Source organism: Streptomyces sp. NPDC006458, from assembly GCF_040612135.1.
Lineage (GTDB): Bacteria > Actinomycetota > Actinomycetes > Streptomycetales > Streptomycetaceae > Streptomyces.
This window is the reverse complement of the sequence record NZ_JBEXPR010000010.1, coordinates 166,861-267,506: the sequence shown is the minus strand read 5'-3', so window position 1 is coordinate 267,506 and position 100,646 is coordinate 166,861. Positions and strand designations below refer to the sequence as shown.

Here is a 100,646-nt window from a genome sequence, read left to right as displayed (position 1 = left end):
TCCTGCCCAGGGACGCGCCGAGCGCGGCCTCCGCCCGCTCGATCGACTGCCACCCCGGCCACTGCACCGGAGTCAGCCCCGCCGCGCGCAGTGCCGTCAGCGGGTCCTGCGCCACGTCCTTGCGCAGCAGCTGCGGCGCGTCCTCCAGCAGGGATGTCACCGTCTCCTTCGCGCAGGGGCGGTTGGTCCCGATGACACCCGTCGGACCCCGCTTGATCCACCCCGCCACGTACTCGCCCGGGGCGACCCGGCCGGCCGTGTGCGGCACCGTGCCCGTGGCCGCGTCGAACGGCAGGCCCGCGAGCGGCACGCCCTGGTATCCGACCGAACGCAGGACCAACTGGGCCTCGATCTCCTCGAACCGGCCCGTGCCCGTCACCCGGCCGTGGCCGTCCGGCCGGGTGTGCTCGAAGCGGACCGCGCCGACCCGGTCGCCGTCGGCCAGGAGTTCGACAGGGCGCAGGAAGAACCGCGCGTGGATGCGGCGCGGCGCGTCGCCGGGCGGCAGGGCGGACCAGCCGCGCAGCACCTCTACGTTGCGACGCTGTACGGCGGGCAGGGCCGAGGTGTCAGCGAAGGCCGGGTCGAGCGCCAACTCCGCAGGATCCAAACGGACTTCGACGCCCGGCAGGCCGCCCAGTTCGCGCAGTTCCTTGGTGGTGAAGCGGGCCTGGGACGGGCCGCGGCGCCCCACCATGTGCACGTCCGTGACCGCGCTCGCGGCCAGTGCCAGGAGCGCCGCCTGCGGCATGTCCGTGGGGCTCAGCTCGGCCGCGCCGCGGGCCAGGATGCGGGTGACGTCCACCGCGACATTGCCCACCCCGATGACCACGGCCGACCGCGTGCCGCGCACGAACCCGTCGTCCACGGCGTCCGGATGGGCGCTGTACCAGGACACGAACCGGGTCGCCGACCAACTGCCCGGCAGATCCTCGCCGGGAATGCCGAGATGCCGGTCGGTGGCGGCGCCCACGCAGTACACCACCGCGTGGTACAGCTCGCGCAGCCTCCCCGCCGGCACGCCCCCGGCTCCCACCTGTATCCCACCGAGGAAGCGCACGCGCTCGTGCTCCAGGACCGTGCGCAGGTTGTTCTGCAGGGACTTGATCTTCTCGTGGTCCGGTGCCACGCCGTAGCGCACCAGGCCGTACGGGCAGGGCAGCCGGTCCAGTACGTCGACCAGCACGGCGGGGTCCTGCTGGACCAGGGTCTGCGCGGTGTAGACCCCGCTGGGACCGGAACCGACGACGGCGACACGCAGCACGGCGGAACTCCTTGTCCGAAGGTGTGGCAGGAGATCGCTGATGCCTCCAGCATCGCACCGGCGGGCCCGCCGGGGGAGGGGGGCGGAGCTGAGCCGTCGGAGTGCCCGGTGTGCGTGTCCTTTGGGTCTGTTCGTATGGAATGTGATGATGCGGTTACGTTGCGTGTGTGCTAGAAGCATCCTTTCTTAATCTTTCTGATCGCCGTTTCGAGGACGGCGCGGTGTCCGTGTGGCCCGCGTGGGAAGTGCGGGAGAGCGAAGGCGCCACGTCCTGGTTCCAGGTGCGGCTGTGCTTCGCCGACGGCGCTCGGGTGGACGCGCTGGCCGTGGTGAGCGCGGGATGCCTGTCCGTCGAGGACGTCCGGGCCCAGCCGGCCCTCTCCCTCGCCGACCTCACCGTCCTCGCCGACTGGATCGAGGGACCGCTGTCGGAGGCGGGCGGGATCGAGCCGCGCGAGGAGGACGGCGCGCAGGTGTGGCCGTACGGCGACGAGGGTGCGGGCGGGGGTGAGTTCGCCCACGGCCGCGAAGACTTCCGTTGGCGGGACGATGCGCCCGGCCGGAGTGATGCGTACGGCCCCCCGGCCCGGACCGAGGCCGGTACCGAGGCCCGGCTCCGGGCGGGCGAGCCCGCCGGCCACGGCGACCCGGACGAGCTTACTGACCCGGACGGGTGCGGTGACCCGGACGACCTTGCTGACCCGGACGGGTTCGGTGCCCCGGGCGACCTCGGTGATCCGGACGAGTTCAGCGGCCCCCTCGACGATCCCGCCCCCCGTCGCGCCCGCCCCGCCTGGCCGCGAGGTGTCGAGGGGCGCTGGCTCGTCGCCCAGGAGTACCGGGCGGCCCAGGAGGACGGCGTCGATCCGGTCCTCGCGGTGATGTGCGCGACCGGGCACAGTCGTCGCAGGTCGCTGAAGCTGATCGCCCAGGCCAGGGACATCGGGTTTCTGACGCCCCGCCACGCTCGGCGCTGACGCCCCGCCACGCTCGGCGCTGACGCCCCGCCACGCGCGGCGCTGACGCCCCGCCACGCGCGGCGCTGACGCCCCGCCACGCTCGGCGCTGACGCCCCGCCACGCGCGGCGCTGACGGCCGCGCGTGGCGGCACGCGGCCGTCAGGTCATGTCCCGCATCCGTGAGATCTCGCTCGTCTGCTGGGCCACCACGTCGTCGGCCATCTCCTCGACCTGGATGTTGTTGCCCTGTGCCTTCACGTCCGTGGCCATGGTGATCGCCCCTTCGTGATGGGCGATCATCAGCTTCAGGAACAGGGCGTCGAAGTCCTGCCCGCGCGCCGCGCGCAGCTTCTTCAGCTGGGCCTCGGTGGCCATCCCGGGCATCGCCGTGTGGTCGTGCCCCTCGCCCCGCTCCGGCTGCTGATGGGTCGTCAGCCAGCCCTTCATCGCGCCGATCTCCGGCCCCTGTGCGGCCGTGATGCGCTCGGCGAGCCGCTTCACCTGCGTCGACTCGGCCTGCTTCGGGGCGAGTTCGGACATCTCCAGGGCCTGTTCGTGGTGCTCGATCATCCGGTGCACGTACGACACGTCGGCCGAGTTGGGCGTGTCGTCCTCGGCCCGGGCCGCGGCTGCCTCCTCGGCCGACAGGGTCCGGTTCTCCTCGCCCGGCATGCCCGGCTGGAGCACCGAAGGGCCGTTCGACGCGGCGGACTTGGAGTCGTCGTCCGAGCCGGAGTCGCAGCCGCCGAGCGCGAACGCGGCCAGGGCGGCGAGCGACGCCGTCGCGAGGGATGCGCGCAGCGCGCGGCGGAAGTGCACAACGACCTCCTGTGGCTGGGGTTGCCCCTCCGGGGGAGGGATGAGCAGGTACACCTTGTGAGTGTGGGTGACTGTCCTAACACGCTTACGCGCATCACTGATCAAAGAAACCTGGATTACATCTCCGTTTAACCCCTGTTGATCTGTGCATGATGAAGACGATACTTCGGTGGTCCGTGAACCCGTTCCGTCGTGAACGGAACAAGGGAGGAAGCAGTGACCCTGTCCAACGACCCCCGAACGCGGCGCAGACGACTGGGAGTTGCCACCGCGGCGGTCGGCCTTCTGGCCGCGCTGCTCACGGCCCACCCGGCCGTCGCCACCCCCGACCCCGGCGACGCCCCGGCGACCCGGAAGGACGTCTCCCGCAGCGCCGAGGCGGACGTGCGCGAGGCCATCGCCGAGGGCGAGATACCCGGCCAGGACGAGATCGTCCACTCGGCCAACGTCACGCACGTCGCCAACATCCCCAAGGACCTGGTGAAGGGCACCAACTCGGACCTGGCCTTCCAGGGCCAGTACGCCTTCGCCGGGAACTACGACGGGTTCCGCATCTTCGACATCAGCGACCCGACCGCGCCCAAGACGGTCGCACAGGTGCTGTGCCCCGGCTCGCAGAACGACATCTCGGTCTCCGGCAACCTGCTGTTCCTGTCCACCGACTCCTCGCGCAGCGACAGCAGTTGCAACAGCACCACCCAGCCCGCGACCGAGAAGTCGTCCTGGGAGGGCATGAAGGTCTTCGACATCAGCGACAAGGCGAACCCGAAGTACGTCGCCGCCGTCGAGACCGCCTGCGGCTCGCACACCCACACGCTGGTGCCCGAGCGCCGCAGCGTCTACATCTACGTCTCGTCGTACTCGCCCAACGCCACCTACCCGGACTGCCAGCCGCCGCACGACGGCATCTCCGTGATCAAGGTGCCGCGCAGCGCCCCCGAGAACGCGGCGGTGGTCGGCTTCCCGGTGCTGTTCCCCGGTGAAGGCCCCGACGGCGGCGGCAACCCCGGCGGCCCGACCAACCCGGGCGTGAGCAAGACCACCGGCTGCCACGACATCACCGTCCTGCCCTCCAAGGACCTCGCGGCGGGCGCCTGCATGGGCGACGGCATCCTGTTCTCCATCGAGGACCCCGAGCACCCGAAGGTCATCGACCGGGTCCAGGACAACGTCAACTTCGCCTTCTGGCACTCCGCGACCTTCAACCAGAAGGCCGACAAGGTCGTCTTCACCGACGAGCTGGGCGGTGGCGTCGGCGCCACCTGCAACGAGGCGACCGGCGCCAAGCGCGGTGCCGACGGCATCTACGACATCGTCGGCCGCGGCAACCACCGCAAGCTGGTCTTCCGCAGCTACTTCAAGATCCCGCGCATGCAGGCCGCGACCGAGAACTGCGTCGCCCACAACGGCTCGCTCATCCCGGTCAAGGGCAAGGACATCATGGTCCAGGCCTGGTACCAGGGCGGCGTCTCCCTCTGGGACTTCACCGACTCCGCCAACCCCAGGGAGATCGGGTACTTCGAGCGCGGCCCGCTGAGCACCGGGCAGCTCACGGTCGGTGGCACCTGGTCGGCGTACTACTACAACGGCTACATCTACTCGAACGACATGTCCAAGGGCTTCGACGTGCTGCAGGTGAGCGACCGGCTCACGGACCCGGCGCGGCGCGTCCACCTGCCCGAGCTGAACGTCCAGACGCAGCCGGACTACTTCGACTGATCCGGCGCGGGCTCCGGCCGGCTGTCCGGCCGGGGCTCCTCGTCCGCAGGCCGGGTGTCCGTGGAGAAGAACCGCGACAGATCCTCGTCGCACCTCCCGCCGGGCGCCTCGGTGTCCGGCGGGATCCCCATCTCCCGGTCCAGGCCGTAGCGCCGGAACAACTCCGCGCGCAGCGGCCCCATCGGCATGCCCACGTTCGGCAGCACCATCGCGTACACCGCGCCCATCAACTGCGCCCGCAGCATGGGGTATTCGGCGTCCGGATCACCGCCTCCGAGCCGGGCGACGGTGTCCCGCAGCAGCTCGGCCAGCCGCTGCTGCTCCACGCACCGTACGAAGCCCTCCGCCTGGAGCATCCCCGCCATGTGCTGGCGCATCAGCACCGTCCGGTCCCGTGCGAGCCCCAGTACGGCGTCGATCGCCCGTGCCATCCGCTCCCGGCCGTCGTCCGTGCGCGGCTCGCCCTCCAGCGCCTCCTCCAGCGTGCGGTGCATCAGCCGGTGCACGGCGGACTGCACCAGCTGGCGCTTGCCCGGGAAGTAGTACGAGACCAGACCGCGTGCGGAGCCCGCCCGGTCCGCTATGTCACCGAGGGTCGTGGCGTCGTAACCGCGCTCGTTGACGAGCTCGACCGCCGCCTGCAGAAGCCGTTCCCGCGAGCGCCGTCGCAACTCTTCATTGACCTGGGCGCTGCGCGGGGACATGCTGGACTCCTGCGTTGACTGGCTGCCAGCCAACTATACTCAACGCAGCGGGAGACGCCCCTATGGGGGCGTACTCACGGCTGCCGTCTGCCTCGGGCGACACGGGGGATCGTCCGAGGTGGGCGGCTTTTTGCGCCCTATTGGTAGCCTGAGGCTATTTGTTCGGGCGGCCCGCTGGCGATGCCCGCACGACGATCCACCGGCCCGGCGCCCTCCCGGTCCCCGGACCGGCGCACGAGAGCCCTCCCGGTCCCCCGGCTCAGCCGAAGAGGTCCAGCACAGGCCGCAGCCCGTCCGGGCGGGCATCGGCGGGCAGGTGGTCCACGAAGTGCACCCGGCAGCCGAGCGCGGCCGCGCCGCCGTCCGCCCGCCGGTCGTCGCCCACCATCAGCACCTGCCGGGGATCGGCGCCGAGCGCCTCGCACGCCGTACGGAACAGCCGCGGATCGGGCTTGCGGATGCCGTGCTCGTACGACAGGACGTAGACATCGACGAACCTGTCGAGCCCGTGCGCGCGGAACACCGGGCGCAGGTCCCAGCCGATGTTGCTGACCACGCCCACGCCGATCCCGCGCTCCCGCAGCCCCCTCAGCACCTCGGCCGTGTCCGGGTACGGCGTCCACGCGGCCGGCGTCATATGGCGCTCGTAGAGGGCGTCGTGCAGGCCGGACTCCGGCAGCTCGACCCGGCGGGAGAGGCCGGTGTACGCGGCCCGGTGCAGCTCGGCGCTCTCGTCGCGGACCTCCCACACGGCGGCGAGGTCCTCGGGGATGTGCAGCGGGTTCGCCCCGCCCGGCAGCGCCCCGGCCTCCTCCAGGGCCCGTGCCGTCCTGGCCAGCTCCACCTCGGGCAGGGTGATCCCGGACTCGGCGAGCACGCTGCCCAGCCAGGACTCGGCGGACTCGATCCGGAAGAGCGTGCCGGAGAAGTCGAACAGCACAGTGGTCATGATCGGATCATATGAGCCCGAGCCCGGGCCCGAGCCGGTGTGGGGGTCGGAGCCCGAGCCGGAGCCCAAGTCAGAGTCGGGGTCGGAGCCCGAGCCAGAGTCGGAGTCGGAGTCCGTGCCCGAGCCCGTGCCCGAGCCGGGTTCGTGCTCCCGGGTCGCAAGGGGTGTTCTGCGTGGCGGCGCGGGGAGCCATCGCCGGTGCGCCGCCACCGCCAGGGCCACCACGGTCGCGCCCAGGAGCCAGCCGCCCAGCACGTCGGTGGCCCAGTGCACGCCCAGCCAGACACGGGTCAGCCCGACCCCGAGGACCGAGACTGCGGCCACCGCCACCACCGCGCGGAACACGGCGCGGCGCACGCCGTAGCTGTGCGCGAGCCACACGAGCAGGCCGCACACCACCGTCGCCGTCATGGCGTGGCCGGATGGGAACGCCGCGTAGTGGGCGGAGTCGACGGGGTCGGGCCAGCGCGGGCGCTCCCTGTCCAGCGCCGCCTTCAGCGTCTGCTGGACGCCCGTACCCACGGCGACCGTGACCACCAGCCACAGTGCCGTCCACCACGCCACGTGCCGCAGCATCAGCCACAGCACCGCCACCGCGCACAGCACCCGCATGGTCTGCGGGTCCCACACCCAGTCCGTGAGGATGCGGGCGGTCTCGGTCAGGCCCGCCTCGGCCACCGCCCAGCGGTGTGTGGTGCGGGCGACGGCCCGGTCCATGGACATCAGCGGATGCCACGCCGTCCCCACGAGCACCACCAGCAGCACGGAACACACCGCCAGCGACCCCGCCGCACGCGGTGGGCGGTGACGGCGTGGGGACCGGGGCGGGGATTCGGTGTGCCAGGGCGCCATGAAGCGATCCTTGCCCAACCGTGGGGCCCGAGGCCAACCCCGGGACCGTGGCGCGGGGCGACGCGTCTGCGGCGGAGGGGGCTCGGGCGCCCTCGCGAGACCGTTGCGGGCCGCCCCGTCCGAGGGGCGGGCCCCGTCGGGCCGGCGCTACCCGAGCGCCCGCAGGCCCGGCACGAGCGCCACCACCACCGGTACCACCGGCACCAGCGCGCCCACGGCCGTCAGCCGCAGGCGGTGGGCCGCGGTGAGCCGTTCCGGCGGGGTGAGCAGCCGGTTCACCCGCTGCGGCACCTGCGCGTCGCCCGGACAGGGGCCGAAGACGCCGCGGCCCTCGTTCAGTTCCACCAACGCCAGCGCGGTCGTCAGCCGTCCGAAGCGCCGGGAGGCCGTGTCGTCGGCGGCCAGCTCGACCAGCCGGTGCATCTCGTCGCGGAAGGCGGCGAACACCCGGATCCGGGGGAACCCGACGGCCAGCGCGGCCGAGGAGTGCAGCAGCCAGTCGTGCCGCGCCTGAGCGTGTCCCATCTCGTGCGCGAGGACGGCGTCGAGCTGCCGCCCCTTCAGCCGGCGCAGCGCCGCGGTCGTGATGACCAGGCGGGGCGTCGAACCCGGCAGCCACCAGGCGTCGGGCCGCTCGCCCTCCAGCACCACCAGCCGGCCGCGGCCGGACTCCTCACCGGGCAACTTCGGGGCGCGCAGCCGCAGTTCGGCCTGCCGACGGCTGCGCCGCGTCCGCGTCCGGACGACCTCACGCACCAGCATCGCCGCGCTCCACACCCCGCCCAGCGCGAGTACCAGCGCGGTGGCCGCCGCCCAGGGGCCGCCCGCCGCGCCGAGGGCGTACGCCTCCACGACCGGGCGCGGGGCCGGGGCGAACAGACGGCCTCGAACCTCCTGCCAGGCGGCCGCCGCGCTGAGGGCCATCGAGAGCGCGCAGCACAGCAGTACGGCCGCCACAGCGCACTGCCAGACCCACAGGGCCACCACCGGCTCACGGTCCGGCCAGTCGGCCCGCGCGAGCATGCGGGGCGTGACCGCGGCGGTCAGGGCGCCGAGCAGCAGCAGTGCCACGGGGACCATCATGTCCGCCACCCTATGAGCGCGCGGCCGTCCGGGGGTACGTACCAACGGCCCAAGTGACGCAGGCCACGGTTGCGTTCGGCCGTGGCCCGGCACGGCGGCACGCCGGCACGAGCCTGGCGCACCGCAGTTGGCGGCGGCCGGGGGTCACAGCGTCAGCAGCATCGCCACCATGGCGATCCCCATCGACAGCCGGCAGGCACGCACCAGTTCCGGCCGGTCGCCCCAGGCGAGTGCCCCGGCGGGGATCGCGGACACCCCGGACACGGGCACCAGCCGTATGCCGGACAGCAGCACGTAGCCGGTGAAGTAGAGCAGCAGCGCACCCGTCAGCACGGGCACGCCGGTGCCGCCGTGCGCGTGCCCGCTGGGGGAGGCGGCCATCGCGACGGCCATGTAGACCATCGCCGCGTCGCCCACCAGATGATGGAGATGGCGCCGGCCCGCGCGCCCGGCCCGCAGCGTGTGCAGCGCGGCTCCGCCGAAGACCGCGGCATAGCCGGGCCAGGCCCAGCCGGGTGGCGTGAACACCGTCGCGGGCACCGCCATGGCGGCCATGCCGAACGCCATGAGCGCCTCGGCGCCCGCGGTGCGGCGCTGTTCCTCGACCCGGCTGCGCAGCCGCAGCAGGCAGTACGCGCCGGCCGCGGCGCACAGCGCCACGAGCAGCCAGCCGGGCGACGCCGGTCCGTGCACCCGTACCTCCCCGCGTCGACGGTCGCTCCAGCGAAGCGATGCCCGGGACGTACGGGGCGTACGCGAGCGCAAGGGTGTACACGGGGAGCACTCGACGGAGCACGGTCCGCCGCCGCGTCAGCGGGCCGGGGCCGTCACAGACCCGGCCGGTGGCGCAGGGGATGGTCGCGGGGCACCTCCACCAGCACGATCTCCGTGCCGTCCGGGTCCCTGATCCACATCTCGACCAGTCCCCACGGCTCGGTGACCGGGGGCCGCGTGATGTCGACGCCCTTGTCGCGCAGTTCCTCATGCGCCGCGGCCACGTCGTCGACCTGGAGCCACAGTCGCACCGCCTCGGACGGCATCTCCCCGGTGCGGCCGGAGAGTTCGAGGAACCCGCCGCCGAGGAAGTAGACCGTTCCCCGATCCGGGCCGGTGCCGAACTCGCGGTAGACGGCGAGACCCAGATCACCGCCGTAGAAGGCGCGGGAACGCTCGGGGTCGCGGGGCCGCAGCAGGACGCGGCTGCTCAGGACATGCACCATGCCCGCGAGCCTAGGGCCTCGCGTCACCTTCCCGTCCGCCCCTCGACGCCCGGCACGGCGGGCGCACGCCGAGGGCACGCACCGGACGCCGCGCGGCCGCCCTCGGGGCGGGGGCTAGGCTCCTGGTGTTCGAGCCGTGCCACAGATCGGAGTCGCGCCCATGGAATCCGCCGTCACCGCCACCGCACTGACCTTCCGCGACGCCACGGGCGCGGATGCGGACGCGCTGGTCGCGCTGATCGAGTCGGCGTACCGGGGGGACTCAAGCCGGGCCGGCTGGACCACCGAGGCGGACATCCTGGAAGGGCAGCGCACCGACCCCGAGGGCGTCCTGGCGGTGATCGACTCGGCGGACAGCAGGCTGCTCACGGTGGAGCGGGACGGGGCCGTCGTGGCCTGCTGCCAGCTCGAACACCGAGGTGAGCACGCCTACTTCGGCATGTTCGCGGTCAGCCCCGGGCTCCAGGGCGGCGGCCTGGGCAAGCTGATCATCGCGGAGGCGGAGCGGCAGGCGCGCCAGATCTGGGGCGTGAGCGAGATGCACATGACCGTGATCTCCGTGCGCGACGACCTCATCGCCTGGTACGAGCGGCGCGGCTACCGCCGTACGGGACGGATGACCCCGTTCCCGTACGGCGACGAGCGGTTCGGCATCCCGCAGCGCGCCGACCTCCAGTTCGAGCTGCTGGTCAAGCCGCTGGTGTGACGCTCAGGCGGTGAAGCGGCCGGTGCGTTTGATGTCCGGGTGGTCGGTGGTCGCGGCGTCCAGCTCCAGGGCGCGCACGAGCCGCAGGTGGTCCTGCGTGTTGACCACCCACCCGACGATCCTCAGGTCCGCCTCGCGGGCGTGCTCCACGACCTCCAGGGTGAGCCTGCGGATGTTCAGACAGACCGTGGCCGCGCCCACAGCGACCGCGCGGTCCACGACGTCGGTGCCGTAGCGGCTGCCGATCAGCGCGGTGCGCACCCCTGGCACCAGCCGCGCGATCTCGGCGACGGCCTCGTCGTGGAACGAGGACACCTCGACGCGATCCGCGAGGTCCCGCTCGCGCATCACCTCGGCGAGCGCACGGGCCGCCGCGACGTCCTTGATCTCGGCCTGGAGCGGGGCGCGCACCGCGTCCAGGACCTCCTCGAAGACCGGGACGCGTTCGCCGCGCCCGGCGTCCAGGGTGCGCAGCTCGGCGAGGGTCTTGTCGGCCACGGCGCCGGAGCCGTTCGTGGTGCGGTCCACGTCCTCGTCGTGGATCACCACGAGGGCGCCGTCCTTGCTCAGGTGCAGGTCCAGCTCGATGACGTCCAGGCCGCCGCGCTCGGCGGCGACGAAGGACCGAATGGTGTTCTCGGGCTCGATGCCCATGACTCCGCGGTGACCGATGGTGAGGAAGTTCAAGGGGTACCTCGCTTCCGTCGACGGCGGCTCTGTGCCGTGCGAACCGGAGCGGACCGTCCGCACGGCAGGTCCCGCAGCCTAGTGCGCCGCTCGCGGGATGGACCCGTTCGCGACGAACCCCGGCGATGGCTGGTTCCCGCTCCTGTTCTGTACTCCCCGGGAAACCGCCCGTCCATGCGGACGTCAAGGGCCGGTACCCCGGTCCGAACCCGGCATGACAGGAAAAAGTGAGGTGAAACCTAGGGTCGGACAGGAGATTTTCCCGAGACCCCCCTTGCTGGAAGAAACCTCATATGCCTACGGTGTACTAACGAGAGGTTCTCGCGTGGAGGATGGGACATGACGGAAATTCTTGTGCAGGCGGCTTCGGAGGGACAGGTTCCTCCCATGACCAGGGTCGTCGAGCACCCGGCGTGGCCGGTGCTCAAGGATGCCGTGGAGCAGATCCGGCCATGGCAGTCCAAGGACGGGTCGATCGACTTCTCCGCCGAGGGCGCCCCCGAGCGCGCCGACGCCGAGGCCGCCGTGTCCCGGATAGCCGACGCGGTCGAGACGCTGTCCCCGCTGCTCGCGCACGACACCGAGTACCACGCCGCCCTGGTGCGCGACCTGCGCCGCTGGGCCGACGAGGGCTTCCAGGTGCCGGACTTTCTCGACTCGCTGCTGGCCTTCCAGCCCGCCGCGGGCCGCGCGGACGGCCTCCAGCACCTGGTCGTCTTCCCGATGTACACGCAGAACGGCAACCCGGACCGCAACTTTGAGGCGGTCGTGCTGCGCATGGTCTGGCCCGAGTGGCTGGCCGAGCTGGAGCGCACCCGCTACGACAACCCGCTGTTCTGCGGCATCAAGTTCGAGGACTTCACCGCGGGCTACGACACCAACTCCGCGGTGCTCTTCCCCGAGACCATCGCCGTGCGCGAGGCTCCGGAGCGGTTCACCTGGGGCGGTATCTTCTGCGACCGCGAGGCCGCCCGCTTCCGCCGGGTCACCGACGCCGCCGTCGGCATCCTGGGTCTGGAGCTGCCCGAGGACATCGCCGCGCTGGTCCACGACCAGAAGCGCTGCGAGGAGGCCTTCGTCCTGTGGGACATGGTCCACGACCGCACCCACAGCCACGGCGACCTGCCCTTCGACCCCTTCATGATCAAGCAGCGCCAGCCGTTCTGGATGTACGGCCTGGAGGAGCTGCGCTGCGACCTCACCGCCTTCAGGGAGGCCGTGAAGCTGGAGGCCGACGGCGTCCCGCAGGCCCGTGACGTGCAGTACGCCGTGCTGTTCGACCGGATGTTCCGCTTCCCGGTCACCGGCGACCGCAACCGCAACTACGACGGCCTCGGCGGCCAGCTGCTCTTCGCCTACCTGCACAAGCACGACGTGGTGCGCTGGACCGACAACAAGCTGTTCATCGACTGGCAGCGCGCCCCGCAGGTCACCAACGAGCTGTGCGCCGAGATCGAGAAGCTCTACCGCGACGGCATCGACCGCCCGAAGCTCGTCCACTGGTTCGCCGGCTACGAGCTGGTCTCCACCTACCTCTCCCCGCACCCGGGCTCCAAGTGGGCCAAGGGTCCCGACGCCCTCGACCTGGACCAGCCGCCGCGCAAGCTCGTCGATGACGTGCTTCCGGACGAGTTTCCGCTGAGCATGTTCTATGAGGCCCTGTCCAAGAAGCTGAAGAACGTGATCGCCTCCACCAAGGGCATCACGGCGGACAGCGCCGAGCGGGTCGCCGCGTGAGCGACCGGCACACCGAGAACACTGCTCAGGAGGCGAAGAACATGGGGAACGGGGCTCTCAGCGGTGCGGTGATCGCGGTGGCCGGCGCGGGCGGACCCGCCGGCCGGGCGGCACTGCTCAGGCTCGCCGAGGCGGGCGCCACGGTCGTCGCCGCGGACAACGACCCGGAGCGGCTCGCCGAGGCCGTGGACGCGGCGCGCTACGCGTCCGGCGGCGCCTCCGTCACGGGCGAGACGGTCGACCTGCTCGACCTGGACTCCACCCGGGACTGGGCCGCACGCACCGAGAAGGAGTTCGGACACGTCGACGGCCTGGTCCACCTGGTCGGCGGCTGGCGCGGCAGCGAGACCTTCACCAAGACCAGCCTGGACGACTGGGACTTCCTGGAGCTGCTGCTCATCCGCACCGTGCAGCACACCTCCCTCGCCTTCCACGAGGCGCTCCAGCGCAGCGACCGCGGCCGCTACGTGCTGATCAGCGCCGCGGGCGCGACCAGACCGACCGCCGGGAACGCCGCGTACGCCGCGGGCAAGGCGGCCGCGGAGGCGTGGACGCTCGCCATGGCCGACTACTTCCGCAAGGCCGGGGGTGAGCAGGGGCCGACCTCGGCTGCTGCGATCCTGGTGGTGAAGGCGTTGGTGCACGACGCGATGCGCGCCGAGCGGCCCAACGCGAAGTTCGCGGGCTTCACGGACGTCAAGGACCTCGCCGAGGCCGTCGTCGGCGTCTGGGACAAGCCCGCCGCGGAAGTGAACGGAAACCGTCTGTGGCTCACCGAGCAGCCGTGAACCCCCCGAAGACCGACGCACGTCGCCACCACGATCCCGGGGTCCGCGGTTTCGCCAGCGACAACTACGCGGGGGCGCACCCGGAGGTGATGGCCGCCCTGGCCCTGGCCAACGACGGCCATCAGGCCGCGTACGGCGAGGACGACTACACCGAGAACCTCCAGGGGATCGTCCGCAGCCACTTCGGACCCACGGCGGAGGCGTTCCCGGTCTTCAACGGCACCGGTGCCAACGTCATCGCGCTCCAGGCGGTCACCGACCGCTGGGGCGCGGTGATCTGCGCCGAGAGCGCGCACATCAACGTCGACGAGGGCGGCGCGCCGGAGCGGATGGGCGGCCTCAAGCTGCTCACCGTGCCGACGCCGGACGGCAAGCTCACCCCGGAGCTGATCGACAAGCAGGCCTGGGGCTGGGAGGACGAGCACCGCGCGATGCCGCAGGTCGTCTCGATCACCCAGAGCACCGAGCTGGGCACCCTCTACACGCCCGACGAGATCCGCGCGATCTGCGAGCACGCCCACGGGCACGGCATGAAGGTCCACCTGGACGGCTCCCGCATAGCCAACGCGGCCGCCTCGCTGAACGTGCCCATGCGGACGTTCACCAACGCGGTCGGCGTCGACATCCTCTCCCTGGGCGGCACCAAGAACGGCGCCCTGTTCGGCGAGGCGGTCGTGGTGATCAACCAGGACGCCGTCAGCCACATGAAGCATCTGCGCAAGCTGTCCATGCAGCTCGCCTCCAAGATGCGCTTCGTCTCCGTGCAACTGGAGGCACTGCTCGCCAAGGACCTGTGGCTGCGCAACGCCCGCCACGCCAACGAGATGGCCCAGCGCCTGGCCGAGGGCGTGCGCGCGGTGCACGGCGTCGAGATCCTCTACCCGGTGCAGGCCAACGGTGTCTTCGCCAAGCTCCCGAACGACGTGAGCGAGCGCCTGCAGAAGCGCTTCCGCTTCTACTTCTGGGACGAGGCCGAGGGCGTCGTGCGCTGGATGTGCTCCTTCGACACGACCGAGGAGGACGTGGACGCGTTCCTCGCGGCCCTGAAGGAGGAGATGGCTCGCTGAGCCACCCCAAGTGATGCATAGGTATGCGGTCACCTGGAAAGTCATTGACTGCCGGGTGATCGCATTCCTATGCTCTGGCGACATGGAACTGATCCAGAACACCCCGGACCTTTCCGCGTACTTGGCCGCCGACGAGGTCATCGACCACCACCATCCGGTGGTGCGCGAGACCGCCGCCCGCCTCGCCTCGGGCGTCGTCGACTCGTATGGCTATGCGAAGGTCGCCTTCGAGTACGTACGCGACGCCATCCCCCACTCCGCCGACGCCGGCGACCCGCGCGTGACCTGGCGCGCCTCCGACGTCATCGAACTGAGGACAGGCATCTGCTACGCCAAGTCCCACGCGCTGGCCGCGCTGCTGCGGGCAGAGGACATCCCGACCGCGCTGTGCTACCAGCGGCTGCGGGACGACGGCTCGGGCCACTGTGTGCACGGGCTCGTCGCCGTCCGCCTCGACGGCGCCTGGCACCGCCAGGACCCGCGCGGCAACAAGCCGGGCGTGGACGCGCGGTTCTCCCTCGACGGTGAACGGCTGGCCTTCCCGGTCGACCCGGAGTCCAATGAGGTGGACTATCCAGTCCTGTACGCTGAACCTCATCCGGTGGTCGTGCAGGCCCTCAAGGCCGCCCCCGACCGGCCGTACCTCTGGAAGACGCTCCCCACCACACTCTGAGGCCCGGCGATGACCCTCTCCCTGACCGTGTCCGACGAGGTGCGTGCCCTCGCGCCCGGCTTCACCCATGTCGCCGTGGAGGCACACGGACTCACCAACGGGCCCAGCACCGAGGCGAGTTCACGGCTCCTGGACGAGGCCGCGCACCGGCTGGCCGTACGCCTGGACGGCCGGGCGCCGCACGAGGACCCGCACATGGCGGCCTGGCGCGAGACGTACACGGCCTTCGGCTCCAAGCCCTCGCGCACCCGCAACTCCGCGGAGGCACTGGCCAGGCGCGCGCTGTCCGAGGCCGGACTGCCGCGCGTCAACGTCCTCGTGGACCTCTACAACGCCATCAGCGTGGCCCACCTGATCCCGGTCGGCGGCGAGGACATCGACCACGTCCGTGGCGGCATGCGCCTTGTGCGGGCCCGCGGCGACGAGGACTTCGTGACCGTCGCCGGCGGCGAGGAGACCGTCGAGCACCCCGACCCGGGCGAGGTGATCTGGCGCGACGACACCGGCGTCACCTGCCGACGCTGGAACTGGCGCCAGGGCCCGCGGACCCGCCTCACCGAGCGGACGGTCTCCGGCATCTTCCTGTTGGAGAGCCTGGCCCCGATGCCGGTCGCCGAGGCGGAGTCCGCCGCGGCGGAACTGGCCGCTCTGCTGGAGAAGTTCAGCCCCGGCGCCGACATCACCGTCCACCGGCCGGTGGTTACGGGCTGCGACTGACGGGCGGCTGTCCGCGCAGTTCCCCGCGCCCCTTGATGCCGGTGTCACCGTTCCTGGGCCGGCTGTTGCGGGCTGCGGGTGGTGGGTGGTTGTTCGCGCAGTTCCCCGCGCCCCTTTGATGCCGGTGTCATTGTTCCTGGGCTGGCTGTTGCGGGCTGCGGGTGGGGCGTGGTTGTTCGCGCAGTTCCCCGCGCCCCTCGGCCGGGAGGGTGCGTGGTTGATCGCGAAGCTCCTCGCCCCTTGGCCGGGAGGGTGCGTGGTTGATCGCGCAGTGCCTCGCGGCCCTGAGGGAGTTGTGCGCGACGTACCTCAAAGGGGCGCGGGGAACTGCGCGAACGGCACACGGCCTCCGGCGGACCGCGACGATCACAAGCCCCCCGGCACCGGACCGGTCTCCCGCCCCCGCTAGGGTCACCGCATGAGTGACGGGGGAGCGGTACAGGACACGACGGCCGAGGACGAACAGGGCGGGCGGTTCGCCGCCCTGAGGCGGCACTGGCTGCTCACCTCCGCCGTGGCCCTCGCCCTGCTCGCGACGGGCACGGCCGTGCCCCTCGTCCTCGCCGCGGACGACGACGAGCCCCCCTGCCACAACATCCCCGCAGCCACCCGAGCCCTCACCGACAGGCCCGCGGCAGCGACCCGCGCCCTCGACCCCGGCGACGACATGGCCCGCATGGACGCCGTACGCGAACTGCTGCTGATCGACGACCCGTGCGGGGACGGCGGGCAGGTGCTCGGCCAGGTCGTCGAGGCCGCCACCCGCGCGCCCGGCCCCGGCACCGCGCACACCCTCGCCCAGGCCCGCGCCGCCTTCGGCGTCGCCGCCGCCCTGGACCACGCCGAGGTGCCCGAGGGCATGGCCCCGGGCGTCGCCCGGATGCTCGCCGACTACGTCGTCGACGAGGCGCGCTACCTCATGCACACCGACGACGCCGCCCTGCCCGCGGTCACGGCCGGGGCCGCCGCACCCGACCCGCAGGGCTGGACCCGCTACGGCCGCTTCCTCGCCCCGGGCGAGGCCCACACGGACTTCGAGTACGAACAGCCCTACGGAGACGCCGAGGCCGACCCGGAGTGGCTCGTCGCCGAACTCGCCCGGGACCCCGAGGCGTTCGCGATCCTCTACGACGCCGAGCGCGCCTACTTCGCGCACTACCTGGAGCGGCTCACCCGCCGGGGCGGCGACCCGGCCTTCCGGCCCGACCCCGAGGAGCGGGGCAGGTACGCGAGCACCGCGACCACCTGGCCCGACAACGACCTCGAGGACATCGCCGAACGCGTCGGCAACCTCATGAAGCACCGGGCCGCCGACGCCCGCGAGGGCGTGACCGACGACCTCGCCGCCTTCGACGACGCCGTACGACACCACACCCGCGGCACCTACCGGGCCGCGCCCCGCCAGGTCGGCACCCGTCCGCCGATGGCCTCGATCGCCGCGCGCCCGGTCGCCGGGCCGCTGCGGGGCGACCTGATGGACGGCAGGCAGCAGCTGTTCACGGTGTTGGACGCGTGGGCCCGCGAGCGGGGCGTCCCACGCGAACGGGCCGCGGCCATGCGGCAGATCGTCGACGACGCGTACGTACGGGGGCTCTGGCTGCGGTTCTGACCGGCCTCGTCAGCCGGTGACGCGCAGGTCCGTGCAGCCCCGTTGCCGGGTCCGGTCCTCGGCGAACGCCCGCAGCAGAGCGCGCTGTCGCGCCGTGCCGAGTCCGGGGATGTCCTCGTCGGCGGAGAGGGCGAAGCCGGCCGCCTCGCCGTCACAGCGGGCCGTCGCGGTCAGGGGGCGCGGCACGCCTTCGTCGGTGACCAGCCGCCCGCTCCAGTCGCCGTACCAGGCGGCGAACGTCATCCCCCGCTCGCCCTCGCCGCTGTCGTCGTCGCCGGTCCGCAGTTCGCAACGGTCCGTCGGTGCTGCCTCGTTGAGCCCGTCGGCCAGCCGCCACCCGGACGGCCGCGGCAGCGCGTCCCGCAGGGCTCGCGCACACGCCGAGTCGGCCTTGTCGAAGGGCACCGTGCGCGGATCGTCCTCGGGGTCCGGCGGACCGGACTCGCCCCCGGGCGTCCGCAAGGGCCGTGCGCCGCAGCCGAGCCGGTCGGAGGCGGCGGCGACCAGGGCCACGGCGGTCTCGTAGGCGGCGGGCTGCCCGGCCGCGGCCTCCCGGCCGAAGACGGTCCGCACCAGCATCCGGCGCTGCCGCCCCTCGGTGTCCCGGCCCAGGTCCGGACAGGGCACCAGGAACTGAAGGCTGCCGAACCGTTCGACGAAGCCGGGCAGCCCGCCGGGCAGGGCCGCGTACGGGCTGAAGCCCCGTTCCTCGAACAGGGACATGTACTCCCGGTCCTGGTCGTCCCGCCGGGTGTACGCCTCCATCCGCAGGAGCAGTTCGTCGTCGCCGTCGTCGGCCTCGAAGCCCAGCGAACAGCTGTAGGAGCCGAGCCGCTCGTGCGTCGTGGACTCCTCCTCCGTGAAGTGGGAGCCGTGCACGGCGAGTTCGCGGACCGCGTCGCCGGGCAGGGCACCCGCGCACGCGCCGCGCAGCAGCATCCAGTCCTGGACGTAGGGTTCGGCGATCCAGCCGCCGATCGCGAGGACGGCCACGGCCGCCACCGCCACTTTGATCCAGCGCCGCATCGAACCGCCCCCGTAGCGCACTCGGCCGTGGACGGCCCGCCGGGCCGTCCCGTTACCGCCGGGACCCTATCGGCCCTGTCCCGACACGCCCGACGCGGGGTCAGCGCGCCTCGGCGGCCTTCACCTGCTCCGGAGTCGGCGCGGTGCCGCCGAGGTGGGCGGGCAGCCACCAGCTGTCCTCGGGGCCCTTGGGGCGGGCCGGGTAGGCGCGCTGGGCGGCGTCGAGGAGCTCCTGCACGCGCTCGCGCAGCTGACGGGTGATCGCACCGGCGTACTTGTCCCTGGACGCCTCGATCGCCTCGCCCACGCGGATGGTGACCGGGATGTGGCTGCGCTTGAAGTTGCGCGGCTGGCCCTTGGTCCACAGCCGCTGCGTGCCCCACACGGCCATCGGGATCAGCGGTACGCCCGCCTCCTGGGCCATGCGCGCGGCACCGGACTTGAAACTCTTGAGGGTGAACGACTGCGAGATCGTGGCCTCGGGGAACACGCCGACGATCTCTCCGGAGCGCAGCGACCGCAGCGCGTGCTGGTAGGCCGCCTCGCCCTGGGCGCGGTCCACCGGGATGTGCTTCATGCCGCGCATCAGCGGGCCGGAGATCTTGTGGCGGAAGACCGACTCCTTGGCCATGAAGCGCACCAGCCGCTTCTGCGGCAGCGCGGACAGGCCGTTGAAGATGAAGTCCAGGTAGCTGATGTGATTGCTCACCAGCACGGCACCGCCCGACCGGGGGATGTTCTCCGACCCCTGGCAGTCGATCTTCAGGTCCCACGCCTTGAACATCGTCAGGGCCAGACCGACGACGGGACGGTACACAAGCTCTGCCATAGGTGGGACGGACCCTTTCTGCTCTGCCTGGGAAAGGGGCTCCCGGCCGAAAGTTACGGAGCCGTAGGTTTACGGCATGTCGCAGATCGTGCCCGAAGAACGCGTGCGGAGCCAGCCCACGTGCCCGACCGGGGCGAGATTCTCGTCACGTCCACCTCGTGGTTTTAGCTTCGCTTTACTCCGGGCGTACCGTCAGCCTCGACCGAACCGGGGACATCTCGCACCCCAGTTGGTGGCCTGATCACACCAACGGCGGTGTCCCGGATGTCCCGCCGCGCGCCGTCACGCGTCGGCGGGTCCAGCGTCCCGCAAGCGAGACACCATGGAACACAGGGAATCATTGCAGTCGTGTGAACGCTTCAGCTCACGACGACGAGGACCAACGACGAGGACCGACAGCGAGGACCGATGGCGATCGCGACGGCGGGCCACTGTGGAGTGCCGTATCGGCGGAGGAAGGGGAGCGCGGGTGCGCGGGCGCGACGAGGGGACGGTGCTCGGCCCGGCCGAGCTGGGCGGGGAACTCGGGGAGCGGGCCACGCTGGTGCAGTTCTCCAGCGCCTTCTGCGCTCCCTGCCGGGCCACCCGCAGGGTGCTCGGGGAGGTGGCGGCCATGGTTCCCGGCGTGTCGCACATGGAGATCGACGCCGAGGCGCGGCTGGAACTGGTCCGTGCGCTGGACATCCTGAAGACCCCGACCGTGCTCGTCCTCGACGCCGGTGGGCGGGTGGTGCGCCGGGCCTGCGGACAGCCCCGCCGGGCGGATGTGATCGCGGCCCTCGGGGCTGCGGTCGCGGGGCGGTGAGGGGGCTTCCCATGGGTCATGACGAGCTCGTGAACAGGCTCCCACATGGCGGGACGTACTTGACTGTCCGTGCCACCTATCGTCAGCCTGACGTCCATGCCTTCGGAACTCCTTCTGTTCAGCCGGGTGCACATCGACCTGGCCCGCACCGCGAGCGCGCGCTGTCCGGGCTGCTGAGCCCCCGCGACCCGCTCGTTCCCACCATCAGAAGGACAACTCCATGACGGCCACGTCCGACCTCGGCACCCCCCGTCTCGCCTCCCCCGAACTCCTGCGGTCCGTCTTCCGGCGGCACGCGGCGGGTGTCGCGGTGATCACCGCGCGCGGCGCCGCAGGCCCCGTCGGGTTCACCGCCACCTCGCTCACCTCCGTCTCCGCCGAGCCCCCGATGATCTCCTTCGGTATCGGCACCGGCGCCTCCAGCTGGCCCGCGATCTCCGAGGCCGGGCATGTCGGTGTCCACATACTCGGCGAGCACCAGCAGGAGCTCGCCGCCACGTTCGCGCGCAGCGGCGCCGACCGCTTCGGTCCGTCGACCGCCTGGCGCGAGGGCCCCGAGGGTGTGCCCCTGCTCGACGGGGTGCCCGCCTGGCTGCTGGGCCGGGTCGTCTCCCGGGTGCCCGCCGGTGACCATCGGCTCGTGCTGGCCGAGGTGGTCCTCGGCGACCCGGCGGGCGCCGGCCGTCCACTCCTCTACCACCAGGGCCGGTTCACCGCTCTGCGGGATTGATCACGCCTCGGCTCCTCTGCGAAGCGGTCCGATTCCGGTTACGCTGCGTTGCGAAGGTCACAGTTCAAAGCGCTTGCTTAGCGGGGGAGAACTGGGTGTACTGACGAGTAATATTTCGGTCGGGGCGCCGGGTCGCCCCGACCGGGATCGGCCGCTTGAGGCGCCTATGCTGCCTGCAAGAGGCAGCCGAAAAATGACGATGCAGTAGGAGAGCCGGCGTGAGCTTGAGGATCGTTGTCACTGTGAAGTACGTGCCCGACGCCACTGGCGACCGGCACTTCGCCGATGACCTGACCGTCGACCGCGACGACGTGGACGGCCTGCTCTCCGAGCTGGACGAGTACGCCGTCGAGCAGGCGCTTCAGATCTCCGAGAACTCGGACGACGACGTCGAGGTGACCGTCCTGACGGTGGGTCCCGAGGACGCCAAGGACGCGCTGCGCAAGGCGCTGTCGATGGGCGCCGACAAGGCGATTCACGTCGAGGACGAGGACCTGGAGGGCACCGACGCCATCGGCACCTCGCTGGTGCTGGCGAAGGCGATCGAGAAGGCCGGTTTCGACCTGGTCGTCTCCGGCATGGCCTCCACCGACGGCACCATGGGTGTCGTCCCGGCCCTCCTCGCCGAGCGTCTGGGTGTGCCGCAGGTGACCCTGCTGTCCGAGGTCTCCGTCGAGGACGGCACGGTCAGGGGCCGTCGTGACGGTGACGCCGCCTCCGAGCAGCTTCAGGCGTCCCTGCCGGCCGTCGTGTCGGTCACCGACCAGTCCGGCGAGGCGCGTTACCCGTCCTTCAAGGGCATCATGGCCGCGAAGAAGAAGCCGGTTCAGTCCTGGGACCTGTCCGACCTGGACATCGACGCCGACGAGGTCGGCCTGGAGAACGCCTGGACCACGGTCGACTCCGCGGCCGCGCGTCCGGCCCGCACGGCCGGCACGATCGTCAAGGACGAGGGCGAGGGCGGCAAGCAGCTCGCCGAGTTCCTCGCGGGCCAGAAGTTCATCTAAGGCCCCGTCGCCGACCGCCCCTCAACTTCGTTACGCAGGAGAGCAATCCCATGGCTGAAGTCCTCGTCTACGTCGACCACGTGGACGGTGCCGTCCGCAAGCCGACCCTCGAACTGCTGACCCTGGCCCGCCGCATCGGCGAGCCCGTCGCCGTCGCGCTGGGCAACGGCGCCGCCGACACCGCCGCCGTACTGGCCGAGCACGGCGCGGTGAAGGTCCTCACCCACGAGGCGTCCGAGTACGCCGACTACCTGGTCGTGCCCAAGGTCGACGCCCTCCAGGCCGCCGTCGAGGCGGTGTCCGCCGGAGGCTCCCTGGCCGCGGTGCTGGTGCCGTCCTCCGCCGAGGGCAAGGAGATCGGGGCCCGTCTGGCGCTGCGCATCGGCTCCGGCATCATCACCGACGCCGTCGACCTGGAGGCCGGCGACGAGGGCCCGGTGGCCACCCAGTCGGTGTTCGCCGCCTCCTTCACCACCAAGTCCCGTGTCTCCAAGGGCACCCCGGTCATCACGGTCAAGCCCAACAGCGCCGCCGTGGAGGCCGCCCCGGCCGCCGGTGCGGTCGAGGCGCTCGCCGTGTCCTTCTCCGACAAGGTGACCGGCACCAAGGTCACCGCGCGCACCCCGCGTGAGTCGACCGGGCGTCCGGAGCTGACCGAGGCCGCGATCGTCGTCTCCGGCGGCCGTGGCGTCAACGGCGCGGAGAACTTCGCGATCATCGAGGCCCTCGCCGACTCGCTCGGCGCGGCCGTCGGTGCCTCGCGCGCCGCGGTGGACGCGGGCTGGTACCCGCACACCAACCAGGTCGGCCAGACCGGCAAGTCGGTCTCGCCGCAGCTGTACATCGCCAACGGCATCTCCGGCGCGATCCAGCACCGCGCGGGCATGCAGACCTCGAAGACCATCGTGGCCGTCAACAAGGACGCCGAGGCCCCGATCTTCGAACTGGTCGACTACGGCGTCGTCGGCGACCTGTTCGACGTCGTCCCGCAGCTCACCGAGGAGATCAAGACCCGCAAGGGCTGATCACCCGATCGCCGTAAGGCTGTCCGAGGCCCCCGTGACCCGCACCGGTCACGGGGGCCTCGTCCTGTCCGCGGGCGCCGGCCGCGAGGCGCTCACCCCAGGGTCGGCGTCGCCCGCACGGGCAGCTGGTCGCTCGGGAACTGCCCGTCCACGGCCAAGGTGTTGGCCAAGGTGTTGACCGACGCGCGGTGCGTGGTGACGCCCGGGGTGGCGAGGATCCAGTCGATGCGGTCGCCGTCCGGCACCAGCGGCCGGTACCCGTGGAAGGTGCCGTACAGCGGGCTGCGTCCGGCCGCCGTGTCCCAGGTGTCGACGGGGCCCCCGGCGAACAGGCTCGGGCGCTAGCCGACGGGTGGCCTTACAGATCGGCATGATCTCGTCCCGGCTGCCGCCCGCGTGGCCCGTGCCGACCCAGTCGTAGTGCGGCCCCGAGGTCGGCCTAGACGTCCGTCAGCTGCTGGTAGAAGCACTCCTGGGTGCCGATCGCCTGCGGGCGCTCACGGCGCGGCAGGGCGCGCAGCACGGGCCGGCGGACGGGCCGACGGCGCGGCTCGGCGGTGCTCGCGAAGCGGGGGTTGAAGGACATCACGTGCAGCACGTGCGGCGCGGCTCGTCCGCCGAGGCGGCCGAGACGGACAGTGCTGTACTGGAGGCGGGCACGGTGACCGCGGCGGCCAGGCCAGGCCCGGACGGCGGGTGACGCGACTGCGGTGCGGCACGGGGACTCCTCGGGGAGAGGGACGACCGGACGAGACGACCGGACGAGTCGGTGCGCGGGAGCGTGTGACAGCTTCACGCGAGAAGGGGTGTTGACCCGCCAGAGGTCCCCGGATAACTTCATTCTACGGATTGTTGATTCCGTAGTGCGGAAAATTGGAGGGTGTGGGAATGGGTCAAGGCCAGCAGGAGCAGGTGGCGACGAGCCTCGCGGGCACCGTCAGCGAGGAGATCAGCGCCTCCCTCGCGCAGGTCGACGCGGAACTGGAACGCGTCTACCCCGGAGACCCCGGCACCCGCCAGCCCGTCCACACCGTCTACGTACCCGGCGACGTCTTCGCCGCCGACACCATCCGCTCCTGGGGCGACCAGGCACTCGCCGCCCTCGACGAACACGCCCCGGACGCGGCCTCCTTCGCCGCCGTCCTCGGCCTGTCCGACGAACTGGCCGAGCCGGTCTACTCCCGCGTCCGCGCCAAGCTGGAGCGCGAGCCGATCGAAGACCTGCGCGTCGACTTCGAGGACGGCTACCAGGGCGGGCACGAGGACCGGGACGCGGCCCGCGCCGCCCGTCTGATCGCCGAGGCCTACGGCGACACGAGCGCCGCCCCCTACATGGGCATCCGCATGAAGTGCATGGAGGCCCCCGTCCGCGACCGCGGCATCCGCACCCTGGACGTCTTCCTGACCGGCCTGATGGAGGCCGGCGGCCTGCCCGGCGGACTGGTCCTGACCCTGCCCAAGGTGACCTACCCCGAGCAGGTCACCGCCATGGTCCGGCTCCTGGAGGCCTTCGAGAAGGCGCACGCCCTGGAGCCCGGCCGGATCGGCTTCGAGATCCAGATCGAGACCAGCCAGTCCATCCTCGCCGCCGACGGCACCGCCACCGTCGCCCGGATGATCCAGGCCGCCGAGGGCCGCGCCACCGGCCTGCACTACGGCACCTTCGACTACAGCGCCTGCCTCGGCGTCTCCGCCGCCTACCAGGCCAGCGACCACCCGGCCGCCGACCACGCCAAGGCGATCATGCAGGTCGCGGCGGCGGGCACGGGCGTACGCGTCTCGGACGGCTCGACCAACGTCCTCCCGGTCGGACCCACCGAGAAGGTCCACGACGCCTGGCGCCTGCACTACGGCCTCACCCGCCGCGCCCTGGCCCGCGCCTACTACCAGGGCTGGGACATGCACCCCGGCCACATCCCCACCCGCTACGCCGCCGTCTTCGCCTTCTACCGCGAGGGCTTCGAGCAGGCCGCCGCCCGCCTCGCCCGCTACGCCAACCACGCCGGCGGCGACGTCATGGACGAGCCCGCCACCGCCAAGGCCCTCGGCGGCTACCTCCTGCGCGGCCTCGACTGCGGCGCCCTCGACATCGCCGAGGTCGCCCGGCTGACCGGCCTCACCCGGGCCGACCTCGAAGGGTTCGCGGCGCCGCGGCGCGGCGACCTGACGGCGTCCGCGCAGTAGCGCTCACCCGGCCTCAGACGTGGCCGCCCGCGGCGGCGGCCGCCGCCTCGGCGCGACGGATGGGAAACAGAGTCGGGGCGGGATCGTTGCCGAGGAAGTCGAGCACGATCCGGTTGACCACCGCGGGCTTCTCCATCGTCAGCGCGTGCGAGGCCCCCGGCACGACGGCCAGTTCGGCACCCTGGATCGCCCGGTACAGGGCGATCGTGTGCTCCAGGGTGAGCATGTCGTCGTCCCCGACCAGGACCAGGGTGGGCACGCCGATCCGGGCCAGATCGTCCGTCGAGAGGTCCGGCTCCCTGCGGTACATGTCGAGCAGCCTGTCCGCGACGACCGGCCAGTGCTCCGGCCCGTCCGGCGACACCGCCACGTACATCTCGCGGAACGACGCCATGGCCGGACTGTCCGCCGTCATGTGGTCGAGCAGCCCCGGCGCCGCCGAACACTCCGGCGCCGGACGGAAGTTCGCCCCGATGGCCACGACCTTGCGGACCACGTCCGGGCGGGTGAGCGCGACGAGCAGGGCCACGATCGCGCCGTCGCTCCAGCCGACGAGATGCGCCGGGCCGCCGACCATCATCTCGATGAAGTCGGCGGTGTCCCGGGCCATGTCCTGGTAGGAGAACGGACCGGGGACGTCGGGCGTGCGCCCGTGCCCGCGGCGCTCGGGCAGGAACACGTGGTACTCCGCCGCGAGGTCGGCGCGCTGCGGATCCCATGTCTCGTTCGTGCAGAAACCGCCGTGCAACAGCAGCAGCGGCTCACCGGCCGACCCTTCGGTCTCGTACCACGTCCTGACGCCGGGAAGATCCACGTAGTCGCCCATGGCTGCCGGCTCCTTCCGGAGTGCCACCGCTCACGGCCAGTGTCCGCCGCCCGCCGAGCCGCCCGCAACGCGAGCGACCCGGTGCCCCTGGCAGGCAGCGTTTGCCCGTCAGGGAGCGGCGTCCGGTATGTGCTCTGGGGATCCCCCTCCGGGGGAGGGCCGAGTACGGGCCCTCGTACTGGAGTGCTCGGGTCTGTCCCCGGTGCGGCGAGAGGGCGTGCCGGGCGTCGGGACAGGGCGAACGTCGCCTGTGGGGGCACTTTTAGGCCCCGTACCGGCGTACCCGCGAGCGACCGCCCGGCCGCACCGGCGTCTACGAGGAGGGCGGCGACGGCGACGCGCCGGGGACGGAGCTTCCGATCTGCTCGGCGCGGACGTACGCCTCCAGCCCGGACCTGGTCACCAGCCCCTTCTCGGCGAACAGCCGCGTGCCGTGCTCGCACAGCGCCGCGTCGGCCCGCGCCCGCGCGACGAACTCCTCCGGTGTCGCCCCGAACAGCTCCCTCAACCGGGGCAGCCCGCCGAGGAGTTCGGTGAGCAGCGCCCGCTGGCCGGGGTGCGAACGGGGCCCGCCGCCACCGTCCCGCAGGACCCCGCGCCGGTTGATGTACGAGTACACCCCCGGCAGCGTGCGCCCGTCCTCCAGTTCCACCGGCACCTGGGCCGCGGGCAACCAGGCCCGGCGGAAGTTGCCCGCCGGCAGCGGCACGCCCTCGCTGGCGTCCACCACCGCGAGCTGTTCGGCGTCCAGCCACACCACGAACAACTCCCGTACGGCGCCCGGCGCGTGCAGCGGCGACGCCGAGACGTACCCCAGCCGGCTCACATGCGCCGAGACACCCACGGCGAGGCCGGTGACGCGGACCTTCACCATCGGTACGGGCGCCGAGAGACCGGCCAGGGTCATCTTGCGGCGCACCTGGCCGGGCGAGGCGTTGGAGCCGATCGCGAGCACCGGGGTGCGGTCCGGGTGGACCAGCCGGGTCAGCGGCCACAGATGGTCGCCGTCGAGCAGCCCGGACCGCCGCGGCCACACACCCGGATAGCTCAGCGGATCGTCCTGCGGTACTCCGGCGAGCCCCAGGGCCTCCAGCGTGTGCCGCTCCCCGTCCATGAGCCCCTCAGTCCGCCGGCGGCAGCTCGCCCGAGCCACGGGTGATCAGCCGGGTGGGCAGCTCGATCCGCTCGGGCGTGACCAGATTGCCGTCCAGTTGGCGGAACAGCCGCTCGGCGGCCGTACGGCCCAGCGCCGCGGAGTCCTGCGCGACCACGGTCAGACCGGGCTGGAGCAGATCGGCGAGCTCGATGTCGTCGAAGCCCACCAGGGCGACACCGCGGGACTGCTCGGCGAGGACCCGGACGACCGTGACGGTCACCCGGTTGTTGCCCGTGAAGATCGCGGTCACCGGGTCGGGGCCGGACAGCATCTCCTCCGCCGCCCGGCGCACCCGCTCGGGGTGGGTCACGCCCAGGGACATCCAGGAGCCCGCCACCGGTATCCCGGCGTCCTCCATGGCCGCCCGGTAGCCCCGCAGTCGCTCGGCAGCGGTGTGGATGCGGGGCATGTCGCCGATGAACCCGATCCGGCGGTGCCCGTGCGCGATCAGATGGGCGACACCGTCCCGGGCCCCGCCGAAGTTGTCCGACAGCACCACGTCCGCGTCGATCCGGCCGGCCGGCCGGTCCACGAACACCGTGGCCACGCCCGCCCTGATCTCCGGTTCCAGATAGCGGTGGTCGTCACCGGCCGGGATGACCACCAGACCGTCCACCCGGCGAGCGCACAGCGCCAGCGCCAGTTCCTGTTCCCGCTCGGGGTCCTCGGCGCTGGAGCCGTTGATCAGCAGCGCGCCGTGGGCGCGGGCCACCTCCTCCACGGCTCGGCTGAGAGGGCCGTAGAAGGGGTCGGCGAGGTCCTCCAGGACCAGGCCGATACTGGCCGTGCGGCCCTTGCGCAGCACTCGGGCGCTGTCGTTGCGGCGGAAACCGAGCGCCTCGATGGCGTCCTGCACCCGCCGCTCGGTGTCGGGTGTGACACCGGGCTCGCCGTTGACGACACGCGACACCGTCTTCAGGCCGACACCGGCCCGTGCGGCGACGTCCTTCATCGTCGGGCGGGTCCCGTAGCGGGACGCGGAGAGCCCGTCGGCTCTGCGGATGGCATCGGCCACGTTGGGGTGTCCTGTCCTGTGATCCTCGGGGGTGCGTCGATTCGTGGATTGTATGAGGATGTGGCGTCGAGCATAGAGCCTGGACAACGTTGTCAGAAGCGAGAGACACTGTTCATCGCATACTTCGCCCGCGCGCCCCACCGCCGGACAGGCCTGCGCATTTCCTGCCCATTCCCACGGCTGACCGGGAGAACCGACCTTGACGCACACCGCCCTCGTGGCCGCGCTCGACATCGGCGGCACCAAGATCGCCGGTGCCCTGGTGGACGGCGACGGCCAGATCCTGGTGCGTGCCCAGCGCCCGACGCCCGCGCGGAAGGACGGCGGCACTGTCATGGACTCCGTGCGGCAGGTCCTCGGCGAACTCGCCGCCTCGCCCCTGTGGCATCGCGCCGACGCGGTCGGCATCGGCAGCGCGGGACCGGTCGACGCCTCCACGGGCACGGTCAGCCCGGTCAACGTTCCCGGCTGGCGCGACTACCCGCTGGTCGACGGCGTCCGCGAGGCGACCGGAGGACTGCCGGTCGAGCTGATCGGCGACGGCGTGGCCATCACGGCGGCCGAACACTGGCAGGGCGCCGCCCGCGGCCACGACAACGCCCTGTGCATGGTCGTGTCCACCGGCGTCGGCGGCGGCCTCGTCCTCGGCGGTCGGCTCCACCCGGGCCCCACCGGCAACGCCGGTCACATCGGCCACATCAGCGTCGACCTCGACGGCGACCCCTGCCCCTGCGGCTCGCGCGGCTGCGTCGAACGCATCGCCAGCGGCCCCAACATCGCCCGCCGCGCCCTGGAGGCGGGCTGGCGGCCCGGCCCGGACGGCGACACCTCAGCCGCCGCGGTCGCCGCCGCGGCCCGCTCCGGCGACCCCGTCGCCCTCGCCTCGTTCGAACGGGCCGCGCAGGCCCTGGCCGCCGGTATCGCCGCCACCGCGACCCTGGTGGAGATCGACATCGCCGTCGTCGGCGGCGGCGTGGGCAACGCGGGCGACATCCTCTTCACGCCCCTGCGCAAGGCCCTCGCCCACTACGCCACGCTGTCCTTCGTGCGGCGCCTGAAGGTGGTACCCGCCCGGATGGGCACGGACGCCGGGCTGGTCGGCGCGGCCGCGGCGGCGCTGTCGGGGAGGGCGGCCGCGGGCGTCTGAGGAGGGGCCGGCGGGGGAGGAGGCGCGGTCGTGGCGGAATGCTTCCGCCGCCCGGCTGCCCTGCTGCTGAGGTCGCCGTCGGTTTCGTTCTCGGTGGGTTCCTAGGGGTCGTCCTCGGGGCCGTCGTCGGAGTTGCCTGCCGTGAGTGTCGCCGTCGGTGGGGTGACGCTGCCGTTGTCGGCTTCGGTGGGCCGGGCGGGGTCGTCGAACCGCCGGGCGACGCCCTGCGGCGGCCGTGACCTGGTACGTCGGCCATGACCTGGTGCGACGGCAATGAGCCGGTGCGACGGCCGTGACCTGGTACGGCGGCCGTGACCTTCGTGCGGTGGGTGCCGTTGAGTCCGGCATGAAGAAGCGCAGCATGCTCGCCCTCGCCTCCCTCGCCACCGGTTTCGTCGTCGCGGCGGTCACCCCGTCCCACGCCCTCGGCGACGACCTGGGCGATCTCGGCGTGAACGGCACCCTCAGCACCCTCGACCACACGATCGCCAGCGACAGCCTGGACGTCGACGAGTCCGCCCTCGGCGGCCAGGGCGGCGCGCACAACCGCTGACGGCCCCCGTTCGGAGGGCCCCCAGGGCGCCGGATCCCCGCCGAGGGGTCCGGCGCCCTGCTGTTCGCAGGCACTCAACTGCGCCTGGTTTCCGTGGCAGGGTGGAGCGGGCAAGCCACTGGGGGCCAACAGAAGAGGGGGAATCGTGACCGTCGTCTGGATCAACGGCGCGTTCGGTGCGGGAAAGACGACCACCGCACGGGAGCTGATCGACCTGATCCCGAACAGCACGCTCTTTGACCCCGAACTCGTCGGAGGGGCACTCACACACCTGCTGCCCGCCAAACGACTCGCCGAGACGAGCGACTTCCAGGACCTGCCGATCTGGCGCCGGCTCGTCATCGACACGGCGGCCGCACTGCTCGCCGAGCTCGGCGGCACCCTCGTGGTGCCCATGACCCTGCTGCGTCAGGAGTACCGCGACGAGATCTTCGGCGGTCTCGCCGCCCGCCGGATCGCCGTACGGCACATCGTGCTGACCCCGGCCGAAACGATCCTGCGCGAGCGGATCGCCCAACGCGAGGTCCCACCGGACCTCCCCGACGGCGAGATACGCATACGCCAGTGGTCCTACGACCACATAGAGCCCTACCGGGCCGCCCTGGCCGGCTGGCTCTGTGCCGACGCCCACCCCGTCGACAACGGCACCCTCACACCCCACGAGAGTGCCGCGCGCATCGCCGACGCCGTCGCCACCGACACCGCGCCCACCTGCGCCATCGTGCAGACCGCCGAACCCACTGCCGAGACGGTCGCCTCGGGCGTCCTGCTCTTCGACGAGCACGACCGCGTGCTGCTCGTCGACCCGACGTACAAGCCCGGCTGGGAGTTCCCCGGCGGCGTCGTCGAACCCGGCGAGGCACCGGCCCGCGCCGGCGTGCGCGAGGTCGCCGAGGAGACGGGCATCCACCTGGACGATGTACCGCGCCTCCTCGTCGTCGACTGGGAACGCCCCTCGCCCCCCGGCTACGGCGGGCTGCGGCTCCTGTTCGACGGCGGCCGCCTCGACCACTCCACCGCCGAACGCCTGCTGCTGCCCGGCCCCGAACTGCGCGCCTGGCGCTTCGTCACCGAGCAGGAGGCCGCCACCATGCTGCCGCCCGTCCGCTACGAACGCCTGCGCTGGGCCCTGCGGGCGCGCGAGCGCGGGGCGGCGCTGTATCTGGAGGCGGGGGTTCCGGCCGGGAACGGCTGACCAGGGCCGACACGCGGGCGCGCCCCGTACGGCCGTACGGGGCGCGCCGCGGTCAGGGCGTACGGCGATACAGGGCGCGCCGGGGTCAGGGCGTACGGCGGTACGGGGCCCGGCTCGGTCAGGACGTACGGCAGGCCCGCCCGACGCTCGCCGGCGGGCCGTTGCCCGTAGAGGGAAGCGCGGGGCCCCCAACCGGTCGAGCCCCGCGCTTCACGGCGTCAGCGCGCCGCGTAGTTGCGCAGGAACAGCGCCTCCGCCACCGACAGGCGCTCCAGCTCCTGCGGCGACACGCTCTCGTTCACGGCGTGGATCTGCGCCTCCGGCTCGCTCAGGCCGATGAGCAGGATCTCCGCCTCCGGGTAGAGCGAGGACAGGGTGTTGCACAGCGGGATCGAGCCGCCCTGACCTGCGTACTGCATCTCCTCCCCCGGGTAGGCGACCGCCATCGCGTCGGCCATCGCCTGGTACGCCGGGCTGGAGGTGTCCGCGCGGAACGGCTGGCCCTGGCCGATCTGCTCCGTCGACACCCGGGCGCCCCACGGCGTGTGCGCCTCCAGGTGCGCCGTGAGCAGCTTGGTGGCCTCGGCCGCGTCGGCGCCCGGCGGCACCCGCAGACCGATCAGCGCGCGGGCGCTCGCCTGCACCGACGGCGTGGCGCCCACGACCGGCGGGCAGTCGATACCGAGCACGGTGGCCGACGGCCGCGCCCAGATCCGGTCCGCCACGGAGCCCGCGCCGATCAGGCCGACCCCGTCCAGCACCTTGGCGTCCTTGCGGAACTGCTCCTCGTCGTAGGCGAGCCCGTCCCACGACGACCCCTGCCCGAGCCCGTCCACGGTCGTCGTGCCGTCCTCGGCCCGCAGCGAGTCCAGTACGCGGATCAGCGCGGCCAGCGCGTCGGGCGCCGCGCCGCCGAACTGGCCGGAGTGCAGGTTGCCCTGAAGGGTGTCGACCTGGACCCGCAGCGTCGTCATACCGCGCAGTGTGGTGGTGACGGTGGGCAGGCCGACCCGGAAGTTGCCCGCGTCGCCGATCACGATGGTGTCGGCCGTCAGCAGCTCCGGGTGCGCCTCGGCGTACCGCTGCAGGCCGCCGGTGCCCATCTCCTCCGAGCCCTCGGCGATGAACTTCACGTGCACCGGTATGCCGCCGTTCGCCTTCAGTGCGCGCAGGGCGAGCAGGTGCATGATCACACCGCCCTTGCAGTCGGCGGCGCCACGGCCGTACCAGCGCCCGTCGCGCTCGGTCAGCTCGAACGGGGGCGTGCTCCAGCGCGTCTCGTCCAGCGGCGGCTGCACGTCGTAGTGGGCGTAGAGCAGGACCGTCCGCGCGCCCTCGGGGCCGGGCAGGAAGCCGTAGACCGACTGGGTGCCGTCCGGTGTGTCGAGCAGGGCCACGTCTTCGAAGCCCTCGGCAGACAGCGCGTCCGCGACCCAGCGGGCCGCGCCCTCGCTCTCGCTCTTGGGGAACTGGTCGAAGTCCGCCACCGATTTGAAGGCCACCAGCTCGGCGAGTTCCGCCTTCGCCCTGGGCATCAGCGCGGCGACGGTCTCGGCGACCGGATTCGACGACATGGGCACGCTCCTCGTAGGTGCGACGTTGGACATTTGGGTAGCGCGATCCTGCCACAGTGACCTGCGGCAGGGCCCGTCCGCCCGGCCAGGCCGGCCACCGGGAACAGCACCTTTCGGCCGGGGTCGGGGCGGGTGAGCCACGGGTGTCGGATCGCGCGACGCCGGCATCATCCTCAGGACGGGCCCCGGGCCCGCCGTAGGATGCGTAGGACAGAAGCGGCAGGCGGCTGGACCGGGAGCAGTAACCATCGTGAGCAGCGAGAACTCTTCGGCGGACGACGAGCGGCAGGTCTGGGACGTCGTCGTGGTGGGCGCAGGACCCGCGGGGGCCTCGGCCGCCTACGCGGCCGCGGTCGCGGGACGACGCGTGCTGTTGCTGGAGAAAGCCGAACTGCCCCGTTACAAGACATGCGGCGGCGGCATCATCGGCCCCTCTCGCGACGCCCTGCCGCCCGGCTACGAACTGCCCCTGCGCGACCGGGTGCACGCGGTCACCTTCACCCACAACGGCCGCTTCACCCGCACCCGGCGCTCCCGGCACATGCTGTTCGGGCTGATCAACCGCCCCGAGTTCGACCAGCAGCTCGTCGAACACGCCCAGAAGGCTGGCGCCGAACTGCGCACGGGCGTCGCCGTCTCACGCGTCGAACAGCACGGCTCGGCGGTGCCGGACCGGCGCACGGTCGCCGTCGTCCTGCAGGGCGGCGAGACCGTCCTGGCGCGGGCCGTCGTCGGCGCGGACGGCAGTGCCAGCCGCATAGGAGCACATGTCGGCGTCAAGCTCGACCAGGTCGATCTCGGCCTGGAGGCGGAGATCCCGGTCCCGCAGACCGTCGCCGACGACTGGAAGGGCCGCATTCTGCTCGACTGGGGCCCGATTCCCGGCAGTTATGGCTGGGTCTTCCCCAAGGGTGACACCCTGACCGTCGGTGTGATCTCCGCGCGCGGCGAAGGCGCCGCCACCAAGCGCTACTTGGAGGACTTCATCGGGCGGCTCGGCCTGGCCGGCTTCGAACCGACCGTCTCCTCCGGGCACTTGACCCGTTGTCGCGCCGACGACTCGCCGCTCTCGCGCGGGCGGGTGCTGGTCTGCGGCGACGCGGCCGGACTCCTGGAGCCGTGGACCCGCGAGGGCATCTCCTTCGCCCTGCGCTCGGGGCGGCTCGCGGGGGAGTGGGCCGTACGCATCGCCGAGGCCCACGACGCCGTGGACACCCGCCGCCAGGCCCTCAACTACGCCTTCGCCGTCAAGGCGGGGCTGGGAGTCGAGATGGCCGTCGGCAAGCGGCTGCTCGCCGCGTTCGAACGTCGGCCGGGAGTGTTCCACGCCGGTCTGACCGGTGTGCGTCCGGTGTGGCGTGCCTTCATGGACATCACCCGTGGCCGCACGTCCCTCGGGGAGATCGTGCGCAACCGGCCGATCGTGCAGCGGATGCTGGTGGTGCTGGATCGGGGGGCGGCTGGGGGGCCTGCGGTTGGTGCGGGTGCGGGTGCCGCTGCCGCTGGTGGTGCTGGCGAGGAGGGTGACGGAGCGTCGGGTGAGGGGTCCGGGGCGGCTGGGGGGCCCGGGGCCTCCGGGACGTCTGGGGCTTCCGACGCTTCCGGGGGCGTCACTTCCTGACCGTGATCCGGAAGACGGGGTGGTCCGCGGCCGACGCGAGGATCTCCTCGTCGGACGACTTGGCCGTGACGCCCTGGAAGTACTGGTTGACCTCCCAGCCCCACTTCTCCAGGTAGGACCGCAGGATCGGGAGCTTTTCGGCGTCGGGAAGCTCCTGCGCGGTGAACACGCGGACCTTCCGGCCGACCCGCAGTTCACCCCTGCCCGCGACGCGCATGTTCCGCACCCACTGGGAGTGGCCCCGGGCGGAGACGAGGTACTGCCCGCCGTCATGGGTGTGCGGGTTCACCGGGATCCGCTGCATCTGGCCGCTCTTGCGCCCCTTGACGGACAGCTCCGCCGTGCCCGCGAGGCTGATCCCGTGCCGGGCGAGCCAGCCGATGGCGTTGTTGAGGCGTGTGGCCACGGGGCCGGACTTGAGGTAGTAGGGCTGGGCCGGGTGGGTGGACGCGAAGGATGACATGGGGACCCCCTGAGGTGTGCGGTGCACGATGCGCGGTGTGTCGTGTGTGGGTGGCTGCGGCGGGCTCGGGTGGGAATGGCTGGATCGGTGTTCTGTTCTGTGAGCAGTGGCCCAAACTGAGAGCGGTGCTCCAAATCGAGAGCGCCGCTCTCGATCCGCTGAAGAGCAGTCTGCCCTAGGTCGCTGCCCTAAAGCAAGAGCACTGCTCTCAATTGTGTGCACCGCTCTCGGTGGCGTCCACCGCTCTCGGTGGCGTGCATCGCTCACGACGGTGTGGGCCGGTCTCGGTGGGGTGCAGCGCTCTCGGTCGCGTGCGCCGGTCTCGGCAGCGTGCACCGCTCTCCGCGGCGTGCACCGCTCTCCGCGGCGTGCATCGCTCTCCGCGGCGTGCACCGCTCTCGACAGGGCGCACGGCCCCTGAGTGCCCGCACCGTTCTGAACTGCGTGCAGGCCCCCGGCCGGCCCGCACCCCCGGCCGCCCGCACCTCCCTGGCGGCCCGCCCCCGGCCGCCCGCACCTCCCCAGCGGCCCGCACCCCCCGGCCGCCCGTACCCCCCTCGAACGCCCGCACCACACAAGCCCGCCACACGTCACCCCTCAGTGTGAGCACTGCTCGCAATTGTGTGCACCGCTCACGTCCCATGGCACACTGCACCCCATGACCACCGCACAAGGAGCCCGAGCCCGCGCCCGAGTAGAAGTCACCGCGGCCATCAAGGACGAGGCGCGCAGGCAGCTCGCCGCGGAGGGCGCCGCCAAGCTCTCCCTCCGCGCCGTCGCCCGTGAGCTCGGCATGGCCTCGTCCGCGATCTACCGTTACTTCCCCAGCCGCGACGAGCTGCTCACCGCGTTGATCATCGACGCCTACGACTCGCTCGGCGAGGCGGCCGAGGCCGCGCATGACGCGGTCGCCGACGCCGGGCCCGTGACCCGCTGGACCGCCGTCTGCGAGGCGGTGCGGGGCTGGGCGCTCGGGCATCCGCACGAGTACGCCCTGATCTACGGCTCCCCGGTGCCCGGGTACGCCGCCCCGCAGGCGACCGTCCGCCCCGCCGCGCGCGTCGGCCTTCTCCTCATCGGCATCGTCCGCGACGCCCACCGCGGTCTCGGTGTGGCCCGCACCAAGCTTCCCGCCGAGCTGCGCCCCGAGGCCGAGCGGATGGCGGCCGACCTCGCACCGGACCTGCCCGCCGAGGTGGTGACGGCACTGGTCGCGGCCTGGGCGCAGCTGTACGGGCTGGTGGGTTTCGAGGTGTTCGGCCAGTTCACGCGGGTCGTCGAGGATCGTGAGCCGTTCTTCCGCCACGCCGCGACCCAACTCGCGCACGGCGTGGGCCTGGTCTACCCGCAGCGGGGCAGGGCCCAGCAGCAGGCCTGAGACCGTCGGGCAGGGCAGCCCGCGCCGGCAGGCGCCGACCACCACGTCACGACGTACTTCCCGGGGAGTACGTGTGATCACCACGCCTGGCTGACGCCCTCGGTGCCGCCCCCGGTCTAGCGTGGCGGGCATGGATGAGCAGCGCCTTCGCCGGGGGAGACCACCGTGGGGTCCGCCGCCATGGGTCCTGGCCCACGGGCGGCAGGGCCACGGCCGCCGGTGGCCGTGGCCCTCGACGCTGTTGATCACCGCCTTCGTGCTGGTCGGCTCCTCCTTCGCCGCGCACGAGCAGGCGGGCGAGCGGGCGGACCTCGACGTCTTCGCGCGCGTGCTGCTCGTGCTGGCCTGCGGCCAGTTGCTGTGGCGGCTGCGTCACCCGGTGCCGGTGGTGTTCGGCACGGCCGCCACCACGGCGGTCTATCTGGGGGCCGGATACCCGTACGGCCCGGTGTTCCTGACGGTCGCCGTGGCCTGTTTCAGCGCGGTCGTGGCGGGTCACCGCAGGGCCGCCTGGGCGGCGGTCGGTTCGCTGTGGGCCGCGCACGTACTGGTGGCGCACTGGCTGTACCGGTGGCTGCCGCCGTCGGACGACTCGGCGGCGTACTGGGGGCAGGAGGCGGTGATCGCCGCCTGGGTGGCCGCGATCGTCGCGCTGGCGGAGCTGGTGCGGGTACGCCGTGAGCAGTGGGCCCGTGAACAGGCCGAGCGCGCCCAGGCGGCCCGGCGGCGGGCGGACGAGGAACGGCTGCGCATCGCCAGGGAGTTGCATGACGTCCTCGCGCACAGCATCTCGGTGATCAATGTGCAGGCGGGCGTGGGCCTGGCCCTGCTGGACAGCGACCCGGAACAGGCGCGCGCCGCGCTCACCACGATCAAGTCGGCCAGCAAGGAGGCGCTCGGCGAGGTCCGCCAGGTGCTCGACACCCTGCGGGCCGCGGGTGACGCGCCCCGCGCCCCCGCGCCCGGCCTGGACCGGCTGCCGGAGCTGGTGGAACAGGCGGCGAGTGCGGGCCTCAGCGTCACGGTCGAGGGGGAGGTGCCGCGCCTGCCGCCGGGCGCGGATCTCGCCGCGTTCCGGATCGTGCAGGAGGCGCTCACCAATGTCGTACGGCACTCGGGCTCGCGGCACGCGCGCGTGGTGCTCGATCAGGGTGACGGTACGACGCTGCGGCTGCGTATCGACGACGACGGTCCGGCGACCGGCGCCGACGCGGGCGGCAGTGGCAACGGCCTGGCCGGGATGCGGGAGCGGGCGGCCGCGCTGGGTGGCACGATCGAGGCGGGCCCCCGGCCGGACGGTGGGTTCCGGGTGCTCGCGGTACTGCCGTTGCGAGTCGAGGAGGACGACCGGTGATCCGAGTGCTGCTCGCCGACGATCAGTCGCTGGTCCGGGCCGGTTTCCGGGCGTTGCTGGACGCGCAGCCGGACATCGAGGTGGCCGGGGAGGCCTCCGACGGCGACGAGGCGCTGCGCCGGGTGCGTGAACTGCGCCCGGACGTGGTGCTGATGGACATCCGGATGCCCGTGCTGGACGGTCTGGCGGCCACCCGGGGCATCACCGGGGACGAGGAGTTGAAGGACGTCAGGGTGGTGATGCTGACGACGTTCGAGCTGGACGAGTACGTCTTCGAGGCGATCCGCTCCGGCGCCTCGGGTTTCCTGGTCAAGGACACCGAGCCGGACGAACTCCTGCGCGCGGTGCGGGCGGTGGTGGCGGGGGACGCGCTGCTCTCGCCGGGGGTGACCCGTCGGCTGATCGCGGAGTTCGCGGCCCGTTCCAAGGAGCCCGCGGCCGCGGACGCGCTGGCGCAGCTCACCGAGCGGGAGCGGGAGGTGATGGCCCTGGTCGGCATCGGGCTGTCGAACGAGGAGATCGCCCGTCGGCTGGTCGTCAGCCCGCTGACCGCCAAGACCCATGTCAGCCGCACGATGGTGAAGCTCGGTGTGCGCGACCGGGCCCAACTCGTGGTGCTGGCCTACGAGTCGGGGTTGGTGCGGCCGGGCTGGCTGGGCTGAGCGGGGCCGCGGAACCGCACCAGCACGGAGATCACGCGGACGGCGAAGAGGACGGGCGCGACCACCAGCCCGGTGCGCCTCAGCAGGGTCTCCAGTGGGTCGGGCAGGTCGAAGAGGAAGGCCGGCCCGGCGATCGCCCCGAACACGACCGCGGCCGCGAAGGCCGCGCTGAACAGGGCGTATCCGATCTCGACGGTGATCGCGTCCCGTTCGGCCTGCGTCCGGCGCCGTCCCCCGTGCATGGTCATGCCCCGAGTGAAACAGGCGGGTGCCCGGCGGGGCAAACGGCCCCGCCGGGCACCCGTGGGAGGCGGTGTCCCCCGACTCAGTCGCGGACCGCAACGCGTTCCGCGCCCGCCTCCTCGGTGGTGGACCTGGCGACGACGACCGAGTGCGTCTGCCGTCGGACCCGCATTCCGGTCAGGGTGACCAGCAGGCCGGCGGCGGCGATCGCGGCGACCACGATCAGGCCGGGCCGGTAGCTGTCCAGGACGGCCTGCGGGGTGGCGTTCTCCGGGGCGCCCGCGGTGACCACGGCGGTGACCACGGCGAGGAAGATCGCCCCGCCGACCTGGACGGAGGTGTTCAGCAGGCCGGAGACCATGCCCTGCTCGTGGTCCTCGACCCCGTTGGTGGCCTGGATGTTGAGCGAGGGGAAGACGAGCGCGCAGGCGGCGCCGATCAGCAGCATGCTCGGCAGGATGGCGACGGCGTAGACCGGGTCGAGGTCGACGCCGAGGAACAGCGCGTATCCGGCGACCATCAGGGCGAAGCCGATCGCGATCAGCCGCTGGGTGCCGAACCGGTCGACGATCGCGCCGACCTTGGTGGAGGAGACGGCCACCAGCGCGCCGGCGGGCAGGAAGGCGAGCGCGGTGTGCAGCGCGGACCAGCCGAGCAGTGACTGCATGTACAGGGTGACCAGGAACTGGAAGCCGACGTACGAGCCGAAGAAGGCCATGGCGCCGAGCTGGGCGCGGATCTGGTTGCCGGAGCGCAGTACGCCGAGCCGGATCAGCGGTCCGGCCGAGCGCCGCTCGACGAGCACGAACGCGGTCAGCAGGACGGCGGCGGCGAGGAACGACAGCAGGGTGCGGGCCGATGTCCAGCCGGATTCGGGGGCCTGGACGACCGTGAAGACCAGCAGCAGCATCGAGGCGGTGCCGAGGACGGCGCCGGGGATGTCGTAGCCGTTGTGGTTCTGCTCGCGGGTGCTGCGCGGCAGCAGCTTGAGGCCGGCCACGAGGGCGATCAGGGCGATGGGCGCGGGCAGCAGCATCGTCAGACGCCAACTGGCCTCCGTGAGCAGGCCGGAGAGCACCAGGCCCATGGAGAAGCCGGTGGCGGCGCAGGTGGTGTAGATGGACAGGGCCCGGTTGCGCAGGGGGCCCTCGGCGAACGTGGTGGTGATGATCGACAGGCCGGCCGGTGCGGTGAAGGCGGCGCTCAGGCCCTTGATGAAGCGGCTGGCGATGAGCAGGGGACCGGAGTCGACCAGACCGCCGAGCAGTGAAGCGAGTGCGAAGACGCCGAGCGCGACCAGGAACACCTGGCGCCGGCCGAGGAGGTCGGCGGTCCGTCCGCCGAGGAGCAGGAGTCCGCCGTAGCCGAGGATGTAGCCGCTGACGATCCACTGGAGCGTGGAGGTGGACAGTCCCAGGTCGGAGCCGATGGACGGCAGGGCGACACCGACCATCGACACGTCCAGGGCGTCGAGGAACATCGCGGCGCACAGCACCAGCAGGGTGCCCCACAGCCGGGGTGTCCAGCGATCCGTCGCCGACGGGGCCGTAGGGGTGGTGAGCGGAGAGGTCATGGCGACGACACTACATGCACATGCATCGAATGCAAGTGCATTTAATTCCGATGCAACAAAATTCGTTCTCTGCTACGGTGCGCCCATGGCGGCGAAGAATGCCGGGCAGGCGCTCGTGGACCAGTGGCGGGACATCCTGGCGCTGCACGCCCGCACACAGTGCGAACTCGACCGGGAGCTGGGCCGGCACGGCCTGTGCGCCAGTGACTTCGAGGTGCTGGACGTGCTCGCCGGGGGCTGTTCCTATCGCATCCAGGAGATCGCCGAGCGCGTCCACCTCAGCCAGAGCGCGCTCTCCCGCCTCGTCGCCCGGCTGGAGAAGTGCGGCCTCGTCGAACGCGGGCTGTGCCCCGAGGACCGCCGGGGTGTGCGGGTGGCGCTCACCGTGCGGGGGCGCGAGCTGCACGGCGCGGTGCTGCCGGTCCAACGGGCCGTGCTGACGCGGATGTTGGGGGACACGGCGGAAGCGGGCGAGGCGGGCGCGGTCTGACCCGGCGAGGTCAGCCGATCCCCGACAGCTCGCGCCACAGATCGGCGAGCGCGCGATCGCCCGCGATGTGCGGGACGGGCAGCCGGTTCCACAGGGCGAAGTACAACTCACCCGCGGTGCCCGAGAGTTCGGTGGTGGCGGGCCCGTCCGCGTCGAGCGTGGTCACCGGCGGCTTTGGCGACAGCCGTACGCTCCACACCGCGTCCGTGTCCGAGGCGCGCACCCGCAGCACGCACGGCACCTCCGTACGGACCCGGCTCCGGCTCCGGGCGTGGAACCCGCGCAGCAGCTCGTCGATCCCGTCGGCCGTGAACTCCGCGAACTCCGCGTCCACCGGGTCCGGGCCGACGCCGAGCGCGGCCTGCGCGTCGAAGCGGTGCACGGTCGTCTCATGCGCCTGCCGTCTGGTCCAGAAGGCCAGGGGGGAGGGGTTCGGAGCCGGATGGAAGGTCCAGTACGCGACGTCCTCCGGCGCGTCGGCGAGGGTGTCCACCAGTCGCCGGTGACTGTCCCGGTACCAGTCGGTCAGTTCCTTGCCGTCGAGGTCGGGTGCCTCACCGATCGGCCGCGGCTCGGTGAGCCGCTCCCGCACGAACGACGCGGCCCACACGTGCACCGCGCCCGTGTGCCGCAGCAGGTCCCGGACCTGCCATCCCGGGCAGGTGGGTACGTCGGCGTCCGCCCCGGCCCGCTCCGCGGCGTCCGCGAGCAGCCGGCCTGCCAGGTCGAGGGCTTCGAGATGTCGAGCGGTGTCCATGGGCAGGAGTCTGCCCGATGGAGTGCGGTCCGGGGCGAGGCGCGACAGTCGTCGGTGCTCGCCGCTCACCCGATCACGTGCCCGGCGGGCCGTCGACCGCTGTTGAGTGACCGTCAAATGACCAACAGGGCGCGAGAGTTAACGACTGATTCTGAGGAGCGTGGTGTGAACGGAGGATTCCGTGGCGATTCTTGTCATGAACCTGCGACCCGATGGCCGGGTCGCAGTGTCATGGAGGTGTGGGATGCACCGCAGACTCGCCACTGGCCTGACCGGCTCGGCTCTCGCCCTGGTCACGGTCGTCGGCATGGCCACGGCCGCCGAGGCCGTTCCCGCCGACAAGGCGCAGGTCCTCTCCAGTTGGACGCAGACCAGCGCGTCCAGCTACAACCTCTGGGTCGCCGCCCGCGCGAACCAGTCCGCCTGGTCCGCCTACGCGTTCGACTGGTCCACCGACTACTGCTCCTCCTCGCCGGACAACCCGTTCGGCTTCCCCTTCAACATCTCCTGTGCCCGCCACGACTTCGGCTACCGCAACTACAAGGCGGCCGGCACCTTCAGCGCCAACAAGTCCCGCATCGACAGCGCCTTCTACGAGGACCTCAAGCGCGTCTGCAACAACTACAGCGGCGCCACCAAGACCGCGTGCGACAGCACCGCCTGGACCTACTACCAGGCGGTCCGCGCGTTCGGCTGACGTCCCCCGGACGGGCGCGGCGGCGGCCCGCAGACGCCGCCGCGCCCGTGCCCGGCCTGTCGTCAGATTCCCTTGTACCCTTCGGCCGGCGACAAGCCCTGGTACGGCCCGAACGTGAACCGTCCGGCCAGCAGCGTCGCGTGCACCGGCATCTCGCGGAGCGTGCGCTCGTCGGCCCGGAGCGGGTCCGCGTCCAGCACCACCAGATCGGCCGGGTCGCCCGGCCCGACCGTCAGCGGCCCGCGGGTGGAGGCCTCCAACGCCGCCCGCACCGGGACCCGTTGCTCCGGGTGCCAGGCCGGGCGGTCGTCCCCGGTGCGGCCGACCGCCGCCGCGACGGCCAGCCACGGGTCCAGCGGGGCCACGGGCGCGTCCGAACCGAACTCCAGCCGGGCGCCTGCGGCCAGCAGATCGCCGTAGGCGAAGGCGCGGCCGGTGCGGCCGGCCCAGTGCCGGTCGGCCACGTCCCGGTCGTCCACCGCGTGCGCGGGCTGCACCCCGGCCGTCACCCCCAGCTCCGCGAACCGCGGCACGTCCTCGGGTGTCAGCAACTGCGCGTGCTCGATCCGGCCCCGGCAGCCGACCGCCGCGAACGCGTCCAGGGCAAGGGAGTTGGCCCGGTCGCCGATCGCGTGCACGGCCGGCTCGATGCCGTGCGCCCAGGCCCGCCGCATCAGCCGCACCAGCTCCTCGTACGCCGTCTCCTGGATTCCGTACGGATGAGCCGTGCCCTCAAGACCCGGGTACGGGTCGCAGCACAGCGCGGTACGGGTGTTGAGGGAGCCGTCCGTGAACAGCTTCAGCGGGCCGACGCGCAGCAGACCGCCCGTGCCGGGCAGTACGTCACCGGTGCGCAGCCCGCGCTCGATCGCCGCCTCCAGATGGGCGGGGTACACGGCGGCGTCGACCCGCACCGAGAGCGGGCCCGCCGCGAAGCGCCGGGACCAGTCGGTGAGGTTGTCGGCGAAGTGGAAGTCGACGAGGCCCGTCACCCCGCGCGCCGCGGCGGCCCGGCACGCCTCGGCGACCCAGCCGTCGAGCACCGCCTCGGGCACCTCCGGCAGCGCCGCCACCGCCCGGAAGCACTCGCCCTCGCGCAGTAGCCCGGTCGGGTGCCCGGCCCGCCCGACCAGCGCGAGCCCGAGCGCGCTCAGCCACGCGGCGTGCAGATCGGCGCTCACCAGTGCGACCGGCCGCCCCGGACACACCGCGTCCAGCAGCGACTTGTGCGGCACGTCCGGCCACAGCCCGTCCCGGAAGCCGTACCCGATCAGCACCTCGCCCTCGGGCAGCCCGGCCGCGTGCCGTCGTACGGCGTCTGCGGCCGACCGCGCCGAGTCCGCGCCGGACAGGTCCAGCCGGTGCCGCACGCTCGCCCACTGCGCGGCGTGGACGTGGGCGTCCCACAGCCCGGGGAGCAGGGTGCGGCCGTCCAGGTCGAGCACCGGGCCGTCGTCCGCGACGAGCTCGTCGGTGACCGCGGCCACCGTGCCGCCTGCGATCCTCACCGAGCCGATCGGCCCGCCCGGACCGAGCCGCACCCTCGTCAGGGTCAACTCGCCGTTCGTGCGGGTGAGTTGCTGCGGCAGGCCGTCGAGGCTCGTCATCCAGGTGCTCCGGGGTCGGGTCGGGTTCAGCCGAGGGCGCGGTCGAGGTTGAAGGCCGCGCTGATCAGAGCCAGATGCGTGAACGCCTGCGGGAAGTTGCCCTGTTGCTCGCCGGTCTGCCCGATCTCCTCGGCGTACAGGCCGACATGGTTGGCGTACGTCAGCATCTTCTCGAAGGCGAGGCGGGCCTCGTCCACCCGGCCGGCGTGCACCAGGGCCTCGACGTACCAGAAGGAGCAGATGGAGAAGGTGCCCTCGTCGCCGCGCAGTCCGTCTGGGCTGGCCTGCGGGTCGTAGCGGTACACCAGAGAGTCGGACACCAGGTCATGGGTGAGCGCGTCCAGCGTGGACAGCCACTTGGGGTCGGTGGGGGCGATGAACTTGGTCAGCGGCATCATCAGCAGGGCCGCGTCCAGGACATCGCCGCCCTCGTGCTGCACGAACGCGCGGCGGCTCTCCGACCAGCCCTTGCTCATGATCCGCCGGTAGATGGTGTCCCTGGCCTCCCGCCAGCGGTTGAGGTCGGCGGGCAGGCCGCGCCGGTTGGCCATCCGGATGGCCCGCTCGATGGCCACCCAGCACATCAGCCGCGAGTACAGGAAGTTCTTGCGCCCGCCGCGGGTCTCCCAGACGCCCTCGTCGGGCTGGTCCCAGTGCGCGCAGACCCAGTCGACGATGGCGCACACGTCGTCCCAGTGGTCGCTGGAGATGGGGCGCGCCCACTTGTCGTAGAGGTAGATCGAGTCGAGCAGGGCGCCGTAGATGTCCAGCTGGAGCTGGTCGGCGGCCGCGTTGCCGACGCGGACCGGCGCGGAGCCGCGATGGCCCTCCAGATGGGCCAGTTCGCACTCGGGGAGGTCGGTGCGGCCGTCGATGCCGTACATGATCTGCAGCGGTCCGGAGGCGTGACTCTCGCCAGGGGTGACGTGGTCGGTGACGAACTTCATGAACGCCTCGGCCTCGTCCGCGAATCCGAGCCGCAGCAGGGAGTAGACGCAGAAGGCCGCGTCGCGGACCCAGACGTAGCGGTAGTCCCAGTTGCGTTCGCCGCCGAGCTGTTCGGGCAGGCTTGTGGTGGCCGCGGCGACGATCGCGCCGGTGGGAGCGTAGGTGAGCAGCTTCAGGGTGAGGGCGGAGCGGTGCACCATCTCGCGCCAGCGGCCCCGGTAGCGGGACTGGGAGAGCCAGCGCCGCCAGTACGCCACGGTCGAGGTGAACTGGCGTTCCGCCTCGGTGTGGGCGCAGCCGCGCGGGGCGACCCCGGGGCCGACCTGGTCCAGCGCGAACACCGCCGACTCGCCCTCGGACAGCTTGAAGTCGGCGCGGACGTCAAGGCCGTCGGCCTCCAGCGGCAGGGTCGCGGTCAGCGCGAGCGTGAGCTTCTCCGACTCGAAGACCGCCATCTCGCCGTCCAGGCGCAGCGTGTGGGGCTGCGCGCCGTAGTCGAAGCGGGGCGCCACCAGCACCCGGAACGGCACCGAACCGCGCACGCACAGCACGCGCCGGATCAGCCGGTGCCGCTCGGTCTCCGCCGACGCGCCGTCGACCGGCATGAAGTCCTGGACCTCGCCGACGCCGTCCTCGGTGAAGAAGCGGGTGATCAGGACGTTGGTGTCCGGGAAGTAGAACTGCTTGGTGCGGGCCGGCCCGATCGCCGCGACCTCGAAGCGACCGCCGCGCTCGGCGTCCAGGATCGAGGCGAACACGCTCGGCGCGTCGAACGCCGGGCAGCAGTACCAGTCGATCGTGCCGTCGGTGCCCACCAGCGCCACACTGCGCAGGTCACCGATCAGACCGTGCTCGGAGATGGGCAGGTACCGGGGGTCCCCGGCCCCCTCGAAGCTGGGTGTCCCGGCCATCGCAGCCTCCTCGTCGGCCCCCACAGCGCGGCTACCAGCTTAGGCGGGTTCGACGGGGGCCACCCCTGGGACGGGGCCGGACGGTGGACACCCCCGGGCACACCCGGGGGGCACACTCACAGGCGCATCCGGGGAGCGTTCAGGGGCGCGTTCCAGGACGCGCCCGGCGAGACCCCCCAGGGGACCCCGACCCCGGCGCGGCTCTCACACCGCGCGCACCGCGACGCCCGCCTCCTCGAAGCGGCGGACCGTGTCCGAGTCCACCGCAGCGTCCGTGACCAGGGTGTCGACCGCCTCGACGGGGCAGATGCGGGCGAAGGCGCGGTGGCCCAGCTTGCTGGAGTCGGCGGCGACGATCACGCGCGCGGCACGCTCGCAGAGCAGCCGGTTGATGGCGGCCTCGGCCTCGTCGTGCGCGGCGGCCCCGTGCGTGACGTCGAAGCCGACCACGCCGAGGACCGCCACGTCGAGGGTGATCTGCCCGAGCACACCGTCCGCGAGCGGCCCGATGAGCTCGTACGACTGCGCCCGCGCGACCCCGCCCGTCACCACGATCTTGAACTGCGGTCGCACGGCCAGCTCGTTGGCGATGTTCAGCGCGTTGGTGACCACGGTCAGCGCGGGCGAGCCGGAGGCGAGGTCGGCGCGTACGGCCAGGGCGCGGGCCACCTCGGTGGTGGTCGTGCCGCCGGTGAGGCCGACCGCCTCGCCGGGCGCGATCAGGTCGGCGACCGCACGGGCGATGCGCTGCTTCTCGGAGGCGCGGCGGGCCGTCTTGTAGCGCAGCGGCAATTCGTACGACACGCCGTGCACGACCGCGCCGCCCCGGGTGCGCACCAGCATCTGCTGCTCGGCCAGTTGGTCGAGGTCGCGGCGGATCGTCGCGGCCGAGACCTCCAGTTCGGCGGCCGCCTCCTCGACGTCCAGCCGGCCGCGCTCGACGAGCAGTTCCAGCAGCGTCTTCCAGCGGGCGTCGCGCGACATCCGCACCTCCAACCAGCCCATTGCGGGATCATCGGCGTTCCTGGCGACCCTAGCGCACTCGTCGCCAGCGGGAATGTCGAACGGCTGCTTGAAGGTGCTCGAAATATCAAGTTACCTTGCAGGAACAATCACCATTGGGAGGGGTTCGGCATGACGCATGTCGAGGACGAGCTGCACAGCCAGCCCGAGTGCTGGGCTCGGGCCGCCGCACAGGCGCCGGAGCATCGCGCGGCGCTGCCGGCGGCGGGGGAGCGGGTCGCGATCGTCGGCTGCGGCACCTCGTACTTCATGGCGCAGGCGGCCGCCGCCCTGCGCGAGGGCGCGGGCCAGGGCGAGACGGACGCCTTCGCCGCCTCGGAGTTCCCGCGCGGCCGCGCCCACGACCGGGTCGTCGCCCTCACCCGCTCCGGTACGACGACCGAAGTGCTGGATCTGCTCGCCGAGTTGCGCGGCCGCACCCGCACCTGCGCGATCACGGCCGATCCGCACACCCCGGTCATGGACGCCGCCGACGACCTGATCGTCCTCGACCACGCCGACGAACGCTCCGTCGTCCAGACCCGGTTCGCCACGACCGCGCTGACCCTGCTGCGCGCCCACGCCGGGCTGCACAGCGACTCCGCCGTCGCCGACGCCCGCACCGCGCTGGCCGAGCCGCTGCCCGAAGGCCTCGTCGAGCGCACCCAGTTCACCTTCCTCGGGCGCGGCTGGACCGTGGGTCTGGCGAACGAGGCCGCGCTGAAGATGCGGGAGGCCTCCCTGTCCTGGGCCGAGGCGTACCCGGCGATGGAGTACCGCCACGGGCCGATCAGCGTCACCGGTCCCACCACCGCGACCTGGATGTTCGGCGAGGCACCCGAGGGCCTGGCCGACCAGGTGCGCGCCACCGGCGGCCGATGGCTCGCCGGGGGCCTGGACCCGCTCGCCGAACTCGTCCGTGCCCAGCGCCTCGCCGTCGCCGTCGCCGCCGCCCGCGGCCTGGACCCGGACAACCCCCGCCACCTCACGCGCTCGGTCATCCTCACGCCCTGAACCCCGTCACCGTCCTCGCCCAGGGAGCCCCGCGTGCCCCTCGTCACCACCGGTGAGCTCGTCACCCGCGCCGCCGCGGGACGCCGTGCCGTCGCCGCCTTCAACGTCATCACCCTGGAGCACGTCGAGGCCGTCATCGCCGGCGCGGAGAGCGTCGCCGCGCCGGTCGTGCTCCAGGTCAGCGAGAACGCCGTGAAGTACCGCTACGGCCGCCTGCTGCCGCTCGCCCGCGCCGCCGTCGCCGCCGCCGAGCGGGCGGCCGTACCCGTCGCCCTGCACCTGGACCACGTCCAGAGCGACGCCCTGCTGCGGCAGGCCGCCGAGGCGGGGTTCAGCTCGGTGATGTACGACGCCGCACGGCTGCCGTACGCGGAGAACCTCGCCGCCACCCGGGCCGCCGCAGACTGGGCGCACGCCCAGGGCCTGTGGATCGAGGCCGAGCTGGGCGAGGTGCGCGGCAAGGCCGGCCGGCCCGCGCTGGACGCCCACGCCCCCGGTGCCCGCACCGACCCGGCGCAGGCGCGGGCGTTCGTCGCCGACTCCGGCGTGGACGCGCTCGCCGTCGCCATCGGCAGTGTGCACGCCATGACCACCCGCACCGCCGCCCTCGACCACGGCCTGCTCAAGAACCTGTCGTCCACCCTTCAGGTGCCGCTCGTCCTGCACGGCTCCTCGGGCGTGCCCGACGGCGAGCTGTCCGCGGCCGTCACCGGCGGCATCACCAAGGTCAACATCGGCACGGCCCTCAACGCCGCGATGACCGGCGCCATACGGGAGTTCCTCGCCGCCCACCCCGAGGCCGTCGACTCGCGCACCTACCTCAGCGTGGGCCGCGAGGCCATGACCCGCGCGGTCAGCGGCATCGTGGAGGTGCTCCGGTCGGGCCCGGCGACGGCTTGACGAAGGCTCCGGACGGCCCGGGCCCCGCCCGGCCGCGGCTGCGGACCGTCCGGCGACGCCTGACGAATGTTCCGACCGGCCCGGCCGCCGCCCGGCCGCCGCCCGGCCGCGGCTGCGGACCGGCCCGCTCACCGCTCGACGGCGGCTCCGAGCGGGCCCGGCTACCGCTTCACGGCCTTGAGCACCACGAACTTCGGGTCACCGGCCACGAGTTCACTGTTGCCGAACACCCGCCGCAGCTTCACGTGATAGCCCAGATGCCGGTTCCCGATCACCCACAGCTCGCCGCCCGGCCGCAGCACCCGTCGCGCGCCGGTGAACATCCGCCACGCGGTGGCGTCCGATGTCGCCTGATGGGAGTGGAAGGGCGGGTTGTTGAGCACCAGGTCCACACCGCCGGCCGCGACCCCGGCCAGCCCGTCCCCGACCCGGAACTCGGCATGCCCCGGCACCCCGTTCGCCCGGTAGGTGGCCTCCGCGGAGGCCACCGCCTGGAACGACTCGTCGGTGAACAGCACTTCGGCCTCGGGGTTGGCCAGCGCCACCGCTGTTCCCACGACGCCGTTGCCGCAGCCGAGGTCCACCACCCGGCGCGCCCCGCGCGTGACCGGCAGGTGCCCGAGGAAGAAGCGGGTGCCGATGTCCAGGCGGTCGGCGCAGAACACCCCCGCGTGATTGACGACCGTGCGCCCCGAGACGGGTCCGATCCCCTCGGGCAGGTCATAGCGGTACGGCCACGGACTGGCGGCCCGCTCCGGAGCCGCGTCCGGCGTGCAGAAGATCAGCCGCGCCTTCTTCTCGGCCAGTGAGGTCCGGGTCGGCCCGAGGACGCGCTCGAAGAGCTGGAGCGTGGAGGTGTGGATCTCCTTGACCATGCCGGTGCCGACGACGACCGTGCCCTCGTGCACCGCGGGCGCCAGCCGATGCAACTGGTCCTCCAGCAGCGCCAGACTCTTGGGCACCCGCACCAGCAGCACATCGATCCGGTCAGGCGGTGTGTCCTGCGTGGTGCGCAGCTGGACCGTGCCCGGCTCCGCCCCGGCCCGCTCCAGATTCGCCCGGCTCGCCTCCTGCCCCAGCCAGGAGTCGGTGATCTGCACCGGCCGGTGCGCCGCCAGCGCCGTCACCAGCGCGCCCCAGCGGTCGCCCAGCACCACGACCGTGCCGGACAGATCGACGCCGGAGTCGGCCAGGTGTCGCAGCAGATACTCGTCGGAGGCGTCCCAGGCGCGCAGCCGGTCGCGCGGGTCCTCGGGGAAGCGGGCCAGCGTCAGCTCGCCCCACGGCGTCGTCATACGGTCGTTCATCGTGCGTCCAGGCTAGCCGAGCCGCAGCTCAGCACAGGTGGGGGAGGATGGGCGCATGGAAGCCGAGCTGTTCCCGCGAGACCGTACCGAGGTGGCACCGGGCGCGGTGCACCTGCCGGACTGGCTCGACGAGGACCGGCAGCGCGAGCTGCTCGCCGCCTGCCGCGAGTGGGCGCGCCCGCCCGCCGGCCTGCGCACGGTGCGCACCCCCGGCGGCGGCACCATGACCGCCCGCCAGGTCTGCCTCGGCTGGCACTGGTACCCGTACGCCTACGCCCGCACGGTCGTCGACGGCGACGGTACGCCGGTCAAGCCCTTCCCGGCCTGGCTCGGTGAACTGGGCCGCCGCGCGGTGACCGACGCCCTGGGCGCCGAGGCGGCCACGGCGGCGTACGACATCGCGCTGGTCAACTTCTACGACGGCGACGCCCGCATGGGCATGCACCGCGACGCCGACGAGAAGTCCGACGCGCCCGTGGTGTCGCTCAGCCTCGGCGACAGCTGTGTCTTCCGGTTCGGCAACACCGAGACGCGCTCACGGCCCTGGACGGACGTCGAGCTGCGCAGCGGCGACCTGTTCGTGTTCGGCGGGCCGTCCCGCCTCGCCTTCCACGGCGTCCCGCGCGTGCTGCCGGGTACCGCGCCGGCCCGGCTCGGCCTGACCGGACGGCTCAACCTGACCCTGCGGGTCAGCGGATTCCCGGCGTCCGCTCGATGATGCGGATCATGGGAGACTCGCCCTCATGAGCGGCGACGCGGACCCCCGGCCGACGGGGGAAGGGACCACCTCAAGGGCGCGGTTGGACCGGGGGCGCGGTGCGCTCGGGCCCGCACTGGAGCTCGTGCACACCGGCCGGGCACCCACCCGCGCCGTCCTGACCGCGGAACTCGGCGTGACCCGTGCCACCGCGGGCGCGGTCGCCGCCGAGCTGGAGGCACTCGGCCTGATCCGCGTCGACGCCCGGCCCGCCGCCGCCGCGGGCTCCCAGGGCCGTCCCTCGCACCGGCTGGAGGTCGCCGAGGAGGGCCCGGTGGCACTCGCCGCGCAGGTGCACTCGGACGGGTTCCGGGCCGCGCTGGTGGGCCTCGGCGGGCGGATCGTGGCCACCGCGCCGGGCTCCGAGACCATCGACGCCGACCCGGCCAAGGTGCTCGGCTCGGTCGTCGACGCGGGCGCCCGGCTGCTGCGCGAGACGGGGCGGCGCTGCGTCGGCGCCGGGCTCGCCGTGCCCTCCGCCGTCGCCGAACCGGAGGGTCTCGCCCTCAACCCGCTGCACCTCGCCTGGCCCCCGGGCGCGCCGGTCCGTGAGATCTTCGCCGAACGCGTGCGCGCGGCCGGCATCGAGGGTCCCGCCTTCGCCGCCAACGATGTCAACCTCGCCGCCCTCGCCGAACACCGGCACGGAGCCGGGCGCGGCGCCCGTGACCTGCTGTGCGTGGCCACCGGGCACCGCGGGGTCGGCGGCGCGCTGGTCCTCGACGGCCGGCTCCACTCGGGCAGCGCCGGGCTCGCCCTGGAGGTCGGCCACCTCACCGTCAACCCCGAGGGCCGCCCCTGCTACTGCGGCGGCCGCGGCTGCCTCGACGTGGAGGCCGACCCGCTGGCCCTGCTCACCACGGCCGGGCGCACCCCCGGCCCGGAGGTGTCCCTGCTCAAGCAGGCCAACGACCTGCTCCGCCAGGAGTACGCCGACCCGGCCGTGCGCAACGCCGCCGAGGCACTCATCGACCGGCTCGGCCTCGGTCTCGCCGGGCTGGTGAACATCCTCAACCCGGACCGCATCATCCTCGGCGGACTGCACCGCACCCTGCTCGACACCGACCCCGACCGGCTGCGGGCCGTCGTCGCCGACCGCAGTCTGTGGGGCCGCAGCGGCGGTGTCCCCATCCTGGCCTGCTCCCTCGACCACAACAGCCTGGTCGGCGCGGCGGAACTGGCCTGGCAGCCGGTCCTGGACGACCCGCTGGGGGCGCTGACCGCGGCCTGACGGCCCGCGCCTGCGGCGCCCCCTCAGGCCCCGCCGGTCACAGCTCCGCCCCTCCGTCGATCACCAGGTCCGTCCCCACCACCGACCCCGCCGCGTCCGACGCCAGGTACAGCACCGCCGCGGCCACCTCCTCGGTCGCCGAGACCCGGCCCAGCGGCGACTGGTCCTTCATCCGTACGGCGCGCTCCGCCTCGGTCTCCCCGGGGTTGAGGGACAGGGTGGTGTCGGAGGCGCCGGGGCTCACGGCGTTGATGCGCACGCCGTCGCGGATGTCGGGGAGAGCGGGCCACCACCCGCCCCGTACTCCCCCGGAAGTACCCGCACTGCCCCCGGCCGTACGACGACCCGGACCCCTCCCCGGAGCGAGGCTCGGAGCATCACCTGAACACCCCGCCGAGGGAGATGGACCGACATGCAGACACTCGCGCACTGGGACGGCGGCCCCGGGCCGTGGATCCTGCTTTTCCCCGTCATCTGGGCGGCCGTCGTGGTCGCCGTCGTCACCGTGCTGCGCCGTACCGCCTGGCGTGGCCGCCCGGGACCGTGGCGGCTGCCCGACAACCGCCGCCCGACCGGCGACTCACCGCTCGCCGTGCTCGGCCGCCGGTTCGCCTCCGGCGAGATCGACGAGGACGAGTACTGGCGCCGGCTGTCCGTCCTGGACGAGCAGTTCGGCCCCACCAAGGGCGGTGCGGCATGACGGTCACCACCGCCACCCGGACGGCCGCCCGGGTCGTCGACGCCGTGAAGGTCTACGGCCGCGGCGACACCGAGGTCAGGGCCCTGGACGGAGTGAGCGTCGGCTTCGCGGCCGGCCGGTTCACCGCGATCATGGGGCCCTCCGGCTCCGGCAAGTCCACCCTGATGCACTGCGCGGCCGGCCTGGACACGCTCACCTCCGGCGCCGCCTTCATCGGCGACACCGACCTCGGCGGCCTCGACGACCGCAGACTGACCCTGCTGCGCCGCGACCGGGTCGGCTTCGTCTTCCAGGCGTTCAACCTGGTGCCGACCCTGACCGTGGCCGAGAACATCACTCTCCCGCTGGACCTCGCCGGGCGCCGGGGCGACGCGGAGTGGATCGACACACTGGTCGACGTCGTCGGCCTGCGCGACCGGCTCCGCCACCGGCCCGCCGAGCTCTCCGGCGGCCAGCAGCAGCGCGTCGCCGTGGCCCGTGCCTTCGCCGGCCGCCCCGACGTGGTCTTCGCCGACGAACCGACCGGCAACCTCGACTCCCGCTCCGGCGAGGAGGTGCTCGGGCTGCTGGGCCGGGCCGTGCGCCGGACGGACCGTACGGTCGTCATGGTCACCCACGACCCCGTCGCCGCCGCCCACGCCGACGAGGTGGTGTTCCTGGCCGACGGCCGGCTGGTCGACCGGATGGAGAACCCGACCGCCGACAAGGTCCTCGACCGGATGAAAGCCTTCGAGGTGCCCTCATGAACGCCTCCGCGCGGCTGAGCGTGTCGTCCCTGCGCGCCCACAAGCGCCGCTTCGCCGGTACGTTCCTCGCCGTCCTGCTCGGCGTGGCGTTCCTGGCCGGAACCCTGGTCATGGGCGACACACTGCGGGCCGGCTTCGACTCCATGTTCGGCAACGCGACAGCCGGCACCGACGCGGTCGTCCGCAGCGCCGACGCCATCACCACGCCGGGCGAGAGCCAGGGAGTGAGGCAGCCCGTCGACGCCGCGCTCACCGAGCGCGTCGAGGACGTGCCCGGCGTCGCCGCCGCCGCGCCCGACATCCAGGGCGCGGGCCAGCTCGTCGGCTCCGACGGCGAACCGATCGGCGGCCAGGGCCCGCCCACCCTCGCAGGCAACTGGATCGCCGACCCGGAGCTGAACCCGTACCGGCTCGCCGAGGGCCGCGCGCCCGAGCGGTCCGGCGAGGTCGTCGTCAACCGAGGGACGGCGAGGAAGGGCGGTCTGGAGATCGGCGACACCACCACCCTGCGGACGCCCGACCCGGTCCGGGTCACCGTCGTGGGCCTCGCGACCTTCGGCGGCGAGGACGGCATGGCCCAGGTGACGTTCACCGGCCTGACCCGGACGGACGCCGAGAAGTACCTCACGGCCCGGCCCGGTCAGGCGTCGTCGATCCTGGTGCGCGCCGAGCCCGGAGTGAGCCAGCGGGAACTGGTAGAGCGGCTGGCTCCGGTACTGCCCCGGGGCGTCGAGGCCCTCACCGGGCAGGAGTCGGCCGAGGAGAACACCGACATGATCTCCAGCCAGTTCCTGACCCTGTTCACCGCCTTCCTGCTGGTCTTCTCCGGCGTCGCGCTGCTCGTGGCGACCTTCTCGATCCACAACACCTTCGCCATCGTCGTCGCCCAGCGCACCCGTGAGAACGCCCTGCTGCGGGCGCTCGGCGCGTCCCGCCGCCAGGTCACCGCCACGACCCTGGCCGAGGCGAGCGCCGTCGCCGTGACCGCGTCGGCCGCGGGCCTCGCGGGCGGCATCGGCATCGCGGCCGGGCTCCAGGCGCTGTTCCCGGCGATCGGCTTCCCCTTTCCGGAGGGCGACCTGGTGATCAGCACGGTGTCCATGGTGCTGCCCCTCGCGGTCGGCGTCGTGGTCTGCCTGGCCTCCGCGCTGATGCCCGCCGTGCGGGCCGGCCGCACCGCGCCGCTGGCCGCCCTGCGGGCGACCGCCGTAGACACCTCCGGCGCCTCCCGCACGCGTGCCGTCACCGGTGGCGCCCTGCTCGCCCTCGCGCTCGCCGTGACCCTCACCGGTGTGCTGCTCTCGCCGTCGCTGTGGCTCGCGGGCACCGGGGCGGTCCTCGCGCTGGCCGCCTTCGTCGTCCTCGGCCCCGTGGCCGCGGGAGTGGCCGTACGAGTCCTCGGCGGACCCCTGGACCGGCTGCGGGGCGTCACCGGAGCGCTCGCCCGGCGCAACGCCCTGCGCAGCCCGAAGCGCACGGCCGCGACCGCGAGCGCGCTGATGATCGGCGTGGCCGTGGTGTCGCTGTTCACCGTGTTCGGGGCCTCGCTGAAGGCGACCATGGACCAGACCGTGTCGCGTTCCTTCGCCGGGGACGTCGCCGTCAGCACGCCCTCCTTCGGCGCGGGCGGCAGCGGCCTGAGCCCCCGGCTCGCCGGAGCCGTCGCCGCGCTGCCCGAGGTGGACACGGCCGTCGGGCTGGGCCGGGGCGTCGCCGAAGTCGAGGGCAAGGGACGCGCGTTGACCGTCACCGACCCGGTCGCGCTGTCCCGCACCTTCGATCTCGGCCAGGTCCGGGGCTCCCTCGCGGGTCTGGGCACCGACGGCATCGCCGTCACCGAGAAGGAGGCCGACCGGCAGCACCTGGCGGTGGGGGACACCGCACACCTGGCCTTCACCGACGGCCGGCAGCGCGCCTTCACCGTCCGCGCGGTCTACGAACAGTCCGAACTCGCGGGCGACTACGTGGTCACGCGAGCCGCCTGGGCCCCGCACCGCACCCAGGACTCCGACACCCTCCTCGCCGTCTCGTTCGAGGACGGCGTGGCGGCGGACCAGGGCAAGGCGGCCGTGGAGAACGTCGCCGAGCGGTACGGCAACCCGGAGGTGCAGACCCGCGCGGAGTACGCCGAGTCCTCGGCGGGCGGTATAGACATGATGCTCACGCTCGTCTACGCGCTGCTCGCCCTCGCGGTGCTCATCGCGCTGCTCGGCATCGCCAACACCCTGACGCTCGCGATCCACGAGCGGACCCGGGAACTGGGCCTGCTGCGGGCGGTCGGCCAGACGCGGTCCCAGTCGCGGGCCATGGTCCGCTGGGAGTCCGTGCTGGTCGCGGCGTTCGGCACGGCGGGCGGCCTGGCGCTCGGGGCGTTCCTCGGCTGGGTGCTGGTCAAGGCCTCGGACGGGGCGAGCGACAGCGCCTTCGCCTTCGCGGTGCCGCCCGAGCGGCTCGCCGTGGTGGCTCTGGTGGGCCTGGCGGCGGGCGCCCTCGCGGGCCTTCGCCCGGCGCGCCGCGCGGCCCGGCTGGATGTGCTTCGGGCCATCGCCACGGAGTGACGCGGCGCGGAACGCACCGAGGGCGGCGGCCGGCCGACGGGCGCCGCACCCGGCCGACGCCACCGCACCGTCGCGCCGTGGGCCGCGCGGCCCACGTGAGCCGCGTGAGCCGCGTGAGCCGCGTGAGCCGCGTGAGCCGCGTGAGCCGTGCGGGCCGTGCGGGCCGTGTGGGCCCCCTCACCGCCCGGTCAGCCGGCAACGGCGGACCGGGCGGGAGCGTGTTCGGGCCGCAGCGCGTCGGCCGCGAGGGCGACGGGCTCGACCTCCGGGACGGCGACGGGCTCGACCGCCGGCAGGGCGACCGGCTCCACGTCCGGCAGGCCGACGGTCGCGACCTCGGTGAACCGGACCGGGGGCTCCTGTGCGGGCGCCGTACGGACCAGGGATACCTCCACGGCCTCCCTGCGCGGCGGGCGCGCGTCCCGCGCCGTCGCGCCGGCGGGCGTCGGCAGGCTGAACCACACGACCTTGCCCTCGTCCCCGTCCGGGCGCGCGCCCCAGCTCTCGCTGACCGCGGCGACCATCGCGAGCCCGCGCCCACAGGTCGCCAGCGGATCGGCGTCGCCGACCATGGGGAGACGAGGATCGCGGTCGCGCACCGAGACCGTCAGCCGGTCGAGCAGCAGCTCGATCCGCACGGTGCACGTCTTGTCGGGTTGGGCATGGCGGTGGACGTTGCTGAGCAGCTCCGTCACACCGAGCGCCGCCCGGTCTATCAACGGATCGAGATGCCAGTAGCGCAATTGCGCAGAAAGGATTCTGCGGACCTGTCCGATCCGCGAGGGCAGAGCTTGCAGCTCCACCGTGCAATGTCTGCTTGGGTGACTGATCACGGCTGCGACTCCCCGACGTTGAGGTCCGGAAGAACACGGAGTACGGATCCAGCAGGTCGAGTCGAGACGGCCGCCTGCTGTCGTGCCCGGCGGGCTGGTTCGCAGTGTTGTCGCCGGTAAACCCAGAGTGACGTGAGACCAGACTGACGCAAGGGGTGCGGAGCCGCAACTCGCCGTGCCTCAGCGGTTACGCCCCGCAGCCCTGCGCACGGCCTCAACGAACCGGCGCGCCGCCGGCGGACCCGGCTCCCCCGGGGCGGGGTCGTGATCGCCCAGGGTCAGCACATAGCGCTTGCCGTCCAGGTCGGCGACCGCCCGGTCCTCGGACCCGAACCACGGCTTCGACGCCCGCACCGAGGCCACCGGTGCGCTGTCGATCTCGCTGCCGTAGCTGGTGAGCAACTCCAGCCTGCCGCCGCTGATCCTGACCTGCCCGGCCCGGGTCAGTGAACGCAGACCCTTCCCTATGCGCACGCCCGTGGCAGTGAACTCCGGCTCCGCCATGCCGCCTTGCCCCCTTGTCGCGCGTGGCGCGTCCCGCCGTACGCCCGTACGGGCCGACGGCGTGGCGTGCCGTGATCCCCTGTCGACACTCCGGGTGACACCCCTGCGGGTACCCCGCGCGGTGCAGTCTGCCCGCACCCGGCTCGGTGCACCAGTGTGCGCGTCGTGCTCGCGCGGGCGCGCGGGAGCACTCGGCCGAATGCGCCCCATGCGCATCGCGCATCCGTGCCTCAGCCCGTCTTTGGGTCGCCCAAAGATGGGTTTATGCAGGTGGGAAGCGTGCGCGAAGGTGCTTATGCTCGAAGCACGGGCCGCATTCACCGGCCTGCGCGCAGCGTGAGGAGCACGGCCGTGAGCACCACCCAGCAGACCCCGACCGGTGTGACCCTCGATGTGGACCGCACCGACGCGAGCTACCGCGACTGGCTGAAAGAAGCCGTCCGCAAGGTCCAGGCCGACGCCAACCGCTCCGCCGACACCCACCTGCTGCGCTTCCCGCTGCCCGAGAAGTGGGGCATCGACCTCTACCTCAAGGACGAGTCGACCCACCCGACCGGTAGCCTCAAGCACCGGCTCGCCCGCTCGCTCTTCCTCTACGGCCTGTGCAACGGCTGGATCCGCCCCGACCGGCCGGTCATCGAGGCCTCCAGCGGCTCCACGGCCGTCTCCGAGGCCTACTTCGCGAAGCTGATCGGCGTCCCCTTCGTCGCGGTCATGCCGCGCACGACCAGCGCCGAGAAGATCCGCCTGATCGAGTTCCACGGCGGCCGGTGCCACTTCGTGGACGACTCGCGCACGATGTACGAGGCCTCCGCCCGCCTCGCGGAGGAGACCGGCGGCCACTACATGGACCAGTTCACCTACGCCGAACGGGCCACGGACTGGCGCGGCAACAACAACATCGCCGAGTCCATCTTCCGCCAGCTCGAACGGGAACGTTTCCCCGAGCCCGCCTGGATCGTCGCCACGGCCGGCACCGGCGGCACCTCGGCGACCCTCGCCCGCTACGTCCACTACATGCAGTACGACACCCGCATCTGCGTGGCCGACCCGGACAACTCCTGCTTCTTCGAGGGCTGGACCACGGGTGATCCGGACGTCACCTGCGACTGCGGCTCGCGCATCGAGGGCATCGGCCGCCCGCGCATGGAACCGAGTTTCGTGCCCGGGGCCATCGACCGCATGATGAAGGTCCCGGACGCGGCGAGCGTCGCCGCCGTGCGCGCCCTGGAGCGGGCCATCGGCCGCAAGGCGGGCGGTTCCACCGGCACCGGGCTGTGGAGCGCGCTGAAGATCGTCGCCGAGATGGTCGCCGCGGGACGCGCGGGCAGTGTGGTCACGCTGCTGTGCGACCTGGGGGACCGGTACCTCGACAAGTACTACTCCGACGCGTGGCTCACCGCGCAGGGGCTGGACATCGCGCCGTACGCCGAAGCGATCGACACGCTGCTGGAGACCGGGGTGTGGCCGGACTGAGGGGCGTGGGCGATGGCGTCGGGTCTACGTCCCCTTCGTGGAGGTCTGCCCGAACGGCCTCAGCCCGCGAGCCGTCGGTCCAGCGCCGTCACCGCGTCCTTGAAGGCGCGGCCCAACCCGGGGCGCGCCAGCCGCAACCCGAGCCGGAAGGGTGCCGTTCCGTCGGCGGCGAAGGTCCAGCACACGCGCGTGCCGGTGCCGGCCGGCGCGAGCCGCCACTCCTCGACCAGCGCGTGCGCGCCGGGCGCGTTGGTCACGTCCACGCGGTAGGCGTAGAGCTCGGGCTCCTTGGCGACGAGGACGGTCTCCTCGAACCGGGTCCCGCCGCGCAGCCGGACCTCCCGCCCGCCCCCGTCCCGCACCGGCCGGGCGAGCGTCACCGCCCCGAACCACTCGCTCCAGCCAGGCACATCCTCGGCGAGTGCGGAGAAGACCCGCTCCGGTGCCGCCGCCACGTTGCGCGCGAACACCAATCTCACGGGCGCTTCCCGTACGAAGCCGAGCTCCTCCGGACGCAGACGGCGAGCCATACCAACCCAGACGCGGACGACTTGCGACGGCCGAGCGCCTCACGGTACCTGAGTGACCGTCAGCCGTCAGCCGTCAGCCGTCTGCCCCGTTCGCCCCGTTCGCCTCGTTCTCGTCCACACCCGCCACCACCAGGCTCGGCAGATGCTCGGAGATCTCCGCGCGCGCCTCGGCCGGCAGTCCCGCGTCCGTCACGAGAGTGTCGACCTCTTCCAGCGTGGCGAACGAACTCAGGCCCACCGTGCCCCACTTGGTGTGGTCGGCGACCACCACGACCCGCCGCGCCGCCTGCACCAGCCGCCGGTTGGTCTCCGCCTCGGCGAGGTTCGGCGTGGACAGACCGGCCACTACCGATATGCCGTGCACACCGAGGAACAGCACGTCGAAGTGCAGCCGGGAGATGGCCTGATCGGCCACCGGGCCCACCAGCGAGTCCGACGGTGTGCGCACGCCGCCGGTCAGCACCACCGCCGCCGCGCCCTGCACCGGTCCCGAGGACCGCTGCGCCGTGTGGAAGACGTCCGCCACCCGCACCGAGTTGGTGACGACCGTCAGATCGGGCACGTCCACCAGCCGCTGCGCCAGCGCGTACGTCGTCGTACCGCCCGAGAGCGCGATGGCACTGCCCGGCACGACCAGCGCGGCCGCGGCGCGCGCGATGTCCTCCTTGGCCGTCGGCTCCAGACCCGACTTGGCCTCGAAGCCGGGCTCGTGGGTGCTCGCCTCCACCACCGGGACGGCGCCGCCGTGCACCTTCTCCAGCACGCCCTGGCGCGCCAGCGCGTCCAGGTCGCGGCGGACCGTCATGTCCGATACGCCGAGTTTGCGGGTCAGCTCGTTGACCCGGACCCCGCCCCGCCGCCGGACCTCGTCGAGAATCAGGGCGCGCCGCTGCTCCGCGAGGAGGTTCTGATTCTCGCTCACGTACGCTCCGGTCCTTTCGTCCACTGCGGTCCACCGCCCTCGCACCCGCCCCGACAAGGGCGTTTTCCTGTGTCCCCGGGGCGTGGCGCCCATCCTCGCACGCGCCGGCACGGATCGTGCCACCGGTCACACGGTCGTGCACCTGCCACAGGTGTCCCGGGTTCCCGGTACGGATCGGGGAGATTCCGTGACGATAGGTGTACGCAGGACGCCCCATCGAGATCCTGATGTGCGCACGAGCCAGTTGCCGACGCAGCGTCACGGGGGAAGTGCGACACAGTGGAACGCGCGCAGGAACACGCCCTTGCCGTCGGACCCGACGGCCCGCGGGATCATGCCCTTGCCGTCGGACCCGACGGCCCTCAGGACCACATCTCCGCCGTCGGACCCGACGGCCCGCAGGACCATGCCCTTGCCGTCGAGCCCGACGGACCCGCCCCGCGGACCGAGGGCTCCGCGACCGCTCTGGAGCTCCTCGTCCACGGCGTCGGCGGCACCACACCGGAGAAGATGCTCGGTGATCCGCGCACCGTGCGGATCACCGGGGACGACACGGCGGCCGTCTTCCGCCGCACGGCCGACGCCGAGGACCAGGGCCCCGGTGTCCCCGTCGGCCAGGACGCGGCGGCCCGCCACCGCCCCGTCCCGGAGGCGTACGTCTGGTGCAACCTCACCTCCGGCAACGGCACCCGAGCCCTGTGGCTGTTGCTGCTGCCGTTCATGGTCGTCAACCTGGCGCACTGGATGCGCCCGGGCGCCCGGGGCCACGCCCGTACCGTGCGCCTGTACGGGCTGCTGGTCCGGCTCGCCGGACTGAGCCTGACCGTGCTGCTCGTGGCGGGCGCCTGCGAGGTCACGCTGGACCTGACGGCCTGGCAGTGCGCGGGCACGCGCGCGTGCGCCGAGCGGCACACCTGGCTGGGCTTCCTCTCCCCGTCCGCCTCCGGCGGCTGGTGGAGCGGCCCGGGCCGCAGGCTCGCCCTCGCCGCCCTGGTGCCCGCCGCCCTGACCGGCCTGCTGTGGTACCTGTCCCACCGCACCTGGAACGCCTACGAGTCCCAGCGCCCGCTGCCCCGCTCCGAAGGGGCCGACGAGGACACCGGGCGCACCGCCCTGGGCCGGCCCGGCTTCTGGTACGGCCGTCGGCTGGTGGCCCGGCTGCGCGCCGCGCACACCGCGGCCGGGCTGCTCACCGTCGCCGCCGTGCTCACCTCCGCGGCCTCGGGGCACGACCGCGAGCCCGGCGGCCCGTTCGTCCTCGACCTGCTGGGCCGCCTCCAGACGGCGGCCCTCGTCGGCGGCGCGGTCGTCGTGGTGTGGGTGGTGTGCCGCCGCGGCCGCAGCGAGCGGCGCCTGGACCGCGCGCTCGACGTGCGCCTCGTCCCGCTGCTGCCGCTCGGCGCCCTCGCCGCCCTGGTCCTCGCCATGGTGTACGCCGGGTGGGAGCGCCCCGGCTGGCAGTCGACGGGACGGCTGTCCGGGGACGCGGCCTTCGGTGGCATCGCCCTGGTCCAGGGCCTGTTGGCGGTCGCCCTCGCGGTCGTCGCGCAGGTGCTGCACCGCGCCCTGCCCGACCCGCGCGCCGCGCTGCGCGGCCTCGGCGGCCTCGCCGTCACCCTGCTGGCCTGCGCCCTCGGAGGGGTGATGGCGGGCGGACTCGCCCTGCGGGTCGCGGACTGGCTCGACGGCACCCGCGCCACCATCCCCGGCCCACCGGTCCTGCTGACCTGGCAGGCCTCGGCCATCCCGCCGCTGCTCCTCGTCCTCCTCGCCGTCTGCGTCTGCCTCGCCCGGCGCACCCTGCGGCTGACCCGTGCCGAGCAGGGGACGGTCGACCGCGACTACCGGGACGAGCCCCGGCAGCCTGAGCGCACCCGGCGTATCGCCCGCGCCCGGGCCATGGCCACCCTCACCGACCGCGCGCCCCTCGTCGTCGCCGTCACCACCGTCACGACCCTGCTGCTCGGCGCCGGGGCCCTCGTCGGCGCCCGGCTCAGCGACCGCACCCCCGACGGGGCCGCCGAGGACACCCACCCGGTCGTGTGGGGCGCCGTCGAGACCGCGCAGACCCTCGGATCCTGGCTGATCGGCGTCGGCTTCATACTGTTCGTCACCTGGGGCCGGCGTGCCTACAAGGACCCCTCCGCCCGGCGCACGATCGGCATCCTGTGGGACGTCGGTACCTTCTGGCCGCGCGCCGCCCACCCCTTCGCCCCGCCCTGCTACGCCGAGCGCGCGGTGCCCGACCTGACCTGGCGCATGACGACCTGGACCCTGGCCACCGGTGGGCGGCTCGTCATCTCGGGGCACTCCCAGGGCAGCGTCCTCGCCGCCGCGGCGGTCTGGCAGCTGCCCCCGGCCGAGCGGGGCCGGGTCGCGCTGCTGACGTACGGCTCCCCGCTGGAACGGCTCTACGGCCGCTGGTTCCCGGCCCACTTCGGGCCTGTCGCGCTCGGCGCCCTGCACCACGAGGTGGCCTGCTGGCGCAATCTGCACCGGGCGACCGACCCCATCGGGGGGCCCATCGGCCTGCCCGGTGAGTGCGGCCCGGAGGTGGACCGGCCCGCCCTCAAGGACCCCCTCGCGCACGGCCGCACCGACCGCCACCCGCTGCCCGCGCCCGTCCTCGGCCACTCCGACTACCAGGCCGACCCCGCCTTCGCCGAGGAGCGTGCCCGGCTGCTGGCCCGCCTTCAGCCGGACCTGCCCGGCCCGCGTGCCACGACCGAGCCGTGTCCTACGACCGAGCCGCGTCCTACGACCGAGCCGCGCCGCTCGGACCTGTCGGGCCCCGCGGACCTGTCGGGCCCCGCGGACCTGTCGGGCCCCGCGGACCTGTCGGGCCCCGCGGACCTGTCGGGCCCCGCGGACCCGTCAGGCCCCCCGGACCCGCCGGACCCCACATATCAGCCGGACCCCGACCGGGGGCGTCCCGTCACCCCGCAGGAGCAGGAGGCTCAGGACGTCTGAGGCAGATCCGCCCCGAAGAGCAGCGTCAGCTCGTCCGTGCTCGGGTCCGCCACCTGCGCGACCCGGCTCGCATGGCGCTCCACCATCGCCTCGAACGTCTGCCGCGCCGTACGGCCGTTGCCGAACGCGGGACCCTTCGGCAGGTCGGTGAAGTACGCCAGCAGCGCCTGTGCCGTGCCCGGCGCGAGCCGGTACTCGTGCTCCTCGGCCTGCTGCTCCACGATCCGCAGCAGCTCCTCGGGCCCGTAGTCGGAGAAGGTGATGGTCCGTGAGAAGCGGGAGGCGACTCCGGGGTTGACGGACAGGAAGCGCTCCATCTCGGCGGTGTAGCCCGCGACGATCACCACGACCGCGTCGCGGTGATCCTCCATCAGCTTCACCAGGGTGTCGATGGCCTCCTTGCCGAAGTCCCGCCCGGCGTCCTCCGGCGACAGCGCGTACGCCTCGTCGATGAACAGCACCCCGCCCCGCGCCCGTTGGAACGCCTCCTGCGTGCGGATCGCCGTGGAGCCGATGTGCTCTCCGACCAGGTCGACGCGGGACACCTCGACCAGATGGCCCTTCTCCAGCACTCCGAGGGAGGCGAGGATCTCGCCGTAGAGCCGGGCCACCGTCGTCTTGCCGGTGCCGGGGGAGCCGGTGAACACCAGGTGCCGCTTGACGGAGGCCGCCTTGAGTCCGGCGCGCTGCCGGCGGCGGCCGACCTCGATCATGTCCGTGAGGGCTCGCACCTCGCGCTTGACGCTGTCCAGGCCCACCAGCGCGTCCAGTTCACCGAGAACTGCCTGGGACGTGCGGCCCGGTTCCTCGGCCCCGACGCTCACGGCGGGCTCGGCGACGGGGTGTTGGCCGGGGACGGTGGTGAGCTGGCCGGGCGTCGCCGTGAGCAGCCCGCCGGTCTGCGCGGCCGTCTGCACGACCGGCTCCGGCGCCGCGGGCTGCCGCAGGCCCATGCTCTCGTCGCTGGTGCAGTCCTCCACCACCGGCCCGGAACCCGATCCGGCGTCCGGGCCGCCGTCCGCGAACTCGTAACCACCGCGCGCACACCGCTCCGTACGGCACTTGCGCAGTGTCGTACGGCAGCCGTCGATCACATGGAAGCCGTAGCCGTCGCTGCCTGTGACCCGGCAGCCCACGAAGCTGCCGCGGCCGCCGGCCGAGACGTAGAACCCGGCCTCGGCGGGGGAGTCGACCGTGCAGCGCTCGACGGCCGGGTCGGCGCCCTTGGTGACGATCACGCCCGTCTGGGTGCCGGAGATCGTGCAGTTGCTCAGCGTGCCGCCGCTGCCGTGGTCGCGGAACCAGGCGCCCGTCGCCGCGTCCCGGATACGGCAGTCGTCGAGCTGCGCGGTCGCGCCGTCGCTCACCGACACGGCCGTGTTGCGCACCTGCGTCAGATCGGTGTCCACGACGTCGGCGCGCGAGCCCCGGTCGAGGACGAACAACGCGTCCGGCACGTCGTGCACCCGGCAGGAGTCCAGCACCGCCGTCGCGCCGTCGCTCACCCACACCGCCGGGTAGTCCCCGGTGCTGTCGAAGATCTCGCACTGGTTGGCGTCCACGCGCGTGCCCGGGTCCCACACAGACAGTCCGTTGCGCCCGAACTGCCGCACCGTGGTGCGGGTCAGCGTCAGCACCGAGCGGGAGCGCAGATCGACGGCGTTCTCGGGGATGTCGTGGATGCGGCAGTCGGCCAGGGTGAGCACCGCGTCGGTGTCCAGGGTGACCCCGTCGCCGATGGTGCGGTGCACATCGCAGTTGACGAGGTGTCCGGTGGCGTGCGCGGTGATCTGCACCCCGCTGCCCCGCACCTCGTACACCTCGCAACCCACCGCCTCCAGCGTGGAGCTCTCACCGGTCGCCGACAGACCCGAGCCCGAGGCGTGGTGCACCCGGCAGCGGTCCAGCCGCGGATGCCCGCCGCCGCGCACCGCGACGCCCGCCTGTCCGGCCGCCATCACCTCGCACTCCTCGAACACCCCGCCTCCGCCGTCGAGTACGGCGATGCCGATGCCGGCCGGGTTGTCGACGGTGCAGCGCCGCACGGTGGGCCGGGCTCCGCCGCGCACCTCGATCCCGGCCGCGGACCGCGTCACGATCCGCACGTCCGAGATCTCCGGGTTGCCCTCCTCCACCAGCAGCGCGGGCGCGGCCGCGTCCTGGCCCTCCACATGCAGGTCCTGGACCACCGCCGCGGCCCGCACGGTCAGCGGCACACCCTCCGTCGGCGCGATGCGCACCGAGCCGGGGGAGCCCTCCGGGCCCCGCAGGGTCACCGCCCGCTGGACGACGAGGTTCTCCCGGTAGGTACCGGGGGCGATGGTGAGCACGTCACCGTCGGCCGCGGCCTCCAGGGCGGCGGCGAGCGATGCGTACTCACCTGTGCGGCGCCGCCACCGCGAAGTGCCGGTGTGCGTCACCTGGACCGTGCCCTGTGCCATGGCGTTGTCGTGCCCCCACCTCGTCGTACTGTTGGCTCGCTCGCGCGGGTCGCTGCCGAAGGGGTTCGGCCGGTCAACCGTAGCGTGCGGGAAGGCGGTGGGTTGACCGGAGCAGGAAGGCGGCCGAAGACCGTCAGCTGCCGGTGCCGGTCCGTCCCCAGTCCGGTCCCGCCCCGTCCCAGGCCTGCTCCCACCGCGCGTACCGCAGTCTGAGCATGCGCCAGAGGACAAGCCGCCGGGCCGTCTCGACCAGGGCCGCCGCGACGATCGCCGCGCCGATGCCCGCGAGGACGGCATGGGTGGTGGCCGTGGCCGGATCTAGCGGTCTGGCCGCCGGCCGGCCGTGCGCGTCGGTCCATATCCGGAACTCGTCGCCGGGGTCCGGGTCGCGCAACAGCGCCGCCACCGCCGCCCGTTGCTCGGTCCCGTCCGGGGCGGACCAGCCGGCGAGCACCCGGGTACGGGTGTCCCGCGCGGCAGTCTCCGGGTCCGCGCCCAGCGCGTTCCGCTCCAGCCGACGGATCACCTCGGCCGTCACCTGGTATCGCTGGCGGTGCTGTTCGCGCACGGACCGCTGGAGAGTGTCCTGCGCGGCGGAGCCCACCAGAGTGCCTGTCAGCGGGGCGGCGAGAACCATCAGGAGCAGGGTCACCAGGCACACCCACGCCTCGGCGAGATCGGTCCCACGGCGCAACGGATTGTGCCGCCAGCGCCAGAGCCCACTGATCGCCCGCACGTCCGAACCCCCTTCCCCGCTCCGTGATACCTCCTGCCGGAGGCGCCCGCCCGGGACCCGGTCCAAGAGAGAGCGACGTCACCTTGCTGGAGGGCGACTTCACGCCGGGCCGGGACCTCTCATGCACTTCTCACGAAGCCCAACGACCGGCCGCCCCGGCGGGGTTCCCGCGAACCCGCCCGAACCCGCCCCGGCGGCCGACGGGAGGCCGGAGCGGGGAAGAGCCGGGCGGGGCCGGGGCGGCAGTCGGGGAACGGCCGGGCGGCGCCGGGCGGCAGCAGCCGGGGAGGGAGCCGGAGACCGGGCCACGGAGGGAGCCGGAGCTGGGGATGTCGCTGTCGCTGCCGGAGCCGGAGCCGGAGCCGGACTCGGTGTCGCTGTCGGAGTCGGGTGCTATTCGAGGATGCGGACCGGGTCCCCGACCCGGACCGTGCCGCGCGTCAGCGGCACCAGGTTCTGCCCGAACACCAGCGACCCCGCGAAACGCCGGTGGCGGCCGAGCGTGTGCAGGGGCTCCTTGCCGCGCGCGGCGGTGCTCTGATCGGTCGTGGTCACCACGCAGCGCCCGCACATCTTCGGCACGCGGAAGACAACGTCGCCGACGGCGATGCGCGACCAGTCGTCCTCGGCCCAGGGCTCGGTGCCGGTCACGACCAGGTTCGGGCGGAAGCGGTTCATCGGCAACGGCCCCTCGGCGGCGTGAGCGCCCTGTGCGATCAGGGAGTTGAGAGACTCCAGCGAGGACGCCGAGACGATCAGCAGAGGGTAGCCGTCCGCGAACGACACGTACTCGCCGGGCAGCGCGTAGCCGGGGTCGACGGGGCGGCTCGTGGCCGGGGCGTGCATGTACGCCAGACGGGTCGGGACACCGAGGAAGTCGCTGCACCAGGCGTGCGCGTCCTTGTCGGCGAGGACCCCCTCCACCTTGAAGCCGAAGATCTCGAGCGTGACCATGTCCACCGGCTCGGGCACGGCGACCGTCAGCGGCTGAAGTCCGGGCGCGGACAGCACGACGCCGCCGGGCACGAGCCCGGCGGCGGCCAGCGCGAGGCGCGGCTGCTGGCGTTGTGTGACGACCTTTCCCCCGTCGTCGATCAGCACCCAGCGTCGGTCTCCGGCCAGCCCCCAGGGCTCCACGACGGCCTCACGAGGGTTCTCACCCCGCAGTGCCTTGACCGGATGGACGTGTATCGACTGCAGCTCTGCGATCCCCATGGGTCCATCGTGCCATTCGGCGCCGACAGCCCGGAGGATCTCAGTAGCCGCGGTACTGCTGGTTGTTGTACGGATCCTGGTACGGCGCGGGGGCCGGACGCGGAGCCGCGGGACGCATCGCCTCGTAGCCGGCGGCACCCGGCATCGGCGGACGCGGCGGCTGCGGGCCGGGGTAACCGCGGGGCGCGGCGGCCTGCTGCGGGATGTACCCCGTGGGCACGGCCTGGTGCAGCGGTGCGGGCTGCGGCTGCTGGGGGTAGCCGTAGGAGGGCTGGGACGGGGCTGCCGGGAGGGCGGGCAGCGCCGACGGCAGCGCGGGCAGATTGCTGCCCGGCATGTCGTACGCGGCGGGGACCCGGATCGGGGCGATCTGAGGGGTGCCCCGCTCGGCGACGAGCGAGTCGTAGATCGGGGTGTCCGGGAAGGAGGCGGAGTAATAGCCGCCGCCATAGGTGGAGCGGGGGGAGGTCATGGCACATAAGTTAAGCCCACGATGTGCTGGTTGGGGAGACCGATAAGAGGGTTGATTTCCGTGTCCGAGGTGACGCCGGATCCCCAATGCGAGCGAATTCGGAGAAAAAGGGGCGGCAATCCCCGCTTGGATCGTGTAAATGCTCAGTTCCAAGGGGGTTACCGGCGGTTGGACGGGCGGTGTTCCGGCCTTCCGGATGGGCCTTCCGGGCCGGTGCGCATAGGTTGGGCGCACACACAAGACATCGAAAACCGCCGGGCCCCGGCCTGGCGCGGTGACCCGCGATGGGGGCGGACATGTCAATGCCGAAGGGTTCCAACGTTCCGGTGCCCACGACGGCCCTGCGGGTCGAGCTGGGATGGCGCTCCGGCCCCGGGGTGCCCGACGCCGACGCCTCGGCCCTGCTGCTGGTCGGAGGCAAGGTACGGTCCGACGGGGACTTCGTCTTCTACAACCAGCCGGCCCACGGCTCGGGCGCCGTACGCCACGAGGGCAAGCGCGACGCCGGCGGGCAGGTCACCGACACGATCCTCGTCGACCTCGCGCGCGTGGAGCCCTCGGTGGAGACCGTGGTGCTCGCCGCCTCGTGCGACGGCGGCACCTTCGGGCAGGTCCCCGGCCTCTGCATCGAGGTCCGCGACGCCGCCCGGGGCACGGTCGCCGCGCGCTTCGACAGCGCGGGCGCGTCCGTCGAAACGGCCTTCGTGCTGGGCGAGTTCTACCGCCGCCAGGGTGCCTGGAAGTTCCGCGCGGTCGGCCAGGGCTACGACCGCGGCCTGGAGGGCCTCGCCACGGACTTCGGCATCACCGTGGACGAGCCCCAGCACGCGGCGCCTCCCGCGGCGCAGCCGATGGCGCCCCCGGTGGCGCCCGCTCCCTCGCAGTCGACGATGCCGACACTCGCCGCGCAGCCGATCCCGCCCGTCCCGCCCGTCACCATGCCCGCTCCGCCGCCGGCGCCGCCCGCCCAGCCCGTGAGCCTGTCCAAGGTCACGCTCACCAAGGCGGCGCCCTCGGTGTCGCTGACCAAGCAGGGCGGCACCTCCGGCGGGATGCGGGTGAACCTCAACTGGCAGGTGCGCAAGCAGTTCTCGGGCTGGGCGAGCAAGCTCGGCCGCCCGGTCGCGATGCACGCCGACCTCGACCTCGACCTGTGCGCCCTCTACGAGCTCACCGACGGCAGCAAGGGCGTCGTGCAGGCACTCGGCAACGCCTTCGGCTCGCTGCACCAGCCGCCGTTCATCCAACTCGACGGCGACGACCGCACCGGTGCCGTGACGAGCGGCGAGAACCTCACCGTCAACCTCGACCACAAGCAGTGGTTCCGGCGCATCCTCGTCTTCGTGACCATCTACGAGGGCGCCCGCTCCTTCGCCGACCTGCACGCCACGGTCACCCTGCAGCCGCAGTACGGCGCCCCGATCGAGTTCTCCCTGGACGAGTGCACCGTCCCCTCGACCGTGTGCGCCCTCGCACTGATCACCAACACGGGCAACGACCTGATCGTCCAGCGCGAGGCCCGCTACCTGGTGCCCGAACGCGGCGTCAGCCCCCAGCGGACCGTGGACTACGCCTATGGCTGGGGAATGAACTGGACGCCCGGCCGTAAGTAGGACGCCCACGGTAATGAAGAGGACGCCCACCGTAATTTCTGTGGCGCCCGGCAATTAAGGGGACACGGTCAGCCCTCGTCGCCGACCGTGTCCGGGCGCGTGTAGGTGCGGCCCTTCCAGGCCGCACCCCGCCCCCGGTAATGCTGCACGGCCGAGTCGACCGTCATCAGCAGATACAGGAACGCGGTGAACGGCAGCAGCGGGGCGAGCCACAACGGCTGGCCGTAGTAACGGAGCATCGGCACGTACGTACCGGCCATCACCAGCCACGCCGCGCCGCCGAGCACCGCCGTCGCCGCGCTCCCCGTCACGAGCCCCAGGACCAGGGCCACCGGGGGCACCAGGTACACCAGCGCCAGCCCGGCCACCGTGCCCGCCAGCAGCAGCGGGTGGTGCCGCAGTTGCGCGTAGGCGCTGCGCGAGACCATCCGCCACAGGTCGGCCAGGCGCGGATACGGCCGTACGCTGTCCACCCGGTCCGCGAGCCCCAGCCAGATGTGGCCGCCGTCCTTCTTCACCGCCCGCGCGAGCGCCACGTCGTCGATCACCGCGTGCCGGATCGCGTCCGGGACACGGGCCCGTTCGGCCGCCTGTGTCCGCAGCAGGACACACCCGCCCGCCGCGGCCGCCGTGCGCGATCCCCTGCGGCCGATGCGGCGGAACGGATAGAGCTGCGCGAAGAAGTAGACGAACGCCGGGACGACCAGCCGCTCCCAGCCGCTCGCCACCCTCAGCCGCGCCATCAGCGACACTGCGTCGAAGCCCCCGGTGAGCGCGGCCGCCACCAGCGTGCGCAGACTGTCCGGGGCGTGCGCGATGTCGGCGTCCGTCAGCAGCAGATACTCGGGCTCACGCGCGCGTGCCAGCGCGATGCCGTGCCGGACCGCCCACAGCTTGCCCGTCCAGCCCGCCGGAGGTTCGCCCGGCGACCCCACGGTGAGCGGCAGCCCACCCCGCCGCCGTGCCAGCTCGCGTGCCAGCTCGCCGGTCCCGTCCGTGCTGCCGTCGTCGACGAGGAACACCTCCGCGCGCCCCGGATAGTCCTGCGCGAGCAGCGAGGGCAGACTCGACGGCAGTACGGCCGCCTCGTCCCGGGCCGGCACGACCACGCACACCGACGGCCAGGTGTCCGGATCCCGGCGCGGCGGAAGGCGCACGTCGGTACGCCAGAAGAAGCCCTGGCAGAGCAACAGCCACAGCCAGGCGGCGAGTGATCCGGCGGAGATCCACAAGAAGGCGCCCACCCGCGCAGTGTGCCCCAAGCGCCGGGCCCGCAGGAGCACATCGACTATCGTGGCCGGGTGAAGATCGCGCTCATGGACTCCGGAATCGGCCTGCTGGCGGCCACCGCCGCGGTGCGCCGCCTGCGCCCCGACGCCGATCTCGTGCTCTCCCTGGACCCCGAAGGCATGCCCTGGGGCCCACGCACCCCCGAGGACCTCACGCGGCGTGCCCTGGCCGTCGCCGAGGCCGCCGCCGCGCGACGGCCCGACGCCCTGATCGTCGGCTGCAACACCGCCACCGTGCACGCCCTGCACACTCTGCGCGCCCGCCTCGAACCCACCCTGCCGGTCATCGGCACGGTCCCGGCGATCAAGCCGGCCGCGGCCGGCGGCGGGCCGGTGGCGATCTGGGCGACCCCAGCCACCACCGGCAGCGTCTACCAGCGGGGCCTGATCCGCGACCACGCCGACGGCGTCTCGGTCGCCGAGGTGCCCTGCTGGGGTCTCGCAGAGGCCGTCGAGCACGCGGACGAGGCGGCCATCGACACAGCGGTCACCGCGGCCGCCGCCCTCACCCCGCCGGACGTGACGACCGTCGTCCTGGGCTGCACCCACTACGAACTCGTCGCCGAGCGCATCCGCGCCGCCGTGCAGCGCCCCGGAATGCCGCCGCTGGTCCTGCACGGCTCCGCCGGGGCGGTCGCCGCGCAGGCCCTGCGCCGTATCGGCGAGCATCCGGCCCCCGAGGCGCCCGCTCTCGGCACGCTCACCGTGCTGCTCAGCGGCCGTGAGGGCGTCCTGCCCGCGCCGGCGCTGGCCTACGAGGAAGGCCGGCTGCTTCCGGCGGTCAGCCAGGCGGCGGATCTGAGGTAGCCGGCGCCACCGGCGACAGGTCGGGTGCGGTCCGTTCCTCCGAGGGTGCCCCACTCCTCCGAGGGTCCCCACGCGACCCCCGCGCCTCCCCACGCGGCACGCTCGCTTCCCGCCACGCCCGTCCGGACCAGTCACTCTCCGCGACCCGGTACCCGCGGAGCGAAACCTGAGTAACCTCAAAGGCATGAGGCAGCACGTCCACCGCGACGACTCGTCGCATCCCGATGTCTGGACCGGCCGGGCCACCAACCGGTTCCAGTGGCTGCTCGCGCTGGTCGGTGCCGCCTGTGTGGCGCTCGGCATCGAACTGGCCGTGGCCTCCCCGTGGACCTCCGGCACGGCCCCCCTGGTGATGGCCGTCGTCGGCTGCATCGCGGGCGGGCTGCTGGTCCTGTTCGGCACGCTCGCCTTCGTGCACGTGGCGCTGCGGGTCGACAAGGAGTCCCTGGAGGTGCGCTGCGGGCACATCGGTGTGCCGCGCCGCCGCATCCCCCTCTCGCACGTGGCCGGAGCCGACTTCGCCCCGCACGTCACGCCGCGGCACTGGGGCGGCTGGGGCTACCGGTGGCGGCCCGAGAAGGGCACCGCAGTCGTCGTACGCCGGGGCGAAGGCGTCGTGCTGCGCATGTGGGACGGACACACCTTCACGATCACCGTGGACAACGCCGAGGCGGCCGTCCGGGTCATCAGGGACCGCCTGCGCGCGAGCACGACGGGCACCGCGCACTGACGTCGGGGTCCGTCCTCGCTCGCAGTGCTCAGCGGCGCGCCGCACGGCCTCAGTCCTCGGACCGGGCTCCGCGGCCTCAGTCCTCGGACCGGGCCCCGCCGTCATAGGGCTGTTCGGCCAGCGGCCTGGCCGTGGCCAGGCCCGCCAGCAGGCCCGCGCCGACCGACACCGCGGTGAAGCTGAGCGCGTTGCCGACCGCCGCGACGGCCGCGACCGCGATGAGGGCCGCGCCCGCGGTCAGGGCGACTGGGGTGGTGGGGGCGTTGCGCCACAGTGTGTGCAGCACCCACACGAACGCGGCGGCCAGCAGAACCAGGCCGACCAACCCTTGCTCCGCCAGCAGTTGGAGCGGCGCCGAGTGCGGCTTGCCGTCGGGGAAGGGCGCCCCGGCCGCCGCCGGGCTCAGTTCCCCGAAGCGGCCCGGCCCCACGCCCAGCAGGAGATCGTCGTGCGCCAGACGCACGGCGTCCCGCCACAGCTCTACGCGCCGGGCGGTCAGCCTGCTCTCCAGGGACACGGCGAGGCCGTCCGGCAGGGCGCGTTCGGCGACGGCCCAGAGCGTCACCGTGACCATGGCAGCCGCAACCGCGAGGCCCGCGACGCCGAGCCCCCGGCTGCGCGTACCCCCGGCGGCCAGCGAGCACAGCAGCACCACCGCGCAGAGCACGGCCCCGGCCGTGGATCCCAGCGCGACGGCGGCCAGGGCGATCCCGCCCGCCAGCAGCCGCAGCAGCAGCCGCAGGGACGGCACCGGGGTCGCCCAGGCGGCACAGCAGGCGGCGCCCGTGCACAGGACGAGCAGCGCGGCGCTCGCGCCCGCGTGACCCAACGGCGCCCCGGGCTGCGCCCCCGGCGTCAGATAGGGCGGGGCGACCGCGAGGCCCAGTCCGGCCAGCGCGGCGGCACAGGGCGCGGCGACCGGCAGCAGCGCGCCGCAGATCCGGCCGGCGGAGTGCCCGGCGGCCACGGCCAGCACCGCGAGCAGCATGCCCTCGGGGCGGCCGCCGTGCACGGACGCCGAGATCACCGCCCAGGCGGCACAGGCCCCCAGCACCACCACACCCGCGGCATCGGAACCCCGGCGCCTGTCGCCGTGGGCCTCCTCCGCCCCCGCCGCGGACGCCATTCCTGTCCAGCTCACCTGTCCCCCCGTACCCCGGCCCCCCGACCGTCCCCCGCACGCCCTCGGCCCCCCAAGGACCGGTCGTACGGCTCGGGCACACCGTAGCGCCGTCGCGGTGGATTCGGACCCCGTCTGTCCCGTCCCACCCCGGTTGCCCCGTCATGCCCGACGCCGTACGAAGTGGTCCGCGCGGCTGCGGCTCACCGTAGCCGCCCGGCGGCGGCACGGGGAGGACTGGGGGCGAGCCGTGCAGAAACGTTGTGGCAGAACCCCGGCCGGGCCGGGCCGCAAGGCGTCGCGGCGCCGGAGCCGGCCGCACCGGTCCAGCGCGGCCGTGACCGCCTCCAGGCCTGCTCGGAGCGGGCCCGCCCCCGCGGACCGCGCTGTCGGCGCCCACGTCACCCGCCGTACACTCCGGGAGTGACCGTCACCGCAACCTCCGTGGGCGAGTCGGACCAGGCCCTCCCGCAGACGCAGCCCGCTCGGCGCGGCGCGCGGCTGCTGCGCCTGGTGCCGGCCGTCGCCGCGGCGCTCTCCGGAGTGCTCCTCTACGTCAGCTTCCCGCCGCGCACCCTGTGGTGGCTGGCCCTGCCGGCCTTCGCCGTCTTCGGCTGGGTGCTGCGCGGTCGCGGGTTCAAGGCGGCCCTCGGCCTCGGCTACCTCTTCGGCCTGGGCTTCCTGCTGCCGTTGCTGGTGTGGACGGGTGTCGAGGTGGGCCCCGGGCCCTGGCTCGCCCTGGTGGTGATCGAGGCGGTCTTCGTCGCGCTGGTCGGCGCGGGCGTCGCCGCGGTGTCGAAGCTGCCCGGCTGGCCGTTGTGGGCCGCGGCCGTGTGGACCGCCGGCGAGGCGGCACGCGCGCGTGTGCCCTTCAGCGGCTTCCCCTGGGGCAAGGTCGCCTTCGGCCAGGCCGACGGCGTCTTCCTGCCGCTGGCCGCCCTCGGCGGCACCCCCGTGCTCGGTTTCGCGGTGGTCCTGTGCGGCTTCGGGCTCTACGACGTCGTACGCCTGGTCCAGGAACGGCGGCGCACGCGCGTGTGGCGGCGCGGCGCGGCGGCCGTGGCCCTGCTCGGTGTGGCCGTGCCGGTCGCCGGGGCGCTGGCGGCCCGCACCCTGGTCAGCGACAAGGCGGAGGACGGCACCCTCACCGTGGCCGTCGTCCAGGGCAACGTCCCGCGCGCGGGTCTCGACTTCAACTCCCAGCGCCGGGCCGTGCTCGACTACCACGCGCGGGAGACGCTGCGGCTGGCCGCCGAGGTCGACGCGGGCCGGGTGGCCCGCCCCGACGTGGTGCTGTGGCCGGAGAACTCCTCCGACATCGACCCCTTCGCCAACTACGACGCCCGCGCGGTCATCGACGGCGCCGCCAAGGCGATCGGTGCGCCCATCTCGGTCGGCGGAGTGGTCGAGCGCGACGGCAGGCTCCTCAACGAGCAGATCCTGTGGGACCCGGACAAGGGCCCCGTGGACACCTACGACAAGCGGCAGATCCAGCCCTTCGGGGAGTACCTCCCGCTGCGCCCGCTCGTCGGCGCGATCAACGACAGCTGGACCGGGATGGTCCGCCAGGACTTCAGCCGGGGCGACAAGCCCGGTGTGTTCACCGTCGCCGGTGCCAGGATCGGCCTGGCCACCTGCTACGAGGCCGCCTTCGACTGGGCGGTGCGCGACACCGTCACCGGCGGCGCCCAGCTGATCTCCGTACCCAGCAACAACGCCACCTTCGGCCACAGCGAGATGACCTACCAGCAGCTCGCCATGTCCCGGATCCGGGCCGTCGAGCACAGCCGTACCGTCACCGTGCCGGTGACCAGCGGCGTCAGCGCGGTCATCCTGCCCGACGGCACCATCACCCAGCGCACCGGCATGTTCGTGGCCGGCTCCCTGGTCCAGGAGGTGCCGCTGCGGTCCTCCGAGACACCCGCCACCCGGCTGGGCATCCTGCCCGAGATCGCCCTGGTGCTGGTCGCGGCGGGCGGGCTCGGCCGGGCCGTCACCGCGGGGGTGCGCGCACGGCGGGCCGGTGGCGCGTAGCGGTACATCCGCCCAGAACCCGTCAGGACCCAAGATCGCTTCGGTTAGGGTCGTGGCATGCCTACGCCTGACTTCATACGCACGCTCAGGGCCTCCGCGGGCCACCAACTGCTCTGGCTCCCCGGCGTCAGCGCGGTCGTCCTCGACGACTCGGGCCGGGTGCTGCTCGGCCAGCGTGCCGACAACCACCGGTGGTGCGTGATCTCCGGCATCCCCGACCCGGGGGAGCAGCCCGCCGAGTGCGCGGTGCGCGAGGTGTTCGAGGAGACCGGCGTGCGCTGCGTCGTCGAGCGGATCGTGGCCATCAGGTCCGGCAAGGAGGTCACCTACCCCAACGGCGACCGGTGCCAGTTCATGGACATCACCCTGCGCTGCCGGGCCGTCGGCGGCGAGGCGGTCGTGGGCGACGACGAGTCGCTGGCCGTCGGCTGGTTCGAGTTGGACGCGCTGCCGCAGATGACGGCCTCGCAGCAGTTCAGGATCAAGCAGGCGCTGTCCGACGAACCCACATGGTTCGCGCCTATGACTTCCGAATGAAGTGTGGGGTCTGACCACATCGGTCGGGGTCCCGGCCCTGCCTAGGGTCGGACCATGACCCCGCCCTCAGCCCTCCTGGGCTCACCCGCCTCCGCACTCGACCTCGGCGGCCGAACCGCCCTCGTCACCGGCGCCGCCGGCGGCATCGGCCGCGCCTGCGCCCTGCGCCTCGCGGCCGCCGGGGCCAAGGTCAGAGCGGTCGACCGCGACGACGCGGGCCTGCAGACCCTGGCCGAGGACGCCACGGGCCTGCCCGGCACCGTCGAACCCCACATGCTGGACCTCACCGACCTGGACGCCGCGGAACTCTCCGCCGCAGGCACCGACATCCTGGTCAACAACGCGGGACTGCAGCTCGTCCGGCCCCTGGAGGATTTCCCGCCGGACGTCTTCCACACCGTCCTCACCGTGATGCTGGAAGCCCCCTTCCGGCTCATCCGCGGCGCCCTGCCCCACATGTACGGGCAGGGCTGGGGCCGCATCGTGAACATCTCCTCCGTCCACGGCCTGCGCGCCTCCCCCTTCAAGTCCGCCTACGTCGCCGCCAAGCACGGACTGGAAGGCCTGTCCAAGACCGCCGCCCTGGAAGGCGCCTCCCACGGCGTCACCTCCAACTGCGTCAATCCCGGCTACGTCCGCACACCCCTGGTCGAGAAGCAGCTCGTCGACCAGGCACGGGCACACGGCATCCCCGAGGAACGCGTTCTCGCCGAGGTGCTCCTCCAGGACAGCGCGGTCAAACGCCTGATCGAACCGGAAGAGGTCGCCGAGGCCGTGGCCTACCTCTGCGGCCCCGCGGCCTCGTTCGTCACCGGCACCTCCCTGGCCCTCGACGGCGGCTGGACCGCGCACTGAGCACGGCCGCGACCGGGGCGCCCGGAGTTTTCCACAGGGCTGCCGGTGCGCCCCGGTCATGGGGAATCCTGTGAGCATGTCCCGCGATCACGTGCAGTCCGCCGAACCGACCGCCGCCGAGCCCCTCGGCGCGGCCGGCCCGCCCGGCGCGGCCGCAGCCCTCGGCGGCGATGCCCTGCCTGCGCCCGCCGAACCCACCGCCGGCACCGAGGCGCCCTACCTGGAGCTGCTCGCCCGAGGCGCCTCCGCCGACGCCTACGAGCAGCCGGTGCTGGCCGCCCGCGCGCAGGGCCGGTCCGCCGCCCGGATCGCGGAGCTCGACCGTGCCAAGCTGCTCGCCCTGCGCGTCCGCTCCGAGCTGGAGGGGCGCCGCCGCCGTGAGGCCGAGCTGTCGGCCCTGTTCGAGACCGCCCACGACCTGGCGGGCCTCAGAGACCTCGACGCCGTCCTCCAGGCGATCGTCCAGCGCGCCCGCTCGCTGCTCGGCACCGACGTGGCCTACCTCAGCCTGAACGACCCGGTGCGCGGCGACACCTATATGCGCGTCACCGAGGGCTCGGTCGCCGCCCGCTTCCAGCAACTGCGCCTCGGCATGGGCGAGGGCCTCGGCGGACTGGTCGCCCAGACCGCCCGCCCGTACGTCACCGACGACTACTTCAAGGACGCGCGCTTCCAGCACACCACCACCATCGACACGGGCGTCCACGACGAGGGCCTGGTGGCCATCCTCGGCGTACCGCTGATGCTCGGGCACACCGTGATCGGCGTGCTCTACGCGGCCGACCGCCGGGCCAGGGTCTTCGAGCGCGAGCAGATAGCGCTGCTCGGCTCCTTCGCCGCCCTCGCCGCGGCGGCCATCGACACCGCCAACCTCCTCACCGAGACCCGCTCCGCACTAGCCGGACTGGAGCGCGCCAACGAGATCATCCGGGACCGCAGCGGCGTCATCGAACGCGCCTCCGACGTCCACGACCGCCTCGCCGAACTGGTGCTGCGCGGCGGCGGGGTGCACGACGTGGCCGCCGCCGTATCCGAGGTACTGGAGGGCACCGTCGAGTTCACCGAGGCCGGCGCCGCACCCGCGCGTGCCCTGGAGGCCTCCCGCGCCGAGGGCCACGCCGTCCCGCACGACGACGACTGGATCGCCGCGGTCTCCGCGGGCGGCGAACTGCTGGGCGCGCTCGTCCTGCGCGGGCACCCCGGCCTCGACCCCGTCGACCAGCGCACCCTGGAGCGCGCCGCCATGGTCACCTCCCTGCTGCTGCTCGCCCGCCGCTCCGCCGCCGAGGCCGAGCACCGGGTGCGCGGCGAGCTGCTCGACGACCTCCTCGACGCCCGCGACCGCGACCCCCGTCTGCTGCGCGAACGCGCCTCCCGGCTGCACGCGGACCTGGACGCCACCCATGTGGTGCTGGCCGCTCGCCTCGACGGACCCGCGGCCGACGCCGAGCACGAGGCCGCCGCCCGCAGACGCCTGTGGTCGGCCGCCTCCCACCTCGCCGCCACCCGCCAGGGCCTGGCCGCCGCCCGCGACGGCGGCACCGTCCTGCTGCTGCCGCTCACCCGCGACGACACCGCCACCGACCTCGCCCGCCGCACCGCACGCCAGCTCGGCACCGCGGTCCACGAGGCCGTCACCGTCGGCGCCTCCGCGCCGGTCGAGCGACTCACCGCCCACCCCGACGCCGTCGCCGCGGCCTACAGCGAGGGCCGCCGCTGCCTCGACGCGCTGCGCCTGCTCGGCCGTACCGGCGACGGGGCCGCCGCCGAGGACTTCGGCTTCCTCGGACTGCTGCTCGCCGGGGACCGGGACATCGCCGGCTTCGTCGACCGCACGATCGGCCAGGTCCTCACCTACGACGAACGCCGTGGCACGGACCTGGTGCGCACACTCGACGCCTACTTCGCCTGCGGGATGAGCCCCGCGCGCACCAAGGACGACCTGCACGTCCACGTCAACACCGTCGCCCAGCGGCTGGACCGCGTCGGCAGACTCCTCGGCGGCGACTGGCAGAGCCCGGCCCGCTCCCTGGAGATCCAGCTCGCCCTGCGCCTGCACCGGCTGGCGTCGCGCGCACAGCACTGACCCCCGTACGCCTGGGGCTTACGGGGGCCGGTGGGGGAGGGGGAGGTCAGACGGTGTGCGCGTCGGCCGGGCGGGTCACCGCCGCGTCCTCGGCGTCGGCGGGGGAGTCGACCTCGGCCAGGTCGCGGTGGCGGGTCTCCTTGGCCAGGCCGACCGCGATGAGCGTCAGTACGGCGGCGGCGATGACGTACAGCGCGATCGGCGTCGAGCTGTCGTAGTCGGCGAGCAGCGCGGTGGCGATCAGCGGGGCGGGGGCGCCGGCCGCGACCGAGGCGAACTGGGCGCCGATCGACGCGCCCGAGTAGCGCATCCGGGTCGCGAACATCTCCGAGAAGAACGCGGCCTGCGGGGCGTACATCGCGCCGTGCAGGACCAGTCCCACGGTGACGGCGAGGACCAGGCTGCCGAAGGAGGCACGGTCGACGAGCGCGAAGAAGGGGAACATCCACAGGCCCACACCGGCCGCGCCCAGCAGATAGACGGGACGCCGGCCGATCCGGTCCGACAGCGCGCCCCACAGCGGGATCACCGCGAAGTGGACGGCGGAAGCGATGAGTACCGCGTTCAGGGCGGTCTGCTTGGACACACCTGCCGAGGTGGTGGCGTAGACGAGGATGAACGCCGTGATCACGTAGTAGCTGATGTTCTCCGCCATGCGGGCGCCCATCGCGACCAGCACGTCACGCCAGTGGTGGCGCAGCACGGAGACCAGCGGCAGCTTCTCGGCGACGGCCCCGGCCTCGGCCTTGCGGGCCTCGGCCCGCGCCAGCGCCTGCCGGAAGACGGGCGATTCGTCGACGGACAGACGGATCCACAGACCGACGATCACCAGGACACCGGAGAGCAGGAACGGTATCCGCCAGCCCCAGGAGGTGAACGCGTCGTCGGACAGGACGGCGGTCAGCAGTGACAGCACACCGGTCGCGAGCAACTGGCCCGCGGGCGCCCCGGTCTGCGGCCACGAGGCCCAGAACCCGCGCCGCTCGGCGTCCCCGTGCTCGGACACGAGCAGCACCGCGCCGCCCCACTCGCCGCCCAGCGCGAAGCCCTGGACCAGCCGGAGCAGGGTCAGCAGCACGGGCGCGGCCGTCCCGACCGTCGCGTGGGTCGGCAGCAGACCGATCGCGAAGGTCGCCCCGCCCATCAGCAGCAGACTGAGCACCAGCAGCTTCTTGCGGCCGAGGCGGTCACCGTAGTGCCCGAACACCAGCGCGCCCAGCGGTCGCGCCGCGAAGCCGACGGCGTACGTCAGAAAGGACAGCAGCGTGCCGACGACGGGGTCGGAGTCCGGGAAGAACAGCTTGTTGAAGACGAGCGCGGCGGCGGAGCCGTAGAGGAAGAAGTCGTACCACTCGATGGTGGTGCCGATCAGGCTGGCGGCGACGATGCGCTTGAGCGATCCGGGTGGCGTCGGGGAGGTTGTTGCGGCGGCCATGTGCACCACTTCCAGGCGGGTACGGGGACGTTTCGGTGTCGCCATACCGTAGGAAGGCGCAGGTCAGGGGTGTATGTGGTGGGACACCATAGTTAGGGCGGGCCATGTGCGCCTGGCCTCCATGACCGCCATCGTGGCGCTGCAGTTCCTGGAGGGCCGGAGCCTAGGGGACCGCGTCGTGCGGGGGTGTCGGAGCCTTGGATCCGAGCGTCTCCCGGAGCCACTCCTCGACGCCGGAGATGTGCACGGTGGCCCACGCCTGGGCCACCTCCGGCCGACGCGCCGCGATGGCGTCGCAGATCGCGCGGTGCTGTTCGCGGGTACGCACCACAGCGTCCTTCTCGGTCAGTCCGCGCCATACCCTGGCGCGGGCCGTGGGGCCGGAGATGCCGTCCAGCAGCGAGCAGAGCACCGTGTTGCCGGAACCGGCCGCGATCTTGCGATGGAACTCCAGGTCGTTCTCGATGAGCTCGTCCAGACTCGGGTCCTCGCCGAGAGCGTCGAGGAGCTCGCGCAACTCCGCGATGTCGGCGTCCGGCATCTGCCGGGCCGCCATGGCCGTGGCGGTGGGTTCGAGGATGCGTCGTACCGCCAGGAACTCCAGCACGGTGTCGTCCTGGTGAAAGTCGATGACGAAGCCCAGCGCGTCGAGCAGCAGGCGGGGTTCAAGGCTGGTGACGTAGGTTCCGTCGCCCTGGCGGACGTCGAGAACACGGATGAGCGAGAGGGCCTTGACGGCCTCGCGCAGGGAGCTGCGGGAGAGTCCGAGACGCTCGGCGAGGTCGGGTTCCTTGGGAAGCCGCATGCCGGGGCGCAGCTCTCCGCTGACGATCATCGCCTTGATCTTCTCGATCGCCGCGTCGGTGACCTGCACTTCGCCTCCTTCGTAGACCTCTGATGAATCCAGCATATCCATGCGGGCGGGAAGCCCAAGAGGGCAGACCAGCAGGGAGAACGCGTTCCAGGCGAGCGCTCGCCGCTTCGCGTGGGGCGTGAAACATCCGAACACCATGGACATGACCGAGCTTCACACCCTGCGGGCCATCGTCACCGGCGGGGGTTCCGGGATCGGACCGGCGGCCGCCCGGAGTCTCACCGCACGCGGAGCCAGCGTCGCGATCCTCGACAGCGGCCACATCCCGAACCGCTACCGGGCCGACGCCGGGGACCACACCTCGGTCCGTACGGCGGTGGCCGCGGCCGTCGAGGAGCTCGGCGGTCTCGACGTTCTCGTCGACAACGCCGGCGTCGGCGCCGTGGCAGGCCCCGCGGCCGGGTCGATCACCGGCACCGCGCTCGCCGTCGACGGGCGCGTGGCGGGCCTGCGTCTTCGACTGGAGCCGCAGCCGCAGCCGCAGCCGCAGCCGCAACCGTAGCCGTGACCGCGAGCTGCCGACGCCCGCTGGGACGTGGCGCCGTTGAAGTCAGCGCTCTCTCCCTCGGCGCCGCCGCCCCCTCGGCGACTACGGCGGCTCCCGCAGACTCGCTCGGCTCTCCCCGGCCACGCCCTTGTCCAGCACCTGCGGTGCGTCGACGTGCGTCAAGCGGACTGTCGGTGCCACATCACTCAGACGGAGCGCCCGCCGTCCGCTTGCATGGCGCTCGGCATACGTCCCCTCGGTCCACTTCGCGCGGGGACGCCCCGCCCGCGATGCCTTCCGGCGACCAAGTACCGCTTCCCTCGCTCTCGCCGGCGCAGGATTCATCGGATGTCCTCTCTCTGCCTGGAGTGCGAGATCCGCGAATCGGGAGAAGTCCCCGGCCGTTGATTTGCTCGCGGGAAGCCACCGGTTTTGACCGGATCGTATATGGATGGCCTTGTCAGCGGAAGGGGTAGCGCGCTGTGCCTGGCCCCTGGGGTGGCGCGTCGCCGTTGCTCCGCGCACCTGGGTAGCAGCTGAGATCGTTCGTGGAGGTCTCTGCGCGCTTATTGACATCCGACCTTTCGTGGCGTTGTCATGAGGGCACCCCGCGAGTGTTTGAAAACTTGCTGTTTCGTTTGGGTTTGGTCGACACTCTCGCTTCCCCCGCAGGAGCCCCCATGCAGTCCCTCCGCTTTCCTTGGCGTCGAACCACCTTGGGCATGTTGGCTGTTGCCCTCGCCGCGGCCCTGTCCGGGCCTTCGCCCGCGGTCGCCGCCCGGGCCGCCCGGACCGCCGAGACGGTTGTCGACGTGACGGCGTTCGGTGCCGATCCGACCGGCAGCCGTGACAGCGCCGCCGCCGTCGCCAAGGCCGTACGGCATGCCAAGACGGTCGCCGGTCCGGTGCGGATCTTCTTCCCGCGCGGCACGTACCAGATCTATCCCGAGCAGGCCGAGGTCCGCGAGCTCTACGTCTCCAACACCGTCGGGGCCGACCAGACCTACCGGGACAAGCGGATCGGCATCCTGCTCGAGGACATGCGCGACGTCACGGTCGACGGGGGCGGCTCCCATCTGCAGTTCCACGGTCTGATGACCACGTTCGCGGCGATCCGTTCCGACAACGTCTCCGTGAAGAACTTCAGCTTCGACTACACCGCCCCCAAGGTCGTCGACGCCACTGTCAGCGAGTCCGGGGTGGCCGACGGCCGCGCCTACCGGGTTCTGACGCTGCCTGCGGGCAGCGGCTTCTCGGTGGGGGACCGGCAGGTGACGTGGCTGGGCGAGACGAGTCCGGCCACCGGACAGCCGTACTGGTCCGGCGTGAACGGCATGCAGTACACGCAGATCCACGACCCGGCCGCGCAGCGCACCTGGCGCGGCGCCAATCCGCTCTTCGACGACGTGGCCGCCATGACGGACCTGGGTGACCGGAAGCTGCGCGTCGACTACACCACGGGAACCGCCCCCGGCGACCGCGGGCTGGTCTACCAGATGCGGCAGACCACCCGCGACACCCCCTCCGCTCTGTTCTGGGAATCACGGAACGTCACCGTCCAGGGGCTGAAGGCGCGTTACCTGCACGGCTTCGGCTTCGTGGGCCAGCTCAGCGAGAACATCACCATCACCGGTAACGAGTTCCGTACGGATCCCGCGTCCGGCCGTACCACCGCCGGGTTCGCGGACTTCGTCCAGATGTCCGGCGTCAAGGGCCGTGTGCTGATCACCGGCAACGTCTTCGACGGCGCCCACGACGACGCGATCAACATCCACGGCACCTACATGGAGGTCACCGGACGCCCCGCGCCGAACGTCCTCAACCTGGAGTACCGGCACAACGAGTCCGCCGGCTTCCCCCAGTTCTACCCGGGCGACGCGGTGGAGATCGTGGACAAGCGCACCATGGCGGCGGTGCCCGGCATCACCGCCAAGGTCGTCGCGGTCGACGGTCCTTCGGGCCGGGACCACGCCAAGTCGCTGACGAGCATGACGGTCACCTTCGACCAGCCGCTCCCCGACTCGGTCAGGCCCTGGGACTTCGTGGTGGAGAACACCACCTACACGCCGACCGTCCAGATCAGCGGGAACACCTTCCGCGACATCCCCACCCGCGGCCTGCTGGTGACCACGCGCAAGCCCGTGGTCGTCGAGAACAACGTCTTCGACGGCATGTCGATGGCCAGTATCTTCATCTCCTCCGACGCCTACCAGTGGTACGAGTCCGGGCCCGTCACCGACGTCCTGATCCGCCGCAACACCTTCAAGCGGCCCGCCAGTCCGGTGATCTTCGTCGAGCCCACCAACCAGGACGTCGATCCGTCCCGCCCCGTCCACCGGAACATCCGGGTCGACAGCAACACCTTCGAGACCGGCGACGTACGGCTGCTCGACGCCAAGAGCGTCGGAGGCATCACCTTCACGACCAACACGGTCGCGCGTCTCGACCGAAAGACCGCGTTCGCCGCGCAGGCGCAGAACCTCTGCCCGGCCCCCGGCGCCACCACCGAAGTGCGCGCCGTCGCCACCGCGTCGCCCTACTCCACCTCGCTGTTCGCCTACCGCGGCTCGTCCGGGGCCGTGATCAAGGGAAACAACCTCGACAACGGACTGAACCTGCGCGCGGATCTGCAGGCGACCGACCCGGCGCAGGTCACGAGCGACGAGGTGGCCGAGAACGCCGACAAGGTGCTGCCGCTGCTGCCGTCGACCACCTACACCAGCAGCAACACGACGGTGGCCGTGGTCGACGCGAACGGGAAGGTCACGGCCAAGGCCCCGGGCAAGGCCGTCATCACCCCCACCACCCCCAGCCAGTTGGGGAACATCGCGGGTGTCCCCGTCGAGCTGAACGTCGGCGCGGACCCGTCGTCGCCCGTCTGCGCCAAGCCTCTCCGGCTGGACACCGACAAGTGGTCCGTCGTACGAGACGTGCCGGACCACCGTGCCGTCCTGCCGGGCGACACCCTCGAACTCACCCCCACCGGCCGTGGCTTCCTGTGGGCGGGCGCCAACAGCGCCCACAACCTCGTCCTCACCGGCACCGGTGACGGAACCGGCACCGCCACGGTCAAGATGACCGGCCGCACCCAGCGCGGCTACATGGAAGCCGGTCTCGTGCTCTACAGCGGCGACGACGACTACCTCGCCATTCAGCGCAAGCACAACAACGGCAGCCCCACCATCACCCTCTCCTCGGAGCGCGGCGGCTGGGCCGAGGAGCCGCGCCGCATCCCCGACCCCGTCGAGCAGGACGTGTGGCTGCGCCTCCAGCGCGCCGGTGGCACCGTCACCGCGTCGTACTCCCTCGACGGCACCACCTTCACCCCCCTCGGCGACCCGGTCGACGCCTCCTGGCTCGGCAGCGCCCGCTTCGGGGTGCTGGCCGAGGTGGAGAGCGTCTCCGACACCGACACCCCCTTCCGCTTCAACGGCTTCACGGTCGACGCAACCCAGGTCCCCTTCACCTCACCTTGGTGACCCGAGCCCGAGCACACAGGGGTACGGCTCCCCGCCGGAGCCGTACCCCTTCCTCCCCACCCCACCCGCAGGATGAGACATGAACCGACAACGCGTCCCCTGGAGGGCGGCGCCGGCCGCCCTCGGCATCGTGATGCTGCTGCTGGGCACGGCGTCCGTGACCGCTCCGGCCGTCACCGCACAGCCGAAGCCGGTAGCGGCCACGGCACCCGACCCCCACACCCTCTGGTACGACCGGCCCGCCTCGGACTGGGAGTCGGAGGCCCTGCCGATCGGTAACGGCGCCATGGGCGCCATGGTCTTCGGCGGCGTGCAGTCGGAGCAACTCCAGTTCAACGAGAAGACGTTGTGGACCGGTGGGCCGGGATCCGCAGGCCACAACTTCGGCAACTGGACCACTCCGCGCCCGACCGCCATCCAGGAAGTGGTCGACGCGATCGACTCCGGCGGCAAGGCCGACCCGTCCTGGGTCGCGAGCAAGCTGGGCCAGCAGCGCGCCGGCTTCGGAGCCCACCAGACGTTCGGCGACCTGCGCCTGGACATGACGGGGCAGCAGTCCGAATACTCCGGCTACCGCCGCTCGCTGAGCGTGCGTGACGCCACGGCGAAGGTGAACTACACCAGCGGCGGCACCGTCTTCTCTCGCGAGTACTTCGCCAGCTACCCGGACAAGGCGGTCGTGGGCCGGCTGTCGGCCGACCGGCCCGGCAAGGTCTCCTTCACCCTGCGCTACGCCTCGCCGCGCGCCGACTTCACGGCGACGGCGGCCAAGGGCCGCCTCACGATCCGCGGCGCACTCGCCGACAACGGCCTGATCTTCGAGTCGCAGATTCAGGTCAAAGCCGTGGGAGGCACCGTCACCAACAGCGGCGGGCAGGTCAAGGTCACCGGCGCAGACAGCGCCACCCTGGTCATGAACGCCGGCACCAACTACGCCCAGTCCTACCCGGCCTACCGCGGCGTGGACCCGCGCACGGCGGTGCGGGCCGCGGTGGACAAGGCCTCGGCCAAGTCCTACGACACGCTCCGGGCCGCCCATGTGGCGGACAACCGCGCCCTGTTCGACCGGGTGACGCTCGACCTGGGGCAGGTCATGCCGGACAGGCCGACGAACCAGCTGCGTGACGCCTACACCGGCGGGAACTCCCCGGACGACCGGGCGTTGGAGGCACTGTTCTACCAGTACGGGCGCTACCTGCTGATCGCCTCCTCCCGCCCCGGGTCGCTGCCTGCCAACCTCCAGGGGGTGTGGAACAACTCGACCTCTCCGCCGTGGAGCGCCGATTACCACACCAACATCAACCTGCAGATGAACTACTGGCCCGCGGCCCAGGCCAACCTGGCCGAGACAGCCGCCCCGTTCACCGCGTTCGTCGAGAACCTGAAGCAGGCCGGTGCCACCACCGCCACCGAGATGTTCGGATCACCGGGCTGGGTGGTCCACAACGAGACCAACCCCTTCGGCTACACCGGAGTGCACGACTGGCCCACCGCGTTCTGGTTCCCCGAGGCCAACGGCTGGCTGGCGTCCCAGGTCTACGACCTGTACCGCTTCAACCAGGACCCCGCCTTCCTGCGGGACCGGGCCTACCCGGTGCTCAAGGGCGCGGCCGAGTTCTGGCTCGACAACCTGCGCACCGACCCGCGGGACGGCAAGCTCGTCGTCACCCCCAGCTTCTCCCCCGAGCACGGCGAGTTCACCTCCGGCGCCGCGATGGCCCAGCAGATCGTCCACGGCCTGCTCACGGACACCCTCGCGGCCGCCCGGAAACTGGGCACCGACACCGCCTTCCAGGACCGCCTGCGCACCACGCTCGACCGGCTCGACCCGGGCCTGCGCGTGGGTTCCTGGGGACAGCTGCAGGAGTGGAAGGACGACATCGACGACAGGGGCGACACCCACAGGCACGTCTCACACCTGTACGCGCTGCACCCCGGGAACCAGATCTCGCCCGCGAAGGACCCCGCTCTGACCGAGGCCGCCAAGGTCTCCCTCCGCGCACGGGGCGACGGCGGCACCGGCTGGAGCAAGGCGTGGAAGATCAACTTCTGGGCCCGGGCGCTCGACGGCAACCACGCGCACAAGATGCTCGCCGAACAGCTCACCTCAAGCACCCTCCCCAACCTGTTCGACACGCACCCTCCCTTCCAGATCGACGGCAACTTCGGCGCCACCGCAGGCATGACGGAGATGCTGCTGCAGAGCCAGAACGACGACATCGAGCTCCTGCCCGCCCTGCCCTGGACCTGGCGTACGGGATCGTTCACTGGGCTCAAGGCGCGCGGCGACGTCACGGTCGGCGCGACCTGGGCCGCCACGGGCGACGCCACCTTCACCCTCAAGCCCGCGAACGCCGGCGAACTCGCCGTGCGCAGCCCCATGTTCACCGGCGCCCACACGCTGACCGACACCACCACGGGTGAGACCGTGACGCCCGCCCGGAACGGCGACCGCATCACCTTCACCGCGACGGCCGGGCACGTGTACAAGGCCACAGGCCACGTCCCCGCGCCGGCTCCGGTGGGCAACCAGAGCGCCAACCCGCTGCACCACCCGGCTTCCGGCAGGTGCGCCGACCTGACCGACGGCTCCACGTCGCCGGGTACGCAGGTGCAGCTGTGGGACTGCAACGCGAGCGAGGGCCAGGACTGGGCGTACAACCCGGTGAACGGCAGCCTCGCAGGCAAGGGCGGCCTGTGCCTGGACGCCGAGGGCGGCAGCTCCGCCGACGGCACCCCCATCGTCGGCTGGCCGTGCAGCGGAAGCGCCAACCAGCGGTGGACCCTCACCCCTGACGGCACCATCACCGGCACCGGTGGCAAGTGCGTCACCGCGGCCGACGGCGGCACCGCGAACGGCACCCGGCTCCGACTCGGCACCTGTCAGGCGGACTCGGCGGCGCAGACCTGGGCGGTCGCCCTGGTGAACCCGGCCACGGGCCGCTGCCTCACCGGACCCGCGACGAACGGCGACCCCGTGACATCGCAGGAGTGCGCCCGCGGTACCGGACAGCGGTGGACACTGGGCGGCGCCTCCGGGCCCGTCAAGACCGGAACCGGCGCGTGCCTCGACGTGTCGGGCGGCGGCTCCGCCGACGGTGCCGCGATCGTGGTCGCCCCGTGCGACGGCGGCGACACCCAGAAATGGACGCTGAGCGCTGCCGGCGTCCTCACCGGAGCCGGTGGCAAGTGCCTGGACGCAGGAAGCGGCACCACGTCGGCCGGGAGCCCGCTGCGGCTGTGGCCGTGCCACGGCGGCACAACCCAGCAATGGGTCCTGTGACCCGCTGAAGAATCCGCCCCGGCCGAGCCGTCCGGGGCACGGACAGGGGCACGGCGCACGGGCGCCGTGCCCCGCGAGAGCACACACAGCACTGAGGAGCCGACATGAACAGCAGAACGATCGACGCCCACCAGGGACCGGGCCGCCGCAGCGTCCTACGGCTGCTCGGCGCCACCGCGGTGGTGCTCGCCGCGGGCCCCGCCATCAGCTTGATCCCGCCTCACCGGGCGTACGCCGCGACGGGCGAGGCGACAGCACCCGTCACCCTGACGAACTCCCACAGCGGGTTCCTGCTCGACGTCTACGGGGGCCAGGACGGCGACGGAGGCGAGATCATCCAGTGGACGGCCACCGGCGCCGCCAACCAGCACTGGAGCCTCGTCGACCAGGCCGACGGCTGGGTGACGATCATGTGCATGAAGTCGGGCAAGGTTCTCGACGTGTACGGCGGGCAGACCTCCGACGGCGCCCGCGTGATCCAGTGGTCCGCCAACGGCGGCAGCAACCAGCACTGGCGCGTGGACGACGCGGGCAGCGGCAAGGTGAAGATCGTCAGCCGGGCCAGCGGGAAGCTGCTCTCCGTCGTGGGGGCCTCCACCGACGCCGGCGCCGCGGTCGAGATCCGCGGTGACACGGGCGACGCGAGCCAACTGTGGACCATCGCGGTGACGCCGTACCGGCTGGACGCCACCGCACTGGAGGCCCGCCCCGACACGCCCCTCGTCAACGCGGGCGGTGTCGCGGGAGGGATCACCTACGGCGTCACCCGCAACGGGTGGTACCGCAACGGCGCCGCCTGGTATCCGGTGAGCGGAGAGTTCCACTACGTCCGCCAGCCGGCCCACCGCTGGGAGCGCGAGCTGGGCAAGATGCGCGCCGCGGGCGTGGACATCGTGGCCACCTATGTGTTCTGGAACCACCACGAACAGCCCGAGGGCACCTGGGACTGGACCGGCCGCAAGGATCTGCGCGCCTTCGTGGCCGCGGCCCAGCGCCAGGGCCTGCAGGTCTGGCTGCGTGTCGGCCCGTACATCAACGCCGAGACGAACAACGGCGGCATTCCGGACTTCGCGCTGTCCGGGGCGCGCTCCAACGACGCCGGCTACCTCGCCAAGGTCAACACCTACTTCGCCGCGATCGCCGCTCAGCTGTCAGGAATGTTCGTCAAGGACGGCGGGCCGATCGTCGGTATCCAGCTGGAAAACGAGTTCCACGCCGGCGACCCGGCGCACATCACCACACTTCGGCAGATGTGCGCCGACCACGGGATGGTGGTTCCCTACTACTCGGTGACGGCCAACTCCCAATTCGAGAAGGACAGCGCGTTCCCCCTCCAGGGCGCCTACACCTACCGCGGATGGGTACGCGGCGGGGACACCCAGCCGGGGTCCGGATTCATCTACGGCACCGACGAGTGGACCGCGAACACCGACATCGGCGGTGCCCTCTACGACACCCTCGACTACCCGCGCGGCTTCTGCGAGCTGGGCACCGGCAGCCCGATGCGGGGGACCGACCGCTTCCTCGTCGAGAGCCGGCACGTCGTGGCGCACGCCTACGACAGCGTCGGGCGCGGCGCCAACTACCTGGGCTACTACATGTTCCACGGCGGCACGCAGACCCAGGGTCTCTCCGGGGACTGGCCGCTCACCTACGACTTCCAGGCGCCACTCGGCGAGTTCGGGCAGACCAGGGACTCCTACCAGCGCTACCGGCGCCTGCACACCTTCGTCACCACGTGCGCCGAGGAACTGGTCAGGACGCGGATCACCCGTGACCCCGGCCAGCTCCTCGACCCGACGCAGACCCGCCGGCTGCGCTACATCGGCCGGTTCGACACCGCCGGACGCGGTTTCGTGTTCGTCAACAACACCCAGCACCACCTCGCCCTGCCGACCCGGACCGACGTGCAGCTCCGGATCGAGCGCGCCGGCGGCACCCTCACCGTGCCGGACAAGCCGCTGACCATGCCGGCCGACCGTTCCGCCGTGTTCCCGGTCATGACCGACCTGAACGGGGTCGATCTGCGCTGGGCCACCGTCGAGCCGATGGCGAAGCTCACCGACCAGGACGTTCCGACATGGGTCTACTGGGCGCCGGAGTGGACGGACCGCGCACTCGCCTTCGGCAAGGACGTCTCGATCACCAGCGAACTGGGCACCGTCTCGCGGACCACGACCGGTGACGAACTCGTCGTGAGGGTGCCGGCCGGGCAGCGCACCTCGCTGCTCGTACGCAAGCCCGGAACCAGCACGGTGTGCGCCCGGATCATCATCCTCGGCGAGGCCGAGTCCCTGGGCGCCGTCGTCGCCCCGCTCGACGGACGCAACCGTCTGATCATCACCGGCAGCGCCGACATGACCGGCGTGCGGCCGAACGTACGCTTCGCCGCCCCGGCCGGAACCAAGATCACCGCCGACGTCTTCCCCACCACCGGACTGGCGCCGGCGACGGGGTGGCGCTCCAGCCGGGTGCCCGCGCCGTTCGCCCGGTACACCTACTCCCTCTCCGCGGCGCCGGCGGCCCCGCAGATCACGGCCGACGGGCCCGGCCGGTGGCGCGTCACCAGCGATCCCGCCGTCGTGGCGAGCCTGGCCGAGGCCCGGCTCGTGCTCGACTACCGGGGAGGCGAGGCCACACTGACCGGCGCGGGGAAGCCGATCACGAACGACCTCTACCACGGCGAGCGGTGGACCATCGACCTCAAGCACCTCGACGCCGCCGCCCGCGCCGACCTCAAACTTGAGGTCTCCGCATGGGACAACGGCATCAACGGCGTCACACCGCCGGCCGGCCCCACTCCAAGCCTGGCCGACTGGCAGTGGGTCCCGATGCGAGAGGCGGCCTGGAGCGGGACGACGTCCGCCCGCTGACCGCCCCTCACCCTGCCGCGCCCTGAACTAACGGGAGACAGCCGGGACCTGTCCGCCACTGACGGGTCACCGCCCGCTGGGCGGCTCCCGGGCGCGTTGGGGGGCAGGCCCCGCTCCGTCCGGGGCGGGGCCTGCCCGTCCCGGACGAGTCCCGCCCGGTGCGGGCCGTCGGCCCATGACGGCGGATGGGTGACGAACAGCTTGCCCTGCAGGGCAAGCTGTTCGCGTCTCTTGTCGTACCACTCGGTGGTCGTGCCGATGAGGCCTGGCGGCGACGATGCGCCTCAGGTTGCCGGGCGTTGGGGGAGCGGTTGCCGCGGAGGCCACGCGCGCCATTGCCTCGTGTGCGGTGGGCACGGGTACGTGCTGGCACACCGTAGAGGCACGCGGGTCACCGTCGTATGCGGTGGGGCGCCGTGGTTCGAGGCGAAGGTGTGCGCCCGGCCCCATGCCGTCCCGGCGCGGGCCCGGTAGGGGGCTGAACAGGAAGCCTGGCGGTCGCGTGGGCCGCTGGGCGGGCGTTCCCGCTCGGTTCTCCCCGGTGGCGCCCGTGGCCGCCTCGTCGACGGGCTTCAGTTGCAGCGCGTTCTCCCAGATCCGCCGTAAGCGGCTTGGCGCGCCCCGAGGACACGGTGATGGTGGACGACCTGGAGCAGAACATCGCCGCGGCCGAGCGTGCCGGACTCGCCGGGGTCCTGCCCACATCCGCGGCCGCGACCGAGAAGGCGCTGAAGGCCGTACTCGGACCGCGGCCGTCGCGGAAGGCCGAGCGCGCCCCGGGGTCGTAGTCGAACGCCGGAACGCGCCTCGGGTCGTAGTCGAACGCCCAACGCGCAACGCCGAACGCCGACGCCCAACGCCGAACGCCGAAACGCGACCCAGCGCCGTCCCTGAACGGCGTACCCGGACCGCGGTCGTCGCTGACATCTGTATCCGGACCGCGGTCGTCCCTGAACGGCGTACCCGGACCGCGTCCGTCCCCGATCGCTGTACCCGGACCGCGGTCGTCGTGGTCAGCCGCAGGCATAGGGAAAGTCGTAGATTTTCCCTGTGAGCGATAGCAATTCCCATGGCGGAACCCCGGCCCCGCAACCGGCCGCCGGTACCGCCCCGCACCCCCTCGACCTGAACGTGCTGCGCACCTTCCTGGCCGTGTACCGGTCCGGTTCGTTCACCGGTGCCGCCCAGTTGCTGGGGCTCTCGCAGCCCACCGTGACCACCCAGATGCGCGCGCTGGAGCGGCAGACCGGGCGGGAGCTGTTCGAACGGCTGCCGCGCGGGGTCGCCCCGACGGCCGTGGCCGACGAACTCGCGGCGCGCGTGGCGCCGGGGCTCGACCTGCTCGCGGCGGCGGCCGGTCCGGATCCGTCGGCGGAGGGGGTGGTCGAACCCGTGCATCTCGCCGGTCCCGCCGAGTTCCTGAGCACCTGGGTGCTGCCGACGCTGGCCCCGCTCGTCGCCGACGGCGTGCGGCTGCGCGTGGCGACGGGGCTGACCGACCCGCTGCTCGACGAACTGCGGGCCGGACGCCATGATCTGGTGATCTCCACGATGCGTCCCCGGGGCCGGACCCTGTCCGCGGTTCCACTGCTGGACGAGGAGTTCGTCCTGGTCGCGGCGCCCTCCTGGGCCGACCGGCTGAAGGAACCCCTCGCTGTCGAGGGACCTTCGGTGCTGCATCCTGTCCCGCTGGTGACCTACGCCGAGGACCTGCCCATCGCCCGCCGCTACTGGCGGCACGTCTTCGGGCGCAGGCTCTCCTGTGCCGCCGCCCTCACGGTGCCCGACCTGCGCGGGGTGAAGGCCGCGGTCGTGGCGGGAGCGGGCTTCACCGTGCTGCCCGCCTATCTGTGCGCCGACGAACTGTCCTCCGGCGCCCTCGTCCTCCTGCACGAGCCCGAGGACCCGCCGATCAACACCGCCTTTCTGGTGCAGCGGCCGGGCGTCCCCGACAACCCGGCGGTGATCCGCGTCCGCGACCACCTGCTGCGCGCCGCCCGCAGCTAGGGCGCCCGGCCGCCGGCTCCGGCCGGGCGCTGGGCACCTTCAGGCCGTACCGGCGCCCCCGGCCGTACCGCATTACTCCATTCGGGGCATCACCGCGCCTTCTGCGCGAAGCGCCCCATAAGGTGTCGTGGGGCTCGATCCCGCGGTGTCCGGAAGCCGGGCTCCGGGAGACGGAGGAGACACCATGACCCAGAACGCCCAAGTCCTCGTGATCGGCGGCGGATACGCCGGTGTGATGGCGGCCAACCGCCTGACACAGCGCGACGACCTGCGTGTGACGCTGATCAACCCGCGTCCGAACTTCGTCCACCGCATCCGCCTGCACCAGGTGGCGACCGGGAAACCCGAGGCGGTCGTCGACTACGCGCAGGTCCTGTCCGACCGTGTCCACCGGGTGGTCGACACGGTGACGCGGATCGACGCCGCAGGGCGCAAGGTGACCCTGGCGGAGGGCGGCTCCGCCGACTACGACTACCTCATCTACGCGGTGGGCAGCAGCAGTGGCGACCCGGAGGTGCCCGGCGCGGCCGAGTTCGCCCATCCGGCCGCCACCCTCGAAGAGGCGCAACGGCTGTGCTCGGTCCTCGACTCCACGTCCGCGACCGCCGCGGTGACCGTGGTCGGAGCGGGCCCGTTCGGCATCGAGTTCGCGGGCGAGCTGGCGGAGGCGGGCCGCAGGGTGACCCTGGTGTGCGGTGGGGTTCTCGGCCCGTATCTGCATCCGCGGGTCCGGCGTACGTTCGCCAAGCGGCTGGCCCGGCTCGGTGTGCGGGTCCTGGAAGGTCCCGAGACCAGGGTGACGTCGGTGTCACGCGACGCCGTGCGGCTCGCCGACGGCCGTGAGCTGGCGAGCGACGTGACCGTATGGGCCGCCGGGTTCGGTGTGCCGGACCTCGCCACGCGCAGCGGGCTGAGCACCGACACGCACGGCCGTCTGCTCACGGACGAGACGCTGACCAGCATGGACGACTCGCGGATCATCGCCGCCGGGGACGCGGTGGCCCCCTCCGACCTGCCGCTGCGGATGAGCTGCCAGGCCGCGAACCCGCTGGGCGCGCATGCCGCCGACACGGTGCTCAGCCGGCTGGACGGGAAGCAGCCCGCCCTCATCGACGTGGGGTTCTTCGGCATGTGCATCAGCGTGGGGCAGGCCGCCACCGTGCAGCTCGCCTCCAAGGACGACAGGGCGAACGGCTTCTCCATCGGCGGATTCCTCGGCTGGAAGGTCAAGCGGACCAGCTTCCCCATCCTGCTCCGCCACCTGGCCCACGAGGCGCGCAAGCCGGGCTCGTACAGCTGGAAGTTCAAGGACGCCACGCGCCGCGAGCGCGTGCGGGCCAAGCATGACGCGACCGTCGCGGGGCGGGTGGGCCAGCGCGGCGATCGGGGCGCGGGCGCCGGTCCGGGGCTCCTCGGGTGAGGGAATAGACGCGTGAAGGTGCGCGTTGGCGCGGCTGTGGTTGATGCGTCAACCACACGGGCGAGGCGGCGCGGCCGGGATCGGCGCCGACCGCCCGCCGACAGCCCCGAGAACCCGAACGGAGGACACATGACCGCCGCTTTCAACGGCTACGCCCCGAACGACGGCGTCGCGCCGGACCGTTGGGCCAGCGCCCTGCATCTGTTCGACAACGGCGCCGGCGTCCCCCGCGAGGAGACCACCGTCGAGCGGTGGGAGCGGGCTCGGCTGCTGTTCGAGGCCAAGGACTACGCGGGTGCCGCGCGCCTGCTGGCCACGATCGTGGAGGAGGCCCCGGAGCAGACCGGCCCCCGCCTGCTGCTGGCCCGCGCCTACTACCACTCCGCCCAACTGGGGCGCGCCGAGGAGCAGTTGCGTCTGATCGTCCAGCGCGACCCGGTGGAGCACTACGCCCACCTCATGCTGGGCCGCACCCTGGAACGCCAGGGGCGCAGGCAGGAGGCGGAGCCGTGGCTGCGGATGGCCGCCGCGTTCTCGGGAGAGTTCCCGGACGGCGAGTGACGTTCCGGGAGGGGGGCGACCCCGCCCCCTCCCGGCATGCTCGGGCCAGCGCGCAGGACACTCAGGCGCCGGCCCTCGACCGCACACCTCCCTCACAGCACCCCCTGGCCCCGACCGTGGCGGCGATCGGGGCCCGGAGTCGTGCTGCCGCTCTACGGTCCGAGCGGCTGTCTTCGAGGTCCCGGCCGGGGACGCCCGCTACGAGCTCACCCAGAACCTGATGAAGCTCCCCAGCTCCGACCGGAACTGGCTGCGCTCCTCCGCCGTCACCACCACCTGGAGCTTCCGCTCCCACCTGGAGGAGGACGTCCTCTCCCGCGGGCTGCCCATCCTCTTCCCGTCGTACGACGTCCCCGTCGACGGCCTGAACAGGGTCGCGGCCGACCACGGCGTACGCATCGGCCTCACCGCCGAGGGCCACGCCGGGTACACCCCGGGCACCCTCACGGACGCGTCCCTGTCGTACTCCTACGACGGAGGCACCACCTGGACCGAGGCGGACACCGTCCGTGACGACGGCGCTTGGACGGCCGTGCTCGACCACACGGGCGCCTCCGGCAAGCAGGTCACGCTCAGGACGGTGATCACCGACGACAACGCGGGAACACGGTCACCCAGACGGTGACGCGCGCGTACGACGTGCGCTGACCCCCGCGTCCCGTACCCCGGCGTCCCGTACCCCGGCGCCCGTGGGCCGCTCGCCGAACCGGCGGGTGGCCCACGGGCACGTCAGGGCGGCGCGATCCGGTCGCGCGGCGCCCGGCCGGTCCGGACGGGTGGCATGGTCCCGCGCGCACTGGGTACGCGAGGGACGGTGCGGGGCCGAGCTGCCCCGGGCCGATCCTGACCGTCGCCGCCACTCTCAGGGAACACGCCATGGACACACCGGCCCACCGCAGCAACAGCACCCCGTCCCACCGGAGCAACGACACACCCGCCGGGCGCGCACTCGACGCGCTCGTCGAGAACACCGAGGACACGCTGGCACTGGAGACCCTTGCCGGCAGCGACGTCCTGGTGCCCGTGCCCGACGACGCCACCGAGGCGGAGGCGGGTGACCCCGCGATGGTGACCCTGCCCGTGATCGAGCAGCCCGGCGCCGCGCCCGTGGTGCCCGTGTTCACCTCGGAACCCGAGATGGCCGGCCTGCTGCCGTACGTCTCCCGCTACCGTGTGGTACCGCTCGGCGCCCTCGCCTCGCAGTGGCCCGAGGAGGAGGAGCTGTCGCTGACCATCGACGCGGCCTCCGACCACGGACTGACCCTGACCTCGGAAGGCGTACGCACCCTGCTCGCCCGGCCGCGAGGCTGACAAGATCGGCCGCGGAAATGTCCCCCGGGCGGGGTGACCCGGTGCTCTCGTGCGGGAAGACCTTCACCGAAGCGCTCGCAGTGACCGCACACCGGGGCCCGTCTTGTGTTGATCGCGACCCTGGCTCGCCGACACGAGTGCCCTCCTCGACCCGGCAGCCGGGGCGGCCGGGCCCGAAGTCCTCCCGGACGCAGCGGAGTTCGTGCTCTGAGGCCGGGGCGTCCCGGGGTCCCAGTCCCGGCGTCCCAGTCCCGGGATCCCGGTACGGCGTGGAGCGGATCAGGGCACTGCCGGGGTCGGGCCGGTGCGGGGCCCGGTGACCGGGGCGGTGGAGATACGCGTCGAGGTCGAACTCGGTTGCATGAGGCACGAGTCGCCTGGAAGCACATCGCCACCGCGATGATCAGTCCTGTTCCGTGGGCCCCAACAGGCGTGCCAGGACGGCCCGTTGCAGCGGCAGGACCGCCGCGTGCAGTTCACGGCCCTTGCCGGTGAGCGTCACGTACACACCCCGCCGGTCCTCCGCGCACACCGAGCGCACCACGAGGCCGTCCTTCTCCAGCCGGCCGATCAGCCGGGACAGCGCGCTCTGGCTGAGATGCACACGGCCCGCGAGGTTCTGCACCCGGCACTGGTCGCCCTCCTCACGCGTGCCCGCGGCGAGGAGGTCGAGCACCTCGAAGTCGCTGGCGCCCAGTCCGTGCGGGTGCAGGGCCCGGTCGATCTCGCACATCGTGCGCGCGTGCACCGACAGGATGTCCCGCCATCTCGCTTCCAGCCGGGCATCGGCCGTGTTGACTGCCATACCCGCACGGTAACACCGCTCCGAGCAGTTGTTGAGTGTGCAACTAACTCGGGTTCGTGCGGGAGCCCGGTGAGTGCGGTCCCGCCCCGGTCGGCGGCTGTCAGGCCTCGGGGTCCTGGAGCAGTCCCACGAGGTTTCCGTCCGCGTCCTTCACCGACGCGATCAGCCGGCCGTTGCCGACGTCCCGCACCTCCTGCAGCGTCTCGGCCCCGGCGGCGAGCAGCGCGGCGAGAGTGGCCCGGATGTCGTCCACGTGCCAGTAGGGGACCGGGCCGGTGAGGCCCTGGGCGTGGCCGTTGGGGTCCAGGCCGACGTCCTGGCCCGCGTCCTTGTACCCGACGTAGAACGGCGTGTCCGCGTAGGGCTCCACCCCGAGCAGCGCCCCGAACACCGCCTTGGCCCGCTCCATGTCCTTGACGGGGTAGATGATCGTCTTCACTCCGGCGGTCATGACGTGCTCCTCGCTGATGGTCCGCGTGACCCGGCGCCCGTGTCGCGCCGGTGGTTCCACGCTAGGTCCGGGAGCCCGGCCGCGGCTTCTCCGATCCTGACCGGTTGCTCCCGACGGGTGGGGCCGGGCGGATCGCTCCGCCCGGCCCGCCCGCCGGTCACTCCTGGTGCGGCCGCCCGGTCACGTCGGCCGCGGCCGCCCGGTCACGTCGACTCGCGCTTGACCAGTTCCGTCGGAAGGATCACCGCGGCCGCTTCCTCGCCGCCGATCCGGGCGAGCAGGACGCGGACCATCTCGGCGCTGATGCGGTCCCAGGGCTGGCGTATGGTCGTCAGCTCGGGGCTGGCCGCCACCGCCGCGGGGGAGTCGTCGAAACCGCCGACCGCGATGTCCTCGGGGACGCGGCGCCCGGCCCGGTGCAGGGCGGTGAGGACGCCCTGCGCCATCAGGTCGGAGGCGACGAACACGGCGTCCATGTCCGGGGCCCGGTCCAGGAGCCGCTCGGCGCCCGCCTCGCCGCTGGCCTTGGTGTAGTCCCCGGAGACGATCAGGCGGTCGTCGATCGCGATGCCCGCGCCGGTGAGGACCTCCTTGTACCCGGCGAGCCGATCGACACCGCCCGGGGTGTCCAGCGGGCCGGTGACCACGCCGATCCGCCGCCGGCCGAGGGACAGCAGGTGGCGGACCATGTCGCAAGCGCCGTCGCGGTCGTCGGCGGCGACGTAGCTCACCTTCGAGCCCAGCCCGATCGGCTTGCCGCACGCCACCAGGGGCACCCCGGCCTCGCGCAGTTCCTGGGCGACCGGATCCCCGGAGTGACTGGAGACCAGCAGCACACCGTCGACGTGCCCGGCGGTGATGTACCGGGTGATGCGGCGCCGTTCGTCATCCGTGCCCGCGATCATCAGCAGCAGCGGGATGTCGTGCGCGGCGAGGGCCTGGGTGCAGCCGCGCAGCAGGACGTTGAAGTTGGGGTCCTCGAAGAACCGCTCCTGGGGTTCGGTGAGCAGGAAGCCGACGGAGTCGGAGCGGCCCGTGATCAGGGACCGGGCGTGCCGGTTCACGACGTAACCCGTCTTGCGGATGGCCGCGTTGACGGCGTCCTGCGCGGTGGGGCTGACGTAGTGCCCGCCGTTCAGGACGCGTGAGACGGTGCCGCGCGAGACGCCGGCCTCGCGCGCCACGTCGTGGATCGTCGGCGGTCTGCGCCGGCCCCCCGTGTTGCTCATGGTCATGACTTTACGGCCCCCGGACAGCGGATCCAGGCTCCACAAGCGCCGAATGACCAGGAACAGCGCGACCAGCGGGAGCGCGGCGAGGGCGCCGCCACGACCCGGGGATGGCGTACGGCAGGAAGATCGCGAGCCGGGTGAAGAGGGCGAGCCGGAGCTTCTCGGAGTCGAGCATCAGCGCGAACACCAGGGCGAGGCCCTGCTTCTGTGAGCGATCACAGCAGAGAAACATCCCAGACACTCGTCAATGATTGTTGCTGTGCGGTTATGTTGGCCTCGTGCCGCTGGCGCTGTGTGTGTACGTTCCCAAATGATCGATCAGCCGGGAGACCCTCATGCCGGACATGCCGGATTCCACCCCCAGGGGCCTCACCAGGCTCGCCTTCGGTGGGGACTACAACCCCGAGCAGTGGCCGGAAGACGTCTGGCACGAGGACGTCCGGCTCATGCGGGAGGCCGGCGTCACGATGGTGAGTGTGGGCATCTTCTCCTGGGCCCTGCTGGAACCCGCGCCCGGCGTGTACGACTTCGGCTGGCTCGACCGCGTCCTCGGTCTCCTGCACGAGAACGGCATCCGCGTCGACCTCGGCACCCCCACCGTGGTCCCGCCGGTCTGGTTCTACCGGGCCCACCCCGAGGCCCTGCCGGTCACCGCCGACGGCACCCGCTACGAGTTCGGCTCACGCGGCGCCATCTGCCACAGCAATCCCGGCTACCGCGCCGCCGCCGCGGACATCACCACGCGGCTCGCCGAGCGCTACGCCGACCACCCCGCCCTGGCCATGTGGCACGTGCACAACGAGTACGGCCTCCCCGTCTCCGCCTGCTACTGCGACACCTGCGCCGGCCACTTCCGCGACTGGCTGCGCACCACCTACGGCACGGTCGAGGCCGTCAACGAGGCCTGGGGCACCGCCTTCTGGGGCCAGCGCTACGGCGACCTCGACGAGATCAACCCGCCGCGCACCACCCCGACCGTGGGCAACCCCGCCCAGGCGCTGGACTACCGGCGGTTCGCCGACGCCACCGTCCGCGAGAACTTCCGCGCCGAGCGGGACGTCCTGCACCGCCTCTCGCCCGGCGTGCCGGTCACCACGAACTTCATGACCGCCCTCAGCCAGTGCGACTCGATGGACTACTGGGCCTGGGGCCGTGAGGTCGACATCGTCACCAACGACCACTACCTGATCACCGACGGCCGCCGCACCCACGTCAACCTGGCCATGGCCGCCGACCTCACCCGATCGGTGGCCGGCGGCGCCCCCTGGCTCCTCCTGGAGCACTCCACCTCGGGTGTGAACTGGCAGCAGCGCAATCCGGCCAAGGCCCCCGGCCAGATGGCCCGCAACTCCCTCGCGCACGTCGCCCGCGGCTCCGAGGGCGCCATGTTCTTCCAGTGGCGCCAGTCCCGGCGCGGCGCCGAGAAGTTCCACTCCGCGATGGTCCCGCACGGCGGCACCGACACGCGCGTGTGGCGCGAGGTCGTCGAACTGGGCGCCGCCCTCGACGTGCTCGCCCCGATCCGCGGCACCCGCACGGTCGCCGACGTGGCGGTGCTGTGGGACTGGCACTCGTGGTGGGCCCAGGGGCTCGACTGGCGGCCCAGCGAGGACCATGACGCCCGTGAGCGCGCCGACACCTTCTACGAGACCCTCTACGACCGTCACCTCACGGTCGACTTCGCCCACCCCGAGGCCGACCTGTCGGCCTACCC

85 protein-coding genes and 7 pseudogenes (1 of these 92 running past the window's edge) are annotated in these 100,646 nt (G+C 72.6%); 51 read left to right on the top strand and 41 right to left on the bottom strand.

What is annotated here, in order from left to right:
• On the bottom strand, positions 1 to 1,264 hold a 1,264-nt coding region (locus tag ABZZ79_RS16540; protein ID WP_356689618.1), incomplete at its 3' end, for an FAD-dependent oxidoreductase.
• Between the two features lie 167 nt (positions 1,265 to 1,431).
• Between ABZZ79_RS16540 and ABZZ79_RS16535 the strand changes: the two genes are divergently transcribed.
• Positions 1,432 to 2,241 (top strand): DUF6214 family protein, encoded by an 810-nt coding sequence (locus ABZZ79_RS16535; protein ID WP_356689617.1) that lies wholly within the window; start codon positions 1,432 to 1,434, stop codon positions 2,239 to 2,241.
• A gap of 141 nt (positions 2,242 to 2,382) precedes the next feature.
• Here ABZZ79_RS16535 and ABZZ79_RS16530 read toward each other — a convergent pair whose 3' ends face one another.
• Positions 2,383 to 3,042 carry a DUF305 domain-containing protein gene (locus tag ABZZ79_RS16530; RefSeq protein ID WP_356689616.1) on the bottom strand — a complete coding sequence of 220 codons (660 nt, stop codon included), beginning with the start codon at positions 3,040 to 3,042 and terminating at the stop codon, positions 2,383 to 2,385.
• A gap of 216 nt (positions 3,043 to 3,258) precedes the next feature.
• On the opposite strand from ABZZ79_RS16530, the gene ABZZ79_RS16525 reads away from it, so the two are divergent.
• Positions 3,259 to 4,761, top strand: coding sequence for a hypothetical protein (locus ABZZ79_RS16525; RefSeq protein WP_356689615.1), 1,503 nt, complete (start codon positions 3,259 to 3,261; stop codon positions 4,759 to 4,761).
• Here the strand turns inward: ABZZ79_RS16525 and ABZZ79_RS16520 are convergent.
• From ABZZ79_RS16520 to ABZZ79_RS16495, 6 genes and pseudogenes are all read right to left on the bottom strand, one after another.
• Positions 4,749 to 5,465 (bottom strand): helix-turn-helix domain-containing protein, encoded by a 717-nt coding sequence (locus tag ABZZ79_RS16520; RefSeq protein WP_356689614.1) that lies wholly within the window; start codon positions 5,463 to 5,465, stop codon positions 4,749 to 4,751. The two genes, ABZZ79_RS16525 and ABZZ79_RS16520, sit on opposite strands and share 13 nt — an antisense overlap.
• A 259-nt stretch (positions 5,466 to 5,724) precedes the next feature.
• Positions 5,725 to 6,414, bottom strand: a complete 690-nt coding sequence (locus ABZZ79_RS16515) for an HAD-IA family hydrolase (protein ID WP_356689637.1) — start codon at positions 6,412 to 6,414, stop codon at positions 5,725 to 5,727.
• Positions 6,415 to 6,597: 183 nt separating this feature from the next.
• Positions 6,598 to 7,266 (bottom strand): annotated as a pseudogene (locus ABZZ79_RS16510) (phosphatase PAP2 family protein); the annotation flags it as partial.
• Positions 7,267 to 7,413: 147 nt separating this feature from the next.
• Entirely contained in the window at positions 7,414 to 8,349 is a 936-nt protein-coding gene (locus ABZZ79_RS16505; protein ID WP_356689613.1) for a M56 family metallopeptidase, read from the bottom strand.
• 144 nt (positions 8,350 to 8,493) lie between these two features.
• A complete protein-coding gene (locus tag ABZZ79_RS16500) occupies positions 8,494 to 9,042 on the bottom strand; it encodes a DUF5134 domain-containing protein (protein WP_356689612.1) in 549 nt (182 codons plus the stop codon).
• A gap of 134 nt (positions 9,043 to 9,176) precedes the next feature.
• Positions 9,177 to 9,569 carry a VOC family protein gene (locus ABZZ79_RS16495; RefSeq protein ID WP_356689611.1) on the bottom strand — a complete coding sequence of 131 codons (393 nt, stop codon included), beginning with the start codon at positions 9,567 to 9,569 and terminating at the stop codon, positions 9,177 to 9,179.
• Positions 9,570 to 9,729: 160 nt separating this feature from the next.
• Between ABZZ79_RS16495 and ABZZ79_RS16490 the strand changes: the two genes are divergently transcribed.
• The gene (locus tag ABZZ79_RS16490; RefSeq protein WP_356689610.1) at positions 9,730 to 10,275 is read left to right on the top strand and encodes a GNAT family N-acetyltransferase; all 546 of its coding nucleotides are present in this window, start codon (positions 9,730 to 9,732) and stop codon (positions 10,273 to 10,275) included.
• A gap of 3 nt (positions 10,276 to 10,278) precedes the next feature.
• Here the strand turns inward: ABZZ79_RS16490 and ABZZ79_RS16485 are convergent, their stop codons facing one another.
• The gene (locus tag ABZZ79_RS16485) at positions 10,279 to 10,962 is read right to left on the bottom strand and encodes a glycerophosphodiester phosphodiesterase family protein (RefSeq protein WP_356689609.1); all 684 of its coding nucleotides are present in this window, start codon (positions 10,960 to 10,962) and stop codon (positions 10,279 to 10,281) included.
• 339 nt (positions 10,963 to 11,301) lie between these two features.
• Here ABZZ79_RS16485 and ABZZ79_RS16480 point away from each other — a divergent pair, with 339 nt between their 5' ends.
• The 6 genes from ABZZ79_RS16480 to ABZZ79_RS16455 all read left to right on the top strand — a co-directional run bounded on the left by ABZZ79_RS16480 (position 11,302) and on the right by ABZZ79_RS16455 (position 17,553).
• The gene (locus ABZZ79_RS16480; protein WP_356689608.1) at positions 11,302 to 12,699 is read left to right on the top strand and encodes a DUF6421 family protein; all 1,398 of its coding nucleotides are present in this window, start codon (positions 11,302 to 11,304) and stop codon (positions 12,697 to 12,699) included.
• Between the two features lie 41 nt (positions 12,700 to 12,740).
• The gene (locus tag ABZZ79_RS16475) at positions 12,741 to 13,487 is read left to right on the top strand and encodes an SDR family NAD(P)-dependent oxidoreductase (protein ID WP_356689607.1); all 747 of its coding nucleotides are present in this window, start codon (positions 12,741 to 12,743) and stop codon (positions 13,485 to 13,487) included.
• Entirely contained in the window at positions 13,484 to 14,554 is a 1,071-nt protein-coding gene (locus ABZZ79_RS16470; protein ID WP_356689606.1) for a low specificity L-threonine aldolase, read from the top strand. Before ABZZ79_RS16475 ends, ABZZ79_RS16470 begins: the two co-directional genes overlap by 4 nt.
• An 82-nt stretch (positions 14,555 to 14,636) precedes the next feature.
• A complete protein-coding gene (locus ABZZ79_RS16465) occupies positions 14,637 to 15,227 on the top strand; it encodes a transglutaminase family protein (protein WP_356689605.1) in 591 nt (196 codons plus the stop codon).
• A 9-nt stretch (positions 15,228 to 15,236) separates the two neighbouring features.
• Complete coding sequence (locus ABZZ79_RS16460) at positions 15,237 to 15,944, top strand: phenylalanine--tRNA ligase beta subunit-related protein (protein ID WP_356689604.1); 708 nt, start codon at positions 15,237 to 15,239, stop codon at positions 15,942 to 15,944.
• A gap of 418 nt (positions 15,945 to 16,362) precedes the next feature.
• Positions 16,363 to 17,553 (top strand): hypothetical protein, encoded by a 1,191-nt coding sequence (locus tag ABZZ79_RS16455; RefSeq protein WP_356689603.1) that lies wholly within the window; start codon positions 16,363 to 16,365, stop codon positions 17,551 to 17,553.
• Between the two features lie 9 nt (positions 17,554 to 17,562).
• On the opposite strand, the gene ABZZ79_RS16450 is transcribed toward ABZZ79_RS16455, so the two are convergent.
• Positions 17,563 to 18,579, bottom strand: coding sequence for a hypothetical protein (locus ABZZ79_RS16450; RefSeq protein ID WP_356689602.1), 1,017 nt, complete (start codon positions 18,577 to 18,579; stop codon positions 17,563 to 17,565).
• 100 nt (positions 18,580 to 18,679) lie between these two features.
• Positions 18,680 to 19,408 (bottom strand): lysophospholipid acyltransferase family protein, encoded by a 729-nt coding sequence (locus ABZZ79_RS16445; protein ID WP_356689601.1) that lies wholly within the window; start codon positions 19,406 to 19,408, stop codon positions 18,680 to 18,682.
• 408 nt (positions 19,409 to 19,816) lie between these two features.
• Between ABZZ79_RS16445 and ABZZ79_RS16440 the strand changes: the two are divergent.
• The 4 genes and pseudogenes from ABZZ79_RS16440 (at position 19,817) to ABZZ79_RS16425 (ending at position 22,975) form a co-directional block, all read left to right on the top strand.
• Positions 19,817 to 20,213 (top strand): annotated as a pseudogene (locus ABZZ79_RS16440) (thioredoxin family protein).
• 220 nt (positions 20,214 to 20,433) lie between these two features.
• The gene (locus ABZZ79_RS16435) at positions 20,434 to 20,943 is read left to right on the top strand and encodes a flavin reductase family protein (protein ID WP_356689600.1); all 510 of its coding nucleotides are present in this window, start codon (positions 20,434 to 20,436) and stop codon (positions 20,941 to 20,943) included.
• Positions 20,944 to 21,161: 218 nt separating this feature from the next.
• On the top strand, positions 21,162 to 21,950 hold the full coding sequence (locus ABZZ79_RS16430) for an electron transfer flavoprotein subunit beta/FixA family protein (protein ID WP_356689599.1): 789 nt from the start codon (positions 21,162 to 21,164) through the stop codon (positions 21,948 to 21,950).
• 50 nt (positions 21,951 to 22,000) lie between these two features.
• Positions 22,001 to 22,975 (top strand): electron transfer flavoprotein subunit alpha/FixB family protein, encoded by a 975-nt coding sequence (locus tag ABZZ79_RS16425; RefSeq protein WP_356689598.1) that lies wholly within the window; start codon positions 22,001 to 22,003, stop codon positions 22,973 to 22,975.
• Positions 22,976 to 23,067: 92 nt separating this feature from the next.
• Here ABZZ79_RS16425 and ABZZ79_RS16420 read toward each other — a convergent pair.
• Positions 23,068 to 23,614: pseudogene (locus ABZZ79_RS16420) on the bottom strand (hypothetical protein).
• A 249-nt stretch (positions 23,615 to 23,863) separates the two neighbouring features.
• Here ABZZ79_RS16420 and ABZZ79_RS16415 point away from each other — a divergent pair.
• A complete protein-coding gene (locus tag ABZZ79_RS16415) occupies positions 23,864 to 25,159 on the top strand; it encodes an aldolase/citrate lyase family protein (RefSeq protein ID WP_356689597.1) in 1,296 nt (431 codons plus the stop codon).
• A 13-nt stretch (positions 25,160 to 25,172) separates the two neighbouring features.
• Here ABZZ79_RS16415 and ABZZ79_RS16410 read toward each other — a convergent pair whose 3' ends face one another.
• The 3 genes from ABZZ79_RS16410 to ABZZ79_RS16400 all read right to left on the bottom strand — a co-directional run bounded on the left by ABZZ79_RS16410 (position 25,173) and on the right by ABZZ79_RS16400 (position 28,156).
• Positions 25,173 to 25,985 carry an alpha/beta hydrolase gene (locus ABZZ79_RS16410; RefSeq protein ID WP_356689596.1) on the bottom strand — a complete coding sequence of 271 codons (813 nt, stop codon included), beginning with the start codon at positions 25,983 to 25,985 and terminating at the stop codon, positions 25,173 to 25,175.
• A gap of 313 nt (positions 25,986 to 26,298) precedes the next feature.
• On the bottom strand, positions 26,299 to 27,099 hold the full coding sequence (locus ABZZ79_RS16405) for a hypothetical protein (protein ID WP_356689595.1): 801 nt from the start codon (positions 27,097 to 27,099) through the stop codon (positions 26,299 to 26,301).
• Between the two features lie 7 nt (positions 27,100 to 27,106).
• A complete protein-coding gene (locus ABZZ79_RS16400; RefSeq protein WP_356689594.1) occupies positions 27,107 to 28,156 on the bottom strand; it encodes a LacI family DNA-binding transcriptional regulator in 1,050 nt (349 codons plus the stop codon).
• A gap of 199 nt (positions 28,157 to 28,355) precedes the next feature.
• On the opposite strand from ABZZ79_RS16400, the gene ABZZ79_RS16395 reads away from it, so the two are divergent.
• From ABZZ79_RS16395 to ABZZ79_RS16385, 3 genes are all read left to right on the top strand, one after another.
• On the top strand, positions 28,356 to 29,303 hold the full coding sequence (locus tag ABZZ79_RS16395; protein ID WP_356689593.1) for an ROK family protein: 948 nt from the start codon (positions 28,356 to 28,358) through the stop codon (positions 29,301 to 29,303).
• Positions 29,304 to 29,649: 346 nt separating this feature from the next.
• Positions 29,650 to 29,856, top strand: a complete 207-nt coding sequence (locus ABZZ79_RS16390; RefSeq protein WP_356689592.1) for a hypothetical protein — start codon at positions 29,650 to 29,652, stop codon at positions 29,854 to 29,856.
• A 145-nt stretch (positions 29,857 to 30,001) separates the two neighbouring features.
• Entirely contained in the window at positions 30,002 to 31,051 is a 1,050-nt protein-coding gene (locus tag ABZZ79_RS16385; RefSeq protein ID WP_356689591.1) for an NUDIX domain-containing protein, read from the top strand.
• Between the two features lie 218 nt (positions 31,052 to 31,269).
• Here ABZZ79_RS16385 and ABZZ79_RS16380 read toward each other — a convergent pair whose 3' ends face one another.
• Positions 31,270 to 32,625, bottom strand: a complete 1,356-nt coding sequence (locus tag ABZZ79_RS16380; RefSeq protein ID WP_356689590.1) for a dipeptidase — start codon at positions 32,623 to 32,625, stop codon at positions 31,270 to 31,272.
• Positions 32,626 to 32,875: 250 nt separating this feature from the next.
• Between ABZZ79_RS16380 and ABZZ79_RS16375 the strand changes: the two genes are divergently transcribed.
• A complete protein-coding gene (locus ABZZ79_RS16375) occupies positions 32,876 to 34,246 on the top strand; it encodes a geranylgeranyl reductase family protein (protein ID WP_356689589.1) in 1,371 nt (456 codons plus the stop codon).
• Here the strand turns inward: ABZZ79_RS16375 and ABZZ79_RS16370 are convergent.
• Positions 34,236 to 34,709, bottom strand: a complete 474-nt coding sequence (locus ABZZ79_RS16370; RefSeq protein ID WP_356689588.1) for a nitroreductase family deazaflavin-dependent oxidoreductase — start codon at positions 34,707 to 34,709, stop codon at positions 34,236 to 34,238. The two genes, ABZZ79_RS16375 and ABZZ79_RS16370, sit on opposite strands and share 11 nt — an antisense overlap.
• 658 nt (positions 34,710 to 35,367) lie before the next feature.
• On the opposite strand from ABZZ79_RS16370, the gene ABZZ79_RS16365 reads away from it, so the two are divergent.
• From ABZZ79_RS16365 to ABZZ79_RS16355, 3 genes are all read left to right on the top strand, one after another.
• Entirely contained in the window at positions 35,368 to 36,087 is a 720-nt protein-coding gene (locus ABZZ79_RS16365; RefSeq protein WP_356689587.1) for a TetR/AcrR family transcriptional regulator, read from the top strand.
• Positions 36,088 to 36,217: 130 nt separating this feature from the next.
• A complete protein-coding gene (locus ABZZ79_RS16360; RefSeq protein ID WP_356689586.1) occupies positions 36,218 to 37,441 on the top strand; it encodes a sensor histidine kinase in 1,224 nt (407 codons plus the stop codon).
• Entirely contained in the window at positions 37,438 to 38,103 is a 666-nt protein-coding gene (locus ABZZ79_RS16355) for a response regulator transcription factor (protein WP_356689585.1), read from the top strand. Before ABZZ79_RS16360 ends, ABZZ79_RS16355 begins: the two co-directional genes overlap by 4 nt.
• On the opposite strand, the gene ABZZ79_RS16350 is transcribed toward ABZZ79_RS16355, so the two are convergent.
• On the bottom strand, positions 38,064 to 38,351 hold the full coding sequence (locus tag ABZZ79_RS16350; RefSeq protein WP_356689584.1) for a DUF6332 family protein: 288 nt from the start codon (positions 38,349 to 38,351) through the stop codon (positions 38,064 to 38,066). The two genes, ABZZ79_RS16355 and ABZZ79_RS16350, sit on opposite strands and share 40 nt — an antisense overlap.
• A 77-nt stretch (positions 38,352 to 38,428) precedes the next feature.
• Positions 38,429 to 39,919 carry an MFS transporter gene (locus ABZZ79_RS16345; protein ID WP_356689583.1) on the bottom strand — a complete coding sequence of 497 codons (1,491 nt, stop codon included), beginning with the start codon at positions 39,917 to 39,919 and terminating at the stop codon, positions 38,429 to 38,431.
• An 85-nt stretch (positions 39,920 to 40,004) separates the two neighbouring features.
• On the opposite strand from ABZZ79_RS16345, the gene ABZZ79_RS16340 reads away from it, so the two are divergent.
• A complete protein-coding gene (locus tag ABZZ79_RS16340) occupies positions 40,005 to 40,409 on the top strand; it encodes a MarR family transcriptional regulator (RefSeq protein ID WP_356689582.1) in 405 nt (134 codons plus the stop codon).
• A gap of 10 nt (positions 40,410 to 40,419) precedes the next feature.
• Here the strand turns inward: ABZZ79_RS16340 and ABZZ79_RS16335 are convergent, their stop codons facing one another.
• Positions 40,420 to 41,166, bottom strand: coding sequence for a maleylpyruvate isomerase family mycothiol-dependent enzyme (locus tag ABZZ79_RS16335; RefSeq protein ID WP_356689581.1), 747 nt, complete (start codon positions 41,164 to 41,166; stop codon positions 40,420 to 40,422).
• Between the two features lie 244 nt (positions 41,167 to 41,410).
• Between ABZZ79_RS16335 and ABZZ79_RS16330 the strand changes: the two genes are divergently transcribed.
• Positions 41,411 to 41,863 carry a phospholipase gene (locus ABZZ79_RS16330; RefSeq protein WP_356689580.1) on the top strand — a complete coding sequence of 151 codons (453 nt, stop codon included), beginning with the start codon at positions 41,411 to 41,413 and terminating at the stop codon, positions 41,861 to 41,863.
• Positions 41,864 to 41,925: 62 nt separating this feature from the next.
• Here ABZZ79_RS16330 and ABZZ79_RS16325 read toward each other — a convergent pair whose 3' ends face one another.
• The 3 genes from ABZZ79_RS16325 to ABZZ79_RS16315 all read right to left on the bottom strand — a co-directional run bounded on the left by ABZZ79_RS16325 (position 41,926) and on the right by ABZZ79_RS16315 (position 46,313).
• The gene (locus ABZZ79_RS16325; protein WP_356689579.1) at positions 41,926 to 43,470 is read right to left on the bottom strand and encodes an amidohydrolase; all 1,545 of its coding nucleotides are present in this window, start codon (positions 43,468 to 43,470) and stop codon (positions 41,926 to 41,928) included.
• 26 nt (positions 43,471 to 43,496) lie between these two features.
• Positions 43,497 to 45,329 (bottom strand): glycoside hydrolase family 15 protein, encoded by a 1,833-nt coding sequence (locus ABZZ79_RS16320; RefSeq protein ID WP_356689578.1) that lies wholly within the window; start codon positions 45,327 to 45,329, stop codon positions 43,497 to 43,499.
• Between the two features lie 204 nt (positions 45,330 to 45,533).
• Entirely contained in the window at positions 45,534 to 46,313 is a 780-nt protein-coding gene (locus tag ABZZ79_RS16315; RefSeq protein WP_356689636.1) for a DeoR/GlpR family DNA-binding transcription regulator, read from the bottom strand.
• A gap of 150 nt (positions 46,314 to 46,463) precedes the next feature.
• On the opposite strand from ABZZ79_RS16315, the gene ABZZ79_RS16310 reads away from it, so the two are divergent.
• Complete coding sequence (locus ABZZ79_RS16310; protein WP_356689577.1) at positions 46,464 to 47,345, top strand: SIS domain-containing protein; 882 nt, start codon at positions 46,464 to 46,466, stop codon at positions 47,343 to 47,345.
• Between the two features lie 33 nt (positions 47,346 to 47,378).
• The gene (locus ABZZ79_RS16305) at positions 47,379 to 48,245 is read left to right on the top strand and encodes a ketose-bisphosphate aldolase (protein ID WP_356689576.1); all 867 of its coding nucleotides are present in this window, start codon (positions 47,379 to 47,381) and stop codon (positions 48,243 to 48,245) included.
• A gap of 161 nt (positions 48,246 to 48,406) precedes the next feature.
• Here the strand turns inward: ABZZ79_RS16305 and ABZZ79_RS16300 are convergent, their stop codons facing one another.
• Entirely contained in the window at positions 48,407 to 49,540 is a 1,134-nt protein-coding gene (locus ABZZ79_RS16300; protein ID WP_356689635.1) for a methyltransferase, read from the bottom strand.
• Between the two features lie 67 nt (positions 49,541 to 49,607).
• Here ABZZ79_RS16300 and ABZZ79_RS16295 point away from each other — a divergent pair, with 67 nt between their 5' ends.
• Both ABZZ79_RS16295 and ABZZ79_RS16290 read left to right on the top strand, forming a co-directional pair.
• Positions 49,608 to 50,270 (top strand): alpha-ketoglutarate-dependent dioxygenase AlkB, encoded by a 663-nt coding sequence (locus ABZZ79_RS16295; RefSeq protein ID WP_356689575.1) that lies wholly within the window; start codon positions 49,608 to 49,610, stop codon positions 50,268 to 50,270.
• Positions 50,271 to 50,295: 25 nt separating this feature from the next.
• Positions 50,296 to 51,540 (top strand): ROK family protein, encoded by a 1,245-nt coding sequence (locus tag ABZZ79_RS16290; RefSeq protein ID WP_356689574.1) that lies wholly within the window; start codon positions 50,296 to 50,298, stop codon positions 51,538 to 51,540.
• Positions 51,541 to 51,577: 37 nt separating this feature from the next.
• On the opposite strand, the pseudogene ABZZ79_RS16285 reads toward ABZZ79_RS16290, so the two are convergent.
• A pseudogene (locus tag ABZZ79_RS16285) lies at positions 51,578 to 51,823 on the bottom strand (SDR family oxidoreductase); the annotation flags it as partial.
• A gap of 129 nt (positions 51,824 to 51,952) precedes the next feature.
• On the opposite strand from ABZZ79_RS16285, the gene ABZZ79_RS16280 reads away from it, so the two are divergent.
• From ABZZ79_RS16280 to ABZZ79_RS16270, 3 genes are read left to right on the top strand one after another with little or no spacing between them, the layout of a single operon-like run.
• Positions 51,953 to 52,240, top strand: a complete 288-nt coding sequence (locus ABZZ79_RS16280; protein WP_356689573.1) for an SHOCT domain-containing protein — start codon at positions 51,953 to 51,955, stop codon at positions 52,238 to 52,240.
• Positions 52,237 to 52,986 (top strand): ABC transporter ATP-binding protein, encoded by a 750-nt coding sequence (locus tag ABZZ79_RS16275; RefSeq protein ID WP_356689572.1) that lies wholly within the window; start codon positions 52,237 to 52,239, stop codon positions 52,984 to 52,986. Before ABZZ79_RS16280 ends, ABZZ79_RS16275 begins: the two co-directional genes overlap by 4 nt.
• Positions 52,983 to 55,544, top strand: coding sequence for an FtsX-like permease family protein (locus tag ABZZ79_RS16270; RefSeq protein WP_356689571.1), 2,562 nt, complete (start codon positions 52,983 to 52,985; stop codon positions 55,542 to 55,544). Before ABZZ79_RS16275 ends, ABZZ79_RS16270 begins: the two co-directional genes overlap by 4 nt.
• Before the next feature lie 188 nt (positions 55,545 to 55,732).
• On the opposite strand, the gene ABZZ79_RS16265 is transcribed toward ABZZ79_RS16270, so the two are convergent.
• Positions 55,733 to 56,347, bottom strand: a complete 615-nt coding sequence (locus ABZZ79_RS16265; protein ID WP_356689570.1) for an ATP-binding protein — start codon at positions 56,345 to 56,347, stop codon at positions 55,733 to 55,735.
• A gap of 210 nt (positions 56,348 to 56,557) precedes the next feature.
• On the bottom strand, positions 56,558 to 56,881 hold the full coding sequence (locus ABZZ79_RS16260) for a hypothetical protein (protein ID WP_356689569.1): 324 nt from the start codon (positions 56,879 to 56,881) through the stop codon (positions 56,558 to 56,560).
• A 351-nt stretch (positions 56,882 to 57,232) separates the two neighbouring features.
• Between ABZZ79_RS16260 and ABZZ79_RS16255 the strand changes: the two genes are divergently transcribed.
• The gene (locus ABZZ79_RS16255; protein ID WP_356689568.1) at positions 57,233 to 58,357 is read left to right on the top strand and encodes a PLP-dependent cysteine synthase family protein; all 1,125 of its coding nucleotides are present in this window, start codon (positions 57,233 to 57,235) and stop codon (positions 58,355 to 58,357) included.
• Positions 58,358 to 58,416: 59 nt separating this feature from the next.
• Here the strand turns inward: ABZZ79_RS16255 and ABZZ79_RS16250 are convergent, their stop codons facing one another.
• On the bottom strand, positions 58,417 to 58,887 hold the full coding sequence (locus ABZZ79_RS16250) for an SRPBCC family protein (RefSeq protein WP_356689567.1): 471 nt from the start codon (positions 58,885 to 58,887) through the stop codon (positions 58,417 to 58,419).
• A gap of 73 nt (positions 58,888 to 58,960) precedes the next feature.
• Positions 58,961 to 59,809, bottom strand: coding sequence for a DeoR/GlpR family DNA-binding transcription regulator (locus ABZZ79_RS16245; protein WP_356689566.1), 849 nt, complete (start codon positions 59,807 to 59,809; stop codon positions 58,961 to 58,963).
• A 465-nt stretch (positions 59,810 to 60,274) separates the two neighbouring features.
• Between ABZZ79_RS16245 and ABZZ79_RS16240 the strand changes: the two genes are divergently transcribed.
• Positions 60,275 to 62,779: a hypothetical protein gene (locus ABZZ79_RS16240; protein WP_356689634.1), complete on the top strand. Its 2,505-nt coding sequence runs from the start codon at positions 60,275 to 60,277 to the stop codon at positions 62,777 to 62,779.
• Here the strand turns inward: ABZZ79_RS16240 and ABZZ79_RS16235 are convergent.
• From ABZZ79_RS16235 to ABZZ79_RS16220, 4 genes are all read right to left on the bottom strand, one after another.
• Entirely contained in the window at positions 62,767 to 65,220 is a 2,454-nt protein-coding gene (locus tag ABZZ79_RS16235; RefSeq protein ID WP_356689565.1) for a right-handed parallel beta-helix repeat-containing protein, read from the bottom strand. The two genes, ABZZ79_RS16240 and ABZZ79_RS16235, sit on opposite strands and share 13 nt — an antisense overlap.
• A 133-nt stretch (positions 65,221 to 65,353) precedes the next feature.
• Positions 65,354 to 65,956 (bottom strand): hypothetical protein, encoded by a 603-nt coding sequence (locus tag ABZZ79_RS16230; RefSeq protein WP_356689564.1) that lies wholly within the window; start codon positions 65,954 to 65,956, stop codon positions 65,354 to 65,356.
• A 393-nt stretch (positions 65,957 to 66,349) separates the two neighbouring features.
• A complete protein-coding gene (locus tag ABZZ79_RS16225) occupies positions 66,350 to 67,171 on the bottom strand; it encodes an MOSC N-terminal beta barrel domain-containing protein (protein WP_356689563.1) in 822 nt (273 codons plus the stop codon).
• Positions 67,172 to 67,211: 40 nt separating this feature from the next.
• On the bottom strand, positions 67,212 to 67,643 hold the full coding sequence (locus ABZZ79_RS16220; protein WP_356689562.1) for a DUF6643 family protein: 432 nt from the start codon (positions 67,641 to 67,643) through the stop codon (positions 67,212 to 67,214).
• Between the two features lie 302 nt (positions 67,644 to 67,945).
• Between ABZZ79_RS16220 and ABZZ79_RS16215 the strand changes: the two genes are divergently transcribed.
• The gene (locus ABZZ79_RS16215; RefSeq protein ID WP_356689633.1) at positions 67,946 to 69,256 is read left to right on the top strand and encodes a TerD family protein; all 1,311 of its coding nucleotides are present in this window, start codon (positions 67,946 to 67,948) and stop codon (positions 69,254 to 69,256) included.
• Positions 69,257 to 69,324: 68 nt separating this feature from the next.
• Here the strand turns inward: ABZZ79_RS16215 and ABZZ79_RS16210 are convergent, their stop codons facing one another.
• The gene (locus ABZZ79_RS16210) at positions 69,325 to 70,518 is read right to left on the bottom strand and encodes a glycosyltransferase (RefSeq protein ID WP_356689632.1); all 1,194 of its coding nucleotides are present in this window, start codon (positions 70,516 to 70,518) and stop codon (positions 69,325 to 69,327) included.
• 39 nt (positions 70,519 to 70,557) lie between these two features.
• On the opposite strand from ABZZ79_RS16210, the gene ABZZ79_RS16205 reads away from it, so the two are divergent.
• Both ABZZ79_RS16205 and ABZZ79_RS16200 read left to right on the top strand, forming a co-directional pair.
• On the top strand, positions 70,558 to 71,352 hold the full coding sequence (locus ABZZ79_RS16205) for an aspartate/glutamate racemase family protein (protein ID WP_356689561.1): 795 nt from the start codon (positions 70,558 to 70,560) through the stop codon (positions 71,350 to 71,352).
• 184 nt (positions 71,353 to 71,536) lie between these two features.
• Complete coding sequence (locus ABZZ79_RS16200) at positions 71,537 to 72,082, top strand: hypothetical protein (RefSeq protein WP_356689560.1); 546 nt, start codon at positions 71,537 to 71,539, stop codon at positions 72,080 to 72,082.
• 76 nt (positions 72,083 to 72,158) lie between these two features.
• Here ABZZ79_RS16200 and ABZZ79_RS16195 read toward each other — a convergent pair whose 3' ends face one another.
• Positions 72,159 to 73,208 carry an O-antigen ligase family protein gene (locus ABZZ79_RS16195; protein ID WP_356689631.1) on the bottom strand — a complete coding sequence of 350 codons (1,050 nt, stop codon included), beginning with the start codon at positions 73,206 to 73,208 and terminating at the stop codon, positions 72,159 to 72,161.
• A 417-nt stretch (positions 73,209 to 73,625) separates the two neighbouring features.
• Between ABZZ79_RS16195 and lnt the strand changes: the two genes are divergently transcribed.
• The 4 genes from lnt (at position 73,626) to ABZZ79_RS16175 (ending at position 78,714) form a co-directional block, all read left to right on the top strand.
• Positions 73,626 to 75,236, top strand: coding sequence for an apolipoprotein N-acyltransferase (gene lnt, locus ABZZ79_RS16190; protein WP_356689559.1), 1,611 nt, complete (start codon positions 73,626 to 73,628; stop codon positions 75,234 to 75,236).
• 57 nt (positions 75,237 to 75,293) lie between these two features.
• Positions 75,294 to 75,773, top strand: a complete 480-nt coding sequence (locus ABZZ79_RS16185; RefSeq protein ID WP_356689558.1) for an NUDIX domain-containing protein — start codon at positions 75,294 to 75,296, stop codon at positions 75,771 to 75,773.
• Between the two features lie 54 nt (positions 75,774 to 75,827).
• Complete coding sequence (locus ABZZ79_RS16180; RefSeq protein WP_356689557.1) at positions 75,828 to 76,628, top strand: 3-hydroxybutyrate dehydrogenase; 801 nt, start codon at positions 75,828 to 75,830, stop codon at positions 76,626 to 76,628.
• Between the two features lie 76 nt (positions 76,629 to 76,704).
• Positions 76,705 to 78,714 carry a GAF domain-containing protein gene (locus ABZZ79_RS16175; protein WP_356689556.1) on the top strand — a complete coding sequence of 670 codons (2,010 nt, stop codon included), beginning with the start codon at positions 76,705 to 76,707 and terminating at the stop codon, positions 78,712 to 78,714.
• A 46-nt stretch (positions 78,715 to 78,760) separates the two neighbouring features.
• Here ABZZ79_RS16175 and ABZZ79_RS16170 read toward each other — a convergent pair whose 3' ends face one another.
• Together ABZZ79_RS16170 and ABZZ79_RS16165 are read right to left on the bottom strand one after the other, a co-directional pair.
• Positions 78,761 to 80,149 (bottom strand): MFS transporter, encoded by a 1,389-nt coding sequence (locus ABZZ79_RS16170; protein WP_356689555.1) that lies wholly within the window; start codon positions 80,147 to 80,149, stop codon positions 78,761 to 78,763.
• A gap of 163 nt (positions 80,150 to 80,312) precedes the next feature.
• Positions 80,313 to 81,023, bottom strand: a complete 711-nt coding sequence (locus ABZZ79_RS16165; RefSeq protein ID WP_356689554.1) for a FadR/GntR family transcriptional regulator — start codon at positions 81,021 to 81,023, stop codon at positions 80,313 to 80,315.
• 142 nt (positions 81,024 to 81,165) lie between these two features.
• On the opposite strand from ABZZ79_RS16165, the pseudogene ABZZ79_RS16160 reads away from it, so the two are divergent.
• The 11 genes and pseudogenes from ABZZ79_RS16160 to ABZZ79_RS16110 form a co-directional block, all read left to right on the top strand.
• A pseudogene (locus tag ABZZ79_RS16160) lies at positions 81,166 to 81,405 on the top strand (SDR family NAD(P)-dependent oxidoreductase); the annotation flags it as partial.
• 827 nt (positions 81,406 to 82,232) lie between these two features.
• Positions 82,233 to 84,989: a glycosyl hydrolase family 28-related protein gene (locus ABZZ79_RS16155; RefSeq protein ID WP_356689553.1), complete on the top strand. Its 2,757-nt coding sequence runs from the start codon at positions 82,233 to 82,235 to the stop codon at positions 84,987 to 84,989.
• A gap of 223 nt (positions 84,990 to 85,212) precedes the next feature.
• Positions 85,213 to 87,468 (top strand): annotated as a pseudogene (locus ABZZ79_RS16150) (glycoside hydrolase family 95 protein); the annotation flags it as partial.
• A 3-nt stretch (positions 87,469 to 87,471) separates the two neighbouring features.
• Positions 87,472 to 88,272 (top strand): ricin-type beta-trefoil lectin domain protein, encoded by an 801-nt coding sequence (locus ABZZ79_RS16145; protein ID WP_356689630.1) that lies wholly within the window; start codon positions 87,472 to 87,474, stop codon positions 88,270 to 88,272.
• 104 nt (positions 88,273 to 88,376) lie between these two features.
• Positions 88,377 to 91,145, top strand: coding sequence for a beta-galactosidase (locus ABZZ79_RS16140; RefSeq protein ID WP_356689552.1), 2,769 nt, complete (start codon positions 88,377 to 88,379; stop codon positions 91,143 to 91,145).
• Positions 91,146 to 91,756: 611 nt separating this feature from the next.
• Positions 91,757 to 91,933 (top strand): hypothetical protein, encoded by a 177-nt coding sequence (locus ABZZ79_RS16135; protein WP_356689551.1) that lies wholly within the window; start codon positions 91,757 to 91,759, stop codon positions 91,931 to 91,933.
• A gap of 337 nt (positions 91,934 to 92,270) precedes the next feature.
• Positions 92,271 to 93,152, top strand: a complete 882-nt coding sequence (locus tag ABZZ79_RS16130; protein ID WP_356689629.1) for a LysR family transcriptional regulator — start codon at positions 92,271 to 92,273, stop codon at positions 93,150 to 93,152.
• Positions 93,153 to 93,336: 184 nt separating this feature from the next.
• Positions 93,337 to 94,572 (top strand): FAD-dependent oxidoreductase, encoded by a 1,236-nt coding sequence (locus ABZZ79_RS16125; protein ID WP_356689550.1) that lies wholly within the window; start codon positions 93,337 to 93,339, stop codon positions 94,570 to 94,572.
• A 129-nt stretch (positions 94,573 to 94,701) separates the two neighbouring features.
• Entirely contained in the window at positions 94,702 to 95,133 is a 432-nt protein-coding gene (locus ABZZ79_RS16120) for a tetratricopeptide repeat protein (protein ID WP_356689549.1), read from the top strand.
• A 220-nt stretch (positions 95,134 to 95,353) separates the two neighbouring features.
• Positions 95,354 to 95,758 carry a hypothetical protein gene (locus ABZZ79_RS16115; protein ID WP_356689548.1) on the top strand — a complete coding sequence of 135 codons (405 nt, stop codon included), beginning with the start codon at positions 95,354 to 95,356 and terminating at the stop codon, positions 95,756 to 95,758.
• Between the two features lie 251 nt (positions 95,759 to 96,009).
• On the top strand, positions 96,010 to 96,444 hold the full coding sequence (locus tag ABZZ79_RS16110) for an SseB family protein (RefSeq protein WP_356689547.1): 435 nt from the start codon (positions 96,010 to 96,012) through the stop codon (positions 96,442 to 96,444).
• A gap of 403 nt (positions 96,445 to 96,847) precedes the next feature.
• Here ABZZ79_RS16110 and ABZZ79_RS16105 read toward each other — a convergent pair whose 3' ends face one another.
• The 4 genes and pseudogenes from ABZZ79_RS16105 to ABZZ79_RS16090 all read right to left on the bottom strand — a co-directional run.
• Positions 96,848 to 97,249, bottom strand: coding sequence for a MarR family transcriptional regulator (locus ABZZ79_RS16105; RefSeq protein ID WP_356689546.1), 402 nt, complete (start codon positions 97,247 to 97,249; stop codon positions 96,848 to 96,850).
• A 100-nt stretch (positions 97,250 to 97,349) separates the two neighbouring features.
• Positions 97,350 to 97,700: a VOC family protein gene (locus ABZZ79_RS16100; protein WP_356689545.1), complete on the bottom strand. Its 351-nt coding sequence runs from the start codon at positions 97,698 to 97,700 to the stop codon at positions 97,350 to 97,352.
• 203 nt (positions 97,701 to 97,903) lie between these two features.
• Positions 97,904 to 98,935 carry a LacI family DNA-binding transcriptional regulator gene (locus ABZZ79_RS16095; protein ID WP_356689544.1) on the bottom strand — a complete coding sequence of 344 codons (1,032 nt, stop codon included), beginning with the start codon at positions 98,933 to 98,935 and terminating at the stop codon, positions 97,904 to 97,906.
• 97 nt (positions 98,936 to 99,032) lie between these two features.
• Positions 99,033 to 99,131: pseudogene (locus ABZZ79_RS16090) on the bottom strand (sugar ABC transporter permease); the annotation flags it as partial.
• 145 nt (positions 99,132 to 99,276) lie between these two features.
• On the opposite strand from ABZZ79_RS16090, the gene ABZZ79_RS16085 reads away from it, so the two are divergent.
• Positions 99,277 to 100,646, top strand: partial view of a beta-galactosidase gene (locus ABZZ79_RS16085; protein WP_356689543.1) — the 5' portion only. 652 nt of this gene lie beyond the right edge of the window; only the first 1,370 of its 2,022 coding nucleotides appear in the window; the start codon lies at positions 99,277 to 99,279; its stop codon lies beyond the right edge, outside the window.

Excerpts from the sequence above, each read along its gene's own strand:
- ABZZ79_RS16315 (WP_356689636.1), bottom strand. The coding sequence starts at position 46,313 with ATGTCGCGCGACGCCCGCTGGAAGACGCTGCTGGAACTGCTCGTCGAG.
- ABZZ79_RS16175 (WP_356689556.1), top strand. The coding sequence starts at position 76,705 with ATGTCCCGCGATCACGTGCAGTCCGCCGAACCGACCGCCGCCGAGCCC.
- ABZZ79_RS16410 (WP_356689596.1), bottom strand. The coding sequence starts at position 25,985 with ATGGGCGACTACGTGGATCTTCCCGGCGTCAGGACGTGGTACGAGACC.
- ABZZ79_RS16100 (WP_356689545.1), bottom strand. The coding sequence starts at position 97,700 with ATGACCGCCGGAGTGAAGACGATCATCTACCCCGTCAAGGACATGGAG.
- ABZZ79_RS16320 (WP_356689578.1), bottom strand. The coding sequence starts at position 45,329 with ATGGCCGGGACACCCAGCTTCGAGGGGGCCGGGGACCCCCGGTACCTG.
- ABZZ79_RS16270 (WP_356689571.1), top strand. The coding sequence starts at position 52,983 with ATGAACGCCTCCGCGCGGCTGAGCGTGTCGTCCCTGCGCGCCCACAAG.
- ABZZ79_RS16480 (WP_356689608.1), top strand. The coding sequence starts at position 11,302 with ATGACGGAAATTCTTGTGCAGGCGGCTTCGGAGGGACAGGTTCCTCCC.
- ABZZ79_RS16455 (WP_356689603.1), top strand. The coding sequence starts at position 16,363 with ATGAGTGACGGGGGAGCGGTACAGGACACGACGGCCGAGGACGAACAG.
- ABZZ79_RS16330 (WP_356689580.1), top strand. The coding sequence starts at position 41,411 with ATGCACCGCAGACTCGCCACTGGCCTGACCGGCTCGGCTCTCGCCCTG.
- ABZZ79_RS16490 (WP_356689610.1), top strand. The coding sequence starts at position 9,730 with ATGGAATCCGCCGTCACCGCCACCGCACTGACCTTCCGCGACGCCACG.
- ABZZ79_RS16140 (WP_356689552.1), top strand. The coding sequence starts at position 88,377 with ATGAACAGCAGAACGATCGACGCCCACCAGGGACCGGGCCGCCGCAGC.
- ABZZ79_RS16290 (WP_356689574.1), top strand. The coding sequence starts at position 50,296 with ATGAGCGGCGACGCGGACCCCCGGCCGACGGGGGAAGGGACCACCTCA.
- ABZZ79_RS16450 (WP_356689602.1), bottom strand. The coding sequence starts at position 18,579 with ATGCGGCGCTGGATCAAAGTGGCGGTGGCGGCCGTGGCCGTCCTCGCG.
- ABZZ79_RS16280 (WP_356689573.1), top strand. The coding sequence starts at position 51,953 with ATGCAGACACTCGCGCACTGGGACGGCGGCCCCGGGCCGTGGATCCTG.
- ABZZ79_RS16105 (WP_356689546.1), bottom strand. The coding sequence starts at position 97,249 with ATGGCAGTCAACACGGCCGATGCCCGGCTGGAAGCGAGATGGCGGGAC.
- ABZZ79_RS16465 (WP_356689605.1), top strand. The coding sequence starts at position 14,637 with ATGGAACTGATCCAGAACACCCCGGACCTTTCCGCGTACTTGGCCGCC.
- ABZZ79_RS16195 (WP_356689631.1), bottom strand. The coding sequence starts at position 73,208 with ATGGCGTCCGCGGCGGGGGCGGAGGAGGCCCACGGCGACAGGCGCCGG.
- ABZZ79_RS16295 (WP_356689575.1), top strand. The coding sequence starts at position 49,608 with ATGGAAGCCGAGCTGTTCCCGCGAGACCGTACCGAGGTGGCACCGGGC.
- ABZZ79_RS16380 (WP_356689590.1), bottom strand. The coding sequence starts at position 32,625 with ATGTCGTCGAATCCGGTCGCCGAGACCGTCGCCGCGCTGATGCCCAGG.
- ABZZ79_RS16445 (WP_356689601.1), bottom strand. The coding sequence starts at position 19,408 with ATGGCAGAGCTTGTGTACCGTCCCGTCGTCGGTCTGGCCCTGACGATG.
- ABZZ79_RS16235 (WP_356689565.1), bottom strand. The coding sequence starts at position 65,220 with ATGGCACAGGGCACGGTCCAGGTGACGCACACCGGCACTTCGCGGTGG.
- ABZZ79_RS16405 (WP_356689595.1), bottom strand. The coding sequence starts at position 27,099 with ATGGACGGGGAGCGGCACACGCTGGAGGCCCTGGGGCTCGCCGGAGTA.
- ABZZ79_RS16335 (WP_356689581.1), bottom strand. The coding sequence starts at position 41,166 with ATGGACACCGCTCGACATCTCGAAGCCCTCGACCTGGCAGGCCGGCTG.
- ABZZ79_RS16390 (WP_356689592.1), top strand. The coding sequence starts at position 29,650 with ATGAAGAAGCGCAGCATGCTCGCCCTCGCCTCCCTCGCCACCGGTTTC.
- ABZZ79_RS16225 (WP_356689563.1), bottom strand. The coding sequence starts at position 67,171 with ATGGGGATCGCAGAGCTGCAGTCGATACACGTCCATCCGGTCAAGGCA.
- ABZZ79_RS16460 (WP_356689604.1), top strand. The coding sequence starts at position 15,237 with ATGACCCTCTCCCTGACCGTGTCCGACGAGGTGCGTGCCCTCGCGCCC.
- ABZZ79_RS16365 (WP_356689587.1), top strand. The coding sequence starts at position 35,368 with ATGACCACCGCACAAGGAGCCCGAGCCCGCGCCCGAGTAGAAGTCACC.
- ABZZ79_RS16115 (WP_356689548.1), top strand. The coding sequence starts at position 95,354 with ATGAAGCTCCCCAGCTCCGACCGGAACTGGCTGCGCTCCTCCGCCGTC.
- ABZZ79_RS16340 (WP_356689582.1), top strand. The coding sequence starts at position 40,005 with ATGGCGGCGAAGAATGCCGGGCAGGCGCTCGTGGACCAGTGGCGGGAC.
- ABZZ79_RS16360 (WP_356689586.1), top strand. The coding sequence starts at position 36,218 with ATGGATGAGCAGCGCCTTCGCCGGGGGAGACCACCGTGGGGTCCGCCG.
- ABZZ79_RS16505 (WP_356689613.1), bottom strand. The coding sequence starts at position 8,349 with ATGATGGTCCCCGTGGCACTGCTGCTGCTCGGCGCCCTGACCGCCGCG.
- ABZZ79_RS16110 (WP_356689547.1), top strand. The coding sequence starts at position 96,010 with ATGGACACACCGGCCCACCGCAGCAACAGCACCCCGTCCCACCGGAGC.
- ABZZ79_RS16200 (WP_356689560.1), top strand. The coding sequence starts at position 71,537 with ATGAGGCAGCACGTCCACCGCGACGACTCGTCGCATCCCGATGTCTGG.
- ABZZ79_RS16275 (WP_356689572.1), top strand. The coding sequence starts at position 52,237 with ATGACGGTCACCACCGCCACCCGGACGGCCGCCCGGGTCGTCGACGCC.
- ABZZ79_RS16300 (WP_356689635.1), bottom strand. The coding sequence starts at position 49,540 with ATGACGACGCCGTGGGGCGAGCTGACGCTGGCCCGCTTCCCCGAGGAC.
- ABZZ79_RS16520 (WP_356689614.1), bottom strand. The coding sequence starts at position 5,465 with ATGTCCCCGCGCAGCGCCCAGGTCAATGAAGAGTTGCGACGGCGCTCG.
- ABZZ79_RS16435 (WP_356689600.1), top strand. The coding sequence starts at position 20,434 with ATGACGGCCACGTCCGACCTCGGCACCCCCCGTCTCGCCTCCCCCGAA.
- ABZZ79_RS16095 (WP_356689544.1), bottom strand. The coding sequence starts at position 98,935 with ATGACCATGAGCAACACGGGGGGCCGGCGCAGACCGCCGACGATCCAC.
- ABZZ79_RS16350 (WP_356689584.1), bottom strand. The coding sequence starts at position 38,351 with ATGACCATGCACGGGGGACGGCGCCGGACGCAGGCCGAACGGGACGCG.
- ABZZ79_RS16345 (WP_356689583.1), bottom strand. The coding sequence starts at position 39,919 with ATGACCTCTCCGCTCACCACCCCTACGGCCCCGTCGGCGACGGATCGC.
- ABZZ79_RS16325 (WP_356689579.1), bottom strand. The coding sequence starts at position 43,470 with ATGACGAGCCTCGACGGCCTGCCGCAGCAACTCACCCGCACGAACGGC.
- ABZZ79_RS16155 (WP_356689553.1), top strand. The coding sequence starts at position 82,233 with ATGTTGGCTGTTGCCCTCGCCGCGGCCCTGTCCGGGCCTTCGCCCGCG.
- ABZZ79_RS16170 (WP_356689555.1), bottom strand. The coding sequence starts at position 80,149 with ATGGCCGCCGCAACAACCTCCCCGACGCCACCCGGATCGCTCAAGCGC.
- ABZZ79_RS16250 (WP_356689567.1), bottom strand. The coding sequence starts at position 58,887 with ATGGCTCGCCGTCTGCGTCCGGAGGAGCTCGGCTTCGTACGGGAAGCG.
- ABZZ79_RS16495 (WP_356689611.1), bottom strand. The coding sequence starts at position 9,569 with ATGGTGCATGTCCTGAGCAGCCGCGTCCTGCTGCGGCCCCGCGACCCC.
- ABZZ79_RS16515 (WP_356689637.1), bottom strand. The coding sequence starts at position 6,414 with ATGACCACTGTGCTGTTCGACTTCTCCGGCACGCTCTTCCGGATCGAG.
- ABZZ79_RS16185 (WP_356689558.1), top strand. The coding sequence starts at position 75,294 with ATGCCTACGCCTGACTTCATACGCACGCTCAGGGCCTCCGCGGGCCAC.
- ABZZ79_RS16260 (WP_356689569.1), bottom strand. The coding sequence starts at position 56,881 with ATGGCGGAGCCGGAGTTCACTGCCACGGGCGTGCGCATAGGGAAGGGT.
- ABZZ79_RS16425 (WP_356689598.1), top strand. The coding sequence starts at position 22,001 with ATGGCTGAAGTCCTCGTCTACGTCGACCACGTGGACGGTGCCGTCCGC.
- ABZZ79_RS16370 (WP_356689588.1), bottom strand. The coding sequence starts at position 34,709 with ATGTCATCCTTCGCGTCCACCCACCCGGCCCAGCCCTACTACCTCAAG.
- ABZZ79_RS16215 (WP_356689633.1), top strand. The coding sequence starts at position 67,946 with ATGCCGAAGGGTTCCAACGTTCCGGTGCCCACGACGGCCCTGCGGGTC.
- ABZZ79_RS16220 (WP_356689562.1), bottom strand. The coding sequence starts at position 67,643 with ATGACCTCCCCCCGCTCCACCTATGGCGGCGGCTATTACTCCGCCTCC.
- ABZZ79_RS16415 (WP_356689597.1), top strand. The coding sequence starts at position 23,864 with ATGGGTCAAGGCCAGCAGGAGCAGGTGGCGACGAGCCTCGCGGGCACC.
- ABZZ79_RS16120 (WP_356689549.1), top strand. The coding sequence starts at position 94,702 with ATGACCGCCGCTTTCAACGGCTACGCCCCGAACGACGGCGTCGCGCCG.
- ABZZ79_RS16125 (WP_356689550.1), top strand. The coding sequence starts at position 93,337 with ATGACCCAGAACGCCCAAGTCCTCGTGATCGGCGGCGGATACGCCGGT.
- ABZZ79_RS16310 (WP_356689577.1), top strand. The coding sequence starts at position 46,464 with ATGACGCATGTCGAGGACGAGCTGCACAGCCAGCCCGAGTGCTGGGCT.
- ABZZ79_RS16180 (WP_356689557.1), top strand. The coding sequence starts at position 75,828 with ATGACCCCGCCCTCAGCCCTCCTGGGCTCACCCGCCTCCGCACTCGAC.
- ABZZ79_RS16475 (WP_356689607.1), top strand. The coding sequence starts at position 12,741 with ATGGGGAACGGGGCTCTCAGCGGTGCGGTGATCGCGGTGGCCGGCGCG.